The following is a 112,415-nucleotide window of genomic DNA, read 5'->3' as shown; positions in this document are numbered from 1 at the left end:
TCAACACACTCTTCAATGGGCTGGCCAACCACCCGGACTTCAACACCGTCAACTGGAAGAACCTCAAGGTCTCCGTCGGCGGCGGCATGGCGGTGCAGGGCGCGGTCGCCAAGCTCTGGCTCGAGAAGACCGGCTGCCCGATCTGCGAGGGCTACGGCCTCTCGGAGACCTCGCCGTCTGCCACCTGCAACCCGACCACCAGCACCGCGTACACCGGCACCATCGGCGTGCCGCTGCCGAGCACCTACCTGAAGCTCCTGGACGACGACGGCCAGGAAGTGCCGGCCGGGCAACCCGGCGAGATCGCGATCAAGGGCCCGCAGGTGATGGCCGGCTACTGGCAGCGCCCCGACGAGACGGCCAAGGTCATGACGGCAGACGGCTACTTCAAGTCGGGCGACGTGGGCGTGGTCGACGAGCGTGGATTCTTCAAAATCGTCGATCGCAAGAAGGACATGATCCTGGTCTCCGGCTTCAACGTGTACCCCAACGAGATCGAGGACGTCGTGGCGCAGATCCCGGGCGTGCTCGAGTGCGCGGCCGTAGGCATCGCCGACGAGAAGACCGGAGAGGCGGTCAAGCTGGTGATCGTGAAGAAGAGCCCGGAGCTCACCGAAGCCCAGGTGCGCGAGTTCTGCCGTGCCAACCTCACCGGCTACAAGCAGCCCAGGTTGATCGAGTTCCGCGCCGAGCTGCCGAAGACGCCGGTGGGCAAGATCCTGCGTCGCGAGCTGCGCGACAAGAAATAGCGGAGCATCTCATGGGGGCGCCGGTCGCGATCGTGGCAGCCATGCAGGAGGAGCTCGGAGCGCTGCTCGCCGCCATGCCCGACGAGCAGCGCGTGCGCATCGCCGGCCGCGATTTCTGGGTCGGGCATCTGCAAGGCCAGCCGGTGGTCGCGGTGCTGTCGCGCATCGGCAAGGTCGCCGCGGCCACGACCGCCACCGTGCTGCTCGAACGCTTCGGCGTGCGTGCCATCGTCTTCACCGGCGTGGCCGGCGGACTGGCGCCCGGCGTGCGGGTGGGCGACGTGGTGGTGGCGAGTCGGCTGCTGCAGCACGACCTGGACGCATCGCCGATCTTTCCGCGCTACGAGGTGCCCCTGACCGGGCATGCGCGCTTCGCGACCGACACCGGCATCAGCGATGCGCTGGCGACGGTGGCCGAGCGGCTCCTGGGCGATCCGGTCGAGTTGCTCGGCCAGCAGGTGGTCGACGACTTCGGCCTGCACGCGCCGCGCCTGCACCGCGGCCTGGTGGTGAGCGGCGATCGCTTCATCGCCCGCGCGGCCGACAGCGAGGCGCTGCGCCGTGACCTGCCGGACGCGCTGGCCTGCGAGATGGAAGGCGCCGCGGTGGCGCAGGTCTGCCATGACTACCGCATCCCCTTCGCCGCGGTGCGAACCATCTCGGATCGCGCCGATGATGCGGCGCATGTCGATTTCCTGCGCTTTGTGGCGGCGGTCGCGAGCCGATACAGCCTCGCACTGATGAACGGCTGGCTTGGCACTCTGGCGCGCGCGCCACGGCAGTCGCTGTAGAAGGACCGCATGGAGCGCCGGCGTACCGGCAGTCGACGGCCAAGCCGATCGGCGAATTTGCGGCCCGAGGATGGAACTCGGCGCAATTCGAGGTGACTCATCGGTGCCTCTTGCGCTAGAGCGCATGCCGTACATCCCGACGCGGTGGCGAAGCGCGTTCAAGGAAGAACGGCAATGAACGGAACAAGCACTAACCTGGTTTTCAACCCGCACTTTAGCCCGACACGCTTCGAATCAACGCCTCCTCCGGCCTCGAACGTTGGCGCAGACATTTCCGGGCCCCGCAAAGCGCAGCAATCCGGCGGCACCACTCGACTTCGTGGCATCGTGCTGTCGCGTCGGCACAAGCCGACGCAGCACGACCTTGAACGAAGGGTGAGGCGCATCAAGAAGGGACAGTCAGAGGCCGGCATCACAATTGAGCCGCTTCCCAAAGCCGACACGACAAATGCCGATTTGTGGACGCTGGTCTGTCAAGGTGCGGATTGGCTTTGGCAAAGCGTGCCGGCTGTCAATCTGCTGCCCGTTGTCGGTGCCACCCTCGATGATTCGGCCCAAGGTGCGGGCAAGGCAGAGCCGCTGGGCCAGGGGGGCATCCTGGTGCCGGAGTTCGACTTTAGGGACTACCAATCACCAAGGGAGCAGCAGACCGAGGCGTCTACGCACAAGGATGTGGTGCGTTCGCTCGGAAGACTCGCGGGCAAGGAGAACGTCCATGTCATGCCCAGCACCGGAGCCACACCGTTCATCAGAAATGTGGTCGCCGAAGGACCGTACGAGATGCTCACCTCGGGCATTTCGTCGAGCGACATTCGCTACGGTCCGCTGCGAGACAGCGCAGAGGCCTACTTCAAGAAAGAGGGGATCGAGTACCGGCGCCTTGAGAGCGAAGCCAACCTCGCCAACTGTGCGTTCAGGCCCGATGACGACCTTCTGGTCATGGCCGATGGCGATCGGGCATCCATCATCAGCCCCAAGATGAAGCGAGAGCTGACAAGAGTCTTCGGAAATCCCGCCAATGTGATTCATCTCGAGCTGAACGCAGAGCGCCTCAATTCGCATGGGCAGCTCGCTTGCTATGACTTGGATCTCGCCTTCCACGCGATGACCAATGTCCGCGGTGAGCCCATCGCGCTGGTTTACAAGCCATGCATCAGGGAAAAGGCCTCGCAAGGCAGGATGGGGCGCGAGGATGTCTTGCAAGCGCTTGGCGCGCTGGGCTACAAAGTCATCGAAATCTCGGAAGAGGACCAGAGGAACCTGGTAGCCAACTCCCTTTCGATGGATGACCGTTCAGGCAAGATACTCTTCTCCAGCAAGGCCGCCAGCAAGGGACTGAGAGAACAACTGGAGAAGCATCATGTGACGCCGATCCTGCCGGCAGGTGACAAAGTGCTTGGCCATCCCGCTATCGACCATATCCCGCCCTACGGCCTCCATTGCATCACGGTGAGTCTTCGGCGCCCGAAAGCCAAGACCGCCCCGCAGAAGAAAGAACTGTAGTTACTTGAGCCAGCCGCGCCGGCGGAAGTACCACATCGGCACCAGCGCGCTGGCTGCCATCAATCCCAGAACGTAGGGATAGCCGGCGCTGCCGAGAAAGTGCAGCTCGGGGAACTGCAGGTTCATGCCGTAGATGCTCGCGATCAGCGTCGGTGGCAGCAGGGCCACGCTGGCCACCGAGAAGATCTTGATGGTCTTGTTCTGGTTGATGTTGATGAAGCCGACGGTGGCGTCCATCAGGAAGTTGATCTTGTCGAACAGGAAGGCCGTGTGGTTGTCCAGCGATTCGATGTCGCGCAGGATCTGCCGCGCTTCCTCGAACTGCTCGGCATTGAGCATGCGGCTGCGCATCATGAAGCTCACGGCGCGGCGCGTGTCCATCACGTTGCGGCGGATGCGGCCGTTCAGGTCTTCCTGGCGCGCGATTGCGCCCAGCACCTCGCCGGCAAGCTCGTCGCTCACGTTGCCTTCGAGCACCTTCTTGCCAGCGACTTCCAGCTCGTCGTAGATGTTTTCCAGCGAGTCGGCGGAGTACTCGGCATCGGCGTCGAAGAGCTTGAGCAGCACTTCCTTGGCGTCCTCGATCAGTCCGGGCGCACGGCGCGCGCGCATGCGCAGCAGACGAAACACCGGCACATCTTCGTCATGAATCGAGAACAGCACGCCGCGGCTGCGCAGTTCGGCGTTGTGCTGGTTCAGGATGAAGGCCACGCGCACCGTGCGCGGGTTCTCGTCGTCATCGATCAGGAAGTCGCTGCGCACGTGCAGCTCGCCGTTGTCTTCCTCGTAGAAGCGCGCCGACTCCTCGATGTCCTCGTCCATCGCATCTTCGGGGATGGACAGGCCGTAGTACTGCTTGATCCAGCGCTTCTCCTCCAGCGTGGGCGATTCGAGGTCGACCCAGATGGGCTGGAACTTCGAAAGTTCCTCGAGCGCTTCGATCTCTTCCTGGACGAGACGGCCGTTGGCGAGCGTGAAGATGTTGAGCATGGCTCACTCCCGGGTGGTGTTGTGGCGTTGGCGAGGGGCAGGGGGCGCTTTCAATCCCTGGCCAACGACACATCACGGGGGAGTTGAAAGCTGCCGAGGCGGAACGGTGTCCATTCGAAGTCTCCGGTTGCAGCGAGGCGCGATTATGTCACCGGCCTCTTGCATTTTCCTGCGTGGGTCTGGATGGATATCCAGTAAAGTCGCGCTCGATGTCCAGCGCCGCCATCCCCGTCCCCCTGCGCCAGGAAGAGCGTCTTGCCGCAGTGCTCGCCGAACTGAACGAGGCGCAGAGAGCGGCCGTCGAGCACGGGGCCGAGGAAGCGTCGCCCGACCCGAGGCCGCTGCTCGTGATCGCCGGCGCCGGCTCCGGCAAGACCAGCACGCTGGCGCACCGCGTGGCCCACCTGATCGCGCGCGGCGCCGATCCGCAGCGCATCCTGCTGCTGAGCTTTTCACGCCGCGCCGCGCAAGAGATGGAGCGGCGCGCCGGCCAGGTGCTGGCGAAGGTGCTCGGACTGCGCTCGGAGGCGCCGCCATCCTTGCCCTGGGCCGGCACCTTCCACGGCATTGGCGCCCGGCTGCTGCGCGACCATGCGGCGCAGATCGGCCTGGACGCCAGCTTCACCATCCACGACCGCGGCGATGCCGAGGACCTGATGGGCCTGGTGCGCAGCGACATCGGCCTGGCCTCAATGGAGCGGCGCTTTCCACGCAAGAGCACCTGCCTGGCGATCTACTCGCGCACCGTCAACGGCGGCGCGCCGCTTGCACAGGTTCTGGCCCAGTCCTTCCCCTGGTGCGCCGAATGGGAGGCCGAGCTCAAACGCCTGTTCGGCGCCTACGTCGAGGCCAAGCAGGCCCAGCAGGTGCTCGACTACGACGACCTGCTGCTGTACTGGGCCGAGATGGTGGCCGAGCCCTCGCTTGCGGCGCAGGTGGGCGGGCGCTTCGACCACGTGCTGGTCGACGAGTACCAGGACACCAACCTGCTGCAGTCCGCCATCCTGCGCGCCCTCAAGCCCGACGGCTGCGGCCTCACCGTGGTGGGCGACGATGCCCAGGCGATCTATTCCTTTCGCGGCGCAACGGTGCGCAACATCCTCGACTTTCCGGGCCAGTTCAAGCAGCCGGCGCGAATCGTCACATTGGAGCGCAATTACCGATCGACACAGCCGATCCTCGACGTCTCCAATGCCGTGATCGCAGCGGCAGCCGAGCGCCATGCCAAGACGCTGTGGACCGACAAGCCTTCGATGGGTAGGCCGCAACTCGTGCTGGTCCCCGACGAGGCCCAGCAGGCCCGCTTCGTAGCGGAGCGCGTGCTGGCACACCGCGAAGGCGGGCTGGCCCTCAAGTCGCAGGCAGTCCTGTTCCGCACTTCGAGCCACAGCGCGGCTCTCGAACTCGAGTTGGCGCGGCGCAACATCCCGTTCGTCAAGTACGGCGGCCTCAAGTTTCTGGAGGCCGCACATGTGAAGGATTTGCTGGCGGTCCTGCGTTTCGCGCAGAACCCGCGCGGGCGCATGGCGGGCTTTCGCGTCACCCAGCTGATTCCGGGAATCGGGCCCGCCACCTCGACGCGGCTGCTCGATGCCATGGCCGTGGCGGACGATCCGGCTGCCGTGGTGCAGGCCTTCCAGCCACCCGCCGCCGCGAAGGAGGAGTGGGCGCGCTTCGCTGAGATCTATGTGCAACTGCGTGCCCCCGAACTCGCCTGGCCAGCCGACATGGAGCTCGCGCTGCGCTGGTACCTGCCGCACCTGGAGCGCTTGCATGACGATGCCGGATTGCGCCGTGGCGACATCGAGCAGCTGGCCCGCCTGGCGTCCGGCTATGCCTCGCGCGAGCGCTTCCTGACCGAGCTCACGCTCGATCCGCCCGAGGCCACCAGCGACCGGCCCGGTCCGCCCTTGCTCGACGAGGACTACCTGATCCTCTCCACCATCCATTCGGCGAAAGGGCAGGAGTGGCGCTCCGTGCACGTGCTCAACGTCGTCGACGGCTGCATTCCCGCCGACGTCGCGCAGGGCGCCCAGGAACTGGAGGAGGAGCGGCGCCTGCTCTACGTGGCCATGACGCGTGCGCGCGACCACCTGCACCTGATCGTGCCGCAGCGCTTCTACGTCACCCAGCAGGCAGTGCGCGGGGATCGCCATCTCTACGCCGGCCGCACGCGCTTCATCTCGGCGGCCGAAGCCCGGAGTTTCGAGCAGATCACCTGGCCGCCGGCGCCCGACCCAGCCCCCGCGGTGCCACCGCCGGCGGCGGTCATCGACTTGCGCAAGCGCCTGCGCGCCGCGTGGCGCTGAGCACGGCGCGCGGTCTTTAGAACTACATAATTGATAGCACCGGGGCCTTGACCACAAAGGCCTCGGGGGGTTTGCGCCAAGAGGGATTGCAATTCGATGACAGCATGGGCATAGTGAACCGACGCCGTCTTCTCGTCCTTCCCTTCGTTCCCGTCCCTTCCCCTCCCCCTCTTTTTTTCGCCGGCCAGGCTTCAGTTTCTTGAAGCAAGGCCATTTTCCCAACCGTCAATTCCAGGAGGTCATTCATGAATCTGACGATCAGCGGTCACCACCTCGACGTCACCCCCGCGCTTCGCAGCTACGTCACGAGCAAGCTGGACCGGATCACCCGGCACTTCGACCAGGTGGTCGATGTGAAGGTGATCCTCACGGTGGAAAAGCAGAAGGAAAAAGAAAGGCGCCAGCGGGCCGAATGCAATATTCACGTCAAGGGCAGTGACATGTTCGCCGAATCGAGCCACGCTGATCTCTATGCCGCGGTCGACGAGCTGGTCGACAAGCTCGACCGCCAGGTCGTACGCCACAAGGAGTGCCTGAAGGACCACTACCACGCTGCGCCGAAGCGCGTGATGTAGTGCCTCTTCGGGCAAACACTCTTGCGGGCCGCCTTCGGGCGGCTCTTTGCTTTTTGCGGTGCGGGTGCATAATCGCCCCCGCCCCGCCTCAACATGAACCGACTCGCGTCCATCCTGCCGCCCGCTCAAGTGCTTGTGAGCGTTGACGCCACCAGCAAGAAACGAGCTTTCGAAGAAGCGGGCTTGCTGTTTGAAAACCTGCACGGCCTTGGCCGCGCCCTCATCACCGACAGCCTGTTTGCCCGTGAGCGGCTGGGCTCCACCGGCCTGGGGCATGGCGTGGCCATCCCGCACGGCCGCATCAAGGGCCTGAAGTCCCCGATGGCCGCCGTGTTCCAGCTCGCCAACCCGATCGGCTTCGACGCGCCCGACGAGCAGCCCGTGGTGCTGCTGATCTTCCTTCTGGTGCCCGAAGCGGCGACCCAGAAACATCTGGAAATACTTTCCGAGATCGCCGAGCTCCTGAGCGATGCCGGCCTGCGCGAGCAGATCAAGTCGAGCAACGACGCGGCGCAGCTGCATGCCCTGATCGCAGGATGGCAATCGGCCCAGGTCGCTTGAAGCGCAGCGTCATCTTCCGCCCGGCGTCTGGCGCATGAAGCCGACCGTCATCAGCGCCGATGCGATGTTCGAGGAGTTTCGCGGCTCCTTGCGCTGGGAGTGGCTTGCGGGCCTGGGTGCCTCGGAGCGCCAGTTCGACCCCGGCGTCATCAGCCGGGCCCAATCGGCCGCCGACCTGGTCGGCTACCTCAACTACATCCATCCCTACCGCGTGCAGATCCTCGGCGCGCGCGAAGTGGCCTATCTCATGCGCGGCTCACCCGAGGATTGCGTGCGGCGTATTGCCCGCATCGTGACGCTGGAGCCGCCCATGCTGGTGCTGGCCGATGGCCAGGCAGCGCCGGATCAGCTGCTGTCGATCTGCGAGCGTGCGCAGCTGCCCCTGTTCGCGACCCGTGAATCCTCGGCCTTCGTGATCGACCTGCTGCGCGCCTACCTGTCCAAGCATTTCGCCGAACGCACCTCGATGCACGGCGTGTTCATGGACATCCTCGGCCTCGGCGTGATGATCACGGGCGAGTCGGGCCTGGGCAAGAGCGAGCTGGGCCTGGAGCTGATCTCGCGCGGCAACGGGCTGGTCGCCGACGACGCCGTCGACCTCTACCGCATCAACCAGACCACGCTCGAAGGGCGCTGCCCCGAGCTGCTGCAGAACCTGCTGGAAGTGCGCGGCATCGGCCTGTTGGACATCCGCGCCATCTTCGGCGAGACGGCGGTACGCCGGAAAATGCGGCTCAAGCTGATCGTGCACCTGGTTCGCCGCGACAGCTTCGAGCGCGACTACGAGCGCATGCCCTCGGCGCCGCTGACCCAGGACGTGCTGGGTATCCCCGTGCGCAAGGTGATCATCCAGGTCGTCGCCGGCCGCAACATCGCGGTGCTGGTGGAAGCGGCGGTGCGCAATTCCATCCTCCAGTTGCGTGGCATCGATACCTATGCCGACTTCGTGGCCCGGCACCACAAGGCCATGGAAGGCGCGCGGGACGACGATTAGAGAGGAAGGGCGGGGACCGGTCCTTGGGGCTCGGCCCAGCGCCCGCAGCGGCCCTAGCGCTTGCTCGTGCAGTCGGCACAGAGCCCGTAGAGCGACATGGCGTGGTCCTGCAGGATCCAGCCCTTGTCCTTCGAGATCATCTGCTGGCGGCGCTCGATCTCGGCGTCATAGAACTCTTCCACTTTGCCGCATCCGGTGCAAATCAGGTGGTCGTGGTGCTTGCCCTCGTTGAGCTCGTAGACCGCCTTGCCGCTCTCGAAGTGGCTGCGCTCGAGAATGCCGGCCTGCTCGAACTGCGTGAGCACACGGTAGACGGTCGCCAGGCCGATGTCGGAATGCTCGTTGAGCAACACCCGGAACACGTCTTCGGCCGTCATGTGGCGCTGCCCGCCATTCTGGAAGATCTCGAGTATCTTGAGGCGCGGCAGCGTGGCCTTGAGGCCGGTGTTCTTGAGTTCGTCGATGTTGCCCATGGTCATTCCTGCGCCCGTCCCTCGAGAGGCCCTCGGAGGGCCAGCCGCTACAATGGCTCGATCATATCGCTTGCCCTTCCGGCCCTTTCCCATGCCTGAGTTTTCCCAAGAAAGCCGCCTCTGGCTGCTCGCCGGCGCGGTCGCCGCGACGCTGAGCCTGGGGGCTTGCAGCAGCTTCACCGAGCGCTCGCGCGGTGTCCTCTCTGCGATCACGCCCTACAAGGTCGAAGTGGTGCAGGGCAATTTCGTCTCGAAGGAGCAGGTCGAGCAACTCAAGGCCGGCATGTCTCGCCAACAGGTGCGCGAGATCCTCGGCACTCCGCTGCTGACCGACGTGTTTCACACCAACCGCTGGGACTATGTCTTTACCATCCGGCGTCAGGGCATCGATCCCCAGCAGCGGCGGCTGACGGTGTTCTTCAACGGCGAGGTCCTTGACCGCTTCGAGGGCGATGCGATGCCGAGCGAGCAGGAATTCGTCGCCGCGGTCGACGCCCGCGGGCGTGCCGGCAAGGTGCCGGTGCTGGAAGCCACCGCAGACCAGCTCAAGAAGTTCGAGCCTTCCAAGGACAAGGGCAAGGAGGCTGATGCCGACACCTCGTCCGCATCGCTGCCGCCACTGCCCCCCAGCTATCCGCCGCTTGAAGCGACGCGCTAGTACGCTCGCTCCGCCGGCCGCACTTGCCGGCATTTCCCGAAGGCTCCCCGCGTGACCGATTCCTCTTCCATCACCACTCCGCCGCTGCGCCGCATTGCGATCGCCGGCGCCTCCGGCCGCATGGGGCGCATGCTGATCGAGGCGGTGCGCGAGGCGCAGGACTGCCGCCTGGCCGGCGCGCTCGACGTCGCGGGCAGCCCGGCGATCGGCGGCGACGCCGCCGCTTTCCTCGGCTTCACGAGCGGCGTGCCCATCGTGTCCGACCTGCGCACCGGCCTGCAGGACGCCCAGGTGCTCATCGACTTCACCCGCCCCGAGGGCACGTTGGCGCATCTGGCCGTATGCCGTGAACTGGGCGTGCAGGCCGTGATCGGCACCACCGGATTCAGCGAGGCGCAGAAGGCCGAGATCGCCGCCGCCGCCAGGGACATCGCCATCATGATGGCGCCCAACATGAGCGTGGGCGTCAACGTCACGTTCAAGCTGCTGGAAATGGCGGCCAAGGCCCTGTCCACCGGCTACGACATCGAGATCATCGAGGCCCATCACCGCCACAAGATCGATGCGCCCTCCGGCACCGCACTCAAGATGGGCGAGGTGATCGCCGGCGCACTGGGCCGCGACCTCCAGGAATGCGCGGTCTATGCGCGCGAGGGCATCACCGGCGAGCGCGACCCCTCCAGCATCGGCTTCGCGACCGTTCGCGGCGGCGACATCGTGGGCGACCACACGGTGCTCTTCGCCGGCACCGGCGAGCGCATCGAGATCACCCACAAGTCCGCCAGCCGCGCGACCTACGCGCAGGGCAGCCTGCGGGCGGTGCGCTTCCTGGCCGATCGCAAGAACGGGTTGTTCGACATGTTCGACGTGCTCGGGCTGCGCTGACCTTCGAGGCATGACCGTCCTGGAGCTGCTCACACACGGCGATGCTGTAAGCCGCTCGGTGGCGGCGCTGCTGCTGCTGATGTCGGTTGCCAGCTGGGTCGTGATCCTCTGGAAGGCCTGGCTGCTGCGCGGCGGCACGCGCGACGTGCTTCGCAGCATTGCGGCTTTCTGGCAATCTGCCTCCCTGGGCGACGCCGAGGAGCGGCTGCGAGGCTTCGATCGCGCGGCCCTGGTCTGGCCGGCAGTGAGTGCAGTGCGCCAGCTCGGCGCGCAGCCCGATCCGGCCACGCTCGGCGGCGCGGTCGCCCGCGCCCAGCGCCTCACGCGGGTGCTGCGCGATGCCCTGCACGCCGCCCTGCGGCGGCTGCAGGCCGGGCAGATCCTGCTGGCCACCGTCGGTGCCACTGCGCCGTTTGTCGGGCTGCTGGGCACGGTGTGGGGCATCTATGGCGCTCTGACGGGCATCGCCGGCGGGACTGGCGGCTTCACCATCGACAAGGTGGCCGGCCCGGTGGGCGAGGCGCTCATCATGACTGCGTTCGGCCTCGCAGTGGCCATCCCTGCCGTGCTGGCCTACAACGTGTTCGGCCGGGTGGTCAGCCGCATCGAGGCCGAACTCGAAGGCTTCGCGCACGACCTGCTCGGCGCCCTGGGCGAGGACCCGGCGCGCGAGGCGCCGCTGCCGCCCGCCCGTCCGATGCCCGCCTAGCCCGGGACATTGCCATGGCCTTCGGTCGCACCTCCCTCGGCAGCAGCGCCACCGGCGGGCGCGCGATCGGCGCCGGCGGGCAGCGGCCGCTGTCGGACATCAACGTCACGCCGCTGGTGGACGTGATGCTGGTGCTGCTGGTCATCTTCATCATCACCGCCCCGCTGATGGCCAGCTCGATCAAGCTGGATCTGCCGCGCACCGATGCCGGCCAGCCCGGCGACACACCGAAGTTCGTGAGCCTTTCGGTGGACACGGCCGGCCGGATCTTCCTCAACGACCAGGCGGTGACCGCCGACGAGCTCGCGGCCCGGCTGCAGAAGGCCGCCGCCGACAACCGTGACACCGAGGTCCAGCTGCGCGCCGACCAGGCCGTCCCTTATGGTCGCGTCGTCGAGCTGATGGGCATCGCCAACAAGGCCGGCCTCAGCCGCATCGGCTTCGTGACCGAGGCGCCGCCCCGCAAGCCCTGAGGATCCTCTGCGGAGAGGGTGCCGGGCGGGGCTTCCCACCCTTGATCGAGTCGTGGGGCATTGGCAGCCGCGATAATCCTTGTTCCCCGGCCGTCCGATGCCGGGCTGTTGTTGCTCTTTGCCCAATGAACCCCAGCTACAAACCCAGCGACGTCGAGTCGGCCGCCCAGGCCGCCTGGACAGCAGCCGACGCCTACCGCGTGACCGAGGACGCGCAAAAGAAGAAGTACTACGCCTGCTCGATGCTGCCGTACCCCAGCGGCAAGCTGCACATGGGGCATGTGCGCAACTACACCATCAACGACATGCTCACGCGCTACCTGCGCATGAGCGGCTACAACGTCCTGATGCCGATGGGGTGGGACGCCTTCGGCCTGCCTGCCGAGAACGCGGCCCTCAAGAACGGCGTGCCGCCGGCCAGGTGGACCTACGAGAACATCGGCTACATGAAGGGCCAGCTCCAGGCCATGGGCCTGGCGATCGACTGGAGCCGAGAGATCGCGACCTGCGACCCGAGCTATTACAAGTGGAACCAGTGGCTGTTCCTCAAGATGCTCGACAAGGGCATCGCCTACCGCAAGACCCAGGTGGTCAACTGGGACCCGGTCGACCAGACCGTGCTGGCCAACGAGCAGGTGGTCGACGGCAAGGGCTGGCGTACCGGCGCAACCGTCGAGCGGCGCGAAATCCCCGGCTACTACCTGAAGATCAGCGACTACGCAGAGGAACTGCTCGAACACACCCAGCACAAGCTGCCGGGCTGGCCCGAGCGCGTCAAGCTGATGCAGGAGAACTGGATCGGCAAGAGCGAGGGCGTGCGCTTCGCCTTCCCGCATGACATCAAGGACGAGCGAGGCGAGCTCATCCAGGGCGGCCGCATGTACGTCTTCACGACGCGCGCCGACACCATCATGGGCGTGACCTTCTGCGCCGTCGCGCCCGAGCATCCGCTGGCCCTGCATGCCGCGAATACGAATCCCGAACTCGCCGCCTTCATCGACGAATGCAAGAGCGGCGGCACCACCGAGGCCGAGCTTGCGACCCAGGAGAAGAAGGGCGTGCCGACCGGCCTGCACGTGCGGCATCCGATCACCGACGAACCGGTGCCGGTGTGGGTCGGCAACTACGTGCTGATCGGCTACGGCGATGGCGCCGTGATGGGTGTGCCGGCGCATGACGAGCGTGACTTCGCCTTCGCCAACAAATACGGCATCGAGATCATCCAGGTCGTGCTGGTCGACGACGAGCCCCACTTCGACTACCACCGCTGGCAGGACTGGTACGCCGACAAGGAGCGTGGAGTCACGATCAACTCCGACAACTTCAGCGGCATGTCCCATGCCGAGGCGGTCAAGGCGGTGGCACACGCGCTGGGCCAGAAGGGCCTCGGCGAGATGCAGACCACCTGGCGCCTGCGCGACTGGGGCGTGAGCCGCCAGCGCTACTGGGGGACGCCGATCCCCATCATCCATTGCGAGGAGCACGGCGCCGTGCCGGTGCCCGAGAAGGATCTCCCGGTCGTGCTGCCCACCGACTGCGTGCCGGACGGCTCGGGCAACCCGCTGCACAAGCACGAAGGCTTCCACGCCGGCGTGGTCTGCCCGGTTTGCGGCAAGGCGGCGCGGCGCGAGACCGACACCATGGACACGTTCGTCGACAGCGCCTGGTACTTCATGCGCTATTGCGATCCGAAGAACGACCAGGCCATGGTCGCCGAAGGGGCGCAGTACTGGATGCCGATGGACCAGTACATCGGCGGCATCGAGCACGCGATCCTGCACCTGCTCTACGCACGCTTCTGGACCAAGGTGATGCGCGACCTCGGTCTGGTGAAGGTGGACGAGCCCTTCAGCAAGCTGCTCACGCAGGGCATGGTGCTCAACCACATCTTCTACCGGCGCAGCGAAAAGGGCGGCAAGGAGTACTTCCCGCCCTCCGAGGTGACGCAGGTGCTCGACGCGCAGGGGCGCACTACCGGCGGCACGCTGGCCGACGGCACGAAGGTCGACTACGGCGGCGTCGGCAAGATGGGCAAGAGCGAGCGCAACGGCGTCGACCCGCAAGACTTGATCGAGAAGTACGGCGCCGACACCGCGCGGCTGTACACCATGTTCACCGCGCCGCCCGAGGCCACGCTGGAGTGGAACGATGCCGCGGTGGAAGGCAGCTTCCGTTTCCTGCGCCGGGTCTGGAACTACGGCGTGGCGCTCGGCACCGCGCAAGCGGCCGTGCCCGAGGGCGAGGAGATCGACCTCGCCTCGGTGGACCCGCGCTCGGCCTTCGGCAAGGAGGCCAAGGCACTGCGCTGCGAGATCCACACCGTGCTGCGCCAGATCGACTACGACTACCAGCGCATGCAGTACAACACCGTGGTCTCGGGCGCGATGAAGCTGTTGAACGCGCTGGAGGGCTTCAAGTCCGACGGCAGCCCCGGTGACAGGGCCGCCGCGCGCGAGGGCTTCGGCATCCTGCTGCGCTGCCTCTACCCGGCCACGCCGCACATCACGCATGCGCTGTGGCACGAACTGGGCTATGACAAGTTGCAAGGCACACTGCTCGACGCCCCCTGGCCGGAGGTCGACACGATCGCTCTCGAGCAGGACGAGATCGAGCTGATGCTGCAGGTCAACGGCAAGCTGCGCGGCTCGCTGCGCGTGCCCGCCAATGCGAGCAAGGCGGAGATCGAGAAGATCGCGCTGGCCAGCGAGGCCTTCGCCAAGCATGCCGAAGGCGCCGTTGCCAAGCGCGTGATCGTGGTGCCGGGCCGGCTCGTCAACGTGGTGGTATGAAGGGCAGCATGAACACATCGATCCGGCACGACGGCGGCCTGTCGCGCCGCGCACTCCTCGCGGCGGCGCTCGCTGCGGTGGCGCTCGCCGGCTGCGGCTTCGAATTGCGCAAGGCACCGAACTTCGCCTTCAAGTCACTGGCAGTGCCGGGCACCTCGGCCTTCGTGAACACGCTGCGCCGCCAGTTCCGTGCCGCGGGCAATGTCGAGCTGGTGCCGATCGAGGAGCAGCAGCGCGCCGACGCCGTGCTGGAAGTCCTGTCCGAGTCCCGCGGCAGCGCCGTGCTCTCCACCAACTCGGCCGGCCAGGTGCGCGAGCTGCAGCTGCGCCTCACGATGCGCGTGCGGCTGCGCACGCCCGGCGGCAAGGAGCTGATGGCGCCGACCCAGATCGAGCAGACCCGCGACATCACCTACAACGAAACCGCCGCGCTGGCCAAGGAAAGCGAGACCGAGCTGCTGTACCGCGACATGCAGGCCGACATCGCCCAGCAGACGCTGCGCCGGCTCGCGGCGGTCAAGAGCCTCTGATGCAGCTCGCCGCGGCCCAGCTCGAAGCCCACCTGCAGAAGGCGCTGAAGCCGCTCTACGTCGTTCACGGCGACGAGCCGCTGTTGGCGCAGGAAGCGGCCGACGCGATCCGCGCGGCGGCGCGGCAGCAGGGCTACACCGAGCGCAGCGCGTACACCGTGGCCGGCGCCCACTTCGACTGGAGCTCGGTGCTGGCGGCCGGCGGCTCGCTGAGCCTGTTCGCCGAGCGGCAGATCGTCGAGATTCGCATCCCTTCCGGCAAGCCAGGCAAGGACGGCAGCGCCGCGCTGCAGCAGATCGCCGAAGCCGCAGCGGGCAACGACAGCACCCTCACGCTGGTCCTGCTGCCACGCCTGGACAAGGCCACTCGCACCGGCGCCTGGTTCGCGGCCCTCGAGAACCACGGCGTCAGCCTGCCGGTCGAGACCATCGAGCGCGCCGCGCTGCCGCAGTGGATCGCGCAGCGGCTGGCGCGGCAGGGGCAGCGGGTGAAGGGCGGCGAGGAAGGCCAGCGCACCCTGCAGTTCTTCGCCGACCGGGTCGAAGGCAACCTGCTGGCCGCGCACCAGGAGATCCAGAAGCTCGCACTGCTGTACCCCGCGGGCGAGCTGGGCTGGGAGCAGGTCGAGGCCGCAGTGAACAACGTGGCGCGCTACGACGTCTTCAAGCTCTCCGAGGCGGTGCTGGGCGGCAACCCCCAACGGGTGGCGCGCATGCTCGACGGCCTACGGGCCGAGGGCGAGGCCGAGGTACTGGTGCACTACACGCTGGCTGAGGACATCCGCGCGCTCAAGCGGGTGAAGGACGCCATGTCGGCTGGGCGTCCGTTGCCGATGGCGCTGCGTGAAAACCGCATCTGGGGGCCGCGCGAGCGCGCCTTCGAGCGGGTGCTGCCGCGGCTGGATGAGCGCGCGCTGGCCCGCCTGCTGCGCGCCGCCCATGTGGTGGACGGCATCGTCAAAGGCCTGAAGCAGCCCGATTGGCCGGCCAGCGGCTGGCAGGCGCTGCAGCGGCTCGCACTGATGCTGTGCCGCGCCTGTACCACGCCGGCAAGGGGCTGAAGGCCGCGCGGCGTTGCTCTTTCGGTAATCCGGCGTTTCCATCCGCCGCCCTGTCCCAAGGCCCTCGCATGGGAAAATGCAAGCCATGAACGCCTTCAACGTCAACGAACACATGCAGGGGCTGGGGCTGCAGGCCAAGACGGCCGCCGCCCGGATGGCGAAGGCCCCGGCGGCGACCAAGAATCAGGCCCTCAGGGCGCTGGCGCGCCGCCTGCGCGAGAGTGCCGAAGCCCTGGCACCCGCCAACGCGCGCGACATCGAGCGCGCCCAGGCTGCCGGCCTCTCGGCGCCCATGGTCGATCGCCTCAAGCTCACGCCCAAGACCATCGAGACCGTGGCGCAAGGTTGCGAGCAGCTGGCCGCCATGCCCGATGTGATCGGCGAGGTCATCGGCATGCGGCAGCAGCCCAGCGGCATTCGCGTGGGCCAGATGCGGGTGCCGATCGGCGTCTTCGGCATGATCTACGAGAGCCGACCGAACGTGACCATCGAGGCCGCCAGCCTGGCCATCAAGAGCGGCAACGCGGCGATCCTGCGCGGCGGCTCGGAGGCGATCGAGTCGAACAAGGCGCTGGCCGCGCTGGTGGGCGAGGCGCTCGCCGAAGCCGGCTTGCCGGTGGAGGCGGTGCAGCTGGTGCAGACCACCGACCGCGAGGCGGTGGGCCGGCTGATCGCCATGCCCGAGTTCGTGGACGTGATCATCCCGCGCGGCGGCAAGGGGCTGATCGAACGCATCAGCCGCGAGGCCAAGGTGCCCGTGATCAAGCACCTGGACGGCAACTGCCATGTCTACGTCGACGACACGGCCGAGCTCGACATGGCGGTGCGCATCGTCGACAACGCCAAGACACAGAAGTACAGCCCCTGCAACGCGGCGGAAGGCTTGCTGGTGGCGGCCTCGTTGGCGGAGAGCTTCCTGCCCGAGATCGGTGCCATCTTCGCGGCCAAGGGGGTCGAGATGCGCTGCGATGCCGCCGCCGCTCACATCCTGCGGACAGAGGGTGCGCTGCCGCCGGGCGCCCGCGTGGTCGACGCCGTCGAATCCGACTGGTCGGAGGAGTATCTGGCGGCCGTCATCAGCATCAAGGTGGTGGAGGGGGTCGACGAGGCCATCGCCCACATCAACCGCTATTCCAGCCACCACACCGATGCCATCGTGACCCGTGACCACCTGCATGCCCAGCGTTTCCTGCGCGAGGTGGATTCGGCCAGTGTGATGGTGAACGCCAGCACCCGCTTTGCGGACGGCTTCGAGTTCGGCCTCGGCGCCGAGATCGGCATCAGCACCGACAAGTTCCATGCGCGCGGGCCGGTGGGCATCGAGGGGCTGACCTCGCTCAAATACGTGGTGCTGGGCCAGGGGGAAGTGCGGGGCTGAGCAGGCCGGCATCCGCACGAGAAGGTTTCGGGCGTTGTCGGCATCCGGCGTGTGAGAGGCGGCTTGTCATCCATCCCGGCACCCCCAAATCCTACAATTCCACTCCACCTTTCGTCGCAGAACACCCATAACAAGGCCGCCTCATGGTCCCCCACCTCGTCACTGCCCTGACCGGCCCGATCAACGAACTCGAGCAGCGCATCCTCGACTCCATGCCGGCCATCGAGCGCTGGTTCCGGCTCGAATGGATGGAGCACACGCCGCCGTTCTACAGCTCGGTGGACATCCGCAATGCCGGCTTCAAGTTGGCGCCGGTCGACACCAGTCTTTATCCGCGCGGCTGGAACAACCTCACCGACGACATGCTGCCGCTGGCGGTGCAGGCGGCGCAGGCCGCCATCGAGAAGATCTGCCCCGAGGCCCGCAACCTGCTGGTCATCCCCGAGAACCACTCGAAGAACACCTTCTACCTGGCCAACGTCGCACGCCTGGTGAAAATCTTCCACATGGCCGGCCTCAACGTGCGGGTGGGCTCCATCGACCCGGCCATCAAGTCGCCCAAGAAGATCGAGTTGCCCCACGGCGAGAGCGTGTGCCTGGAGCCGGTGGTGCGCAGCCGGCGGCGCCTGGGGCTCAAGCATTTCGACCCCTGCACCATCCTGCTCAACAACGACCTGTCGGCCGGCACGCCGGGCATCCTGGAAGACCTGCACGAGCAGTACCTGCTGCCGCCGCTGCATGCCGGCTGGTCGGTGCGCCGCAAGAGCAACCATCTCCACAGCTACGAGGAAGTGTCCAAGCGTTTCGGCAAGCTGCTGGGCATCGACCCCTGGCTGATCAACCCCATGTATGCGCGCGCCGGCGGCGTCGACCTGGCGGAGGGCAAGGGCCTCGACGTGCTGACCAGCCATGTCGATGCGCTGCTCACCAAGATCCGGCGCAAGTACAAGGAATACGGCATCAACGAGAAGCCCTTCGTGGTGGTCAAGGCGGACAACGGCGCCGACCCGATGGGCGTGATGACGGTGCGCGACCTCAAGGACCTGGAGGCCTTCAACCGCCGCGCGCGCACCCGCTCGGCCGCTGCCAACGACGAGGTGCGGCTCGCGAGCGACCTGATCGTGCAGGAAGGCGTGCTGACCAACGAGCGCGTCCACAACGGCGTGGCCGAGCCGGTGGTCTACATGATGGACCGGTACGTGGTCGGCGGTTTCTACCGGGTGCACGCGGAGCGCAGCCCGGACGAGAACCTCAATCTCCCGGGCGCCAGCTTCGTGCCGCTGGCTTTCTCGGAGAGTGCGCACTTACCACAGCCAGGCGCCAAGCCGGGCGCGAGCGCGCCCAACCGCTTCTACATGTACGGAGTGATCGGGCGGCTGGCCATGGTCGCGGCCAGCTATGAGATGGAAGCCACCAACCCCGACGCCGAGACGTACGAATGATTTCTTAGTCCCGGCCTTGCGGCAGGTCCGGGTGGCGGCAAAATAGCGACCCCACAGCAACGCAGAAAAATCGAGGGCGGAGGGCGACGCGAAGGCCGCATGAGGTCGACGAGGCGCCAGGGCGTTCATGCACGCCGGACGCCCTCGTTGTGCACCCGATTCCCGTGTCTCCGACCAAATCCTCCTCCGCCGCGCTGATCCTCGCGGCCATCGGCGTCGTCTACGGCGACATCGGCACCAGCGTGCTGTATGCGGTCAAGGAGGTGTTCGGCCACGGCCACGTCCCGTTCACGGTCGAGAACGTCTACGGCATCCTGTCGATGTTCTTCTGGACGCTGACGGTGATCGTCTCCCTCAAGTACGTGGTGCTGGTGCTGCGCGCCGACAACGAGGGCGAGGGCGGCCTGGTCGCGATGCTGGCGCTGGCCTCCCAGGCGGTGGTCGACAAGCCGCGGCTGCGCCAGGTGCTGCTGGTGGTCGGCATCTTCGGCACCTCGCTGTTCTATGGGGACGGGGTCATCACCCCCGCCATCTCCGTGCTGTCGGCGGTGGAGGGCCTGGAGGTGGTGTCGCCGCACTTCAAGCACTACGTGATCCCCATCACGCTGGTCGTGCTGTTCGGCCTTTTCGCAGTGCAGAAGCACGGGACTTCGGGCATCGGCCGCTTCTTCGGGCCGGTCACGCTGGCCTGGTTCGCCGTCATCGCGGTGCTGGGCGTCTCGCAGATCGTCACGCACCCGTCGATCCTCAAGGCCGTCAGCCCGCTATACGCGCTGCGCTTCATGTGGGAAAACCCGGGCACCAGCTTCATCATCCTGGGCGCGACCGTGTTGTGCGTGACGGGGGCCGAGGCGCTCTATGCCGACCTCGGCCATTTCGGCAAGCGGCCGATCCGCATCGCCTGGTTCTCGGTCGTCATGCCCGCGCTCACGCTCAACTACTTCGGCCAGGGCGCGCTGCTGCTGGAGAACCCGGAGGCGGTCAAGAACCCCTTCTTCATGATGGCGCCCGAATGGGCGCTGATCCCGCTGGTGTTGATAGCCACCTCGGCCACGGTGATCGCCTCGCAGGCGCTGATCACCGGGGCCTTCAGCGTCACGCGACAGGTGATCCAGCTCGGCTACCTGCCGCGGCTCAACATCGAGCACACGAGCGTGCGCACCACGGGGCAGATCTACATCCCGTTCGTCAACTGGGGCCTGTTTGCCGCCATCGTGCTGGCGGTGGTCATGTTCCGTTCGTCGAGCAATCTCGCCGCGGCCTACGGCATCGCCGTCACCACCGACATGCTGATCACCACGGTGCTGACCTTCTTCGTGATTCGCTTCGCCTGGAAGTACCCGCTGGCGCTGTGCATCGCGGCCACCGGCGCCTTCTTCGTGGTCGACTTCCTGTTCTTCGCCTCCAACCTGCTGAAGCTGTTCGAAGGCGGCTGGTTCCCGCTGCTGATCGGCGGCTCCATCTTCATGCTGATGCTGACCTGGAAGGAAGGCCGCCGCCTCATGGGCCAGATGCAGATGGCCGAGGCCATCGACCTGCGCAGCTTCCTCGACTCGGTGTTTGTCAGCCCGCCTGCGCGCGTCGAGGGCACCGCGGTGTTCATGACCGCCGAGCCGGGCGTGGTCCCCAATGCGCTGCTGCACAACCTCAAGCACAACAAGGTCATGCACGAGCAGAACCTGTTCGTCACCGTGCGCAACCATGAGGTGCCGTGGATCCCGATGGACAAGCGCATCGAGATGGAGCCGCTCGGCCACCATTGCTGGCAGGTGGTCGTGCACTACGGCTTCAAGAACGACGTCGACCTGCCGCGCGCCCTCGAGCATGCGCGCCTGCGCGGCTGCCAGCTCGAGCCGATGACCACCAGCTACTTCCTCTCGCGCGACGTGGTCATTCCCACGCTCGGCAGCGGCATGGCGCCCTGGCGCGAGAAGCTTTTCGCGCAGATGCACCACAACGCGAGCGGGGCCGCCGGCTTCCTGGGCCTGCCGAACAACGCGGTGGTGGAGCTCGGTTCGAAAATCGAGATCTGACGAGATCCGACGCCTGCCTTCGCCACCATGCGTTTCTTCAAGGATCTGAGCCTCGCGTCTTTCACCGCGGGCTTTGTCGCCGTGCTGGTGGGCTTCACGAGCTCCGTGGCCATCGTGTTCCAGGCGGCGCAGGCCTTCGGTGCCACGCCCGAGATCATCAGCTCATGGATGTGGGCACTCGGACTCGGCATGGGGCTCACCTCGGCGGTCACGTCCGTGTGGTGGCGCAAGCCCGTGATGATCGCCTGGAGCACGCCTGGCGCGGCCGTCCTGGCCGTGGCCGGCTCCGGCTACGGCATGGGTGAGGCGGTCGGAGCCTTCATCGTCTGCGCACTGCTGATCACGGTGGCCGGCGCCACCGGCTGGTTCGAGCGCGTGATGAACCGGATTCCGATGGCGCTGGCCTCGGCGCTGCTGGCCGGTGTGCTGGCGCGCTTCGGGATCGAGGCCTTCCTGGCGGCGCGCACAGCGCTCCCGCTGGTGCTGCTGATGCTCCTGAGCTATCTTGTGTTGCGGCGCCTGCTGCCACGCTACGCAGTGCCGCTGACGCTCCTGGCCGCTGTCGTCTTCGTGGCGGGACGCGGTGAGCTGGCCTGGAGCGCGGTGCATTTCAGTGCGGCGGTGCCGGTGTTCACCCGGCCGGTCTTCAGCTGGCAGGCGGTGGTGAGCCTGGCGCTGCCGCTCTTCGTCGTCACCATGGCCTCGCAGAACCTGCCAGGCGTGGCGGCGATCCGGGCTGCAGGCTATCAACTCCCGATCTCGAAGCTCATCACCATCAGCGGCCTCGCGACGCTGGTGCTTGCGCCCTTCGGCGCCTTCGCCCTCAACCTGAGCGCGATCACCGCGGCGATCTGCATGGGCCGCGAGGCGCACGAAGACCCGGCTCGGCGCTACACCGCGGCCGTGAGCTGCGGCGCCATCTACGTGGTGATCGGGCTGTTCGGTGCGGCGGTGACCGGGCTGCTGACGGCATTCCCGAAGGAACTGGTCGCCGCCATTGCGGGGCTGGCGCTGCTGGGCACGATCGCGAGCGGCCTGGCCGCCGCGGTGCGCGACGAATCGCACCGGGAGGCCGCGCTGATCACTTTCCTGGTCACGCTCTCGGGCCTGACCCTCGCGGGCATCGGCTCGGCCTTCTGGGGCGTGGTGGCCGGCGCGCTCGCGCTCGCAATCCAGCAGCTGGGCCGCAAACCCTCCGCCGGCAGGGACATCGCACCTGGCTGCAAGATCAAGCAAGATCACCGGGCCGCCGCTACCACCGCAGACGGGGCCCGCCCTTCTTCGACCGCCGGAAAGACATCCTGATGCACATCCTCTTCATTGCCGATCCGCTCGAGCACTTCAAGATCTACAAGGACACGACCTTCTCGATGATGCGCGAGGCGCAGCGCCGCGGGCACAAGCTCTCGGCCTGCGTGCCGCAGGACCTCACCTGGCAGCGCGGCCGCCCCGTCACCGCGAAGGTGCGCGAGGTCGTGCTGACCGGCGAGCAGCAGCCCTGGTTTCACGAGAACGCCGTGATCGAGCGCCCGCTGCACGCCTTCGACGTGGTGCTGATGCGCAAGGACCCTCCTTTCGATGCCGAGTACATCTACGCCACCCACCTGCTGGAGCAGGCCGAGCGCGAAGGCGCGCGCGTGATCAACAAGCCGCGAGCCCTGCGTGACCATCCCGAGAAGCTCGCCATCATGGAGTTCGCGGAATACACCACGCCCACGCTCGTGACGCGCGACGCGGCGGCGGTGCGGGCCTTCCATGCCGAGCACCAGGACATCATCCTGAAGCCGCTGGACGGCATGGGCGGCATGGGCATCTTCCGCGTGCGGGCCGATGGGTTGAACCTCGGATCGATCGTCGAGACGCTCAACAAAAACGGTGCGCAGACGATCATGGTGCAGCGCTTCGTGCCTGAGATCACACAGGGCGACAAGCGCATCCTCATCATCGGCGGCCAGCCCGTTCCCTACAGCCTCGCCCGCATCCCGCAAGGCAGCGAGGTGCGAGGGAACCTCGCTGCAGGCGGGAAGGGCGTGGCGCAGCCCTTGACCGACCAGGACCGGCGCATCGCCGAGGCCCTCGGGCCGGTGCTGAACGAACGCGGGCTGCTGCTGATCGGACTCGACGTGATCGGCAACGCGGTGACCGAGATCAACGTGACAAGCCCGACCTGCTTCCAGGAAATCACGGAGCAGACCGGCTTCGACGTGCCGGCAATGTTTATCGACACCCTCGAAGCCGAGCTGCGCTGAGCCTTCAGAGCGGTTGGTTGCCCATGGTGCCGGAGGTTGCCGGGCTCGGCGTCGTTGCCGTCGGGTCGGCGCCGTAGGACGAGGCGGATGCCTGCTCCTGGGGCTTGATCCAGTCGTTCCTCTGCTGCGTGTCGCGGTCCTGCGCCCATCGGTCCGCCTCGGCGTCCCATTCGCCGCTGTCAGACGCGCGCACGGGCTCTTTGGACCCCGCAGCCGCTTCGGAGACCGCGCTTTGCATCTCGCCGAGCTTCTCCTTGCCGGCGCGCTTTGCATCCTCGGCCAGCTGGTCGCTGGTGCCTCCGATCCATTCGTCTTCCTGCCGCGTGCGGGGGGCCGCCGCGGCAAGCACCGCGCCGAGTGCCAGCCCGATCGCGCCCAGCGCCAGCGGCTGCTCGTTGACGAGGTGGTCGTAGCCGGAACGAACTTTCCGGGCGCCCTGCCGCGTTGCTTCGCTGACCTGCGCCGCACGCGCCCGGGCCGCATCGGCCGCCTCCGACAGACCTTGCGAAGTCCGTTGGGCCGCATCGCGCGTCTGGCTCGCAAGTTGGCTCGCCGCATCGCTCACCTTGCCGCTCATTTCGCCGGCACGGCTGCGCAGTCCTTCCATGCCTTCGGCTGCCCGGGAACGCGCATCGGCTGCAGTCGAGCCCACCGCATCACCGAAGGCTCGCCCATCAGCGACGCTGCTGCTCGAGCGCCCGTTGGTCATCATCATCCAGGCCAGTCCGACGCCCACGAGTGCCAGCGGCAGCGGCTGTTCCTTGGCGGCCCGGCCCAGGTTGGAAAGGTATTCGCGGGCGCCGTTGTCGCGCAGGTAGTCGACGCCCTGGTCCATGAGGCGCCGCGGCTCGAGCCTGTGCTCGAGCAGGGTCAATGTCCGATCGAGGTCGGCGCGTGTGCGCTGGATGTCGGCCTGGATCTGTTCAGCACTGCGATCGGTGTGGTTCATACGTGCTCCTTGACCATGTTCGTGTCGCGCCGAAGCGAATCCATGGTGCGACGGGGTGCGAGCTTCTTCATGTCGAGCGCCTTGATGCCGCCCGACACCATGATGAAGCCGATGACGATCACCACCAGCCCGACGATTGCCGGGGCGAGCCACCCCGCAATGTCGGGCGGGAGCAGGGGCGCGAGCGCGTTCACGGCCGCCTGCAGCAGCACGATGAATCCGGCGAAAAGCACCGCGCCCCCGATCGCGATGGCGCCGATGCTCACCGCGGCATGCGTGGTCTTCTCGGACATCTCGGCCTTCGCCAGCTCGACTTCTTCCTGCACCAGGGTCGTGGAGTGGCGCCAGAGTTCGCTGACGAGGCCGCTGACCGATTCGGTATCGCCTGTGCGACGGTAGCGGGTGTCCCGATCCGGAGGAGGAATGTGTGGCCGGTCTGCCGTGGCTGCCTCGGGCCTTGCGAGTGTCTCGTTCATCATGGCTCCTTCACGAGTGACTGGCCTTCATGAAGCGAACGGCGAGGAAGCCGGTCGCAAGCGCGAGTCCGAAGAAGGCGACGGGCTGCGCACGCGCGAACGACTCCATGTCGCGCATCATCACGCTGACGTCCTTGTTGCGCAGCGCGTTCGAAAGGCGGTCCAGTCCGTCTGCCGCCGAGCCGGTCAGCCCGAGCAGCGGATCGTCGCCTGAACGGCTCTGCGCCGCCTGTCGAAGCGCACCGGCAACGTCGTGCAGCCCATCGGCGGCCACGTCCTTCTTGTCGTTGGCCAGTGATTGCGCGCTGTCCTTGGCGTCGTCGAGCAACTTGCCCGCACGCGCCTTCACTTCCTGCGTCGTCGAGCCCTCGGGCCAGGTCGAACGACCGTCCGCGGACGACCGGTCCGAAGTGTCGAAGTTTCTGTCTTCGGTTGTCGAGTATGAAGCTGTGGACATGAAAACTCCTGGTTCCGGGCCATCGAGGCCCATGAGTGCTGCTGCTGTTGCGAAGCGAGTAACTCGCCGCCGCGCGCGGCCCTGTGTAGCTTCCAGGAGAACGAGGGTGTAGGAATGAATACCTATTGCTGATGAGCTCTCGCGCGGCTTACTTCGGGCTGCGGGGGCGCCGCATCGACCCGACTCCAGTACCCGCCCTCAGGACCTGCGTCGCCCATCGACAAAGACCGCGAGTTCACCGGGCGCGAAGGCGGTCCAGGTCTCGTTGACGGTGAGCGGCGCGGTCACCACCACCGCGACGCGGTCGTCCGGCGTGGTGTGCTGGGCGAAGTCGACGGACAGGTCTTCGTCCGAGAGCTCGGCTGTCAGGAACGGGTGGCGCCGCTCGATGTACCAGAGGTTCGTCGAGGCATGGGACCACAGTGCCTGTCCGTTGGAGAGCATGAAGTTGAAGCTGCCTTGGCGTGCGAAGCGCGGCGCCAGCTCTCGCAGCGTGAGCGTCAGCTCATCGATGGTCGGCACGCCGGCGTGCGACTTGGCCAGCTCCTGCATGATCCAGCAGAAGGCATGCTCGCTGTCGGTGCTACCTACCGGATGGAAGTTGCCGTGCAGCCGCGGCCGGAAATCCTTCAGGTCGCCGTTGTGCGCGAACACCCAGTAGCGTCCCCACAGCTCGCGCACGAAGGGATGGCAGTTCTGCAGGTTCACCGCGCCCTGCGTGGCCTTGCGGATGTGGGCGATGACGTTGCGGCTCTTGATCGGATAGCGCCGGATCAGCTCGGCGACCGGCGACTCGCAGGCCGGCTGGTGGTCGACGAAATGCCGCAGGCCCCGGTCCTCGAAGAAGGCGATGCCCCAGCCGTCGGCATGGTGGTCGGTGCGCCCGCCGCGCTGCGCGAAGCCCGTGAAGCTGAAGGTCACGTCGGTCGGCGTGTTGCAGTTCATTCCGAGAAGCTGGCACATGTGGATGATTAGAACGCAGCAAAGGCTTCAGGGCGCGCGCTTTTCCCTGAGCTGCCAGGCCGCGCAGATCGCCAGCGCGCACAGCCCCGCGAGCAGCAGGAACACCTCGTCGAATGCCGCCAGCCGCGCCGCGCTGGTGGCCGCATTCGCCAGCGAATCGCCGTGCGCGGCCAGCCGCCACTCGAGCACGATCGCGCACAGGCTCACGCCGGCGGCGCCTCCCAGCATGCGCAGGAAGTTGATCGCGCTGGCCCCTTGCGGGATCAGCGTCCGCTCCAGCGGGCGCATCGAGCCCAGGTTGAGCGAGGGCAGGATGAAGCCCAGCCCCACCCGCCCGATGACCGCGAACGCCGCCAGCAGCCAGATCGCGCTGTCCAGCCGCAGCACCACCATCAGCGCGAAGGAGACGGCCAGCAGCGCGAGGCCGATGCATACCAGCAGCCAGGTCGGCTGCCGGTCTGCGAGTCGCCCGACCCCTGCGATGGTGAAGGCCAGCACGATCCCGGCCGGCAACAGGATGGTGCCCACGAGCGAGGCCGAGAGATGCAGCCCGACCTGCATGTAGACCGGCAGCAGGTAGGTCGAGCCGAACAGCGCCGTGCCGTAGATGAAGGCCACGATACTGCCCATGGCGAACTGCCGGTGCTGGAACAGCGCCAGGTTCATCAGCGGCGTGCCGCCGCTGGCCGCGAGCCGGCGTTGCCAGGCAATGAAGGCACCGAAGGCCAGTCCCGCGCAGGCGAGCAGCGTCGCCGCCTGCAGCGGCGCATCGCCGCGGAGCTCGACGAGCCCGTTGAGCAGGCACAGCGTGCCCAGCGTGCCCAGCGCCAGGCCGCCCCAGTCGAGGCCGCTGCTGCGTGCGGCGACGGCACCGCCGGGCGCGGTGACCGGCACAAACTTGTAGGCCAGCCAGATCGAGGCGATGCAGAAGGGCACCACCATGAAGAAGATCGAACGCCAGCCGAACAGGTCGACCAGCACGCCGCCGATGCTCGGGCCCACGGCCGGCGCCAGCACAACGCCCATGCCGAAGATGCCGCTCGCACGGCCCTGCTCGTGCGGCTCGAATGCACGCAGGATGATGATGGCCGGGATCGGCTGCACCACCCCTGCCGCCAGCCCCTCCGCCACCCGGGCCGCCAGCACCACCGGGAAGTGGTTGGCCAACCCGCCGGTGATGCCGCCTGCCAGCAGCAGGACCATGGTGCCGACATAGGTGCGGCGATAGCCGTAGCGAGAGAGAAGCCAGGGCGTGGTCAGCATCGAGACCGTCATCGCCACCATGAAGCCCGAGCTGACCCATTGCGCGCGCTCCTGGCCCAGCCCGAAGTAGTGGCTCATGCCCGGGATCGCCACGTTGACGATGGTCGAGGACATGATGGAGGCCATGACCCCGATCATCACGGAGAGGAGGAGGAGCCAGCGGTAGCGCGTCCCGTAGCGGGCACTGAGGGAGAGAGGCGGGGGGGGTGTGTCGATCATCGTGCGGCAGCTGTTCGGCTGTCCTACAAGCATACGAGCATTGCACGCCCGGCCGCGGCGCGCGCCGCCTCGACAATGGTGCGTTGTGCTTCCGCAGACCATACAAGGTGAAGAGAGAGGGAAATGGAATCCGTCACCGACGACGACACACCCGCAGGCACCAGCGCCGAGGCCGCGCCCACGCTTGCCGCCGAGCTGAAGGCGCCGACGATCACCCGCGCCTACCAATGCCAGTGCGGCCGGCCCGTGTTCCTGCGCAACAGCGAGTGCCTGGCCTGCCACACGCCGCTGGGCTACGTGGCCGAGCACCTGGGCGTGGTGCCGCTCGCGCCGGACACGCGTGAGGACGCCGAGCCGGACACCTTCACCGTCTTCGGCGATCCGCGAGGCAAGGCCTACCGCCGCTGCAACAACCTGCTGACGCCTGCCGCCTGCAACTGGATGGTGCCTGCGCCTCGGCAGGGCGACGAGCCGTCCTTCAACACCGACGGGCTGGTGCCCGGCCTCTGCCTGGCCTGCAGCGTCACGCGCACCATCCCTGATTTGTCGATCGAGAGCAACGGCGAGCTGTGGCGCAAGCTCGAGCTGGCCAAGCGCCGGCTGATCTCGCAACTGCTCGCGCTCAAGTTGCCGGTTGTCACCCGGCTGGCCGATCCGGTGCACGGCCTTGCCTTCGACTTCCTCGGCAATGTGCCAGGCGGACCGCATGTGATGACCGGCCACGACAGCGGCCTGATCACCCTCAATGCCGAGGAGGCCGAGGATGCCGTGCGCGAGCGCATCCGCGCCGAGATGCGCGAGCCCTATCGCACCCTGGTGGGCCACTTCCGCCACGAGATCGGCCACCACTACTGGGATCTGCTGGTCCAGCCCACTCACTGGCTCGAGCCCTTCCGCGAACTCTTCGGCGACGAGCGCGCCGACTACGCGGCGGCGCTGCAGGCGCACTACGAGAACGGCCCGCCGCCCGACTGGGCCAACCGCTTCGTCACCAGCTACGCCAGCTCGCATCCATGGGAGGACTGGGCCGAGACCTGGGCCCACTACCTGCACATGGCCGACACCGCCGATACGGCGATGAGCTTCGGCGTCGACGCGCAGAACGTCGAGCTCACCAGCGACTTGTTCGAGCGCTCGGACCTTTGGCAGCCCGAGCATGCCGAGGCTGGCGAATTCCTCGACTTCCTGAACGGCTGGGTGCGCTTGACCAACGTGCTCAACGAGCTGTCACGCAGCATGGGCCAGCCCGACTACTACCCCTTCGTGCTGCCTCGCGCCGCAGTGGGAAAGCTGCAGTTCATCCACGAGGTGATTTCGGAGCAGCGCGCCGGATCGCGCCCACCCGTCAGTGAGCGAGAAGGCGCTACACGCGCCCTGGCGCAACCGCACGCATAGCGCAGCGCGCGCAGATGCAGGCCACACCGCGCGCGTCGGATGGCACGCGTGCGAGCGCCTCCGGGCCGACCCTGGCCTGCATGCACCAGCAGGCCCCCTGCGGCTGACCGGTCTCGCGTTCCAGCTCGATCGCGCAGCGGTTGGCCTCGCCGCACACCGGGCAGCGCGAGGCATCGACGGCCGGCTTGGCGCCCATCACTTCCCGATCTCGAAGGCCGGCAGCTTCTTCGCGACGCATTGGTTCTGCAGCGTCACGTACACCGGCAGCCCATCGCGATACGCCGGATAGTCCTCGCCCTGGATCAGCGGCAGCAGGTACGCGCGCCCCTTCTCGCTGATGCCGTAGCCGTCGGCCGAGATGTAGTCGCGCGGCATGAACTTCTCGGCATTGGCCACCTGGTCCAGCGGCGCGCTCCCGATGCGGTACGCGTAGGGCGCGTCGGATGTGCGCTCGATGCAGGGCATGACCGCATTTTTTCCTTCGAGCGCGAGCTCGACCGCACGCTGGCCCAGCTCGTAGGCCTGGCGCGCGTCGGTGGCCGATGCGATGTGGCGCGCAGAGCGCTGCAGGTAGTCGGCGACGGCCCAGTGGAATTTGTAGCCCAGCGCCTCCTTCACCATCTGCGCCACCACCGGCGCCGCGCCGCCGAGCTGCGCATGGCCGAAGGCGTCCTTGCTGCCCTGCTCGGCGAGGAAGCTGCCGTCGGGATGGTGCGCCCCTTCCGACACCACCACCGTGCAATAGCCATGGTGCTTGACCAGCGCATCGACCCGCGCCAGGAAAGCCGGCTGGTCGAACGGAACTTCGGGGAACAGGATCACCACCGGGATGCCGTGGTCCGCCGCCAGCCCGCCCGCCGCGGCGATCCAGCCCGCATGCCGGCCCATCACCTCCAGCACGAAGACCTTGGTCGAGGTCGCGGCCATCGAGCGAACGTCCAGCGAAGCCTCGAGCGTGGACACGGCGACGTACTTCGCGACCGAGCCGAACCCTGGGCAGCAGTCCGTCAGCGGCAGGTCGTTGTCGATGGTCTTGGGCACGTGGATGGCCTGCAGCGCATAGCCCATGGACTGCGACAACTGGCTCACCTTGAAGCAGGTGTCGGCCGAATCCCCGCCGCCGTTGTAGAAGAAGTAGCCGATGCCGTGCGCCTTGAAGACCTCGATCAGCCGTTCGTACTCGCGCCGGTTCTTCTCCAGCGACTTGAGCTTGTAGCGGCAGGAGCCGAAGGCGCCCGCGGGCGTCTTGCGCAGCGCGGCAATGGCTTCCGCCGACTCGAGGCTGGTGTCGATCAACTCCTCGGCCAGTGCGCCGAGGATGCCGTTGCGCCCGGCATAGACCGTGCCGATGCGGTCGGCGTGGCGGCGCGCCGTCTCGATCACGCCGGCAGCGGAGGCATTGATCACCGAAGTGACGCCGCCGGATTGGGCATAGAAGGCATTGAGGGGCATGGTGTGAGCTCCTGGAATCCAGCCATTGCAAGGTGCCGAGCCCTGGCGGATGCAAGCGCGACGGCTGATGCATTCTCGCGCAGGCCTGGGGCTTGCGCGAGCCGCATGCCCAGTGGCTGAATCGGACTATGTTGCCGCCTCGTTGCGACGCTCACTCGAGCCGTATCTGCAGCGCATCGATCGTGCGCTTCCAGCTCGCGCGGTCTTCGCGGATCAGCGTGCCGAAGGCCGTCGGCGTCATGGCCATCGGCTCGGTGCCGTCCGCGGTCATGAAGGCGATGACCTCGGGCTGCGCGAGCACCTGGTTGAAGGCGCCGTTGAGCCGGCGAATGACCGCATCGGGCGTCCCGGCCGGTGCGACCAAGCCGTACCAGATCGACAGGCCGAGCTCCGGAAAGCCGGCCTCTTCCACCGTCGGAATGCCGGGCACGGCAGGCACTCGCTTGTGGCTGGTCACCGCCAGTCCCCGCAACTCGCCGCCGTTGACGCGCGCCACCGAGGTCGAGATGCCGTCGAAGTAGAGGTGGATGTCGCCGCGGGCCAGCGCCAGCATCGCCTGGCCCGAGCTCTGGTAGTGGATGGGCACCAGGCCCGGCGCGCGCTTCTCGAGCAGGCCGCCCAGCATGTGGTTGGAGCTGCCCACGCCGAGCGTGCCGTAGTTCACCATGCCGGGATGCGCCCGCGCATAGGCCGGCAGCTCGCGCAGCGAAGAGATCGGAGTCAGCGGATTGACGCTGAGCATGAAGGGCACGGCCTGCAGCGCGGCGACGGGCACCAGCTTGTCGGGTGCGTAGGTCAGGCTGCGCTGCAGGTTGGGATTGACCGCGAGCGTGGTGGAGGTCGCGAGCAGCAGTGTGTGGCCGTCGGGCGGCGCGTTCTGCACGGCGAGCGCGCCGATGGCGGTGGCCGCTCCGGCCTTGTTCTCCACGACGATGGGCTGCCCGAGGATGTCCTTCGCGCGTTCGGCAATGCGCCGCGTGACGATGTCGGCTCCGCCGCCGGCGGGATAGGGCACGACGATGCGAATCGGTGTCGACGTCGCGCCCTGGCCCCAGGCAGCCGTGCCCGCGGCCAGCAGCGCCGCGGCGAGCAGAGTCCGGCACGTGGCGCGGCGGATCGGGATGGCCGGAGAGATCGAACATGTCATGGCGGCAACTCCAGAGAGGCAGATGGGCATTGGGGCAGGGGGCGTGCGGTTATTTGTCGTTCGCGTAGGTCGCCGCGTAGCGGTCGGCCAGCAGCTTGCCGGAGGCGATCGGGCTGTAGCGGGCACCCTCGCCGATGCAGCTCGGGATGCACTCGATCAGCGCGTCGTAGTTGGGCATGCAGAAGTAGGGGATCGAGAGCCGGCGCGCACGCGCGCCGGCGCCCTCTGGCGGGTTCACTACCCGGTGCATGGTCGAGACGAAGCGGTCGTTGGTCCAGCGCATCATGATGTCGCCGATGTTGATCACGAAGGCACCCTGGATCTTCGGCACGTCGAGCCAGCCCCCATCGGGCAGCATCACCTGCAGGCCGCCGGGCGCATCGTCGATCTTCAGCACCGTGATCGCCGTCGTGTCGGAATGCGCGCCCGATCGCTCCTCGCCCTTCTCCGGCGGCCGCTCGAGCGCCGGGTAGTGGATGGTGCGCAGGATGCTGGTGTGGCGGTCGATGCGCGATGCGAAGTAGGCGGGGTCGAGGTCCAGCACCTCCGCGAAGATGCGCAGGATATCGGCGGACAGCCGCTCCATCTCGCGGTAATAGGCAGTCATCGCCGGGCGCAATGCCGCCGGCCGTTCGGGCCAGAGATTGGGCATGAAGTTGTTGCCGGCCTCCGGACGCGTGTAGTAGGGGTCGTCGCTCACGTCCAGCGGCCCGATGGCGAAGCTTTCGTGCAGCGAAGGCTTGAGGGTCGGATCGATGTGCTTGCCGATCGTCTTCACGCCCATCGCGCCATAGCCCTTGTAGGCCGTGCCGGCGGGCTTGCGAATGCGGTTCTTCTCTTCCAGCGGCAGGTCGAAGAAGGCCATCGCTTCCCGGTACAAGGCGTCGACGGCCGTGTCCGGCACGCCGTGCCCCGTCACGACCAGGAAGCCGAGGCCTTCGCAGGCCTGTTGCACCGCGGCTGCCACTTCGCGCCGGCCTTCGGGTGAGCCGCGGGAGAAGGGCTGGAGGTCGATCACGGGGATCGCGTGGGTGATGCTGTCCATGACGAGGCTCATGCCGAGGTCTCCTGGGTTGGATTGACAATGGCGGCGCATGTCCGCCTGTGTGCAACCGATCCTAGTGGCGCCATCCGCACGTGGCGCACCGTGCAGGTCCCTCGGCATGAATATGGATGAAACCCAGTATGAAACCGATCAATGGCGCGTCGGCTGCACACCAGCGCTCACTGCGCGGCCGGCCCTTCGGCGTGGAGATCCAGCACCTGCTTGCCTTTCTCTGCATCTATGAAGAGCGCCAGGTCACGCTGGCCGCGCAGCGCCTGGGCCGCAGCCAGTCGGCGCTGAGCCATTCGCTGTCGCGCCTGCGCGAGCTGCTGCGCGACGAGCTCTTCGTGCTGCGCGGCGGCGAGATGTGGCCGACCCAGGTCGCCCAGCAGCTGCATCCCACGATCCAGTCGGCCGTGGCGTTGATCGACTCGCTGCATGAGGAGCGCCGGCTCTTCGACCCGCTGCACGACGGCTTCGAGTTGCGCATCGGAATGACCGACTACGCCGAGCGGGTCTTCTCGCCGCGCCTGTGGATGGCCCTGGAGCGGCGTGCGCCCGGCGTGCGCCTGACCGTGCGCGCCATCGATCGCTATGCCGCCGAGGGCATGCTGCTCGGCGACGCGGTCGACATGGCGATCGTCGGCAACCCGGTGCTCGCCGATGCCGCACTCCAGTGCGACGAACTGCTGGCCGATCCCTATGTGGTCGCGTTCTCGCGGCGCGCCCATGGCGCCGGCATGGACCTGCCCGCCTACCTGGCCGCACCCCACCTGCGCGTGGCGGTGGGGCAGGGCGAATACAGCGCCGTGGACGCGGTGCTCAAGGCGTCGGGGCACCGGCGCGACATCCGCTGCATCGTTCCGAGCTTTCTGCGCGTGCCGGCCATGCTGGAGGGGTCGGCCCTGGTGGCCACGCTCGCGCGGGGCGTGTTCTCCGATCTCGACGGGAGTGCGGGCCATGCCATCGTGCTGCAGCCGCCGCCGTTCGAGATCGATCCTGTGCGGATCGTGCTGCTGTCGCCCGGCGGCGAGCGGGTCTCGAGTGCGCAGCGCTGGTTGCGCGACCTGATCCTCGAGCTGTTCTCGGCGCGCTAGCAAAGGTCAAGCCGGGGACATCCGGTGCGACCGGAGCCGCCAAGGCGCGCGCGCGGGTTGCTCTTGCGGCGGCAGCGCCGCCGGCTGCGAGCCCGACACCGTGATGCACGAGGGCTCCAGCGCCGACACCAGCACGCGCCGGTGCTGGTTGCCTTCGAATCTCTCGCCCGCTGCGAGCACGATATCGCGCGGATCGTGGTCCACCGTGACCCACACGCTGCCGCTGCGGCATTCGATACCCACACCGGCCGCATCGGGCAGCGTGAAGATGCTGCGCTTGGCCAGGCTCAGGTGGAAACGGGCGGCGGCGGTGTTCATGGCGGGCTCCTTTTGCATTCAGCTGTGGAATGAATATAGTGAGCCGAAGGTAGAAGGTCACACGGTCATACGGAACTCGTTGCATGCGCCCTGAGAATGCCAAACCCCCTCAAGCAGTGGCCGAGCTGCCGCCGCTGGAGCTGCTGCGCAGCTTCGAGGCAGCGGCGCGCACGCTGAGCTTTACGCAGGCGGCTGCGGAGCTCTTCCTGACACAGTCCGCCGTCAGCCGGCAGATCCAGCAGCTCGAGGCCAGCCTGGGCGTGCTGTTGTTCGAGCGCCGCCATCGCGCGCTGGGACTGACCGAGGCCGGTGGCGTGCTGCAGCGCGCCGTGGTCGAAAGCCTGGAGCGGCTGCGCGACGCCACCGCGCGCTTGCGGGCGGCGCCCGCACTGCGCCAGGTCGCGATCACCTGCACGCCGGGCTTCGCCTCGTTCTGGCTGATCCCGCGGCTCGTGCGCTTCACCGCGGACCATCCGCGGGTCGACGTGCGGCTGTCGGCCACGCTGGAGGTGCTGGATCTGGAGCGCAGCCGCATCGACTTGGCCGTGCGCTTCGTGCCGCTCGAGCGCGGCACCGGCCCCGCACTCTTCGAGGAATCGGTGATACCGCTCTGCGCGCCCAAGGTCGCCGCGCAGCTGCATTCGCCCGACGACCTCGTCGATCAGACCCTGCTGACCATCGACATGCCCAAGCACAATGACGCCCCGACGGTCGACTGGGAGCCCTGGCTCGAAGTCATGGGACTCACCGGCCTGCGCATGAAGAATTCACTGCGCTTCACCCTCTACACCGACGCCGTCGCCGCCGCCGTGGCCGGACAGGGCGTCGTGATCGGCCGCTTGCCCTTGCTGCGGCACCTGTTGGAAAACGGCAGCCTCGTGGCGCCTTTCGGCACGGATGTGGCTTCGCGCCGGGCCTATTTCATCGAAAGCGCCCGTCGCGCCGAGCAGAACACGGACGCACAGGATTTCATCGGGTGGTTGCGCGCCGAGGCCGAAGCCGCGCAACGGGCCTGACCTGCTTCAGCGCTGTGTGACCGGGGTGGCGGCAACCCGCGTGCCGAAGCCGAACACCGCTGCGAGTGGCCTGGTTTCCGGCAGCACGTAGACCACGCCGCGGCGTGCGCCAAGCGTGGGCTTCACGTGCGCATCGTAGAACGCCGCCGGCACATTGATGCAGCCGTACGAAATCCGGTTGTCCTCGACGCCGGGCGTCGCGAGCCGCTGCAGGCGGCGCTCGGCCGGGTTCGTGGCACGAACGCGGTGCATCGAAACCGCTGCGTCGTAGTCGACCCACACGATGTCTTCGCCCTGCAGGTTGCGGCCCGGTTCGGTGGCAAAGCGGCCGGCAGGCGTCGTGCGTTCCTCGGGCCGGATCTGGGCCATCGGACGCTCGCCGATGCCGGGCACCGAATCATCGCCACGCGCCAAGCCGAGAAGAATGGGCGCAGAAGCCCTTTCCTTTCCGCCAGCATCGAAGACATGGACGCGGGCGCCCTTCTTGTCGACGATGGCAAAGGCCGCCCCCTGGTTGTCGCCGGTGGCTCGCACCCACTGGACCAGGCTCGCGAGCTCGCCCTGGGCCCGTGCCGGCACGGGGAGTGCCAGCGCGGCTGCGGCCAGGGCCAGCGCGAGGAAGCCGGGCGCTGCGCCCGGCAGGGTCGGCGAGATGCGGCGCACGATCAGTTGCGGTCAGCGCGCGCCATGCGCGTGTTGTCTGAAGACCTCGGCATGGTCGTGTCGTTCGAAGACATCGTTCCGCTGCCCGAGGTGCTGCCGCTGGCCGTGGAGCCGGAACTCATCGTCCCCGAGCCCGTCCCGGAGCGCTGTGTGGATGGCGTGCCGGTCGTTCCCATGGGCGTACTGCCCTGAGTGCCTTGCGTGCCCTGCGCCTGCTGGCCTGCACCCGTTGCGGGATTGGGCGAGCTCGTGGTCGGCGGGTTGCCCTGGGCCACGGCGAAGCCTGCACCGGCAATGGCCAGGGCTGCGGCCGAGGTTTTCAGTGCGGCACGAAACGAGATGGAAGTCATGAGCGATCTCCTTGAGGGTGGATGGTTGTGACCGGGTGCTGAGGCCTCAGTGTTTGCCAACGTAAACACATGGGTTCCGGTCCGGGTCGGCATGGCGCGCGCGTGCCTGTAGGACGGGAAAGCAGCAGGTCGCAGGCTGTATGGCCCGCGCGGCCAAGCCCGGCGGCATTACAGTTCGGGTCCGCGCCGCTTCGTGCCGCCATTGGCCTGAGAGGGCCCGACATCCATGACCTCGAACACAGCAGACACCCAAACCGCCCCTTTGCCGCAGCCCTCGCAGCCGGACAAGGAACCGAACGCACGAGCCGGCCGCAAGCACCGGCGCGCCCGCCCCGCGCAGCAGAATCCGCAGGCGCAGCAGCCGGCGCAAGGCAAGCAGCCCGCGCATCCGCGCAAGACCCACCCCGTGCTCGAACGCCTGTTCGAGCTCTACCCAGGCCTGTTCGGCGCCCGCTTCCTTCCGCTGAAGCTCGGCGTGTTCGAGGACCTGCTCGCGGCGCACGGGGACGAGTTCAAGCGCGAGGACCTCAAGGTCGCGCTCGGGCTGCATGCGCGTTCCACGCGCTACCTCGAGGCCGTCGCTGCGGGCAAGGCGCGCCATGACCTGAACGGCACGCCTGTGGAGCCCGTCGCCCCCGAGCATGTGCACCACGCCATTCTCGAAGTGTTCCGCAGGCGACAAGCGCGCAGCAGCGAGGACCTGCGCCCGCAGTTGCGCGCCCGCCTGATGGCCGCCATCGAGGCCTCGGGCCTCTCGCGCGAGGACTACATGCTGGTCGTGCGCAGCAACGACGAGACCGCCAATGCAGTTCTCGACGAGGCCTTTGCCGAACTGGGCGCGCGCAACGCGAAGCGCGAGGCGCTGCGCCGGGCCTTCGAGGCGAGCGGTCGCAGCGTGGCCGAGTTCGCGGAGATGTACGGGATGGATCTGGCCGAGGTGAAGCGAACGCTGGGCCCGGAGCGATCGCGTGCCGACACGCCGGGCGCCGCTTGACTCGCTGCAGTCGAATGCCCTTGGGCGACGCGGCGCTTCAGCCAGGCGCTGGGCTCACCGTGCCTTCGACGGAATGGAATACGTTCCCACGGCATGTGCGACGACGTCGCTGCGCCCCTCCGAATAGAGGCTGACCTCGCCGACCGCCAGGGAGCGGCCCAGCTTGATGAGCTTGCACACGCCGACGACGCGCGCGCTCGCCTCAGGCTTGCGAAGAAAGTTGATGTTCAGGCTGGTGGTCACCGTCAAGGGAACGATGCCGATTTCAGCGAGGATCGCCACGTAGAGCGCCACATCGGCCGTGGCCATGAGCACCGGCCCGGAGACCGTGCCGCCGGGCCGCAACTCTGCGGGGCCCACCTCGTGCGCAACCGTCGCGCCGGCATTGCCGGCTTCGAGGACAGTGCACTTCGTCTGCGGGAACTCGCGTGCAATGAACGCTGCGATTTCTTCCTTCGTGGCCGGCATGGCGATCAGGCCTGCCCTGCCTTGACCTTCAACCGCCACGCATGCAGCAGCGGTTCGGTGTACCCGCTAGGCTGCTCCACGCCCTTGAACACCAGGTCCTGCGCGGCCTTGTACGCCGCCGAGGTCTCGAAGTTGCCTGCCATCTTCTGGTAGAACGGGTCGCTGGCGTTCTGAGCGTCCACCACCGCAGCCATGCGCTGGAAGGTGGCTTCGACCTCTTCTTTCGTCACGACGCCATGCAGCAGCCAGTTGGCGATGTGCTGGCTCGAGATGCGCAGGGTCGCGCGGTCTTCCATCAGCCCCACGTTGTGGATGTCGGGCACCTTGGAGCAGCCCACGCCCTGGTCGATCCAGCGCACCACGTAGCCGAGGATGCCCTGCACGTTGTTGTCCAGCTCCTGCTGGCGTTCGGCGGCGGTCCACTTCGCCTCGGGCGCGACCGGCACCTTCAGCAGGTCGGCGAGGATGTTGTCGCGCTCCGCATCGGCGTCGATCTTCTCGAGCTCCTTCTGCACCTCGGCCACGTTCACGCGGTGGTAGTGCAGCGCATGCAGCGTGGCGGCCGTCGGCGAGGGCACCCAGGCGGTATTGGCGCCGGCCTTCGGGTGGCCGATCTTCTGCTCCAGCATGGCGGCCATCAGGTCGGGCATGGCCCACATGCCCTTGCCGATCTGCGCCTTGCCGCGCAGGCCGCACGAGAGGCCCACCAGCACGTTGTTCTTCTCGTAGGCCTGGATCCAGGGCGTGGTCTTCATGTCGCCCTTGCGCAGCATCGGGCCGGCGCGCATCGCGGTGTGCATCTCGTCGCCGGTGCGGTCCAGGAAGCCGGTGTTGATGAAGGCCACGCGCCCCGCCGCCTCGGCGATGCAGGCCTTGAGGTTGACGCTGGTGCGGCGCTCCTCGTCCATGATGCCCAGCTTCACGGTGTTGGCGGTCAGGCCCAGCATCTGCTCGACGCGGCCGAACAGCTCGCTGGCGAAGGCCACTTCGGCCGGGCCATGCATCTTGGGTTTGACGATGTAGACGCTGCCCGTGCGCGAGTTGCCCTTGCGCTTCAGGTCGATGGTGGCGATGGTCGTGGTGATCACCGCGTCCATGATCCCCTCGGGGATTTCCTTGCCGTCGGCGTAGAGGATGGCGGGGTTGGTCATCAGGTGGCCGACATTGCGCACGAACATCAGCGAGCGGCCGTGCAGCCTGACCGGCTTGCCGTCGGCCCCGGTGTACTCGCGGTCGGGGTTGAGGCCGCGGGTGAAGGTCTTGCCGCCCTTCTGCACTTCTTCGGTCAGCGTCCCTTGCAGGATGCCGAGCCAGTTCGAATAGGCGAGCACCTTGTCCTGGGCGTCGACCACCGCCACCGAGTCCTCGAGGTCGAGGATGGTGGACAGCGCCGCCTCGAGCACCACGTCGCTGATGCCGGCCGGGTCGGTCTTGCCGATCGGCGTGTTGCGATCGATCCGGATGTCGAGGTGGATGCCGTTGTGCCTGAGCAGCACCGAGCTGGGCGCCGCCGCATCGCCCTGGTAGCCGACGAACTGCGAGGGGTCCGCCAGCGGCGTGCTGCTGCTTTGCAGCGCGACCATCAGCTGGCCGTCCTTCACCGCGTAGCCGGTCGCGTTCTTGTGCGAGCCGTTGGCGAGCGGTGCGGCCTGGTCCAGCACCTCGCGCGCGAACGCGATCACCTTGGCGCCGCGCAGCGGGTTGTAGCCCTGCCCCTTCTCGGCGCCATCGGTCTCGGGGATCGCGTCGGTGCCGTAGAGCGCATCGTAGAGAGAGCCCCAGCGCGCGTTCGCGGCGTTCAGCGCGTAACGCGCATTGAGGATCGGCACCACCAGCTGCGGGCCGGCCTGCAGCGCGAGCTCGGCGTCGACGTGGGTGGTGGTGGCCTTCGCGCCCTTCGGCTGCGGCAGCAGGTAGCCGATCTTCTCGAGGAAGGCGCGGTAGGTCGGCATGTCGGCGATCGGGCCGGGATGGGCCTGGTGCCAGGCGTCCATCTCGGACTGCAGGCGATCGCGTTCGGCGAGGAGCGCGATGTTCTTGGGGGCGAGATCGCCGACGATGGCGTCGAAGCCCTTCCAGAAAACATCGCTTGCGACCCCGGTGGCCGGCAACACCTGGTCTTCGATGAAGCGATGGAGTTCGGTGGCGACCTGGAGGCCGTGGACGGTCGTGCGGGCGGTCATGGTGAGCTACTCCTTGAATCAAGACGGAAGAATGCAGTCGACGACTTTATTCGATACCTGGGTGGCGAGTAAGAGCCTCGGGCGTGAATGATCAATGACCAAATTGGAGGTAATCGCCCGCCGAAGCCGGTGAAGGCCCTGCCAAAGGGTAGGCCCTGATAGCCACGCTGCAAAGGGTCCATACATTCACCTCTCCATCCAGCCGGCCTTCGCGATGATTCACCTGGCCTCCAATGAAAACCCGCTCGGCATGCCCGAGCCCGCTCGCCGCGCCGCCGCGGCGGTGCTCCAGGGCGCAGGCAACTACCCCGATGGCAACGGCACCGCGCTCAAGCATGCGCTCTCGGCGCGGCTCGACGTGCCGGCCGACTGGCTGGTGCTGGGCAGCGGCTCCAGCGAGATCCTCGAACTCGCGGCCCAGGTTTGCGTCGAGCCAGGCGAGCATGTCGTCTATTCGCAGTATGGTTTCGTGGTCTACGGCCAGGCGGCGGCGCACGCCCACGCACGCAGCACCGGCGTCCCGGCGCGGGACTTCGGCCATGACCTGGACGCCATGCGCGCCGCCATCGGCGAGGACACGCGGCTGGTCTTCGTCGCCAATCCCAACAACCCCACCGGCACGTTCATCGAGGCCGGGCCGCTGCTCGCCTTCCTGGCATCGGTCCCGCCGTGGGTGACGGTGCTGCTCGACGAGGCCTACGGGGAATACCTCGCGCCGGCGAAGCGCTACGACAGCATCGCGTGGGTGCGGCGCTTCCCGAACCTGATCGTCGCGCGCACCTTTTCCAAGGCCTACGGTCTGGCCGGGTTGCGCATCGGCTACGGCGTCGCGCAGCACGGGCTGGCGGCGCGCCTGAATGCGCGGCGGCCGCGATTCAACGTCAGCACGCCGGCGCAGGCTGCGGCGGTGGCGGCGTTGGCCGACGCGGCCTTCCTGGCGCGCAGCTACCAGCTCAACAGCGCGGGGCGGGTGCGGCTCGAAGCAGGGCTGCACGAGCTGCGACTCGCATCGATCCCTTCCGCGGGCAACTTCCTGATGGTGCACGTCGGTGAAGGCCGCACCGTGCACGCGCGCCTGCTGGCGGCTGGAGTCGAGGTGGCGCTGCTCGACGGCTACGGCCTGCCGCAGTGGCTGCGCATCACCGTCGGGTTGCCTGAGCAGAATGAGGCGGTGCTGGCAGCGCTGCGCGATCATGCGCCCGCGCGCTGAACTTGCCGAGGAAGCCAAACCCAAGGGCTGACTGTCTGTCACGAGCTGATCGCCCGGGCCGGCTTGCGCACCGGGACATGGCGGAACATGATGCAAGCAGTCCCGAACCAGGAGGTTTGCGATGCAGCTCCGTCAATCCCTCGATCGCGCCCGGCGTGCGCTGCTGATGGCAGGCGGTGCGTGGGCCGCCGTGACTGCGTTGAAACCGGGCCGCGCAGGCGCACAGACGCCTGCACGCATCGGCGTCATTGGCGCGGGCCATATCGGCGGCACCATCGGCGGCTTGTGGATCAAGGCAGGCCATCCGGTCATGTTCTCGTCGCGCCATCCCGAAGAGCTCAAGGATCTCGTCACGGGGCTCGGCCCGCTTGCCAGCGCAGGCACCGTGGCGCAGGCGATCGCCTTCGGTGACGCGCTTTTCATCGCGGTGCCCTATGGCGCGTTGCCGCAAATCGGCAAGAACTACGGCGCCGCACTCCAGGGCAAGGTCATGCTGGATGCCTGCAACGCCGTGGAGTCACGCGACGGCTCGGTGGCGGGCGAGGTCGAGCAGGAAGGCGTCGGCGTGGTCTCGCAGAAATACCTTGCCGGTGCGCGGCTGGTGCGGGCGTTCAACACGATGTCGTACATGATCTTCGCGCGCGAGGCGCACCGGCCCGACCCGAAGCTGGCAGTGCCGATCGCAGGCGATGACCCCCGCGCGGTCCAGGTGGCGGCGGGACTGGTGCGCGACGCCGGATTCGACCCGGTGCTGGTCGGCAAGCTCGCCGACGCCCGGCAGTTCCAGCGCGGCGGGCCGGGGTACGGCCAGCCCGTGAGTGCGTCGGAGCTAAAGCAGAAGTTGTCCCTGGGGCCATGACGGCGCTGCCGGGCTGGCTGCGGCGGGCGATCCCGGCGACGCCGCAGGAGCTTGCGGCTGCGCTGTGGTCCTTCGGCTATTTCTTTGCGCTGCTGGCGGGCTACTACGTGCTGCGGCCTTTGCGCGACCAGATGGGCATCGCCGGCGGTACCCGGGCGTTGCCGTGGCTGTTCTCTGCGACCTTCGTGACGCTGCTGGCAGCGCAACCGATTTTCGGCGCGCTGGTCGCCCGGCTGCCGCGTGCACGCTTCATCCCCATCGTCTATCAATTCTTCGTGCTCAACCTGGCGCTCTTCTGGCTCCTGATGGCAATGGGTATCGAGCCCGTCATCGTTGCGCGCGTCTTCTTCGTCTGGGTCAGCGTCTTCAACCTGTTCGCGGTCGCGGTGTTCTGGTCCTTCATGGCGGACCTGTTCACGAGCGAGCAGGGCAAGCGGCTCTTCGGCTTCATCGGTGCCGGCGGGACTGCCGGCGGGCTGCTGGGGCCGGTGATCACCATCGCGCTGTCGGTGCCGCTGGGCCCGCACAACCTGTTGATCGCGGCCATCGTGTTCCTCGAGCTTGCGGTGTTCTGCGCCGCACGCCTGGAGCGCAGCGCCGGCGCTCCCCAAGGGCAGCGGCGCGACGAGCGGCGCGTCGGGGGCAGTGCCTTCGCGGCGCTGTCCGGGCTGGTGCGCTCGCCCTACTTGCTCGGCGTCGCGGCGTGGGTCAGCCTGCTGTCCTTCGGCGCGACGATCCTGTATCTCGTGCAGGCCAATGTGGTGGCCGCCAACGTGCAGGGCGGGGGCGCGCAGACGCGCATCTTCGCCAGCATCGACCTGCTCGTCGGTCTGCTGACGCTGGCCACGCAAGTCTTCGCTACCGGGCACTTCCTTCGCCGCTTTGGCACGGGCATGGCGGCGGGCGCGCTGCCGGCGGTGTACGTGGTCGGCTTCCTGGTGCTGGCGTGGATACCGGGCCTTGCCGTGGTCATCGTGTTGCAGGTCATGCAGCGGTGGATGAATTTCGCCATTGCCAATCCGGCGCGGCAGGTGTTCTTCACGGTGGTCGGGCGCGAGGAAAAATACAAGGCGAAGAACATGATCGACGTGGTGGTCTATCGCGGTTCCGACGCGCTATACGGCTGGGTCTTCGATAGCCTGCAAGCAGTCGGGCTCAAGTTGGGCGCGATCGCGTTGTGCGCTGCGCCGGTCGCGCTCGCGTGGGTCTTGTTGTCGGCGGCGCTCGGGCGCATGCAGGAGCGCCGTGCCGCGCTGCCGGGCAGCCGCGAGAAAGGAGAAGCACCATGACTGGACTGACCCGGCGCGGTTTCACCGCGCTCAGCGGCGCAGCGCTGCTTGCGCAGCGCGCGGCGCTCGCGCAGCAGGGCAACAGGGACGCGGCGGCCCTCATCCAGCGTGCGATACCAGCCACCGGTGAGCTGCTGCCCGCGGTCGGCCTCGGCACTGCGCAGGTGTTCGACAGCAACGACGACCGCACCCGCGACAGCGCGACGCGGGTGGTCCGGGCTCTCCTGGAGGGGGGCGGCCGGCTCATCGACACCTCCTCGGTGTACGGCGATGCCGAGCAGGTGCTGGGCCAGGTGATGGCCGCCGGTGGCTGGCGCGACAAGGTCTTCGTCGCGACCAAGCTGGAGGCGCCGGACGCGGCCGAGCTGGAGCGCTCGCAGACACGGCTCGCGACACGGCGCATCGACCTGCTCCAGCTTCACAACGTGAGCAATCCGAACCAATCGCTGTCGCGATTCAAGGCCTGGAAGACTCAGGGCCTGTGCCGTTACATCGGCATCACGTCCACCTATCGTGGCGCCTACGCGGCATTGGAAGCCGTGCTGCAGCGCGAGAAGCCCGACTTCGTGCAGATCGACTATTCGATCGACAACCGCGATGCCGAGGTGCGCATCCTGCCGTTGGCGGCCGACGTGCAAGCGGGCGTGCTCACGGCCCTGCCATTCGGGCGCGGCCGGCTGTTTCGCGCAGTGCGTGGCAAGCCGGTGCCCGATTGGGCGGCGGGTTTTGCCACCAGTTGGGCATCCTTCTTCTTGAAGTTCCTGCTGGGGGACCCGCGCGTCACGGCCGTGATTCCGGGAACTTCGGATGCCGGGCACATGGCCGACAACCTGGGGGCCATGCGCGGGCGGCTACCGGACGCGGACGAACGCAGGCGAATGGTTGAGTTTGTGCGCAGCCTTTAGACCTGGACGGCGCCTCGAGCAGAATATCCTTTCACGAGATAGAACCCTCAAGCAAGGTCCGGACAGGGCACTTGCGAACGCTGCTCCAGGAGAAACCCCGAATGACAAGCCCCGATGTGCTGATCAGCGAGGTCGGCCCGCGCGATGGCCTGCAGTCCGTCAAGGCCACGATGCCGACCGCCGACAAGCTGCGGTGGATCGACGCGCTCCACGCCGCCGGCGTGCGCGAGATCGAAGTCGCCTCCTTCGTGCCCGCGCGCCTGCTGCCGCAGATGGCCGATGCCGCCGATGTGGTGCGCCATGCGATCGCGCTGCCCGGGCTCACCGTCATGGCGCTGGTGCCCAACCGCAAGGGCGCGGAGGCCGCGCTCGCGGCCGGCGTGCACAAGCTCACCATGCCGGTGTCCGCCAGCGCTGCGCATTCGCTGGCCAACGTGCGCAAGACACGCGAGGAGATGGTCGAGGAGGTGCGCGCCATCGCCGCACTGCGTCGCGAGATCGCGCCTCACGTCAAGCTCGAGGCCGGAATTTCCACTGCCTTCGGCTGCACGCTGCAGGGCGAGGTGCCGGAGGACGAAGTCATCCGCCTCGCGGTGCAGTGCGTGGCAGCGGGCGCGGACGAATCGGGCCTGTCCGACACCGTCGGCTATGCCAATCCGGCCCAGGTGCGCCGCCTCTTCAGGCGCCTGCGCGCCGAGCTCGGCGACAAGGCCGGCGCGGCCCACATGCACAACACCCGCGGGCTGGGCCTGGCCAACTGCCTCGCGGCCTTCGAAGAGGGTGTGCGCACCTTCGACGCCTCGCTTGGCGGCCTGGGCGGCTGCCCCTATGCGCCCGGGGCCTCGGGCAACGTGGTGACGGAGGACCTGGTCTTCATGTTCGAGGCCATGGGCATTGCCACGGGCATCGACATCGGCAAACTCATCGCGGCGCGCGCGCCGCTCATCGCCGGTCTGCCGGGCGAGCCGGTCTACGGCATGACGCCCGAAGCCGGCCTGCCCAAGGGCTTCGTCCCCGTTTCAGGAATCGCACATGTCTGACAACGCAAAGAACCTCCTGCCCTACGCCGGCGTCCGCGTCGTCGAGTTCACCCACATGGTGATGGGCCCCACCTGCGGCATGATGCTGGCCGACCTCGGTGCGGAGGTCATCAAGGTCGAGCCCGTCGAGGGCGACTCGACGCGGCGCCTGCTGGGCTCCGGCGCCGGCTTCTTCCCCACCTTCAACCGCAACAAGAAGAGCATCGCCCTCGATCTCAAGAAACCCGAAGGCATCGAGGCTGCGCTGCGGCTGATCGCCACCGCCGACATCGTGAGCGAGAACTTCAAGCCGGGCACGATGAAGAAGCTGGGCCTGGACTATGAGAGCCTGAGGAAGCGCGACCCACGACTCATTTACGTGAGCCACAAGGGCTTCCTGCCCGGCCCCTACGACCACCGCACCGCACTCGACGAAGTGGTGCAGATGATGGGCGGCCTGGCCTTCATGACCGGCCGCATCGGCGACCCGCTGCGCGCGGGAACCAGCGTCAACGACATCATGGGCGGCATGTTCGGCGCCATCGGCGCGATGGCGGCGCTGCGCCAGCGCGAGCAGACCGGCGAGGGCTGCGAGGTGCAGTCGGCACTGTTCGAGAACAACATCTTCCTCGTCGCGCAGCACATGATGCAGTTCGCGGCCACCGGCAAGCCGGCCGATCCGATGCCCAGCCGGATCTCGGCCTGGGGCGTGTACGACGTCTTCACCGTGAAGGGCGGCGAGCAGATCTTCCTGGCCGCGGTCAGCGACAAGCAGTGGGCCATCTTCTGCAAGGCCTTCGGCCTCGAGGAAATGCTGGCCGATCCGCGCCTGAAGACCAACAACGACCGCGTGCGTGCGCGCGATTGGATGATGCCCTTGCTGCGCTCTCACCTTGCGGGCTACAGCGCGGCCGAGCTCAGCGCCGTGTTCGAGAAGAACGAGCTGCCCTTCGCCCCCATCGCCAGGCCGCACGAGCTCTTCGACGATCCGCACCTCAATGCCACGGGCGGATTGGCGCCGGTGCGCATGAATGACGGCAGCGAGTCGAAGGTACCGCTGATGCCCTTTACCCTTGGCGGCGAGCGGCCGGGCATCCGACTGCAGCCGCCGCTGCTCGGCGAACACACGGATGCGCTGCTGCGCGAGGTCGGCTACAGCGAGGCAGGGATCGAGGCGCTCAAGCAGCAGGGCATCGCTGCAGCCGGCTGAGCAAGGCGGGCATGCCGGGCGCGGGGGCGGCGCTCACGAGGAGCCCACCCTGCACGGGTGGCATCGAGGTGTCATCGCTCCGATTTTCAGGTGATCAGTGCACGCATCGTGAGCGCGCCTTCTTCGCCAGGTCACGTCATCTTCTGGCGTGGGTGATGGAACCAACGCAAAAGCTCCGTTACTCAGCGGAATAAACCATTATTCCCAGAGGAGCGACACCAGATGACCGCTCAACTAGCTCACAGCCTCGACCTGTACCTTGCCTCGGTGGGGCGGGCGCCTGCGTGCATCAGCGCCGAAGGCAGCCTCGCGTTCGATGCCGCAGAGCGCCTGCAGGTTCATGCCGCCATGCACCCGGATGGCAAGGTCGAATTGTTTGCGGCCGCGGGCTACGTGCGGGCCGAGCTGCTGCAGTCCATCGTGGAAGCCGACGAGGATTGCGACTTCGACGAAGACGCACCCCGCCACGTTGCGGACATCGTGGCCCGGTGGACGGGCGAGGAAGCGCTATGGGCGGTCGACGTTCATCGAGAGACGGGCTTGCTGACCTTGTCCATGGTCGTTTCGGCCCTTCCCCGCGATCAGGCCGAGTGGGCGACGGTCATGAGGGCGTTCATGCGCACCGCCGATTCGTGGATCGCGCGCCTCCAGCAAGAGGCGCCGGATTCCTCGCCGCATTCCCGCGTGGGTTTGGCCGAAATCAGCTCCGGCGCATTCCTGCGCTGCTGAACGCTGCCGAGTGCGCCGGCAGCCGGCGCGCCTGCAAGCGTCCCATTTCTTCAACTCACTTCAGACGGGCAATGCCATGAGACCTTTTTCATCTGTCGAACCCAACCGGAAGGAGCGCGCTTCCACCCAGTTGGGTTCACCGCGGGTGACCCAGCAGGTGACCCAGCAGGTGACGCAGCAGAGACAGGTTGACTCGCCTACTCGGGATGGCGCTAGAAGAAGCCTGCTCAAGCCAGTTCCAACTTTGATGCAAACGAGCTGCGTCCCTGTATGGGACCGTGTGCGGAAACTGCTGGCACAAGTCGATGGGCTGGACATGAGGAAGGACGACTGCGTCATCGCGACCTCGAGGGTCCGCGAGCAAGGGCTCGATCAGGTCGCCGAGGCCATCGTGATCCTGGTAGACGCAGAATGCTTCGGAGCGGCAGACGCGCTCATGCGCATGTGCGAGCCAGAGGTGCGCTTGGCCCTGGTGAAACAGTGCGGGAGCAAGTGCACCGAGCGCCTGAGAACCTGCGACGATGAAAAAGTCAAAAACTCCGTTCAGAGGGCGCTGGATGCCGCGGCACAGAACGCGTTGGGGCGCAGCGACGTTGTTCAGTTGTTGGGGCTGTTGCCGCTTTGCTCGCCACTCATGAGGAAGAGCGTGGAGGGACTGTTTCCACTGCTCAACGAGGACACGGTCGAGAAGCTGGAGGACGATGAGTTCGCTGGAGCGCTGACCATGGCGCTGAACCGGATCCAGCAGATGGACGACCCGGGCAAGTGCCTCAGGGAGTTGAACTCGCTCCTGATGATCGCCAACAATCCCCAGGCGTGCGGTCTCCCTCGGGCCATGAGGATGATGCGCAGCCTCTGCCCTGTCCTGAGTCAACTGTCCGTCAAGTGGCGCGAAGATGCCGCCATGGTGGAGTTCCTCGCCAAGCTGACAGGCATGACCTGGCGTGAACCGACGCTGCAATCGATTAGCGGCATACCGGCACACGCGCGCGCTGAAGTGCTGCAAATCGCCGTGGAGCTTGCGGCCAGTTCGCAGACCACCGAGGAATGCCTGAATCGCGTGCGGGGTCTTGCAGCCTTGAGCGACAAGATCGAGAAGATCGACGAGGGCGCGGGTAAAGGGTTGAAGTCCCACCTCATGCGCGTGGTGCTTGGGTGGTTTGCGCAGTGGAGCGAGGCGGACTATGGGGCTTGCAGAGGTCTGCTCCTGGAGACCCTGACGAATCTGGAGCTGGGCCTTCAGCCTGGCATGGCGAGTTCTATAAGCGCAAGGGTCAGCGTTCGGGGGAAGCCCACGACCATGCTCGCCCACTTGGCCGACGACTTTAGACAAATTGTCGGCAATGGGGATCTGCGCAAGGCCGCGCTTCTGATTCGGGCGGCCAAACTCGCCGACTTTGGCTCCCTGGCACGCGAGAAGCTCATTGGGGCGGTGATCGACAAGCTTTCAGAGGCCGGGTACAAGGCCGAGCTGCGGCCTTTCAGCTTCAGGGTGCTTGCAGAGAAGAGCACGGATGTGGAGCAGGAAGAGCAGCGTTCGGTTGCGCTGCAGATGGCGGTGGTGCTCACTGCGGCGGGCGACCCGGAGTGCTCGCAACTCGCCGACACGATCATTTCAATCGTTTTTCCGATGCCGCAAGATCCGCAGTGGGCCGTCCAGCGCCTGATCGGACCGCCCAAGAAGAATATCGTTGGCGTCATCCCCTCGCCCATGATCTATGCCTTGCCGCTGCTCTGCAGTCCCGGGCATTCCGCGGAGCTCGACGTCATTCTGAAGATGGATGGGGGTCAACAACTGGTCGCGCGAACCGCGGTCGACGGTCTCCTGAACGGCACGTGGAACCACGCCCAGCTGGAGTTCTTGTTCAATGCACTCGCGGATCGCGTCGATCTGGGCCCCGCCCTGCCGGCGATCCAGACCACGGTACGGCCTGAGGTTGGTGGAAAAGGTCGCATCGAGCAAGTCTTGGACGGGGCGCCGCTGACCGACTTGAAGAAGATGATGAGTTGGCACGTGGACCTCTCAGATACCCAGATCCGGCACGTCCGTCCGTGGGCTCGTGGGTGGAGGTTCGTGTGGGTCATGTTTCGTGCGGAACCCACGAGGCTGAGAGATCCCGAGCTCTTTTCGATCTTGAAGGATTCCATGTTCCTGACGGGCGTGAAAGCAATCGATGCTGCTGCTGCGGACGGACTGCGCGGCGGCGCGGATGAACTGTTGCATCGATTGAAGTTCCCCTGGGCTCAGGAGGCTCTAGTTGCCATGCGGCAACTTCAAGGGATTCAAGTGAATGGCACGCCCTTGCTGTCGGATGGCGACTTGCACAATGTCATGCGCGCCATGTTCAGCGACGAGCAACTGGGGCGCGACACGCTCGTATGGATGGGATGGGTCGATGACTCGGCGACAAGGGTGGCGCTGCACGCGGTAGCGGCGCATGCGCTCATCAGCCTCGCGAACGATGTTTCTCCGTGCAGGTTCTATCCGGATCGTCCTGCCAACCATGTCGTGGGCGGAATGGTGCGCATGTTCGAGTTCCGCGTCATGCGCCTGCTGAAGATCGGCAAGGAGGTCGAGGCCAGTATGGGCGAGGAAGCGTGGCGTGAAATCTCGTCGAAGTTTCCGCTCCGCCGAACGGGGATGGAACCGGGCATGGGCTAGCCAGAACTCCGCACACCCGGTGTCACAGCAAGGGAACACGGCCGAGGTCCTCGGTGATCGAGGCGCCTTGGCCCAGGCAAGGAGGGGTATCGGCGAGGAAGCGTGGGAACTCGCTCATGCCTGGGGTAACTGAACATCATGCGTCCTACCCCTGCTGCCCTTGTTCGTTCAATCAAGTCCACGTCATTGCGCCGCTCGAGGCAGGGGTTGCGTCTCGACGAGCCAGGACATCCTGACCCGCGGGGCGAATCCGTTCCGCTGGCGCCTGATCGACGTGGCATTGGTGGAACGAAAAAGCCGTCCCGCCTCCTCGAGCTGACGGAGCAAGACTGCCCCCATCAATGGGCGGAGGTGTCGGCCTGCCTGGCAAACGTCAAGGGCCTGCAATTTCAGGGCGACGACAAAATTCTCGCGATCTCAAAGCTGGACGAGGCGGACCTCGGCTCGGTCGCCGAGGCCATTGCGATCCTCGTGGATGCGAACTGCCTCAAGGCGGCCTGCACCCTGATGGGCATGTGCAAGCCGTCGGCGCTGATCGTGCTGCTGGAGCCGTGCACGCTCAACCAGGTCAACGAGTTGAAGACCAGCAACGATCCGGCGGTCTGCAAGGCCATGGACCGGTTTCTGAGAGCAGCGGCCCGCCGTGCGTGGAAAGACGGGGACTTTCTCCGATGCCGCAATCTTGTGCAGTTCTGCTCGCCGGAGGTCAAGGCGAGCTTTATTCGCCGGTCTCTTTCGCTTGTCAAGGAGATGAGCCGGCTTCCAGTCGATGGCGACATGCTCGTCGAGGCGGTGCGCACGGCGCTGGCGTGGGTCGCAGAGTTCGACGAGGATGAGGGCCTGAGCGCGTTGGGCGGCCTGCTGCAGATCACCAACGATCTCGGGGCTCACGAACTCCCGCGGTCAGTGGCGATGAAATGCCTCATCTGGCCCGCCTTGGGAAGGATCGTTTTTCGGGATGCGAACGAGGATGTCCGCATGGAACGCACCCGCAGGATGCACAAGCTGGAAGCCATGGCCTGGTTTCCGGCGCTGACGCCCGAACTGCTCGACGCCGTGCCGGTCAGCCTGCAGAGCGAAGTATTGCGCGTCGCAGTCGAGCAGGCAGTGAATTCGCAGAACATCGTGGAGTGCACGGATCGCCTGCGGGAGCTTGCATCGTTGTCCGAGAAGATTTGCGAACCACTGCCTGAAGAGCTGAAATCTTATGTCAGGAGCGCGCTGACCAAACTGTCCCTGCAATGGGATGAAGAGGTATACAAGAGCCATCAGCACTCGCTGCTGAAGGTCGAAAAAAAGGCGCAGCGCATGCGGAGGGGCAGCTTCATGGGATCACTGAAGGCCAAGGCCGACCGCTTCTTTCGCAAGGATTCGGCGGATGAAGGTACGCTTGTCCATCTGGCCGAGGAGTTTCGGTTCGCCATCCAGGAAGGCAATCTGCACATTGCCGCACGCCTGATTCATGACTCCCCTTACCCGGAGTTCGGCGACGCGGCACGGGAAGAGCTGTTCAATGCAGTCGTCCGGAAGTTTGCGGAGGTAGGGCTCGAGCTCCAGCAGTGGCCTTTCAGGCTTGGCGAAGCCGAACAGGATGATGCGGAACTTGCAGCGAAGCAGGATTCGGTCGTGCTGGAGACGGCTGCCGCGCTCCTCGTGACCGGGGAGCCGGATCCGTATTTCTCGCTGTTGGCCGACAGGATTCTTTCGGAGCACTTCGCGACGCAGAAACGCCAGCAAGCGGCTATCCAGCGGCTGATCGAAGGCCTTGGGATCGGGCTTGGCACGCTAACGATCGTGGACGTCCTGAGCGGCGACCTGGTTTATGCGCTACCGGAGCTCTGCAGCCTGGACCACGCCGCAGCGCTCGAGGTCATTCTGGCAATGGAGGAGGGTAAAAGCCTGCTTGCGATAGCTGTTGTGGACTGCCTTTTGCAGGACGATTGCAGCGATGCCACCATAGCCTTGCTATTCAAGGCACTTGCGCATCGCATAGACCTGCGGGCCGCCCTGCCACCGATCCACACCGGATTGGTACAGGTGGATGCGCGCATCGTGACCATGCCGATGGAGTCGCCGCGACGCAAGATGATAAAGATGCTGCGGTTATTGCAGATGGCAAAGCTCGCTGGCGACTACGCGGAGAATTGTGGTCGATGGGCCCCAGGCTGGCGGCTACTGGCGTGCATGCATGATCAGCCTGACGTGTTCATCCAGGGTCCAACGATGCTGCTTGCAGTTCAAGCAATCGATGCTGCGGCCGCAGACGTCCTGCACGGTGGAGCGAAGGAGCTGTTGGACAGATTGCATGACAAGTCGGTCGAATTGGCCCTGCATGCCATGCTGGAAGAACCTCCAGTGATTGGCAAGCGCTTGTTGTCCGGCGACGCCTTGGTCAATGTCATGCGCGCCCTTGTGAGCGATGGCGGGCTGGGAGAACGGATGTTCACGTGGAGCCTTCCGGGAGAGGAGAGGGCAATGCTGCACGTGGCAGCAGCGCATGCGCTGATCAGTCTCATGGATGATGTCACTCCGTGCCGCTTCAATCCGGCAAAGCCCGCAAATCATGCGGTCGCCAGAGTGGCGCATGCTTTCAGCGTCAGTCTCGACAGCAACCCGGCGCGTATCCACATACAGCGAGAGATCGGCGAAGCGGCGTTGAAAACGATTGAAACGGCCAGCCACTCATTTCGGCTCGGCTAGTTCCGCGAAGGCGGCAAGGCTGGAAGTCCGCGCAACCGCGCCGCTCTGTCCTGCCGCAATTCGTGAGGGTGGGCCGCGAGCGTATGCGCGGCCATTGGAGTGCCGGCATGTCACCTCCCTGTGCGGCTCGGCCGCCGTCCTCAGACCTCGTAGTGGGCGGATCCAAGAGGGGGCGGGGGAGGGCTATTCGCAAGACGGCCCAGCGCGAGGGGCGAAGGCCCGGTGCGGGAGAGCGGCACCGCCCTACAGCCGCCGTCAGGCGAGGCTGACGCGGCGGGCGAGCGCGCGCCCAATCATGAAGGCTCCAGCAAGCGTCCCGCACGGGACCGCTGAACCACAAGGAGTACTTTCATGGCACTGAATACCGAAGTCATGGCCGCCGACGACGTGGTCGACGTACTGAACGATCTGCTCGAGAACTCGCGCGACGGCGAGTACGGCTTTCGCACCTGCGCCGAAGAGGTGAAATCGCCCGAGCTGAAGCGCGTGTTCAGCGACCGCGCCGCCGCTTGCGCGCAAGGCGCGAGCGAGCTCTCTCAGTTGATCGTGGCGAATGGCGGCAAACCGGCCGAGGGCGGCACCGCCGCGGGTGCAATGCATCGCGGATGGGTGCACGTGAAAGGGGCTGTGGGCGCCAACAGCGAACTGTCGATGCTCGAGGAGTGCGAGCGCGGCGAAGACGCGGCCGTGGCGCGCTACCGCAAGGCCCTGAAGGAGAACCTGCCGGCCGACGTGCGCAGCGTGGTCGAGCGTCAAGCCGAAGGCGCGCAGCGCAATCACGACCAGATCAAGATGCTGCGCGACCAGGCGCGCGCCCGCGGTTGAGCGAAGAGGAGGCCGCGCACGCCGAGCGGCCTCCTCAAACGGGGATTGCTCAGGGCGGACTACTTAGCCTCTCGGCTGCGTGCTTTCATTTCAGATCATTCCCATTTGCATGAGCAGGGCTACAAGCGAAAAAAGGATCAAGCATGCATTGGGCGACAACACGCCAGCAGAGGCATTCTTCATGGCCTCCATTTGGTGATCGTAAGATCTGTAAATGCTTCCAAGATCTTTGGTCAGCTTGCCGGGGTCGCATTCAAGAAGGCCGCCAACATCATCTATATGAGAAAGGGCTTTTGAATAGCTGTCTCTTAAAAGATATGTAAAACTTTCAATTAAACGCTGGTCGTTCGACTCAAAGCCGAGTGCTTGTGCGCATTTCTCGAAAGCATGAGATACAGATGAATTGAAATCTGGATTCGGCTCCCAGGAAAATGGTTTCGGCCGAATCGCCGTTTGATAGCTCATCCAGGCCATGATCGCGATGCTGCCCAAGATAACTCCCGCCGGTATGCAAATTTCTCCTCTCTTGGATAAAAGTGTTCCTTGCCTCCACACGGCGGTTCGAGGCTGTACGACAGAGTTATTGGCGTGGGGCTGATGGGTATCGTCATTCCCGATCTTGACGCTCCGAAGACGAGTCCAGGAAGTCTTTTCCGGATGAGTGGGGGATGCGTCTTGACGGCTGCGCTCACCATGCGATTCGTAATTGTCGTAGTCCGAGTCGGAGTCGGAGTAGGCGGGGGTAGAGCAGTCAGTGTCGCTCGAATGATTGGAGACATGGGCGATCTCGTGGAAAGTATTTTCCTGACGAGGCGAAGTGGATGCCTCGGTACTCTCTGGATCATCTTCGCTGATCTGATTTTTCGGAATACCCAGCGAAAACTTGCCGCCGGGCGCACCCACATTGGTTTCAGGAAGGACAGGGACCCGTTTTTTTGAATTTGCGCCTTTGTGGCTGACTGGGATCGTGGCGGAAGGCGTGGAATTGGGGATCATGTTGATTGAGTGGGTTGTTGGCGGGTTGCTCAACGCAGTGCGCGCAACGCATCTGCTTTTTCACTGGCGATGACCAGGATGTCCGAATGACCGACATCCAGACGAGCGAGTTCGATGGAGGCGTCGAACGCGTCAAGGGCCTCGCTGTTGCGTTCCAGAGCGGCAAGACACTCTCCGATTCGGAACAGGGGGCCCGGCGTCGGCGCTTCGTCTTCCAGTTGCGTGCAATGGACGTAGAGGCTCAGGGCCATCGCGTTCTGGCCAAGACGCTGCAGACACGAGGCCAGCAGATAGGCGACACGCGGGTTCTGCGATTGCCGGACGAATAGGTGCGAGGCAACGGGAAGCGCGTTGCGCCAGTCCTCCTGTTCGCACAACTGCTCGACGATGGCGAGCGCCGCCAGAGGGTCGTAAGCCAGCTCAGGCGCTGGGGGTGCATCGGCGCTTGCCGATTCGGGTCCGGCCTGGATTTCCTCGAAAAGGCGGCCGAACAGATTCGAACTCTGGCTGATGAGTTCAGCCACTGCCGGATCGGGGTGGTTGTGGTGATTGACCATCAAGGCTCCATCAAGTCGTGGCGCACGAGGGGCGGACGGCCATCGACACGATGTCGAGATCGGGAGGGTTTCATGGGGATCCTGGTTGGAGTAATGGACTTGCTTTCGCCCACTTGGCGGCGATAGCCCCCACTCGGTAACAGGGGGAGGCAGCGAGTTCCTTTTCATGACCAACGCAGCGTGCCGAGTACGCGCCGAGGGCGCGCGCGCAGCCGAGCGGCCTCCTCAAGTTGAAGGATGCCGAGCGGCAGATGCGACCAATGGCCAGTTCCGCGCGGCGCGGGTGCTCGACAGAATCGTTCCCAGCGAACTCTGGGAGAACAGCGATGCAACCGGCAGTTGAAATCACGAAGCGCGGCGACCGCAACTTCAATTCTTATGTGGGCGTCGGCGACGGCACCTGGCGCTACGCGCGGGAAGGCCTGGCGTCGGTGGCCCAGTGTCTGCAGGACGCAGCGGCGGCCCTGGGCCGCGAGTTCAGCTATGCCACTGTGAGCGTCGACAACATCGTGATCGGCAGTTATCCGGTCGCGGTGATGGAGCATCGCGCGGTCGAGGTTGCCGACGAGCTGCAGACCAAGCTGTCGAACCGGCGCGCCCGCTGCTTCGCCTGAGTGCTTCGGGGTACCTGTGGTTGTGAGGGCGCCCCGCGGAGGCAAGGCCCCGCAAGCCCTGAAAGCGGCGCTCAGCCGCAGTCCACGATCCTGAATTCCACCCGCCGATCGAGCGCATCCGCCGCGTCATCGGTCCCGCTGCCGATGATGTTCTCGCGAAAGCCCTTGCCGCTCGGCTTGGTGCGGTCGCCCAGCACGCCGGCTTCGCCGATCAGCCGGTCGCGGATGTAGCGCGCCCGCTGCACCGACAGCGTGTCGTTGAAGGCGACCGGGCCAGTGCGGCTGGTGTGGCCGACGATGTCCATGCACACGTTGGCTTCCGCGCTGGCCTTGGCGATCTCGCGCAGCCACATGGGGTAGGCGCCGCTGACCTTGGCGTCGGGCCAGAATGCGGTGCTGCCCGGATTGAACAGGAACTTCACGCCCAGCTGCTGCTGTGCGATGCCGTAGGCCACGATCTTGCCGAAGGCCTGCTCGGCCTCGCCGGTGCGACCCAGCTTGGCCGAGCTCAGGTAGATGCCGTTGAGGACGCGCAACTGGGCATTGCCTGCTGTTCCGCCGGCGGCGCCGTTGTATTGCATCAGGGCGTCCTGGTAGCGCTCGGCGTTGTAGTTCGCGGTGGCGTCCTTGAACGCCGGGGCCACTGCGATGCGGTCCAGGTAGTACGGGTCGGCGCGCTGGCCCGCCGGGGTGGCGGTGGTGCGCACATAGCTGTCGATGACCTGGTCCTTGATGGGCACCGGCGTGTCCTGGTAGTAGGGCAGCGGCGTGTGGTCGAGGCCGTCGTCGCGCGCCACCGCCGAGGATTGGGCCACCACCATGCCGGTCGCCAGCTCGGTCAATGCCAGGTCGATGCGCAGCGGGGGGCGCGCCTGTTCGCGCGAGAGTCGTGTCATCGTGCCCGTCAACAGGTAGCGTGCCCTTGCCAGGTTCGCGCTCTGAAAGGGCAGCAGCTCGATCGTGTCGTGCCTGGAACCCATGCGCTCGCCGACCCGCTCCTGCAGCAGTTGCGTGGCCACGGTCTGCTGGGCGCTGCCGGCGTCGATCATCGGGTCGAGCACGACGCCGCGCCTGGCACTCGTACGGGGGATCAGGGGTGCCTGCTTCTGCGTCTGCATGACCAGGCTGTCGGTGGCCTGCGCAATGGCCTGATCGAAGGGCAGCTCGGCGGTGGAGGGCGGCGGTGGCGCGGGCGTCGCGCAGCCGGCGAGGCCGGCCAGGATCAGCAGGGCGCCGGACAGGGACGCGGCCAGGCCGGTGCGGCGCAAAGTCGTGGTCATTCACATCCCCTTTTCAGACTGGCCGCCTCGCTCGCGCCCAGCGGTTCGAGCGAGGCGCGCAGGAGCAACTCGCTGCAGCGGCCGTCACGCGAGGACGCGGCGCCGGCCACCAGCCGGGCTGTCGGCTCGGCAGCAAGCGCAGGGGCTTCGCGCCGCACCGGGCGGGCCGCGCGAGCGGGCGGGCGAGACGCCGTGACGAACGATGGGTCGGCGCCCGCTGGTGCGGGTGCCGCGGCGGGCCGTGGCGTGCTGCGCGGCAATGGCGAGGGCTCGGTGGATCGCGCGGAGTGCGGCGCGTCCACGGCCATCGATGGCGCCGCGACGACGCGCAGCGGCTGCATGTCCGGCAGCGCGGGCACTGACACCTGCGTTTGCACCGGCGTTTGCATCGGCGTTGTCACCGGCGACGTGCGCTCGCGCATCGCAGCGATCGGCGCGGCCGGCAAGGCGGACAGCACGGCCAACGGAGGACCCGTACGGACCGGGTCCCCGATGCGGTAGTACCCAACCGTCACCAGCCCGATCAGCGCTGCGGCCGTCGCTGCCAGAGCCGGGAGCTTCCGGCGCGCGCGCCGCTCAGGTGCCGGCTTCGGGCGGGGCCGAGGCGCCATTGGCGCGAGCAGCTCGGCCTGGCGCGCGGATGGCGTGGAGATCGACGGCGCGAAACTCTCGAGGGCGACTTGCAGTGCCGGCGCCTCGGCAGCATCCGTGGCCGGCGCCTGGTCGAACGCGATGTTGTCCGTGGCATCGTCACCGGCTTCGCCCGCACCGCCGTTGCCGCCCAGCCGGGCGCTGAACTCGGCCGCGCTCTGCGGTCGGTCCTGCGGAAGCACCGACAGTGCCGCGTCGACTGCCGCGAGGAAGGGCTCGCTATAGCGGCCGCGCGCGAGTACGCAAAGGGGTTGCAGAGGGTCGTCGGGCACCCGTTCGATCGACGAAATGGGAGGCTGCCCTGTGATCGCCGTGTACACCACGGCCGCCAGCGCATAGAGGTCGGTCCATGGGCCCTGCCGCATCGAGGCAAGCTCACCGTACTGCTCGACCGGTGTGAAGCCGGGCTTGAACACCACGGCGGGCGACTGCCCTGCACCGTCGATCACGCGCCGCGCGGCGCCGAAGTCCAGCAGAACGGGGCCGCTCTCGGTGAGCAGGATGTTGTCGGGCGCGATGTCGCGGTGCAAGCAGCTCAGCGCATGCATCGTGCCGAGTGCGTCCAGCAGCGGGTGCAGCCACGCGCGCAGCTCGGCCTCTTCGGGCGCTCGGCCCAATCCGGCCAAGGTGCGTGCCAGGGTCGGGCCCTGGTAGTAGGGCATCGCCATGTAGGCCGTGCCGTTGTCTTCCCAGTGGTGCAGCACGCGCACCAGCGCAGGATGGTCGAAGCGGGCCAGGATGCGGGCTTCGTTGACGAAGCTTCGCAGGCCGATGCGAAAGCTGTCCTGGTGACGCGGCGACCGGACGATCACTGCGGTGGAGGCGCGGTCGCGCACGGCGAGTACGGCCGGCAGGTATTCCTTGATCGCGACATGGCGCTGCTGCGCGTGGTCCCACCCGAGGTAGACGACACCGAAGCCGCCTTCGCCGATCGGGCCGACGATCTCGTAGTCGCGCAGGTGCAGGCCTTCGGGCAGTGCGCGCGCGCCGTCGCGTTCGAATTCGGCCCAGTCGGGCTGCTGTGCCGGCCAATCGCTGCTCTCGGTCGCTGGGCCGGCACCGGCGGGCAGGGTGAGTGTGGCGAGGCAGTCCATGGCGTCGATCCCTATGTGAGCATTGACTCTACTGCTGCATGCAAACAGAAGCATTCACCAGAAGCACTAGGCGAAAAGGAGTTCGGACGCGGGCGGAGGCGCCGGCGAAGAGGACAGGTGCGGTAGCGCTAACGTCGCTGGCTAGAATCGCCGCCATGAACGCCGAGGCCGCCCCCGCACGCCGCAGCCGTCGCGGCAGTGGCGCTGTCACGCTGCACGACGTGGCCAAGCTGGCGGGTGTCGCGCCCATCACTGCATCACGGGCGCTCAACTCGCCGACCCAGGTCTCGCCCGAGGTGCTCCGCAAGGTGAGCGAGGCGGTCGCGCGCACCGGCTATGTGCGCAACGTCATGGCCGGCGGGCTGGCGTCGACGCGCAGCCGGCTGGTCGCCGCGGTGGTGCCGACGATCGCGGGGCCGGTCTTCCTGCAGACGGTGCAGTCGCTCACCGATGCACTTGCCGAGCAGGGTTATCAACTCATGCTGGGCCAGAGCGGCTACGCCGATTCGCGCGAGGATGCGCTGCTCGAAGCCATCATCGGCCGCCGTCCCGACGGAATCGTGCTCACCGGCATCCTGCACTCGACCGAGGGCCGGCGTCGCCTGCTGGCCGCCGGCATTCCGGTGGTGGAGACCTGGGACCTCACGCCCACGCCGCTGGACATGCTGGTCGGCTTCTCGCACACCGAGGTCGGGCGGGCGGTGGTGGATTTCCTGCGCGGCAGGGGCCGGCGCCGCCTGGCGGTCGTGGCCGGCGACGACGAGCGTTCGCGGCGCCGGCACCAGGCCTTTTGCGACGCGGCCCGCGACGCCGGCCTGCCCGAGGTGCCGCTGATGCACGTGCCGGCGCCGACGACCCTCGGGAGCGGCCGCCGTGCGCTGGCGGAGCTGCTCGCGTCGGCGCCCGGCTTCGACGCCGTGTTCTGCAGTTCCGACCTGCTGGCGCTGGGGGTGATGACCGAGGCCCAGGCGCGCGGCATCGCAGTGCCGGACCGGTTCGCGGTCGTCGGATTCGGGGACCTGGAGTTCGCGGCCGACCTGCATCCCGCACTCAGCACCGTGCGCATCGACAGCGCAGCCATTGGCCGTCAGGCGGCGCGCTTCATCGTCGACCGTGCCGAGGGCCGGGAAGTGGCCGAGCGGGTCGTGGACATCGGCTTCTCGATCGTCGGCCGCGCCAGCGCCTGATCGGTACAAACCCCTAGCCCCGGTCTCTTGACGTGGAGTACGGTAGCGCTACCATCGCATTGTTTTGGTAGCGCTACCAACGCCGACCCCCCTGCAAATCGGCGACCCATTCCTTTTGAATTCCTTCCGGAGACAAGCCCCATGAAGAAACTGCTCTGCACCTTGGCCATCGGCTTGACGGCCTGCCTCGCCCACGCCCAGGAGTGGCCCCAGAAACCGGTGACGCTGGTCGTCCCCTTCCCGGCCGGCGGCTCGACGGACATGGTGGCGCGCGCCATCACGCCCAAGCTCACGGAGAAACTCGGCCAGCCCTTCCTGGTGGACAACAAGGCGGGCGCCACCGGCACCATCGGTGCGACCCAGGTCAAGCGCGCGGCCGCCGACGGCTCCAGCTTCCTGGTCACCTCGCTGGGGCCGCTGGTGATCGCCCCGCATCTCATCAAGGGCCTGCAGTACGACGCCCTGAAGGATTTCGACCTGATCACCGTCGCGGTGCAGGCGCCCAACGTGCTGGTGGTGCCTGCCGCGTCGCCGCACAAGACGGTGGCCGACGTGATCGCGCACGAGAAGAAGAACCCCGGCAAGATGACCTTCGCTTCCTCCGGCAACGGCTCCAGCGATCACCTCACGGCCGAGTTGTTCTGGCAGGAGACCGGCACGACCGGCCTGCATGTGCCCTACAAGGGCGGCGCGCCGGCCATCACCGACCTGCTCGGCGGCCAGGTCGAAGCGTCATTCCAGAACGTCAACGCCGTGGTGCCGCACATCAAGAGCGGCAAGCTCAAGGCGCTGGCGGTCACCGGTGCGAAGCGCTCGCCGGTGCTGCCCGACGTGCCCACGATGGCCGAGGCCGGAGTGAAGAACGTCGAGGTCTACTCGTGGCAGGCCATCGTCGCGCCGAAGGGGCTCCCCGGCGCGGTGCGCACCAAGGCGAGCGAGGCCATGGTGGCGGCGCTGAACGACCCCGCAGTGAAACAGCAGTTCACCGCCATTGGCCTCGAGGTGGTTGGAAACACGCCCGCCCAGTTCGCGACCTTCCAGAAGCAGGAGTTCGACCGCTGGAAGAAAGTGATCGAGACCGGCAAGATCACCATCGATTGAGGCGCGCATGTCCAGCAACCCCACCCCCGTCATCACCGAACTGCGCGCCATCCCGGTCGCTGGCCGCGACAGCATGCTGCTCAATCTGAGCGGCGCGCATGGTCCCTTCTTCACACGCAACCTGCTGCTCCTGACCGACAGTGCCGGCCGCACCGGCGTCGGCGAAGTGCCCGGCGGCGAGAAGATCCGCCAGACGCTGGAAGACGCGCGCGATCTGGTGGTCGGCCAGCCCATCGGTGCCCACCAGCGGGTGCTGCAGCAAGTGCAGCAGAAGTTCGCCGAGCGCGACAGCGGCGGCCGGGGCCTGCAGACCTTCGACCTGCGCACCACGATACATGCCGCGACGGCGATCGAGTCGGCCCTGCTCGATCTGCTGGGCCAGCACCTGGACGTGCCCGTGGCCGCGCTGCTCGGCGAAGGCCAGCAGCGCGATGCCGTGGAGATGCTGGGCTACCTGTTCTACGTCGGTGACCGCGACAAGACCGATCTGCCGTACGCGCGCGAGGCCGATGCCGCCGACGACTGGTCGCGCCTGCGCCACGAAAAGGCGATGACGCCCGAGGCGATCGTGCGCCTGGCCGAGGCCGCACAGGCGCGCTACGGCTTCAACGACTTCAAGCTCAAGGGCGGCGTGCTGCGCGGCGAGGAAGAGGTCGAGGCCGTCACCGCGCTGCACGAGCGCTTTCCGCAGGCCCGCGTCACGCTGGACCCGAACGGCGGCTGGCTGCTGAAGGATGCGATCCGGCTGATGCGCGACATGCGCGGCGTGGTCGCCTATGCCGAAGACCCCTGTGGCGCCGAAGAGGGCCTTTCGGGCCGCGAGGTGATGGCCGAGTTCCGCCGCGCCACCGGCCTGCCGACCGCGACCAACATGATCGCCACCGACTGGCGGCAACTGAGCCACGCGCTGGCCCTGCAGTCGGTCGATATCCCGCTGGCCGACCCGCACTTCTGGACCATGGCCGGCTCGGTGCGCGTGGCCCAGACCTGCCGCGACTGGGGCCTGACCTGGGGCTCGCATTCGAACAACCATTTCGATGTCTCGCTGGCCATGTTCACCCAGGTGGGCGCCGCTGCGCCGGGCCGCGTGACCGCGATCGACACCCACTGGATCTGGCAGGACGGCCAGCGCCTCACGAAGGACCCGCTGAAGATCGAAGGCGGCCTGGTGCAGGTGCCGAAGAAGCCCGGGCTGGGCGTCGAGCTGGACATGGTCGAGGTCGAGAAGGCGCACCAGCTTTACAAGCAGCATGGCCTGGGCGCACGCGACGACGCGATTGCGATGCAATATCTGGTTCCCGGCTGGCGCTTCGACCCGAAACGCCCGGCCTTCGTCCGCTGACCACCCTTTCCGAAGGAAGCCCCATGAGAGAGAACCGCCTGCGCACGCTGTGGAAATCCGGTGGGGCTGCCGTCAACGGCTGGCTCGCCATCCCCAACGGCTTCTCGGCCGAGACCATGGCCCACCAGGGGTGGGACTCGCTGACCATCGACCTGCAGCACGGCGTGGTCGACTACCAGGCCATGGTCACGATGCTGCAGGCCATCTCGACCACCGACACGGTGCCCGTGGTGCGTGTTCCCTGGCTGGAGCCGGGCGCGCTGATGAAGGCGCTCGACGCCGGCGCCTATGCCGTGATCTGCCCCATGGTCAACACGCGCGAGGACGCCCAGCGCCTCGTCGCCTACACCCACTACGCGCCGCGCGGCACGCGCAGCTTCGGCCCGGTGCGTGCCCTGCTCTACGGTGGGGCCGACTACCCGCAGCGCGCGAACGACACCATCGTCACCTTCGCAATGATCGAAACCGCGCAGGCGCTCGACAATCTCGACGACATCCTCTCGGTCGAGGGGCTGGACGCGGTCTACATCGGTCCGTCGGACCTGTCGCTGGCGCTCGGATGCCGGCCCGTCTTCGACGACGTGGACCCGCCGGTCGCGCAGGCAATCGACCACATCCTCGCCCGCGCCAAGGCGCACGGACTGGTCGCCGGCATCCACAACGGCACGCCCGAGGGCGCGCTCGCGCGCATTGCCAAGGGCTTCCAGTTCGTCACCGTGAGCTCCGATGCGCGCCTGATCGCCGCCGGGGCGCAGCAAGTGCTGGCCTCGATGCGGGCCACGCCGCCGAGTGCCACGCCTTCCAACTCCGCCACCTACTGAAAGGACATCGACATGAAGATCGGATTCATCGGGCTGGGCATCATGGGCGCGCCGATGGCGCAGAACCTGATGCAGGCCGGCCACGAGATGATCGTGCGCACCCGCAGCAAGGTGCCCGATGCGCTGAAGGGCGCCACCGTGTGCAAGACCAACGCCGAGGTCGCGCGCGCGGCCGAGGTCGTCATCCTCATGCTGCCGGACACGCCCGACGTCGAGCAGGTGCTCTTGGGCGAGGAGGGCGTTGCGTCCGGCCTGGCAAAGGGCAAGCTGGTGATCGACATGAGCTCGATCTCGCCCATCGACACCAAGCGCTTCGCCGCAAAGATCAACGAGCTCGGCTGCGACTACCTGGACGCGCCGGTCTCCGGCGGCGAGGTGGGCGCCAAGGCGGCGAGCCTGACCATCATGGTCGGCGGACCCGAGCCCGCGTTCGAGCGTGCGAAGCCGCTGTTCGAGAAGATGGGCAAGAACATCACGCTGGTGGGCGGCAACGGCGACGGCCAGACCACCAAGGTGGCGAACCAGATCATCGTGGCGCTCAACATTGCCGCGGTTGGCGAAGCGCTGGTGTTCGCGAGCAAGGCGGGCGCCGATCCGGCGAAGGTGCGGCAGGCCCTGATGGGCGGCTTCGCGGCCAGCCGCATCCTCGAGGTGCATGGGGAACGCATGATCAAGCGCACATTCAACCCTGGCTTTCGCATCGCGCTGCACCAGAAGGACCTGAGCCTGGCGCTCGCCGGCGCGCGTTCGATGGGGGTCTCGCTGCCGCAGACCGCCTCGGCCGCGCAGCTGATGCAGTCCTGCGCCGCGCACGGCTGGGACCAGCTGGATCACTCGGCCCTGGTCAAGGCGCTCGAGCAGATGGCGGCGCACCCGGTGGCGCCGGACGGCGAACAAGGCGACGGCGAGTAGGGCGAGCCGCAAGGCGGCGGCGCCCGGCGGCAGGCGGGGCAGCGAGCCGCGCTCAGCCGCGCAGCAACGACAGCGCGAACATCACCATGGCCGCCGCGATGGTGGCGCTCGTCATGTAGATGCCTCGCCTGGCGGCGACTGGGTCCTGCGGCTGCAGGGTGGCGTGCTTGCTTTGCATGGTGCCGGCTCCTCAAAGAAAAGGTTCGACGCCATCGTAGGCCCGGCCGGCGCGCCTGCGTATCTTCCGAATGTCCGTGTGGCCGTTCGGCCGAGGCGCATACGTGCATTGCGTCACCGGTGTGCAACAAGCTTGCGCTTCATGCCGTCCTCGTGCGAAGCCGCAAGAGGCAGGGCACCTGCCCGAGTGGGCAGGCAACGCGTTGCGCGAGGCCGCAAAGGATCTTGATTCCGGATTCCGGACAGGCTAAAGTAGGCCGTGCCTGCATGACCCTCCCGGCCCCGGCCCCAACCACGATCTCCCTACCTCAGCACCCATGAGCGAAGCCCCGAAGAGCCCCGACGACAAGAGCCGCATCCAGTCCTTCGGAAAGATGATGGACATCCTCGCCAGCTTCACCACTGTCCATCGTGCCCAGAGCCTGGCGCAGGTCGCCCAGGCGGCGGGCCTGCCGCGTGCCACGGCGCACCGGATCCTCAGTGCGCTGCGCGAAATCGGCTTCATCCAGCAGGACGCGCGCAGCGGCCTTTATGGCCTCGGAATCAGGCTGTTCGAGCTCGGCAACCTGGCGCTCGCCAACATGGACCTGATGCGCGAGGCCAAGCCCTTCATGGACCGGCTGTCCCGGCTGGCCGGCGAGACGGTGCACCTGGGCGTGTTCGATGGCTACAACGTGATCGTGGTCGAGCGCGAGGATCCGCAGGATCGCCTCTCCTCGCGTGACCTGAGCGGCACCGAATCCGCACCGGCCTATTGCACCAGCGTCGGCAAGGCGGTGCTCGCCTTCCAGGGGCCGGAGGTCGTCGCCCGCGTCACTGCGGGCGGGATGCGGCACTTCACCGCCAACACGCTCGCCAGCGTGGAGGCGCTGAATGCCGACCTGGCCGCGACGCGGGAGCGGGGCTACGCCATCGACGACTCCGAGCATCAGGTCTGGGTGCGCTGCGTCGCCGCACCCATCCGCAACGCGGGCGGACAAGTGTTCGCCGCGGTGAGCGTGACCGGCTCCGCCGACCGGGTGACGCCCGAGCGGGTCCAGCAGCTGTCCGGCCTGGTCATGCAGACCGCCGACTCGATCTCGCGCCAGCTTGGCTTCGTCGAGCGAGCCTGAGCGCGCCCGCTGCGGCACACCGGCGGGCGCCGGTTCTTCTCGATAGCTCAGGGTATTCCCCCATAGGACGAACAAACTCGTCGCCGCAGAATATCGGAACGTTGTACCGGATTCCGGAACGCCATAAAAGGCGCAACGACCCCCGCAAGCGGCTTCTGCGCCGTCTTCGGAGCCCGGCCCCGGCTGGGCGACCGCTCACCGTTCCACGCCATTCAAAGGATTTCTTCGTGACCACTTCCAGTTCTTCCTCGCTGCGCCAGAAGCTGACCGGCGTGCTGCCGCCCATCACCATGCCCTTCGATGCCAAGGGCGACCTGGTGAAGGGCGGGCTGAAGGAGCAGATCGACTTCATCATCGGCGCGGGCGCCCGGGCCGTGGTGGCCGGCGGCAGCACCGGCGAAGGCCATACGCTGACCGACGCCGAGTACGAAACCGTCATGCGCGAAGCCTACGAGGCCACCAACGGCCGCGTGCCTTTCGTCGCCGGACTGATCGTGCAGAGCACGCGCGATGCGATCGTGCGCACCCAGCGCCTGAAGGGCCTGAACATCGAGGCGCTGCAGGTCACGCCCGTGCACTACCTGTTCAAGCCCGATGCGGACGCCACCGTCGAGCACTTCCGGGCCATCTACGACGCCACCGGCATCCCGATCCTCATCTACAACGTGATCCCGTGGAACTACCTCAGCGTCGACCTGATGCTGCGCATCATGGAAGAGGTGCCCGGCGTCGTCGGCATGAAGCAGAGCGGCGGCGACCTCAAGTCGGTGTCCGACCTGCTGCTGCGCTGCAAGCCCGACAACCTGGTTCTCTCCGGCGTCGACGCGCTGCTGTACCCCGGCTTCTGCATCGGCATGCACGGCGCCATCACGGCCCTGACCAGCGCCGTGCCCAGCGTGATCGTCAAGCTGCAGAAGGCAGTCGCGGACAACGACCACGCCACCGGCCGCGAAATCCACTTCAAGCTCAACGCCCTGTGGAACAGCCTGAACCACGACAACCTGCCGGCCTGCGTGAAGTACATCCAGCACCTGCAGGGCGTGTCGATGTTCGAGCCGCGCGCGCCCATGATGCGCGTGACCGAGGCCCAGAAGGACGCCATCCGCAAGAACCTGCAGCCGCTCCTGGGCTGAACGGCACATCGAGCAGCCTGCCGGGCACCGCGCCCGGCGGCAAGAACATCAGGAGACACAACCCTTGAAGAAGATCCTCAACCAGCCGTCGGCCTACGTCGACGAGATGCTCGAAGGCTTGTGCGCCGCGCATGAGCAGAGCTTCCGGCTGATCGGCGAGGACCGGCGCGTCGTGGTGCGCGCGGGCGGCCCGGTGCCGGGCAAGGTGGGCATCGTCACCGGCGGCGGCTCCGGCCATCTGCCGGTGTTCCTCGGCTACATCGGCGAGGGGCTGATCGACGGCTGCGCGGTCGGCAACGTGTTCGCCGGTCCGCGCGTGGCCGATTGCCAGCTGGCGCTGCAGCATTGCGACAGCGGTGCGGGCGTGCTCGCGCTTTACGGCAACTACGGCGGCGATCGCATGAACTTCGACATGGCCCAGGAATTCCTGGAGCTCGACGGCAGGGCGGTCGCCTCGCTGCGGGTTGCCGACGACGTCGCCAGCGCACCGAGCGAGCAGCGCGACAAGCGCCGCGGCGTGGCCGGTCTGGTGCTGGTCTACAAGATCGCGGGGGCGCGTGCCGCGGCGGGCGGCAGCCTGGCCGAGGTCACCGCCGCGGCGAAGAAGGCGGCCGACGCCGTGCGCTCCATCGGCGTGGCACTCACGCCGTGCATCGTTCCGGAATCGGGCAAGGCCACCTTCGAGATTGCCGATGACGAAATCGAATTCGGCATGGGCATCCATGGCGAGCCCGGCATCTGGCGCGGCAAGCTGCAGAGCGCCGATGCACTCGCCGACGAGATGCTCGATCGCCTGCTGCCCGAACTCGACGCCGCGCGCGGCACGCGCATGGCGGTGCTGGTGAACAGCCTGGGCGCCACGCCGGCCGAGGAGCTCTACATCCTGTACCGCCGCATCGCGGCGCGCCTGGCTGCGCTGGGCGTGACGCCCGTCATGCCGCTGGTCGGCCGCTATGCCACCTCCATGGAAATGGCAGGCGCCTCGCTGTCGCTGATGCCCCTGGACGGCGAGCTCGAAGCGCTGCTGCGCGCGCCGGCCGACTGCCCGTTCTGGAAGGTCTGAGCGTGGACCCGCAAACCCTCAAGGCCGCCCTGCAGCGCTGGTCGAGCGCCATGTCGGCCGCCGCGCCGGAACTCAACACGCTGGATGGACAGCTGGGTGATGGCGACCTGGGCGCCACGCTCGAGAAGTGCGCCGCCAACGTGCAGGCCGCCTTGCCCGACCTGCCTGAGCGGCTGGAGGACATTTTCAAGGGCGCCGCACAGGCCTGCGCGAAGGCCTCGGGCTCCAGCTTCGGCACGCTGCTGGCGGTGGCCTTTCTCGGCGCCGCCAAGTGGGTGCCGCCGCGCGAGGCGCTCACGCGCGCCGACCTCTCGGCGCTGCTGGCCCACACCGTGCAGGCGCTGTCGGCCCGCGGCGGCGCTTCGCTCGGCGACAAGACCATGCTCGATGCGCTCGACGCCATTGCCCGCGCGCTCGGCGAGGCCGGCGATCAAGACGACCTGCGCGCCGTGGCCCGTGCCGCGGCGGCCGAGGCGATCACCGCGATGCGAGGCAAGCCCAACCGCATCGGGCGGGCGCGCATGTTCGCCGAGAAGTCCATGGGCATGGACGACCCCGGCATGGTCGCGGTGCTGCGCATGACCGAAGCCCTTTGAGCCTGCCCCATTCATCGACAGAGACAAGCGGCGCCTCGTGCCCCGCACCCATCAAGAGAAGGATAGAACCATGACCGTTTCCCCCCGCCCCCTCGTCGCCGCGACCCGCCGCAGCCTGCTGCTGGCCGCCCTCCCGCTCGCGCTGGCATTCCCGCTCGCCTCCCAGGCGCAGACCCGCGAGCTGAAGGCCGGCACCAGCATGGCGCCGGACCATCCGGCCGCGATGATGCTGACCAAGTTCTCCGAAGTACTGGCCCAGAAAAGCGGCGGCAAGCTGAAGATGACCGTGCACAACAGCGGCGTGCTCGGCGCCGACATGCAGCAGCAGCAACAGCTGCAGGCCGGCACCCAGGATGTGATGACCACCGGCACCGCCACCATGGCCGGGCAGATCAAGGAGATGGCCATCCTCGACTTCCCCTACGTGTTCCAGTCGGGCGAGGAGTTCGACCGCACGATGGACGGCGCGATGGGCAAGCTGCTCGCCGACAAGGCCTACGAGAAGGGCTGGGTGGTGCTGGGCTACACGCATAACGGCTTTCGCAACACCACCAACAGCAAGCGCCCCATCACGAAATGGGAGGACTTCGACGGCCTCAAGCTGCGCGTGATCCAGAACGCGATGTACATCGACATGTTCAAGCAGCTCGGCGCCAACCCGACGCCGATGCCCGTCACCGAGGTCTACACCGCGCTGGAGACCAAGGCGGTCGACGGCCAGGAGAACCCGCTCGCCCAGATCGTCACCATGCGCATGCAGGAAGTCCAGAAGTACCTGAGCCTGACCCAGCACTCGATCAACTCCGAGGCATTGCTGATGGGCCGCAAGAGCTGGGACAAGCTGTCGAAGGACGAGCAGGCCATGGTCATGTCGGCAGCCGGCGAGGCCAAGGCTTTCAAGCGCCAGCAGCTCGCCACGCTCGAGAAGCAGTGGCTGGAGTCGGTCAAGAAGGTCGGCATGCAGGTCAACGAGGTGACGCTGGCCGAGCGCGAGCGCATGGCCGCGCGGCTCAAGCCCGTGATCGATCGCCAGAACGAACGCGTGGGCGACGAGTTCGCGCGCCAGTTCTACGCCGAGACCGCGAAGCAGCGCGTCGCGACCAAGTAAGGCCGGGCTGGCACCGCCCGCACCCTCAGGAGACTTCATGCAAACATCCCCCGCGGGCGCTGCGCAGCGCGGTCTGATCGACCGCATCGCCAATGCCTACTTCAAGCTGATCGAGCTGGTCCTGGTGTTGTGCCTCGGGGCCATGGTGCTGATGGTGCTCGGCAACGTCATCCTGCGCTACGGCTTCAACTCGGGCATCACCGTCTCGGAAGAGCTGTCGCGCTTCCTGTTCGTGTGGCTCGTGTTCCTCGGCGCGATCACCGGCATGCGCGAGAACGCCCACCTGGGCGTCGACATGCTGGTGCGCAAGCTGCCGGTGCTCGGCCGCAAGATCTGCCTGGGGCTGAGCGAGGCGATGATGCTGGGGTGCTGCGCGCTCTTCTTCTGGGGCACCTGGCAGCAGCACGCGATCAACGTCGGCAACCTCGCTCCGGTCACGGAGCTGTCGATGGAATGGGTGTTCGGCGTCTCCTACGTGAGCGCGGGCTCGATGGCGCTGCTGATCGTCGCCAAGCTCTGGCGGCTGTTCACCGGCCGCATCTCCGAGGACGAACTGATCCAGGTCGCCGAATCCGAGGAACAGGCCGTCATCGACGCCACCACCACCGGCGGCGCGCCTGCCGCCGGCGCACCGCGGCAGGCGGCCATCGCAGGGAGCCATCCATGACCATCGCCGTCTTCGCCGGCTCCCTGATCGCCGCCATGATGCTGGGCATGCCGATCGCGTTCGCGCTGATCGTCTGCGGCGTCGCGCTGATGGCCTTCATGGGCAACTTCGACGCGCAGATCATCGCGCAGAACCTCGTCAGCGGCGCCGACAACTTTCCGCTGATGGCGGTGCCCTTCTTCCTGCTGGCCGGCGAGCTGATGAACCAGGGCGGCATGTCGCGGCGCATCGTCGATGCGGCGCTGGCCTGGGTCGGGCACCTGCGCGGCGGCCTCGGCTACGTCGCGGTCGCGGCGTCGATCATGATGGCGTCGATCTCCGGCTCGGCCATCGCGGACACGGCGGCCATCGCTGCGCTGCTGATTCCGATGATGCGCACGGCCGGCTACGACATCCCGCGCTCCACCGGCCTCATCGCGGCCGGCGGCATCATCGCGCCGGTCATCCCGCCTTCGGTCGGCCTGGTGCTCTTCGGCGTGGCCGGCGGCGTGTCCATCACCAAGCTCTTCATCGCGGGCATCATGCCGGGCGTGCTGCTGGGGCTGGCGCTGGCGGGCACCTGGTTCTTCGTGGCGCGCCGCGACAAGGCCGCCGTGTCGCCGCGCATGCCGATGGCCGAGCGCCTGCGCATCACGGGCCGGGGCTTCTGGGCCTTCGTGCTGCCGGTGATCATCGTCGGCGGGCTGAAGTTCGGCGTCTTCACGCCGACCGAGGCGGCGGTGGTCGCGGCGGCCTACGCCTTCATCGTCGGCAAGTTCATCTACCGCGAGCTGCGCTGGAACCAGCTCTACGGCGTGCTGCTCTCGGCGGCCAAGACCACCGCGGTCGTGATGTTCATGGTGGCGGCGGCGCTGGTCTCGGCCTGGCTGATCGCCATGGCCAACATCCCGGCCCAGGTCACGGAAATGATGCGGCCCTTCCTCGGCAGCCCGACGCTCCTGATGTTCGCGCTGATGGTGCTGGTGGTGATCGTGGGCACGGCGCTCGACTTCGCGCCGACCATCCTGATCCTCACGCCGGTGCTGATGCCGATGGTGAAGGAGGCCGGCATCGACCCCGTCTACTTCGGCGTGCTGTTCGTGATCAACAACGCCATCGGCCTGATCACCCCGCCGGTGGGCACCGTGCTGAACGTGGCCAGCGGCGTGGCCAAGGTGCCGATGAGCGACGTGATCCGTGGCGTGATGCCTTTCATGATCGCCCAGCTGCTGGTGCTGTTGCTGCTGGTGCTGTTCCCCAGCATCGTGCTGCTGCCGCTGAAGTGGCTGCACTAGATCCTCGATTCAAGAAAACACCGGAGACAACCATGAAACGCTTTCCCCTCGTCCGCTGGCTCGCCGTGCCCTGCGCTGCCCTGGCCCTGCTCGCCGCCGGCGCGCAGGCCGCCGACATCAAGGCGCGCCAGGTCAAGTTCGCCTTCGTCAACAACGCGGAGCATTCGCAAGGCATCGGTGCCAAGCGCTTCGCCGAGCTCGTGGCCCAGAAGAGCGGCGGCAAGATCAACGTGCAGGTCTATCCGGCCGGCGTGCTGGGCGGCGACCTGCAGGTCATCTCCTCGCTGCAGGGCGGAACGGTGGACATGACGGCGGTCAGCGCCGGCCTGCTGGTCAGCCGCGACAAGGCCTTCGGCATCTTCGATTTCCCGTTCCTGTTCGCCAATGCCAAGGAAGCCGACGCGGTGGTCGACGGACCTTTCGGCAAGCGCATGAACGAGCGCGTGCTGGGGCAGGGCCTGGTCAACCTCAGCTGGTGGGACATCGGCTTTCGCAGCGTCGCCAATTCCAAGCGGCCGATCGTCAAGGCGGAGGACATCAAGGGCCTGAAGATCCGCGTGATCCAGTCGCCGATCTACGTCGACTTCTTCCGTGCGCTGGGCGCCAACCCGGTGGCGATGCCCTTCTCCGAGCTCTACACCGCGATGGAGACGCGCACCGTCGATGCGCTGGAGAACCCGATCTCCAACGTGGAGGTCAACAAGTTCTACGAGGTGTCGAAGTACCTGTCGATCACCAACCATATGTACAACCCGATGCTGATCCTCTTCAGCAAGAAGATCTGGGACCAGTACACGCCCGACGAGCGCGAGTTGCTCACCTCGGCCGCCGAGGAGGCGAAGCTCTACCAGCGCAAGGTCTCGCGCGACCAGGATGCGCAGTCGCTCGAGACGGTCAAGAAGGCCGGCCTGCAGGTCAACGAGGTGGCGCCTGCCGAGCTCGCGAAGATGCGCCAGATGGCACAGCCGGTGATCGACAAGTACCGCAAGGAAGTCGGCGAGGACATCTCCGACGCCATGGACAAGGCGGTGCGGGAAGCGCGGGCGAACTCCAAGTGACGGCACCGCGCTGCATCGAGGAGCCGGCGCGCCGCACGACGCTGGTCGAGGACTACGAGGTGGTGGTCGCGGGCGGCGGCACCGCCGGCGCCATCGCCGCCATCGCGTCGGCGCGCAACGGCGCGCGCACCCTGCTGGTGGAACGCGGCGGCTTTCTCGGCGGGCACATCGCCTCGCAGCTGCTGGAGCACAGCGCGGGCTGGTTCGATGCACGCGGCGAACGCATCGTCGCCGGCCTGCCGCAGGATCTGGTCGACCGCCTGGTGGCTGCCGGCGCCTCGCCCGGCCACGTGCGCGACGACACCGGCTACACCCTGTCGCGCGTGCCGGTGAACCACGAGCTCTTCAAATCGGTCGTCACCGCGATGTGCCACGAGGCCGGCGTCGACCTGCTGATGTTCTCCCCGGTGGTGCAGGTGCTGCGCGAAGGCGAGCGCGTGAGCGGCGTGATCGTCGAGAACAAGTCCGGCCGCACGGCCTACGCGGCGAAAGCCGTGGTCGACTGCACCGGCGATGCCGATGTCGCCGAGCGTGCCGGCTGCGCCTTTCTCTCGCAGCAGACCGGCGCCGCGGAGACCCAGCCGGTCAGCCTGCTGTTCAAGCTCGGCGGCATCGATCATGCGGCGCTGCTCGACCACGTGGCCGCGCATCCGTCGGAGTTCAAGCTCGGCGTGCCCGCGGCGGCGCTGCGCGGCGAGGACCACGTGAACCTCTGGGGCTTCGGCCCGCAGCTCGCCCGCGCGCATGCCGACGGGCTGGTCTCGCTGGCGCGCAACGAGCTGCACTACAGCGGCTGGGTCCGCACCGGCGAGGCGGTGATCAACGTCACGCGCTGCGCGGTGGACGCGACCCGCGCCGACGAGATGGGACGCGCCGAGGTGGTGCTGCGCCGCCAGGTGCAGGAGTTCGCCGAGTTCTTCCGGCGCTACATCCCGGGCGCGGCGCACAGCTTTCTCTCGGCCAGCGCCTCCTGCGTCGGCGTGCGCGAGAGCCGCCGCATCCAGGGCCGCAGCGTGCTGGCCGACGACGATGTGCGGCGCGGCCGGCGCTGCGCCGATGCCGTGCTGCGTGGCGGCTTTCCGATCGACAGCCACGATCCCAAGGGAGCGAGCCTCGATGCTGCGGAGCACGTGGACGGCGGCTACGACATCCCGCTCGGCGCGCTGCTGCCGGCCGGCATCGACGGCCTGCTGGTCGCCGGGCGCTGCATCTCGGCCGAGCGGCGGGCGCTGGCCAGCGCCCGCATCACGGGCACCTGCATGGCCATGGGCCAGGCTGCAGGCACGGCCGCCGCGCTGGCCGCGCGCGAGGGGCAGGCGCCGGGCGCGCTCGACATCGGGCTGCTGCAGCGCACGCTGAAGGCACAAGGTGCGATCGTCGGAGGCGCCGCATGATCGGGCAGATCGCCGTCAGCGGCCTGGCCATGGGCGCGATCTACGCGCTGATCGCGCTCGGCTATGCCTTCGTCTGGCGAACCATGGCCATCGTCAACTTCGCGGCCGGCGAGTTCGTCACGTTCTCGGCCTACATCTTCGTGGCGACCTTCATCACCGCGCTGGGCTTTCCGTTCCTGGTCGCGGCGCTGTCCGCCGCGGTCGTGATGGCCTTGCTGGGCGCGCTGTTCTCGCGCGTGGTGTTCGCCCGGCTGCAGGCCCAGCGGCCGCTGGTGTCGATCATCGCCACCGTCGGCTTCGGCATCTTCCTGCGGGAGATGGCGCACATCCTCTACGGACCGGAACCGCTGCTGTACCCGAGCCCGCTCGGCCAGGGCGGGCTGCAGCTGATGGGCGTGACCATCGGCTGGCACCAGCTGCTGATCCTCGGCGTGGTGATCGTGCTCACGCTGCTGCAGCAACTGGTGCTTCGCCGCACCATGGCCGGCAAGATGATGCGCGCCGTCGCGCTGGACCGCGACACGGCCGCGCTGATGGGCATCCCGGTGCAGAAGGTGCTGGCCGGCACCTTCGCGTACTCCAGCGTGCTGGCGGCGCTGGCCGGCATCCTGCTCGCGCCGCTCTTCTTCGTGACCACCGAGATGGGCGGCATGGTCGGGCTCAAGGGCTTCGTCGCCATGATCATCGGCGGCTTCGGCAGCATCCCGGGCGCGATCATCGGCGGCCTGCTGCTCGGACTCGGCGAGAACCTGGGCGCCTACTGGATCTCGTCGACCTACAAGGAAGCGATCGCCTTCGTGCTGCTGCTCGTCTTCCTGGCGGTGCGCCCGCAGGGCCTGCTGCCCGAGCGGCAGGCCGACCGGGCCTGAGGAGACGATGCACATGCTGCCACGCAAACTGCTGCTCGCCGCCCTCGTCGCCGCCTTCGCGGTGCTGCCGTGGGCGAGCGGCGCCAACAGCTACTGGATCCACATCCTCAACCTGACCTGGATCGCGGCCATCGCGGCGCTGGGCCTCAACATCGCCACCGGCATGACGGGGCAGATCGTGCTGGGCCAGGCCGCGCTGATGGGCGTCGGCGCCTATGCGACAGGGCTCGGGATGGTGCGCTTCGCGTTGCCCTGGTGGCTCGCACTGCCGGGCGCCATCGTGCTGGCCGCGCTCGTGGGCGTCGCGCTGGGCCTGCTGGCGATGCGCATCAAGGGCCACTACCTCGCGATCGTCACGCTGGCCCTCAACGAGATCTTCCGCCAGGTGGTGCTCAACGAGGCCAAGGTCACGGGCGGGCCGATGGGCCTGCGCGACGTGCCGGCGCCCACGTTCTTCCCGGCGCTCGGCGCGGACACCGACCTGCAGCTCTACCTGCCGCTGCTCGGCGCGCTGGTGGCGGTCTATGCGATCGCGCTGCGTCTCTACGGCCGTCGCCTGGGCCGCCAGATGCGGGCCGTGCGCGACGACGAGCTGGCCGCCGAATCGATGGGCGTCGACTCGCGCCGCACCAAGATCCGCGCCTTCGTGCTGTGCAGCGTGTTCGGTGCGCTGGCCGGCGGGCTCTACGTGCTCGTCAACGGCTTCATCTCGCCGAACAGCTTCCTCATTGCCGAGAGCATCAGGCTGCTGCTGATGACCGTCATCGGCGGGCTCGGCTCGATCGGCGGCACGGTGCTGGGCGCCGCGGTGGTCACCATCCTGCCGGAAGCGCTGCGGGACCTGCAGCTCTACTACATGGCGGCTTTCGGCCTCGGCGTGGTGGTCGTGCTGCTGGTGGCGCCGCGCGGCCTCGGCGTGCTGGGCGACTGGCTGCTCGCACCCTGGCTGCCGCAGGCGCAGCAGGGCCGGCAAACGGGCGGTGTGCTGGCGCTGCCGCAGGAGCCGGCGGGCTCCGCGCCGGCAGAGCGCCCGGCTGCACCCGGCGCGCAGGCGCCGGTGCTGATGCGCGTGCGAGGCCTGGCCAAGCATTTCGGCGGCGTCTATGCGCTGCAGGGAGTCGATCTCGATGTGCGCCAGGGCGAGATCCTCGGCGTCATCGGTCCCAACGGCTCCGGCAAGTCGACCTTCATCAACAGCTGCGCCGGCCTGTTGCGCGCCGATGCCGGCACGGTGGAACTGGACGGCGCGGACATCACCCGGCTCGCGCCCTGGGACATCCATGCGCGCGGCGTGGCGCGGATCTTCCAGAACGTGCGGCTGTGGGAGTCGATGACGGTGCTCGAGAACGTGATGCTGGCCTGGCGCGCCGAGGCGCCGGGCGGCAGCGAAGCTGCCGCCCTCGCCGCGGCGCAGCAGGCGCTGGACGCCATGGGCATCGGCTTTCTCGCGGCGCGCCGGGCAGGCGACCTGTCCTTCGGCCAGAGCCGCCTGGTGGAGCTGGCGCGCGCCACGGTCAACCGGCCGCGCCTGCTGCTGCTGGACGAGCCCGCGGCCGGCCTGCGCGGCGGGCTGGTGATGGAGCTGGCCGGCATCCTGCAGAAGCTGCGCGCCCAGGGCACCACCGTGCTCGTGGTCGAGCACCGCATCAAGCTCGTCATGGCGATGTGCGACCGTGTCGTGGTCCTCAACCTGGGCGAGAAGATCGCCGAGGGCACGCCGGCCGAGATCCAGGCCGACCCGGCCGTCATCGAAGCCTACCTGGGCGAGCGCGCCGGCTACGACGCGGCAGCGACCTTGGGCCCCGCCGACCCGACGCCCGCCGCGCCTTCCGCCCCATCCGCAGGCGTCGCCGACGCTACGTCCGCGCCGCCCGCGGCGCGCATCGCCTGAGAACACGCATTGCAAACCCCAGCGGCCAAGCACGGCCCATTTCCCAAGAACGGAGACACCATGTCATTTCGCATTCGACGCTTCGCCCCCGCATGGACCGCGGCGCTCACCCTGGCCTGCTTCGCCGCCGGTGCGCCGGCCGCGGCCCAGGAAGCAGTGACCATCGGCGCCGCCGCCCCGCTGACCGGTCCGCGCGCCAACCTCGGGCGCTATTTCAAGCAGGGCGTGGAGCTGGCGGTGGATGAGATCAACAAGGACGGCGGCGTGCTCGGCAAGCCGCTGAAAGTGGTGTTCGAGGACGACCAGGCGGACAACCCGAACGTCGCCATCAACGCCGTCAACAAGCTGGTCAAGATGCACAAGGTGACCGCCTTCGTCGGCCCGCACTTCTCGGTCGCCCAGCTCGCCACGCAGAAGATCTACTGCGGCAACGCCGTCTCGGTGACCGGCGCCAGCGGCGTGCCGGTCACCGCCAACAACTGCAAGACGGTGCTGCGCAACCGCGCCAACGACAACCTGCAGGCCAAGGCGCTGGTCGAATACGCACGCAACAGCCTGAAGATCGACAAGCTGGGCGTGCTGTCGATCAACGACGATTTCGGCAAGGCCGGGGCCGACCGCGTGATCCAGCAGATCGAGGAGGCCGGCCTCAAGCCGGTGAGCGTGGAAACGCACAACCCCGAAGACAAGGACTTCTCGGCACAGCTGGGCCGGCTGCGCGACGCGGGCGTGGGCCTGGTGATCTTGTGGACCCACGACAACGAGGCCGCGCTGATCGTGCGCCAGGCCAAGCAGCTCGGCCTGACGATGAAGTTCGCGGGCAGCACCTCGCTGAGCCAGCCGGTGTTCGTCAAGCTCGCGGCCGAAGCGGGCGAGGGCGCCTTGAGTTCCAGCGACTTCGTGCCCGGCAACCCCGACCCGGCCGTGCAGGGGTTCGTGAAGAAATACGAGGCCCGCACCAAGACCGAGACCGAGCTCTATGCCGCCACCTACTACGACGCCACGTGGCTGCTGGCCAAGGCGATCAGGCAGGCCGGCTCCACCGACCCGATGAAGATCCGCGAGGCCTTCGGCAAGATCTCGCACAAGGGCGTGCTGGCCGATTACCGCTGCGAGGCCAACGGCGACTGCAACCACCAGATCAACATCATCGAGGTCCAGAAGGGCCAGCCGGTCGTGAAGTCCACGGTGCGCTTCTGATGGCGGTGGAGACGGTGCTCGACCGAACGCCGGGCCCGGCGCCCGCGCCCGCCGAGGCGCCGCCGCTCGTGCTGGAGATCCGCGCGGCCGATGCGTACTACGGCAAGGCGCAGGTGCTGTTCGGCGTCGGCGTGTCGGTGCGCCGTGGGCAGGTGGTGTCGCTCATCGGCGCCAATGGCGCGGGCAAGTCCACCACGCTCAACCTCGTGATGGGCCGGCTGCGCCCGGCGGCTGGTGCCGTCGAGCTCGAGGGCCGGTCGATCGCCAAGCTGTCGACCGAAGCCATCATTGCCGCCGGCGTGGCCTGCGTGCCCCAGCGGCGGCGCATCTTCTCCACCTTGACGGTGCTGGAGAACCTGGAGGTCGGCGCCTACGTGCGGCGCAAGGATGCGGCGGCGGTGGCACGCACGCTCGACGAGGTGTATGCGCTCTTCCCCGTGCTCGCGAAGAAGGCGCACATGATGGGAGGCGTGCTCTCCGGCGGCGAGCAGCAGATGCTGGCGATCGGGCGCGGCCTGATGTCCAACCCCTCGCTGCTGCTGCTGGACGAGCCCTCGATGGGCATCTCGCCCAAGCTCACGACCGAGATGTTCGCCGACATCCGCCGCATTGCGCAGACCGGGCGCACGGTGCTGATCGTGGAGCAGAACGCCTATGCCGCGCTCGGCATTTCCGATCACGGCTACGTGCTGGAGAACGGCGCGGTGGCGCTGGAAGGGCCGGCCGCCCGGTTGATGCATGACGACTACGTCCGCCAGACCTACCTCGGCGCCTGAGCCCGCCGATCCGCGCTGGGACCGCGTGGAGACGGCCCGCCGCGTGCAGGCGCTCCTGCCCGCCCTGCGGCAGCGCCTGGGCGATCGCGTCAGCACCGCGGCGCCGGTGCTCGATCACCATGCCGGCGGCGGCGAGGGCGTGCCCATCAGCAGCCGGCCGGACGCGGTGCTCTTTCCGCTCGACAACGAGGAAGTGGCCTTCGTCGCTCGCCAATGCTTCGAGGCCGGCGTCCCGATCGTGCCCTTCGGCACCGGGACCTCGCTGGAGGCGCACGTGGCGGCGGTCCACGGCGGCATCAGCCTGGACCTCTCGCGCATGGACCGCATCCTCGATGTCAGCGCCGATTCGCTGGACTGCCGGGTGCAGGCCGGCGTGACGCGGCTGCGGCTCAATGCGGCAGTGCGCGACCAGGGCCTGTTCTTCCCGATCGACCCGGGCGCCGATGCGAGCCTGGGCGGCATGGCCTCGACCCGCGCCTCGGGCACTGCCGCGGTGCGCTACGGCACCATGCGCGACGCGGTGCTGGGGCTCACGGTGGTGACGGCGGACGGCCGCATCGTTCGCACCGGGACACGCGCGCGCAAGACCGCGGCAGGCCTGGACCTGACGCGGCTCTTCGTCGGCAGCGAAGGGGTGCTCGGCATCGTCACCGAACTGCAGCTGCGGCTGTGGGGGCTGCCCGAGACGGTGCAGGCGGCCGTCTGCCAGTTCGCCGATCTGCCGGCGGCGGTGCGGTCCGTGATCACCACGCTGCAGATGGGCATACCGGTCGCGCGCATCGAGCTGCTCGACGCCGTGCAGATGGGCGCCTGCATCGCCTACTCGAAGCTCGAAGGCCTCTCGCCGCTGCCCACGCTTTTCATCGAGTTCCACGGCACGCCGGCCTCGGTGCGCGAGCAGATCGAGCTGCTGGAGCAGATCGCCGCCGACGGCGGTGGCAGCGGCTTCGCCTGGGCCGAGCGGCCCGAGGACCGCAGCCGGCTGTGGAAGGCGCGGCACGACGTGACCTACGCCAACCTGGCCCTGCGCCCGGGCTGCCGGATGATCGGCACCGATGCCTGCGTGCCGATCGCCGCGCTGGTCGAATGCATCGAGCAGACCCTCGCCGACGTGGCGGACAGCGGCCTGGTCGCGCCGCTGGTGGGCCACGTCGGCGACGGCAACTTCCACCTCGGCATTCTTTTCGATCCGAAGAGCGAGGACGAACGTGCCCGGGCGGAGGCGCTGGCCGAGCGCGTGGCGCTGCGCGCGATCGGCCTCGGCGGCACCTGCACCGGCGAGCACGGCATCGGCTTGCACCGCATGCACCAGCTGGTCGCCGAACATGGCGAAGGCGTGGCCCTGATGCGCAGCATCAAGCAGGCGCTGGACCCGAAAGGCATCATGAACCCGGGAAAGATGTTCCGGCCGGAACCACCCACACGACCAGGAGAGACAGAATGAATGAAACCGTGACCGGCTGGGGCTTCATCGGCGCCAGCACCGTTGCGCGCGAGCACATGCTGGCGGCGGTGCGCGCGCAGCCCGGCCATGCGGTGGTGGCAATCGCGAGCGGCGATGCTGCTCGCGCCCGTGCCTTTGCCGAAGAGAACGCGATTCCACGCGCCTGCGACGGCGTCCCGGCACTGCTGGCCGACCCCGCCGTGCAGGCGGTTTACATCAGCAGCACCAACGAGCAGCATCGCGACCATGCGCTGGCGGCGATTGCCGCGGGCAAGCACGTGCTGTGCGAGAAGCCGCTCGCCACGGCCGTCGAGGACGCCCGGCGCATGGTCGAGGCGGCGCGCCGCGCGGGCGTGCTCTTCGCGACCAACCACCACCTGCGCAACGCGGCCACGCACCGGAAGGTGCGCGAGCTGGTCGAGGCCGGTGCCATCGGCAGGCCCCTGTTCGCACGCATCTTCCACGCGATCTACCTGCGGCCGCAGGTGCAGGGATGGCGCATCGACAGCGCCGCGGCGGGCGGCGGCGTGATCCTCGACATCGGGGTGCATGCCGCCGACACCCTGCGCTTTGCGCTCGGTGCGGAGCCGGTCGAGGTGGTAGGCATGAGCCAGGCCGGTTTTCTTTCGAAGAACGGCGTCGAGGACGGCGTGATGGCGGTGCTGCGGATGGACAACGGCGTGCTGGCGCAGATCCATGCGGCGTACACGGTGCGGCATGCCGAAACCGGCTTCGAAGTGCACGGCGAGCAGGGCTCGATCGTCGCCCGCGACGTGATGACGGTGCGGCCCGCCGGCGAGGTGGTGCTGCGCGATGCCGAGGGGGCACGCGTGATGCCGGTCGAGCACGAAGGCTTGTACGTCACGGGCGTGCGGCGCTTTTGCGAGGCCATGGTGGGCCGTGGGCAGCCTGCCGCGAGCGGCGAGGACGGCGTGCGTTCGCTGCAGACGGCGCTGGCCATCGCGGAAGCCTGCCGGAGCGGGACCGCCGTGCGAATCGCGCCGCGCGGCTGAGCGCCGCGCCACGCCCGCGACGCGGGCGGCACCTAAGCCGGCACGCCCTCGATGTCGGGCCGGTCCCAGTGCCGGTGCCTGGCGATCGCCGCGACGAAGTCGTGCGCGATCTTCACCGCCGCCGTGTTGTCGCCAAGATTCGTGGTCGGCGTCGCGGCCACCACGACACCGGGCGGGAACGACTTGGCGTCGGAGCCGATGCCCAGTCTCGACAGCAGCTGCACGCCCTCGCCCACGGTGCAGATGGCCTTGCAGTGCTTGTAGGCTTCGAGCACGAAATGCACGGCCTCGCCGTTGCGCGCCATGGCCTCGGCACCCGGCGCGCCGGCCGGCACCAGGACCGCGTCGAACATCACCGAGGGCATGGTGAGGAAGGTGGCGTCCACCTCGAGTTGGCGCTTCGACGCGCTGGTGACCGTTCCCAGCCGCGGCCCCACCACCTTGCATTGCGCACCGGCCTGTTCGATGGCCTCGCGGATCGGCTTGAGCGAAGCCGAGTCGATGCCGTCCACCGCCAGGATCGCGACCTGGCGGGTCTTGATCGAACCGTCGCCGCTGTCCACCATGCGCAGCGCCGGCGATTCCTCGATCGGCAGCTTCATCCGGTGCTCGCGATAGCCGGCGCGGCCGGCGGCCGCCTTCGGATCGGGCACGCCGATGCCCAGCGGCTCGGCCACCCGGCGCGCCAGTTTCTCGTCGACGAGCGCAAGGTTATCGACCATGCGCTGGCGGATGATCGGCGCCGCGACCTTCGAGAGCTCGAAGCGGAAGGCCGCGATGATGTGCTCCTTCTCGGGCACGCTCTGGCTGTTGAAGAACAGCCGCGCCTGGGTGAAATGGTCGTCGAAACTGGGGCTGCGGCGGCGCACCTTCGGCGTCTCGATCTCGTCCGGGAAGGACTGGAAGCCCGCGCTGCCGCCATCGATGCGGAACTCCTTGCCGTCGTTCAGCGAGTGCGGCTCGTAGGCCACGTGCCCGCGCGGGATGGCCTGGCGGTGCATGCCGTCGCGCTGGAAGTTGTGAAAGGGGCAGACGCTCTTGTTGATCGGCAGCTCGTGGAAGTTGGGCCCGCCCAGACGCGAGAGCTGCGTGTCGGTGTACGAGAAGAGGCGGCCCTGCAGCAGCGGGTCATGGGTGAAGTCGATGCCGGGCACCACATGCCCCGGATGGAAGGCCACCTGCTCTGTCTCGGCGAAGAAGTTGTCGGGGTTGCGGTTGAGCACCAGACGGCCGATCCGCTGCACCGGCACCATCTCCTCGGGAATGAGCTTGGTCGGGTCGAGCAGATCGAAGGGCAGTGAATGTTCCTTGTTCTGCGGAATCATCTGCACGCCCAGCTCCCACTCGGGAAAGTCGCCGCGCTCGATCGCTTCCCACAGGTCACGTCGATGAAAGTCCGGGTCCTTGCCGGCGATCTTCTGGGCCTCGTCCCAGGCCAGCCCGTGGATGCCCAGCTTGGGCTTCCAGTGGAACTTGACGAAGTGGCTTTCGCCGCGCGCGTTGACCAGGCGAAAGCTGTGGACGCCGAAACCTTCCATCATGCGCAGGCTGCGCGGGATCGCGCGGTCCGACATGACCCACATCAGCATGTGAGTGGTCTCGGGCATCAGCGAGGCGAAGTCCCAGAAGGTGTCGTGCGCGCTCGCAGCCTGCGGCATCTCGTGGTGCGGCTCGGGCTTGAGCGCATGGACGAGGTCGGGGAACTTGATCGCGTCCTGGATGAAGAAGACCGGGATGTTATTGCCCACCAGGTCGTAGTTGCCCTCGCGCGTGTAGAACTTGACGGCGAAGCCGCGCACGTCGCGCACCGTGTCCGCCGAGCCGCGCGAGCCGGCAACGGTGGAGAAGCGCACGAACACCGGCGTCTTCACCGAAGGGTCCTGCAAAAAGTCGGCGGACGTGAACTGCGACATCGACTTGTAGACCTCGAAGTAGCCGTGCGCCGCCTCGCCGCGCGCATGCACCACGCGCTCGGGGATGCGCTCGTGGTCGAAGTGCGTGATCTTCTCGCGCAGGATGAAGTCTTCCAGCAGCGTGGGCCCCCGCACGCCCGCGCGCAGCGAGTTGTGGTTGTCGGGGATCTGGACGCCCTGGTTGGTCGTGATGCGCGGTGCGCTCTCGGCGATCGATTCGGCCAGCTGCTCGAGCTTGTCGTTGCTGCCGTTGGTTGGCTTGGGGCGGCGGCTGCCGGAGGGCTTCTTGGGAGGTGTCATCGGGCGTTCCTTCTGTTGTTCCGGAGCGCCGCGGCTTCAGCCGGCATCGAAGAAGACGTCCAGGGCGTTGACCACGACCGCGAGGCCGGCGATGCCCGTCACCGCCATCACTGACCAGAGGATGACATCGTCGATCCATGCCGCGTCAAGCGTGTTGAACAGCGAGGAAAGCTCCATGATTTCGCTCCGGGTCGTTGCGTGGGGATGCGGGCTGGGGGGGGGCACGGCCGACATGCGACCGCGTTCAATGGCAGCTTAGGCTGCCCGCGGCCCGGCGCCCGTAGTGGCCCTGCACCGGCGTCTGTGGGAGCGGCCAGCGGTTCGCGGTAGGACCGAACTGACGGATTCGAAGTCCGGCCTACGTGCGTTCGCGCTGCGGGCCACGCATGAATCTTGCGTCGGCGCTTAGGATCGCTTTCCTCCACCTGATCCACTCCACTTTCGCGAAGTCCACAGCCCATGCTCATCCGAATCGGCTACGACATTGAACTCGGCGTGACCGCGCCGACTGCGCTGATCTACATGCTCCAGGTGCACCCTTCGCGCGCCGGCGACATCGTCGGGGGCGAGAACACCACCATCAGCCCGCCGCTCGCGACCGACTTCTACCGTGATGGTTTCGACAACCAGTGCGCACGGGTTCGCGTGCCTGCCGGCGTGACGCGGGTGCGCCTGCGCAACGAGGCACAGGTCTTCGACACCGGATGGCCGGACCCGGTCAACCTTGGTGCGTACGAGTACATGCCTGACCAGCTGCCGGTGGAAACCCTGCGCTTCCTGCTGCCCAGCCGTTATTGCGAGGTCGACGGCGAGCTGCTGGCCTTCGCCTGGAGCACCTTCGGCCAGGTGCCCAAGGGCTGGTCCCTGGTGCAGGCGATCTGCGACTACGTGCACCAGCACCTGGTCTTCGACTACCAGAGCGCGCGCCCCACCCGGACCGCGCTGGAGGCGTGGCGCGAGCGCGTGGGCGTTTGCCGCGACTTCACCCATCTCGCGATCACGCTGTGCCGCTGCATGAACGTGCCCGCCCGCTACGTCACCGGCTATCTCGGCGACATCGGCATCCCCCCGGTGCCCTACCCCATGGACTTCAGCGCCTGGTTCGAGGTCTACCTCGGCGACCGCTGGTGGACCTTCGACGCCCGGCACAACACGCCGCGCATCGGCCGCATCAAGATCGCGCACGGCCGCGATGCCGCCGACGTGCCGATCACGATGGTGTTCGGCAACCACACGCTCGAGCGCTTCGAGGTGGTGACCGAGGAGGTGGTCGGCTGACGTTCAGGGTGCGTCGGGGGGCGCATAGCCCACGCGCTTCATGGCCACCGCCAGCCCCTTGCGGCTTTTCTCCATCGCCGCCCAGGGCTTGTTGCCGACGGACAGGCGCTCGCCGATGGTGCGCACGGTCCAGTGCGCGGCGCTCTGCAGCATCGGCAGCTCGTCCCATTCGACCGGCACCGAAACGCCCAGGCCCGGCCGCGAGCGTGCCGACCAGGCGCTCACCGTGGTCGCGCCGAAGCCGTTGCGAAGGTAGTCGACGAAGATCCTCCCGACCCGGTTGCGCGGGCCGCTCTTGGCGACGAAGCGCTCGGGAATGGTGTCGGCCAGGTGAATGACAAGTGCCTGCGAGAAGCCCTTGATCGCGTCCCAACCGTAGTGCCGCCGAATCGGCACCACCACGTGCATGCCCTTGCCGCCGCTGGTCTTCAGGAAGGCCGGCAGCGCGAGCTCGTCGAGCAGGGTGCGCACCAGCAGGGTCGCCTCCTGCATCGTGGCCCAATCGACGCCTTCGCCGGGGTCGAGGTCCAGCGTGATGCGATCAGGCCGGTCGATCGCGTTGGAGGTCGCGTTCCAGGTGTGCAGCTCCAGCACGTTCATCTGCGCGGCGGAGAGCAGGCCTTGCACGCTGTCGATCTGCAGCAGCGGGTCGTGGTCGGGGTCGAGCGCGGGGTCCAGCAGCTTCACGCCGGGCATCTCGTTCCGGTTCGCATGCTTCTGGAAGAAAAGCTCGCCGCCGACCCCTTCCGGGGCGCGCACCAGCGCCACGGGGCGGCCCTTCAGGTGCGGGACCATCAGCGGCCCCACCTGGTCGTAGAAGGCGACCAGCTCGCCCTTGGTGACGCCGCTGGTCTTGTCGATCACGCGCTCTGCATGGGTGATGTTCAATGCCTTCATCGATGGGCTCGCTTCGTGGTCGGAAGAAGGTTTGTCGGCCGGGGCCTGCGCCAGCTCGTGCCGTATCTGCGATGCGGGCTTGTCGCTGCGAAGGCCCTGGAACACGGCCTGTCGCACGCGGCCATCGCGGGTCCATTCGCCGAAGGAGACCTCGGCCACCAGCTCGGGCCTGACCCATTGCGCCTTCACACCCGAGGGCCGCTTCTCGAAGGGACACGCGTCGCTCGCCAATGGGTCGAGCCTGGCCTTGACGTCCGCCAGGCGACCCGCATCGAAGCCCGTGCCCACGTTGCCGCAGTATTGCAGCTGGCCCTGTTCGTCATACACGCCCAGCAGCAGCGAGCCGAAGCCCGTTCGCGAGCCCTGGGGCGCCGTGTAGCCGCCGATCACGAATTCCTGGCGCCGATGGTTCTTGAGCTTGATCCAGTCCGGCGAGCGCCGCGACACATAGGCCGAGCCCTTGCGCTTGGCGATGATCCCCTCGAAGCCCAGCTCCGCGGAGGACGCGAGCAACTCGCGCGGCGAAGCCTCGAAAGCCTCGGACAGCCGCAGGCCGGCTGGCGGCTTCGTGCCCAGCAGCTGCGCGAGCCGGGCCCGGCGCTCTTCAACGGGCCGCGCGCGCAGGTCCTCGCCGTCCAGGAAGGGCGCATCGAAGAGCCAGTACACGATATCGGCGGTCGCGCGCCGATCGAAGGCGTTCTGCAATGCCTGGAAGTCCGGTGCGCCGTTCTTTCCGGCGACCACGATCTCGCCGTCGAGCCAGGCCGATCGGGTGGGCAGCTTCGCCAAGGCCTTGGCCAGGGTCGGAAGCTTCGACGTCCAGTCGTTGCCGTTGCGGGTGATGCACCGGACCTCGTCGCCCTCGATGCGGGCCAAAAGGCGGTAGCCATCGAACTTCAGCTCGTAGAGCCAATCATCGGGCACCGCCGGCGGCGCGGACGCGAGGGTGGCGAGCTCCGGCTCGAGGCGCTCGGGCAGCGCGGCCTTGCGGCGCTTCGGCGCGCTCTTGCGCGGTGCCCGGGCAGGCGCGGGCTCGGGCTCGGGCTCGGGATCTGGGACCGGCGATTGGGCGGGCGCGGCTTGCCGGCCGTAGGTCACCGCCGGCGGATGATCGACATCGCGACCGCTCAGCACGCTGTCGGGTTCGGCCTCGACGATGTCGTAGTCCGCCAGGGGGCGCGCTTCGCCGTCCTGTTCCTTGATCAGTAGCCAGGGCTCCTGCTTCTCGCCCTTGCCGCGCATGCGCACCAGCGTCCAGCGGCCGCGCAGCTTGTCGCCGCGCAGCTCGAACTTGAGCTTGCCCTCGGCCAGGCCGCGCGCCGCATCGCCTTCGGGCTCCCACTCGCCGCGGTCCCAGACGATCACCGTGCCCGCGCCGTACTGGCGTGGCGGGATGGTGCCTTCGAAGTCGGCATAGGACACCGGGTGGTCTTCGACATGCACCGCCATGCGCTTGACGGACGGATCGAGGCATGGGCCCTTGGGCACGGCCCAGCTCTTGAGCGTGCCGTCGAGCTCGAGCCGGAAGTCGTAGTGAAGCTGCCGGGCGTGGTGCTTCTGCACCACGAAGGCATGGCGGCCTTGGCTTGCGCGGCCGACCTGGTGAGGCTCCGGGGTGTTCTTGAAATCGCGCTTGCGACGGTAGGGCGCCAGCGCCTCGCTTGCACGGGGGCTTCTTGCCACGGCGGCGCCTCAGCCGGCCTTGCGGCGCATGGCGCCATCGCAGGCTTGGGATGGCGGCGCGGGAGCCTTGGTCTTGATCTTGGCTGTGGGCATGGCGATTCTCCGGAGGTGACCTTAGGGCGGCCATGCCGGCCCGGATGTAGGAACGCTGCGAGGCCCTGCGTCAGGGCCGGGCGTCTGCGCTGCGCGTCAGGCGGCGGGCCGGCGCAGGTCGCGCTCGCTCTCGACCGCGAAGTAGAACCACTCGGTGCCCGGCAGCGCCGCCGAATTCGGGAACACGATGAAGCCGTCGCGTTCGGCCGCGAGCACGCTGCCATCGGCGCGCACGCCCATGGCCTCGCCTTTCGCCACCCTGTCGAAAGTGGCCCATTCGCGCACGAACTGGTCGTCCTCGCTGACGCGGTCGGTCACGCTGATCAAGCGCAGCAGCGCAGGCGCGGCCGGCGGCTCGGCGCGCGGATCGGCCGAGATCATGCCCAGCAGGCGCAGTGCCGCATGGATGGCGCGGTGCGCAACCTCGGGCGCGGCCGGGTCCTGGTGCTGACCGCATTCGAGCGTGACGCCATAGCCGCCTCGGCTGCGCATGTATTCGTTGGTGCCCCAGCCGAAGGCCAGTGCGGTCTCGTCGGGCGCCTTGCCGCCGGCGCGCTGCGCCAGGCCGGCCGCATAGATGTCGAGCCAGCCCTCGACCACGCGCGAGGTACCCATGTGGAGCGCGAGCTGCCCTTCCTCGAAGGCGCGGGCGAAGGGCTCCAGCGTGCCCGCGTTGTCGCGCGGTCCGATCATCGCGAAGGCCTCGCCCTCGCTCTGGAAGGAATGCAGGTCCAGCAGCACGTCGCTCTGCTCGAGCAGCGGGCACAGCCGGTCGGTGATGCGGGTCTCGTAGTCGGCCGGGGTTTGACCGGCCGGCGTGGGCCTGAACAGGCGGTTGAGGTTGCGCTCGCCCTCGCGCCGCATCCGGCGGCGCGCCAGCGGATTGGCCACGGGCACCAGCGTGAGCTGGCCGCGCAGGAGTTGCAGGGCGCCGCTGTCGAGCTCGGCGACGGTGCGCTCGATGCCCACGGTGCCGCAGGTTTCGTCGCCATGTACGCCGCCCAGGACGATCAGCCTCGGCCCGGGCTCGAGGGAAGTGAAGCCGTGGATGCGGAGGTGGTCGGGTGCGGGGGGCTGCTGCTCGCTCATCTCGCCGCTGATCCTACAGGGCAGCGCATGGCGGTCCTACCGGGCTTTCCGCCATGGCATGCCAGAAGGGTGGAATGACGAAGGAACAAGCCATGGACAGCAAGAAGACCCCTGCGAAGACCGATCCCGTGAAGGACGCGGGCGAGGGCAAGACCCAGGTAGAGCAGGGCGGCGAATCGGCGCCGCGCCTGCCCCACGAGCGCGACCAGTCCTCGGACAGCCAGCAGAACCAGGGCAACTCGGCCGGCCTGGGCCGCAAGGGCATGGAGGACGTGGAGCGTGGGGTGGTGGACACCGACCGCGGCCCGGTGCTCGACCGCGTCTACAACGACAAGGTCAAGCGCAAGGCTTGATCAGGCTTGATCAGCTTGACTCGGGCCTGGCGCGGCCTCGAGTCGCGCGCGCATCTCGGCGATCACGCCTGCATAGCTTTTCGAATTGAAGATCGCGCTGCCGGCAACAAAGGTGTCCGCGCCGGCGCTGGCCACGCGTGCGATGTTGTCGGTCTTGATGCCGCCATCGACCTCCAGGCGGATGTCGCGCCCGCTGGCCTCGATGCGCTTGCGCGCGAGTTCGATCTTGCGCAACGCCGAATCGATGAAGCTCTGGCCGCCGAAACCCGGGTTCACGCTCATGATCAGGACCAGGTCGATGTCATCGATGGCCCAGTCCAGCGGCTCCAGCCCCGCGCCCGGGTTGAACACCAGCCCGGCCTTGCAGCCGGCCGCCTTGATGGCCTGGATGCTGCGGTGCGTGTGCGGCGAAGCATCGGGATGGAAGCTGATGTAGTCGGCCCCGGCCTGGGCGAAGGCGGCGGCCAGCGCATCCACCGGCTCGATCATCAGGTGAACGTCGATCGGCACCGGCGTGCCGCTCGCGGTCTTCGCGTGGGGCTTGAGCGCCTGGCAGACCATCGGGCCGAAGGTGAGGTTCGGCACGTAGTGGTTGTCCATGACGTCGAAGTGGATCCAGTCGGCCCCGGCGGCGATCACATCGCTCACTTCGGCGCCGAGGCGCGCGAAATCGGCTGAAAGGATGGAGGGGGCGATGCGAAAGGTGCGGCTGCTGCTCATGGAGATGGATTGTCGCAGGCCATCTTTCGGCCAATTGTTAACATCGCTCCGATGTCCAGCCAACCGATCAACGTCCAGGTCGACCCCCGTTACCTGCCGGACCAGTCTTCGCCCGAAGACCGGGTCTACACCTTCGCCTACACGATCACCGTGACCAACACGGGCCGCGTGGCGGCGCAGTTGATCTCCCGGCACTGGCTCATCAACGATGCGGCCGGAAAGACGCAGGAGGTCAAGGGCCTCGGCGTGATCGGGCAGCAGCCGCTGCTGGCGCCCGGGCAGTCCTTCCGCTATACCAGCGGATGCCGGCTGCAGGGGCCCAGCGGTACCATGCATGGGAGCTATTTCTTCGTGACCGAGCACGGCGAGCGCTTCGACGTCGCGATTCCCATGTTCGTGCTGGAAGCCGACACGGGCGGCCCGCCCGTCTCGCGCGTGCTGCACTGAACGCAACCGTCTTCCTCGAGCCATGAACGCCCCGTGCGCTCTGCTCGATGCGCGGCGCCTGACCGGCGCGCGCCCTTTGTTGAACAGATTGGCCCGATGAGTTCTTTCATTCCCAACGACCTGCTGGGTTTCTGGTCCGACTGGGTGCGACCCTCGGCCGGCCTGCCCACCGTCTTGTGGTCGCTTCTGCTGGCCGCCGCCGCCGCGGCCGGCCACCTGGTGCAGCGCTACACGGGCATGCCCAAGGTGATCGGCTACTCGGTGGTCGGCACGATGGTCGGCCTAGCCGGGTTCGAGGGCGCGATGTGGCCGCTGCAGGGCATCAGCCTGTTCCTGCTCGAGCTCGGCGTCGCGATCGTGCTGTTCGAGGCAGGCGGCCGGCTGCCGCTGCGCTGGTTCCGCCACAACCCGATGGTGCTGGTGCAGAGCCTTCTCGAAGCCACGTTGACCTACCTCGCCGTGTTCTGGGTGCTGCACTGGATGGACGTGCCCGACCCCGTGGCCAATCCGATCGCGCTGATGGCGATCGTGGCCTCGCCGGCCGTGCTCAGCCGCGTGGTGATGGACACCCGCGGCTCCGGCCCGGTGACCGAGCGCGCGCTGACGCTGGCCACGCTCAACACCTTCTATGCGCTGGCGCTGGGCTATGCGCAAGCCGGGCTGATCGAGCACGCGCCGCTGGGCCTGTTCCAGAAGCTCTACCCGGTTGCGGTGGTGCTGGGCCTGTCCTTCGTGGTCGGCGCGCTGATGGCGTTGTCGCTGCGCTCGGCCTTGCGCGTGATGAGCCCGACCAGCGAGAACACCTCCATCCTGCTGCTGGCGATCATCGCGGCCGGCGCCGCGCTGGCTGCGCACTTCGGCGGCTCGGCCCCGCTGGCGGCGCTCATCGGCGGCGTGCTGCTCAAGGCCCTGCACCCCAAGCCCTGGGTCTGGCCGAGGCAACTGGGCACCGCGGCCTCGCTGCTCACCATGCTGATGTTCGTGCTGGTGTCCATCGTGGCCGCGCAGGCCGACTGGAGCCTCCCGGTCGCCAGCGTGGTGCTGGCGGTGATCGGCGTGCGCACGGTTGCCAAGATCGCGGGCGTGGCCATCGCCAACCCGGGCAGCGGCGCGAGCTGGCGCCAGGCGCTGTGGGTGGGCTGCGCCATGTCGCCGCTGTCGTCGATCGCGCTGCTGATCACCTCGGCCTTTGTCACGGCCTCGCCGCTGCTGGGCGCGATGATCACGCAGATCGCGCTGCCCGCCATCCTGCTGATGGAGGTGCTCGGTGCGGTGCTCGCCACCGTCGCCATCCACGGCGCCGGCGAAAGCTCCAGGCCCTGGCTGCCCGAAGCCTTCAGCGTCACGGAGGACACGCAGCGATGAGCCCAGCGAAGTGCAGAGCGTGGAGGTCCCCATGAGCGTCTTCGAAACCGGTCGGCCGCCCGAGGGAACACCGCCGATCCCCGGCTCCCCCGAGAGCCGCGTGGTGCCGTTGGAGCCCTTCAACAAGTCGGTCGCGCTGTCGCTGGGCGTCGAGCTGGAACTGCAGCTGGTCAACACCCACGACTACGACCTCGCACCCTATGCCGAGGACATGCTGCGCCTGATGGCACAGACCCCGCTGCCTGGCAGCGTGGTGCCCGAGATGACCTCGAGCATGATCGAGATATCCACCGACATCTGCCACTCGGCCAAGGACGTCGTTGCGCAGCTCACGCCCATTCGCGACGCGCTGGTGCGCAACGCCGACAAGCTCAACATCGCGGTGGTGGGCGGTGGCACGCACGCCTTCCAGCAGTGGCACGAGCGGCGCATCTACGACAAGCCGCGTTTTCGCGAGCTGTCGGAGCTCTACGGCTACCTCTCCAAGCAGTTCACCATCTTCGGGCAGCACGTGCACATCGGCTGCCCCGATGCCGACGGCGCACTGCTGATGCTGCACCGCATGTCGCGCTACATCCCGCACTTCATCGCCTTGTCGGCATCGTCGCCCTTCGTGCAGGGGCAGGACACCCAGTTCGATTCGGCACGGCTCAACTCGGTCTTCGCCTTTCCCCTCTCGGGCCGCGCGCCGTTTACGCTCAGCTGGCGCGAATTCGGCAACTACTTCGAACGCATGACCCGCACCGGCGTCGTGCGCAGCATGAAGGACTTCTACTGGGACATCCGGCCCAAGCCTGAGTTCGGCACCATCGAGATCCGCGTCTTCGACACGCCGCTCACGGTCGAGCGCGCCGCGGCGCTGGCCGGCTACGTGCAGTCGCTGGCCGCCTGGTTCCTGCAGGAGCAGCCCTTCACGCCGACGGAGGACGACTACCTGGTCTACACCTACAACCGCTTCCAGGCCTGCCGCTTCGGGCTGGACGCCGTCTATGTCGACCCCGCCACCGGCAGCCACATGCCGCTGCGCGACCACATCCTCATGACCATGACCCAGCTCGAATGGCACAGCGAGGCGCTGGACGCCACCGAGGCCCTGGGCCAGCTGCGCACCAGCGTGGAGGCCAACCGCAACGACGCGCGCTGGCTGCGCGAGCGCCAGGCCAAGGAGCGGCTGCTGGCGGAGGTCGTGCGGCAGGCGGCGAAACGCTTCCGGCACGGTTGAGGGCGACCACGATGGGCGAGTTCGACCTCATCGACCGGTACTTCAAGCGCCCCGCGGCGCGTTCTCCACTCGGCGTCGGCGACGACTGTGCGCTGCTCGCGCCGGGGCCCGGCATGCAGCTCGCGGTGTCCAGCGACATGCTGGTCGAGGGGCGCCATTTTCTTTCCACCGTCGACCCCGCACGCCTGGGCCACAAGGCGCTTGCGGTCAACCTGAGCGACCTCGCGGCCTGCGGCGCGAAGCCACTGGCCTTCACCCTTGCTTTGGCGCTGCCCGGGGTCGACGAAGCCTGGCTCGCGGCCTTCTCGCGCGGGCTGTTCTCACTGGCGGATGCGCACGGCTGCGAGCTGGTGGGCGGCGACACCACGCGCGGACCGCTCAATATCTGCATCACCGTCTTCGGCGAGGTGCCGGCGGGGGCGGCGCTGCTGCGCTCCGGCGCGAAGCCCGGCGACGAGCTCTGGGTCAGCGGCACTCTGGGCGACGCACGCCTGGCGCTGGAAGTCTTTCGCGGCACGCTGGCGCTGCCGGCCGAGGCCTTCGAACAGGCGCGCCGGCGCATGGAGCAGCCCGAGCCGCGCGTCGCCCTCGGCCAGGCGCTGCGCGGCGCCGCGAGTGCCGCCGTCGACGTGAGCGATGGGCTGGTCGGCGACCTCGGCCATATCCTTGCCGCCAGCGGCGTGGGCGCGACGGTGGACGCCGATGCCGCGTGCGGTCTCATCGGCATTCCGGCCGCGGCCGCGCCGGACCTCGCGCTGCGCCGCAGCTGCGCGCTCGCGGGCGGCGACGACTACGAGCTGCTCTTCACGGCGCAAGCTTCTGCCGCGAAAGCCGTGATCGAGGCCGGACGGCGCAGCGGCACGCCGGTCACACGCATCGGCCGCATCGAAGCCGCGCCCGGCTTGCGCATCGTTGACGCCCAGGGCGCGCCGCTGGTACAGCAATTCGCGGCTTTCGATCATTTCCAGGCCGCGGCCTGAGCGGTGAATCTATGCGGGCGCTCGGTGGGCGATTCGGCGAGAATTCTCGACTTCCCATCTCGACGACGACTGCACGTCGCGCCCATCGATGCCCAGCTTCCTGTCGTACAAGCTCCTGATTCCGCTGGTCTTCCTGGCCTCCGCCCTCTACGTGCATTTTCGCGGCCACGTGCGGCATCGGCTCGGGCGGCAGCTGAGCGACCACTCGACCTTCCTGGCGCCGCTCAACGTGCTGATGTACTGGTTCTCGTCGGTGCCGTCCAAGCCCTACCTCGACCTGAAGCAGTTCCCCGAACTCGACGTGCTCAAGCAAAACTGGCAGACCATCCGCGACGAAGGCCTGGCGCTGTTCGACGAGGGGCACATCAAGGCGGCGGCGGGTTACACCGACATTGGCTTCAACTCCTTCTTCCGCACCGGCTGGAAGCGCTTCTATCTCAACTGGTACGGCGACTTCCTGCCCTCGGCCAAGGGCCTGTGTCCGAAGACGACCGAGCTGCTGGCGGGCATTCCATCGGTGCGCGCCGCAATGTTCGCGATCCTGCCGCCGGGCGGCAACCTGGTGCGGCACCGCGACCCGTTCGCGGGCTCGCTGCGCTACCACCTGGGCCTCAAGGTGCCGCAGGATGCGCCGAACTGCAGGATCTTCGTCGACGGCCAGTCCTACTACTGGAAGGACGGCGAGGCCGTGATGTTCGACGAGACCTACATCCACCACGCCGAGAACCTCACGAACGAGACCCGGCTGATCCTGTTCTGCGACGTCGAGCGGCCGCTGAACAATCCGGTGGCGCGCTGGATCAACCGCGAGATCGGCTGGCGCATGATCAAGGCCGCTGCCACGCAGAACGTGGAAGGCGAGCCGATCGGCGGCCTGAACAAGGCCTTCGCGCAGGTCTACAAGATCCGCGTGCTGGGCAAGCGGCTGAAGGCCTGGAACAAGCCGAGCTACTACCTCGTGAAGTGGGCGATCTTCGGCGGGCTGTTCTACTGGCTATTCTTCTGAGCGTCCTGCCTAAGGTTTCAGCGCACCGCCGCCGCGCGCCTGGTGCCCAGGATGTACTGCTCCGCCGCACCGTCGTTGACCGAGGACCAGACCAGCTGTTCGTCAAGGAACTCGCGCCATTTGCCGTGCACCTTGGCGAAGACGGGGTTGGCCGCGGCCTCCTCCTTCAGCACCTCCTGCGTGGCCTTGTGCAGTGCGTCCATGATGGGCCTGGACCAGTAGTTGAGCTTGGCACCGCTGCCCACCAGCCGCTTCAGCGCCGGCACGTTGCCCACGTCGTACTTGGCCAGCATCTCGGCGCCGGCCTGCGCGCACGCAGCCTCCAGCGCGGCGCGATAGCTGTCGGGCAGCTCGGCCCAGGCCTTCTTGTTGGCAATGAAGCACAGCGAAGCGCCCAGCTCCATCACGCCCGGCCCGTAGTAGTAGCGCGCCACCTTGGCCAGGCCCAGCTTCTCGTCGTCGTAGGGGCCGACGAACTCCACCGCGTCGAGCGTGCCCTTCTCGAGTGCCGGGTAGACGTCGGCAGCGGCCAGCTGCAGCGGCGTTACGCCGAGCTTGGCGTAGACGCGGCCCAGCAGCCCGGGCACGCGCATGCGAAGGCCTTGGAAATCTTCCACACGCTTGATCTCCTTGCGGAACCAGCCGCCCATCTGCGCGCCGGTGTTGCCGCAGGGGATCTGCACCGCATCGAAGCGCTCGTAGATCTCGCGCATCGTCGACAGGCCGCCGCCGTGCGTCATCCAGGCCGTGTGCTGGCGCGGCGTCATGCCGAAGGGGATGCCGGTGTCGAAGGCCAGGGCCGGCTCCTTGCCCACGTAGTAGAAGCCGGCAGTGTGGCCGCACTCGACGCTGCGGTTCTGCACGCCGTCGAGCACCGCCAGTGGCGGCATCAGCTCGCCGGCGGCGAAGGGCGAGATGGTGAAGCGGCCGTCGGTCAGCTTGCGCACGATCTCCGCGATGGCAACGGCGCCGCCGAACACGGTGTCCAGCGACTTCGGAAAGCTCGAAGGCATGCGCCAGCGCACGGCCGGCGTGCCCTGCGCGATCGCGGGTGCGGAAACGGCGGCGGCGACGGCAGCGCCGGCCAGCAGGGAACGTCTTTGCATGGCGCTTTTCCTCAGGCGGTGAGACAGGCAGGGTCCGCGCGCAGCACGCGACGCGCGAAGTACTGGAAGGTGAGGTCGGTGATCTGCGGCTTCAGCAGGAAGTCGCGCGACTCGCGCGCGAGGTGCGCGGGCACCGGCTTGATGGTGCCGGCCGCCGCCGCGCGCAGCTGCACCGCCGCGGCCTGCTCCATCCAGATCGCCAGCGTCGCGGCCTCGGCCACCGTGGCGCCCGCGGTCAGCAGGCCGTGATGTGCCAGCAGCAGCGCCTTGCGTCCGTCCAGCGCCTCGGAAATGAGGCGCCCCTCGTCGTTGCCGATCGGCAGCCCCGGCCATTCCGACAGGTAGCCGCAGTTCTCGAAGAAGGGCGTGGCATCCATGCCCGCGACAATCAGCGGCTGACCGATGATGGACAGCGCCGACGCCGCCGCCGGATGGGTGTGGACGATGCACTGCACCGCCGGATTGGCGCGATAGACCCACAGGTGGAAGCGGGTCGCCGGGTTGGGCAGCGACACGCCGTCGAGTGGGCGCAGGTCGTCGTCCGTGAGGATGAAGCCCTGCGGCGTCGCCTCGTCCGCGCCGATGCCGAACTTCAGCGTGTAGTAAGTGCCGGGCCGTTCGCCGCGCGCCGTGATCTGCCCCGCCAGGCCGTTGGCCCAGTGCCCCTCGGCCGCGAGCATGCGGCAGGCCAGCACCAGCTGCTCGACGGTGCTCCACGATGAAGGACGGGTCTTGTCCTGCAGGTCGCGGTAGACCGCCGCCTTGATGTCCTGATCGTCTTGCATGTGCTCTCCAAGTCAACTTGTTGACCTATTCTGGTCAACGTGTTGACCTGTGTCAACATCGAAAGCACCATGGCCACCAGACCCCCCGCCCGCAATGCCTCCGTAGCCGCATCGCCCGCAAGAAAGCCGCGCACCCACCTTGCGGCAGCCGCGCCGGCACCGGACGAGGGCGCGCCCGTCCCTGCCTTCCAGAGCGTTGGGCCGCGGATCAAGGCGCTGCGGCGCCTGAGGAACATGACGGTGGAGGAGTTGGCGGACGCGGTGGGTGTGCACAAGGCCCACGTGTCCCGGCTCGAGCACGGCCTCAAGACGCCCTCCATCCACATGCTGGCGCGGCTTGCCAAGGCGCTGGGTACCAGCATGGGCAACCTGGTCGGCGAGACCTTGGACAAGGCCGACATCAAGATCACGCGCGGCGCCGACCTGGCGCCGGGCCATGCCGCCGAAGAGCCGGCGGCGCACCGCTTCGCGCCGCTGCTGCACGGCAACTCGGTGAGCGCCTTCGAGGCCTTCATCATCTACCCCGGACAGAGCGGCGGCTCGCTGCAGGCACAGCACGAGGGGCAGGAAATGCTCTACGTGCTGGCCGGCACCATCGACGTCATCTTCCCCGAGCGCACCGAGCGCCTGCAGGCCGGCGACTGCATCCACTTCCCAGGCTACCTGAACCACCGCATTGCCCGCATCGGACGGGCGCAGGCGCGGGCGCTGCTGGTGCTGTCTGCGCAGTGATCAGCGGAACAGGGCGTTGAGCTCCACGCCCGACGCGGCATCGGCGAAGCCGTCGAAGCGACCCTGTTCGAGCGCGCGCGCCGCGCGCATGAACCCGCCCCATGCCGCGCGCGCCAGCGCTCCGCCGACGCTGAGGCGGCGGACGCCGAGCGCCGCGATGTCCTGCAGCGTCAGCTCGCTGGTGGAGCCGACCAGCAGGTTGACCGGCTTGGGTGCCACCGCCGCCACCACCGCGGCGATCTGCTCGCGCGTGCGGATGCCCGGCGCATAGAGACAGTCGGCGCCGGCCTCCGAATAGGCCTTGAGCCGGGCGATGGTGTCGTCGAGGTCGGGGCGCCCCTGGAAGAAGTTCTCGGCCCGGCCGACGAGCAGCGTCTCGCCGCCTTCCTGATCGATGGCCGCACGTGCGGCGCGCAGGCGTGCAACCGCGAACTCGATGTCGTAGAGCGGGCGGTCCGGATCGCCCGTCGAGTCCTCGATCGACAACCCGGCGACGCCGGTGTCGATGGCCATGCGCACGCTCTGCGCGACGCCTTGCGGGTCCGTGGCAAAGCCACTCTCGAAGTCTGCGTTCACGGGCAGATCGGTGGCGGCGACGAGTTCGCGCAGATGGGCGAGGATCTGTTCGCGCGCAAGCGCACCATCGGAGTGGCCACGCGACCACGCGAAGCCGGAACTGGTCGTGGCCAGCGCCTTGAAGCCGAGGGTTTCGAGGAAGCGTGCGCTGCCCACGTCCCAAGGGTTGGGCAGGACGAAGCAGCTCTCGGTGTGAAGCTGGCGGAAGAGGGCGCGTTTTTCGGCAACGGTACGTGTCATGGGAATCTCGGCTCGGATGGATGTAGGGCATGAAGAGGCCCCGCCTGTGGTTATAGGGCACGACAGGGTCGAAGACACCCCAGGGAACTACTGCAAAATAGCCGCATGAACTGGTTCGCACCCCTCCTTGTCGCTTTGCTCGTCACCGGCTGCGGGGTGCCGCCCAACCAGGTCGTCCCGCTGCGCGACGGCACGCTGCGCGCCGCGACCTACATGCAGGCCGGCGACCATTGCCGGGACAAGGGGCTGAGCGCCCGCATGCTGGGCAAGGCGCCGGCAGAGCAGGGCGTGCTGTTCCGCTGCGAGTGACGATCGACGGCCGGACCTCGTCGACAGGCCCGGTGCCCTCGACCTGACCCTCTCCCGGAGGGAGGGAAGAAGACATTGTTCAGGCTCGCCGCGCCTCGAGCGCCGCGAAGGACGAGTCGAGCTCGCGCCCGTTCAGCACCGCGGTCATCGCACGATACAGCTGCCTCGGCAGCACCGGCTTGTGCAGCAGCGGCACGCCGGTGGCGCGCGCTTCGCGCAGGCGCTGCGGTGCGGTGTCGCCGGTGATCAGCAGCGCCGGCAGGCTCGCGCCGAACTCCGCGCGCAGGGCCGCGATGGCCTCGGCGCCGGTGCGCAGCTCGCGCAGGCGGTAATCGCTGATCACCAGCCCCGGCCGGTGCGCGCGCGCCAGTGCCTGCGCGTCCTCGATGGAATCGGCCACGTCGCAGGCGCAGCCCCAGGCGCCGAGCAGCTGGCGCATGCCGGTGCGTACGGACTCGTCGTCGTCGATCACCAGCACCCGCAGGTCGAACACGCGAGCCGGCCCCGGCAAGGCCTCGGCGCCGCTGTCGGCGACCACGCCTGCGCGCGCCGCCGGCAGGGTGAGCCGGAACACGCTGCCGCGCTTCGGCACCGACCTCAGGGAGAGCTCCTGCCCCAGCGCCCGCGCGAGGCCCTGCGCGATCGCCAGGCCCAGGCCCAGACCCTTGCGGCGGTCTCGCTCGGCGTTGCCGAGCTGGTGGAACTCCCGAAAGATCGCCAGGTGTTGCGCGGGCTCGATGCCGATGCCGGTGTCCCACACCTCGAGCACCACCTGCTCGCCCCGCGCGCGGCAGGCGACCAGCACGCCGCCGTGCTCGGTATAGCGGATGGCGTTCGACACGAGGTTGCGCAGGATCAATGCCACCAGCGCCGGATCGGAGCGCACGGCCTCATGCGTTTCGCGCGAGCGGTAGACGATGCCCTTGGCATCGGCCTGAGGCGCCAGCTCGTTCTCGATCTTGTTGAGCAGCGGCTGCAGCGCAAAGACCTGCGCCTGCGGCTCGACCACGCCGGCTTCGATGCGCGAGAAATCCAGCAGCGTATCGAGCATCTCGGCCGAGGCCTGCCAGGTAGCGCGCGCATTGGCCAGCGCGTCGTACTGGTCGGCCGAGAGCTTGGTGCGTGACAGCACCTCGAGGAACAGGCCCTGCGCGTGGATTGGCTGGCGCAGGTCGTGGCTGGCGGCGGCAAGGAACCGGGACTTGGCGAGGTTGGCCTCCTCGGCCGTCCGGTGTGCGGCCTGTGCATGCTCGGTCTCGACATGCAGGCGCTCGATCAGCTCGAGGTTCTCGAAGCGCAAACCGATCGCCCGGCGCGCGGCGCGCGAGCCGTTGCGCGCCTGCCCCAGCAGCGCCGCCGTGTAGATGATCGCAGCGACGCCAAGGGCCTCGTAGGCCGGGTCGTCCATGGACCACAGCCGGGCTCCAAGCACGATCAGCTCGGCGGTGCCGAAGACGATGAAGGCCGGGAGGATCGGCGCCAGGGACGACATGGAGCTGGCGGCCACGCCCGCCAGCACCGCCACCACCAGCACGCTGCCGGCCACCGTGCTGGTGCCCAGCGCGGCCCAGGCCAGCGCGCCCCACGCCACCCCGTCGATGGCGTTGAGCACCATCTTGCGCGCCAGCAGCCGGCGCCCGCCCGCGGGACTGATCTCGGACGCCAGCAGGCGCCGCGCGTCCCACGCGAGGTACAGCTTGAGCAGGATGATGATGCCGGCCCAGGCCCGCATCGCGAGCGCGTTGGACTCGTTGGAGAGCACCCACACCAGCAGCAGCGCCAGCAGGATGGTCGGGATGACCGAGGCGCCGATGTTGCCCAGCTGCAGCCGCAGCTGCTCCACCAGCATGCGTTCCTCCGGCAGGCGGGGCTTGTCGATCATCAGGCCACGAGGCCGCGCTGCCGTGCAGCGAAACCGGCTTCGGAGCGGCTTGAGACCTGCAACGCCGCCAGCACCGCCTGCACATGGCCGCGCACCGTGTTCTCCGACAGGTTGAGCCGCCGGCCGATCAGCTTGTTCGACAGGCCCTGGCACATCAGGTCGAGCACTTCGCTCTGGCGCGGCGTCAGCAACGGCTGCGAATCGGGGTCGCCCTCGCCAGACTGCAGGCCGTCGGCCTCGACCGCCAGGCCGTGGCGCAGCTGGCCGATCACCGCCAGGATCTTGTCGGCCGGTTCGGCCTTGGAGACGAAGGCGGCCGCGCCGCGCTCCATCGCCAGCCGGACCTTCTGCGGCGAAAGCTCGGAGGACAGGATCACCACCAGCGCCTGCGGCCATTTGCGCCTGACCAGCGCAATGCCTTCCAGCCCGTTCAGGCCGTGCAGCTGGATGTCCAGCAGCACCAGCGTGGGCTCCTGCATGGACGTGCGCAGGGCTTCTTCGAGCGATGCAGCCTCGGCCACCTCCAGGTCCGCGATGCTGGCGGTCAGGACCATGCGCAGGCCGCTGCGGAACAGCGCGTGGTCGTCGACGAGAAGAATGCGGGGCGGCAGCATGGAGGCAGGCGGGAGCAGGGGCGAGAGGGCGTCCAGGCATTCTGCCCAACTGACTGCGCCGCGCGGCCGGTCCAATTGGACTATTTACGCAAACCGGCGCGGCGGCGACCATCGAGGTCCCAACAAATTCACGCTCCCGTCTCCTTTTGTCCGCAGTCGAATGAAGCCCCTGGTCGAAATCCAACGCGTCGGATCGCACGCCTACACCTACCGCATCAGCGCCTTCGTCGCCGGTGCGGGCCCGGCGGGCGACGGCGGCACATTCGACTCGCTGGCGTTCTGCCTGTACGACGCCGGGGCTTCGCTGGGTCTCTATTTCCCGAGCGTCGAACTCAACATGGACGGCCTGTTCGTGGGCTCTTACTCGGTCGACGCGCTGCGCCAACATCCCAAGCGGGTGGCGCAGCGCATCCAGCAGCACTTCCAGCCGGCCTGAGCGCCGCTGCGTCAGCGTCCGCCGCTGGCCATCGGCAACAGCCTCGTGCGACCTCGCTCCTTCGGGGTGAGCGCCTCGACGCACATCGCACCTGCATTGGCATGACTCGCCGCTTCGCACTTCGATGCGGGAGCGTCGCGAGCAGCGGGCGGGCGATCAGAAAATTCACGAAAGCGTGAAAGAATTCATCAGAATGCTAACAAGATGTAAAAAATAGAATCGCGACTCTTGACCAGGAACGACCGGCATGGTGGTCAACGTGGAGGCAGTGCTCCGCGCTTGCTGGCCGGTTTCATTTGTTAGCAGGAGTTCTGACGTGCATTTTTTTTACGATGGCGCCGCGAAGCGCTCTTCCAACGCGGGCAAGGTAGCCAAGCTGCGCGGCAGTGCCCTGCCTTGGCTCGTGTGCCTGATGCTGACGGCCTGCGGCGGCGGCGGGTCAGGAGGAGGCGCAACAGGCGGCTTCTCGGGCGCCGATTCGGACAAATCCGCGGGCCTGGAGGCAGTCACCTTGGCGCCCATCTCCGGCATTTCGACGAGCGATCCGGGCGTCAAATTCGGGCCCGTGTCCCGGATCTTTGGAGATCCTCCGTTCAAGCTCGATCCGCCGTCCGGGGTGAGCGGCCCGGTCAAGTTCTACAGCAGGGATACCTCCGTGGCGACGATTGCCGGCGACATGGTGACGATCGTGGGCGCCGGCACGGTCAGGATCGATGCACAAAGCGCTGATCCGAGCGCCCCTCAGATCGGAGTTTGGGCCGAGCTGACCGTCAAGAAAGCGCAGCCGATTTTGTCAATGCCTACGGTGACGCTTCAGGCCATCGGGGAATCTGCGCAACTCCAGGCCCGCACAAAGAGCAACGGCGCCATCAAATACGCAGTTTCCAACATGAGGACAAGCACCGGAGCGGCTGGCGATGTTGCCTTCCTGGACAAGGACGGCCGGACACTCACCGCATGGTCTGCCGGAACTGCGACCATCACCGCGACCCAGGTGCCGACCGCCAACTATGAAGGCGGGACCGTCTCGGGCAACCTGGTCGTCGAGAAGCGGAAAAGCACCATCTCCCTCAATGATTTGACGCAACCATTCGCAGTGAGATTGGAGATACCGGTGGGTGCCGAAATCTACGACGAAGTGTCGGACGAATGGCGAACACCGACGATTACCTTGAGCAATGCAGATGTCGGATCCGCATCTTGGGACGCTCAGACCGGTACGCCGCACATTGTCCTGAACGCAAGCAAGGCCGGTATAACGTCTTTGACCTTCTCGCTGCCTGCGACAGCCAACCGGGCCGCTGCCATCAAGACAGTCAAATTGACCTTGACTCCGATCATCGAGGCGCAACCCGGCCGCCAGTTGGCCTTTGTGAAGGGCTACACCGTGTACACCGACGACTATGTCTTCAAGGACAACGTCGTGACCTTGAATTTGTGCCCCTCGATGAGCGAGAGAGTCGATTTCAGCTTTACTGAAAGTATGAATAACGCAGGAACGGCGCACGTGATTCTGAATGGCGTCGAACTGTCCCGCGACGGCACGACGGGTAACTACGTTGCCCCCAACATTCCCGGTGTTGCGACGGGCGATGCTCCGCTCAAGTTGAGGTCCGTCGTGGATACATACAGCGACGCTACCGGCACGTACCCGGGCACCGAGTTCAACTACTTCGTGAATGTGAACATCTTTCCGGATCCGAGGCTGGTCGAGAAGTGCTACGCCACCGGGCCCCGCTGATTGCGGCATTCCGATCGACATCGCCCCTGTCGCTGACCTTCTCTCCCATAGGTCGCTGAGGCCTGAAGAGGGCTGACCAGGCCCTTCATGGACGCCCGATGAATCTCATCGGGCGTTTTCATTTCCGGTGACGCGTGCGGTCCCTGCCGGGGTGAAGCCTCTCCTGCAGGTGCGGTTGCGACGATCGGCTCGAATGTTGGGCGACACTGTCGTTCCATGCAATCCGCCCCTGTCTCCGGCGCCCTGCCGATCCCGCCGCTGCGGCGCCCCACGCTGCGCTTCATGCTCGCCCACCCTGCGCACCCGATCGCGCTCGGCTTCGGCGCCGGCCTTGCGCCGCGCGCGCCCGGCACCGGGGGCACGCTGTGGGCCTGGGCTGCCTTCGTGCTCATGCAGCGCTGGCTCCCGGCGGGCGCGATCGGATGGATCATCCTGGCATCGCTGCCCATCGGCTGGTGGGCCTGCACCGTCACGGCGCGCCACATGGGCATCGCCGATCCCGGCGCGATCGTCTGGGACGAGGTCGTCGGCTTCTGGCTGGTGCTGTGGCTCGTGATGCCGGCCGGCCTGCTGGCCCAGCTGGTGGCCTTCGCGCTGTTCCGCCTCTTCGATGCCGCCAAGCCTGGGCCGGTGGCCTGGGCCGACCAGCTCTTCAAGCAGCGCGGGGCGACACCGGCCACCATGTCGTGGACCGCGGCCGGCTTCGGCATCCTGTTCGACGATCTGGTGGCGGCCTTCTGCACGCTGCTGGTGATCGCCCTGTTCCGCAGCTGGTGATGCCCATGAACGACGCTTCCTCCACCCCCGAATCCGACACGCCCGCGCTGGTGCTCCAGCTGGCCGAGCTGTTGCAGCACCAGGGCCGGATGATGGCCACGGCCGAGAGCTGCACCGGCGGGCTGATCGCAGGCGCCTGCACCGATCTGTCGGGCTCCAGCAACTGGTTCGAGCGCGGCTTCGTCACCTACTCGAACGCCGCCAAGACCGAGCTGCTGGGGGTCGACGCGGCGCTCATCGCGGCCGAGGGCGCCGTCAGCGAGCCGGTCGCGCGCGCGATGGCCGCTGGCGCGGTCGCTCGGTCGGCCGCGCAGGTCGCGGTGGCCGTGACTGGCGTGGCCGGCCCGACCGGCGGCAGCGCCGAGAAGCCGGTGGGTACCGTGTGGTTCGGCTGGTCGGTCGGCGGCCACGTGCACACCGAGCGCCGGCGCTTCGAAGGCGACCGGGCCGCGGTGCGGGCGGCCACCGTGAATCACGCCTTGCAGACGCTCTCGACGCTGTTGCGCAGCAGCTAAGCTCGGCTACGATCGCCGGCCATGCCCAACGAAGCCACCATCCAGCGCCTCTACGAGGCCTTCGCCAGGCTCGATGCCGACACGATGGCGTCCTGCTACGCGCCGGATGCGCGCTTCGACGACGAAGCCTTCTCGCTGAAGAGCGGCCGCGAAGTCGCTGCAATGTGGAAGATGCTGTGCGAGGCCACGCGCACCAAGGGGGCCGATGTGTGGAAGCTCAGCTGGCGCGACGTCCAGGCCGACGGCGCCACCGGCCGCGCCCACTGGGATGCGCACTACCGCTTCAGCACCACCGGCCGCATTGTCGACAACGCGATCGACTCCGAGTTCGGCTTCACGCCCGAGGGCCTGATCGCCACCCAGCGCGACCGCTTCGACTTCTGGGCCTGGTCGCGCCAGGCGCTGGGCCCGCCCGGCCTGCTGCTCGGCTGGACGCCGATGCTGAAGAACAAGGTGCGCGCCAACGCCGCCAAGAATCTGTCCGCCTTCATGGCACGCACAACATGACGATCACCATCACGAACCATCCCGAGAAGCACCGTTACGAGGCCGCCATCGACGGCCAGCTCGCGGGCTACTGCGAATACAACCTGCTCACGAACGCGGTGATGTTCACCCACACGGAGGTGCTGCCCGCCTTCGAGGGCCAGGGCGTGGGCTCGGCCATCGCGCGGCACGTGCTCGACGAGGCAAGGGCGCAGGGCACGGCCGTCATCCCGGCCTGCCTGTTCATCGCCGGCTATATCCGCAAGCACCGCGAGTACGTGGACCTGGTGCGGCCCGAAACGCAGCGCGCCTTCAAGATCTAGGGTTTGCGGGCCACCGCTCCCGGTGGCGCCGGCAGCCAGGCGAACGCCGCGCAGCCGGCTACGAGCAGCGCGGCAATGGTCGTCAGCACGGCCGTGTAAGGCTCGATGCCTTGCGACTGCGCCACCGAAGCCGCCACGCCGGTGAGCCATTGCATCAGCGCCACGCCGAGGAACATCGCCATGGTGAACACCGCCATCGCGCGGCCGGTGAGCGCCGCCGGGTAGGCCACCCGCACGTCGGCGTACTCCCACACGATGAAGCCTGACAACAGTCCGATCAGGATGGCGCACGCAATATCGATCCAGGCCGTGTGAAAGATGCCGATCGCAGCGAAGAGCGCCGCGTAGACGGCGCAGCAGGCCACGATGCGCCGTCGGCGCGCCGGTCCGTCGCGGTCCAGGCGGCCGAACAGCGGCGGCCCGCAGAGCGAGACGACCGACACGACCAATGCCACGTTGCCGCTCTGCACCAGCGAGTAGCCGTGGCGCTCCACCAGCAGCGGCCCCAGCCAGAGTCCACGCAGCGAAATGAAAGCCGCATAGGACACGGCGCCGAGCAGAAGGATGCCCAGCGTGTGCGGTACCGCGAACAGGGCGCCGAACCGGCGCAGCGCGGCAAGCAGCGACTCCTGGGTCTGCGCTTCCGCGCGCGCCGGCTCGCGCACCCACAGCAGGATGCTGAGCCAGGCCAGCGCCGAAGCGGCCGTCAGCACCGCGAAGCCCATGCGCCACGAACTTGCCTCCACCAGCCACGCGAGCGGGGTGCCGGTCAGCAGCATGCCCAGCCCGCCGACGCCCAGCACCAGCCCCGACACCGAGGCGAAGCGCGCCGCCGGGAAGTGCCGTGCGATAAACACGGTGCACACCAGGAAAGCCGGCGCGCAGCCGACGCCGATCAGCACCTGGCCCGCGATCAGCAGCGGAAAGCTGGTCGCCAGCGCGGATAGCACCGCCCCTGCGATCGCCAGCGGAAAGGCCGCGAGCACCGTGCGCCGCACGCCGTGCAGGTCGATGCCGATGCCCATGAAGAGCTGCATGGCGCCGAAAGCGAAGTGGAAGGACCCCGAAAACACGCCCAAGGCCTGTGCCGACAGTCCGAACTCGGCTTGCAACGGACCGGCCATGATCGCGCCCACCGTGCGGTAGGCCTGGCTGAGCGCGAAGGCGGTGCACAGTGTCAGCACCATGGCCCATGCGCTGCGGGACGGCAGCGTCGTGCTCACCTCAGCCGACACCGTGGCACTTCTTGTATTTCTTTCCGCTGCCGCAGGGGCACGGATCGTTTCGGCCCGGCGTGGCTTCCTTGCGCACGGTCTCCACGCGCGGTCCCTGGCTGCGCCAGAGCCGGCGCAGGTCGTACACGGCCCAGATGGCATCGCCGAAGTCGTCTACCCGCCGCTGGCTCACGCTGGGCGGGCCGTCTTCGCTGTACATCGAGAGCGTGGGCTTGCCGCGGTCGTCTTCGGTCAGCGCGACGATCGTGTCCAGCGCCTCGTCGAGGATGGCAGCCGCCTCCTTGTCGCGCGGTGAAATCCATTCCTCGGGCCAGTTCTCGACTGCGTACATGAATCCCAGGGCCCAGACCTGTGCGAAAGAGGGGACGTCCTCATCGGCGATCTCGCCACGCTCTTCCTCCGGCAGCGCCGCGACGGCGCCCCGCGTGTCCAGCACCTCCGGTTGCCAGGCGCGCTCGTCGTCGAGCGACTGCACCTCGGCGTCCAGCCCCTCTTCGATTTCACGCCAGCGCCGCTTCCAGCGCCACGCGAACTCCATGTGCCGGGCCGGCACGAAGGCTTCGCCGAGCAGCACCGGCCAGTACTCCGCCGGCTCGACGGGCCGGCGCATGCACACCAGCGCGGCCATGAAACCCTCGCAGAACTCCCACTGCGGGATCTCCTCGTCATGCTCGCGCATGGCGTCCAGCGCCTGGTCGAGGGCGTCGAAGTCTTCGGGGCCGAGGGGCGGCTGGTCGGGGGAGGGCGAGGGCGTCGTGGTCATGGCAGGGGGCAGCAGCCCTCTATGATGCAGCAAGCTCCCGGAGACCCGCCATTTCAGCAGCCCCGTCCTCTGCCCTCGAACCCCCACAGGCAGCCCTGGCCCCATGAACTCCGTGAAACGCGGCACGCGCCTGCAGGCGCGCAAGGGTCTGGCGTCGGCGCCCGCGCCCCTGGAGATCCACCCGCTCCCGCGGGAGCCGGGCGACTATGCGGAATTCCTGCGCGCCACGCTGCCGCATCAGCACAAGGCGGTTGCCAGCCACCGGCTCGGCAGGGAGCGCGTCTGGCTCAAGAAGGCCGGCCCGCCGCACGGCAAGCTGGGCTACCACCTGATGGCGATGGTCGCCGGCCTGCTGCGGCTCGATGTGCTGACGCCGGTGCCCAACCTGGGCGGCGAGGCCGCCATCGCCACCGAGGCGCGCCGCCTGCGTGCCCTGGGCGCCGCCGGGCTGCGCGTGCCGACCGTGCTGGCGCAGCAGCCCGACGGCCTGCTGATCTCCGACCTCGGCGAAAGCGGCCGGCCGCCGGTGGTGCTGCAAGAACGGCTCGACCACGCTGCGGCCATCGGCCCGAGCGCCCTCCTGGCGGTATGGCGCGAGGGCCTGGACGCCATCGCTACGGTCCACTCGCACGGTACCTACCTGAGCCAGGCCTTCGACCGCAACCTGGTGCTGTGCCCCGACGGCACGATCGGCTACATCGACTTCGAGGACGACCCGGGCGAGACCCTGCCCCTTGCCGAATGCCAGGTGCGCGATTGGCTCAGCTACCTGCACTCCACGGCGATGCTGGTGCGCGCCGCCTCGTCGGGGGCGGCCGGTACGCACTGGCATGCGGCGCTCGCCGATGCCAGCGACGAAGTGCGCGATCGCCTGGCGCTCGCAGCGCGGCGCATGCGCTGGCTGCGGCATCTGCCGGCAGGGCGGCGCTGGGGGCGGGACACGCAGCGCTCGCGGGCGGTGGCGCGGCTGCTGTGGCGCTGGTATTGCAGCGACCCGCCGCCTAAGCGCTCGTAGCGCCGGACTTCGGCCGCGCGGTCTCGTCGCTCGCTCGACTACATCTGAAATTGCCAGCACAAGGAGGAAGTGCCTCCACGCGTAGCCTGCAGGAAGGTCATTGGACCGACACCTGGACACCGAGCACCGCGAGATGCTTGCGCATCTCGAGCAGTGCGCGATCCTTGCTGAGCAGCCGCGCGCCTTGCGCCACCGCCAGGTCCACAAAGATCTGGTCGTCTGGGTCGCTGCACACGCACGGCGCGCGGGGCGGTACCTCGTGCAAGGGCAGCACGTGCCGGTCGAAGGCGGCGAGTACGCCGTCGGCGTCGCGGCCATTGCGCACCAGGCGCTCGGCCACCAGCCGGTAGCCGAGCACGCGCGCCAGCTCTTCGCGCATGGCGGGGGTGGCGATCCATTTCAGCTTGCCGGTCTCCAGCGCGGCGAGCAGGGACGCGTAATCGGGGTCGTCGAAGACCAGCAGGTCGAGGGCGATGTTGGTGTCGATGACGATACGCATGAGCGGCGATGCTAGTGCCTGTTTACGATTTGGAGATGCCGCAAAGACGCGCGGTGGATGAGAGAAAAGGCCAGATTCGCGCGAACGTGGGCGCTGGTCCCAGGGATTGGACAGGCATCAGCCCAGATGGGCGGGTCATTACGAGCGATCCAGATGGGCGGGCAGTCGATCATGGCCCAGCGGATTCTCTTCTCAATAGGTGAATCTATGTCGAATCATTATTCATTTAAGCTAAAGCACCCGACGGCAGACCTGTCGGAAATTGCTAAAAAAATATCACTGAGTGTGACTAGGATCTGGCATTTTAATGATCCCCGATTTACTCCCGACGGAGTCCCATTGCCCGGGAGCTATAGAAATTCTTACTGTATATTTAAACTTCCAGAAAAAATAGGATCCCTAACGGAGGCGATTAATCTTATTCAAGAAATTCTGTTGAAAAATCCAGAATTGGCGAATGAAATTCTGTCTTCTTCGATTGAAAAGAGCATCTATTGCACACTTGATGGAGAAGGGGAGTTCCTTGGTGCTACGGAGTTGAAGATTCTGTGCGATTTTGATATAAATCTTGAAATGGACTAATGGCCCCGCCCCGTCCATCTGAATGAACGCCAGCGAGACACTGTGAAAGATGCTTCAATTATTGATCGTTTTCGTCAAGGTAAGGTGAAATACTGCGATATCATTTGCTATTGGAAGGTGGTGCCCTCGATTTGGGTGAATTCGACGGGATCTCATTCAGCAGCCTGTTTTGAAGTTCTGAATGATTTAATCCAATTGAATTGGTGAGTGAAATTTAAAAAATGTCTGACATCGACATTTCGCCGGCCGCTTGGCGAGAGCGTGGTTTTGGACGCCTTCTATGACGCGGATCCGACCGAATATTCGATCCTTGATCGACAGCGGCACATAATTTTGACCTGAGGACCGTCGAGTGATCCGACAGGGCCGGCACTTTTCGGAACGTGGGCGAATATGCGAAGGGTCGTTAGGCTGGGCGAGGCGAGCGCTCTGCAGAGGGAAAATCAGGCGCTGAAAGAGAGCGGGCAGTTGCTCGACAAAGTGGACCGATCAAACAAGTAACCCGCCCTGCTTCGCTTGGGATCACGTCGGCAGATCGGCCCTCAAAATCCCCGCAGATCCTCCACCGGCAGCGCCAGCTTCCCCCCGGTGATCCGCTCCAGCGTGCGCGTCATGAGCGAAATGTCATTGTCGAACCCCCCATGCGTCGCCGCCTGCAGCAGCGGCTGGCCATCGGCACCGACTGCCACCTCGATGCGCGGCCCCTCGATGCGTCGGGTCCGGCCTTCGAGCTTCGAAGCCTTGGCGGCCTGGCGCCACACCGACAGCGCCTCGCCGGTGTCGGAGGTACCGTCCCAGCCCGAGTCGCCTTCGTCGTTGACGCGGTCCATCCCGAGGATCGGCGTGTGCAGGTCAGCCTCGAGCGCGTTGGAGACCAGGTACAGCAGCGACTTGCGGTAGATCGGGCCCACGGTGTCACGGCGTTCGGCCTCGTCCGTGAGCACTTCCAGGTGCAGGCGCTCCATCAAGCCAGCGTCTCCGGCGTAGTGGCGGTTCGCGAAGGCGACCGAGCAGGCCGGCGCATGAAGGTTGACGGACGCCAGGCGGTCGCTCAGGCCACCATCGCGGCCGGCGCGCTTGCGTGCGGCCAGCGCGGCGAGCAGGTGGCCAATTGCGATCGATCCCGCCGAATGGCCGATCAGGTGCAGCTCGAACTGCGCGCCCCAGTTGGCGCACAGCGCCTGCATCGCGTCCAGCAGCAGGTCGCCACCGTGCCGCTCGGCGAAGGCCAGGCCGGCGTTCTCCTTCATCTCGCTCCACAACGGCCGTGCCGCAGGCCGGCCGACGGTCTTCTCGATCAGCAGGTCGGTTTGCTCGCTGAACCATTCGCCGAAGCCGGCGCGGGCCGGCTCGCGTCGGAAGGCGTCGGCGATGAGGTTCGTCACCGACTCGAGGAATCCCGTCTTCCAGACCAGGAAGAGGGGATAGCAGCCGTTGCCGGTGAAGTAGCGGCCCATGGCGCTGGCGCGCTTGATCGCTTCCTGCTCGTTGTTGAGGCCACCGTGCACGTAGAGCACCAGGCGCTTGCGCACCGCCGCCTGCTTGCGGAACCAGTCGTCCGGCAGTACGCAGGCCTGCTGCTGCAGCTTGCGCGGTGGTTCGTCCTCCGTCAGGTACCGGCTTACGCGGCCGTCGTTGCCCAGCACCACGCTGTGCCGGTAGGCCAGGCTGGTGTCCCACCAGTTGCTGCGGTCGGCGCCGCTCGGACCTGAGGCGCTGCTGCCGCCCACGGCCAACTGGCCGGCAATCACCCCAGGCACGCCCAGCGAAACCACCCAGGCGTCCATCGCATGAGCCAGCCAGTCGAGGTAGCCCAACACCGCGAACCCGCCGGCGCCCCAGTTCTTGCTCCAGGAGTTCTGCAGGATGAAGCCCTGCGCGTTGAAGCCGATCAGCGCAAAGGCGTGCCCGCCGGCTTCGGAGCGGCGACCATCGAAGGCGATGAGCGGCAGCTCGGCATGGCTCTTCGGCGCCGGCGTGATCGGGACCGCGTCCCAGCCCGGGTGGGTAAAGGCCGAGACGAAGACCGCCCGGTGCTGCGCGATCGCGGCCTGCACGTCGGTGATGGAGCGGATGTCGATGCGGTAGTAGACGCCCAGCGTGTTCTGCGCCGCCCGCGTCGCGAAGCCGTAGTTGGCGGGATTGGCCTTCTCGGGCAGGTAGGGCCAGTCCGGCTCGAGGCAGACGCCGTGGTTGAACCAGCCCTTCAGCGCCCCGCGGCAGCTCGAGCCCTCGTAGTTCTCGCCTTCGTACTCGTCGTGCCGGCGCGCCAGCGTGTAGAGCATGCGCGGGCTCACCGATTCCATCTTCGCGGGCAGGCCGGACTTGACCCAGCGCAGGTAGTTGATGACGCAGCTGAGGCCAAAGCCGGTGCAGGCGCCTTCGCGGCCCTGGTCCAGGATCAGTCCGGCACGGGTGTAGGCCGGGAGGTACTGGCGAACCTCCTCGGCGGGCGGGAATTCGTCGGGCAGGCTGATGGCGCTCGGCTGGAACAGGCGGTCGCGCAGGTCGGCCGCGTCCTTGCGCGTGCGCGAGACGGTGGAGCGGCGCGAAGCCGCTGCCTCCGAGGCGGAGGCGTCGCTGCGGCCGGCGCCCGCGCCCACGCGCGGTGCGGGCCATACCGCGGCAGCGCGCTCGAAGACATCCTTGAAACGATCGAGGCCATGCGCGCCGCCGTTGACCAGCCGGCGGGCCTGCGCGAAGTCGCCTGCGCGGATGGCCGCGCGTGACTTCGTCGCCTTGTCCGAGAGATAGAGTGCGAGCAGCACTGCCGCGACCTCCGGCGCATTGGCGCGATCCGGCACTTGGTCGAGCGGCACGCCGATGCGCTGCCCGTAGCGGGTGTAGTTGTCCTTGCCGGTCAGCTGCACGAAGCCACGGCCGCGGTAGCGCTCGCCGTCGCCGGGCCGGCTGTTGCCGAGCGCGGTGCGCGTGTCGTACAGGCTGAAGGGCGCACCGCCCGGCGGCGTGTTGAACTTGGAAGGCGCCTCGGCAATCGGCACGAAGCCTTCGGTCTCGGCGCGGATCGTGCCCAGGGCGCACAGGATCATCGCGCGGTCCGTCAGCTCCGCAACGCCGAGCGCAGCCTCGATGTAGGGCAGGTAGCGTGCGATGTTGGCCGGCTTGGTGGCGGGGAACAGCCGGCTCACGTGCCCCACGTTGAGCACGAGCTCGAACTTGTTGGCATCGATTGCGAGCAAGTCGAGCAGCAGCTGGCAGCGCGGACCGACCACGCCGTCGCCGATCAGGCCGACGCCGGCCTGCCAGCGGCGGATCGCGGCGTCGAAATCTTCATCGATCGGCGTGCCCGAGGCCTGCAACGAGGGGAACAGCTTCGCGTCCTCGCCGAGCGCCTTCGCAAGCGCTTGGCGCAGCCGCTCGACGTCTTCTCCGGCGCTCCCCTTGCTCATCAGAATGTGCATCGCAGCCTCCTCGCGGCGGTGGGTGCGCGCCGCGCGACGGATGGTGCTGCGTGCGTCGGCGGGTGTCCATCCACCGAACCGGCTAGACCGTCGGGCCGTGCCCTCAGCGCTGGGTTGCGCGTGCGGGCTGCTGCGACAGCAGGAAGTTGCGGATGCGCCGGCAGGGCCACAGGCCGGCCTGATCCAGCGACTGGGCCTGGTCCAGCGCGCTCTCCTTCTCGGCGGGGCTGGGCGATGAAGTGACCCGATCACGCGTGTGAGCGGGCGTGGCGGCGTTCGTCCGTTGGCACATGACAAGGCTCCTTCGCAGTGAAGAGCCCGCGGCGGGAACGATCCAGGCAGCTGCGGCCATGCGGCGCGCGGCTGCGCACGATGGCTGCATGCATCAGCGACGGGAAGCGGACCGGGGAAAGAAGAAGCGCCTGCGGGTGACAGGCTTTGCGCTGCGGCGGATTCGGCCTGCAGCGCATGGGAGCTGCGCTACTGGGGTGCCGAAGAGGCCGCAAACCACGGGGTTCGCGTCACATCACTGATTCGACTGGCACTGTCCACGCACGAGGCTCCGAAATAAAGATGCGAGATTGTTGCAAGGCAACATGGCAGGGTCAACCGAGGGTCGGCGTAATCCTTGCGCCCTGTGTGCTTTATGCAACCGTCTTGCTGCGTGCGGAGCCCGCGACCATGTC

Annotated in this window: 108 protein-coding genes (2 of these 108 running past the window's edge); 71 read left to right on the top strand and 37 right to left on the bottom strand. The window is 67.5% G+C overall.

Features of this window, described 5'->3' with window-relative positions; all coding sequences use genetic code 11:
* The 3 genes from G3W89_RS26325 to G3W89_RS26315 all read left to right on the top strand — a co-directional run.
* Positions 1–749, top strand: the 3' end of a protein-coding gene (locus G3W89_RS26325) for a long-chain-fatty-acid--CoA ligase (RefSeq protein WP_162576909.1). Its footprint begins 928 nt before the window's first position; the window shows 749 of its 1,677 coding nt (coding positions 929–1,677); its start codon lies off the left edge, out of view; its stop codon occupies positions 747–749.
* A gap of 11 nt (positions 750–760) precedes the next feature.
* Entirely contained in the window at positions 761–1,540 is a 780-nt protein-coding gene (locus tag G3W89_RS26320) for a 5'-methylthioadenosine/adenosylhomocysteine nucleosidase (RefSeq protein WP_162576908.1), read from the top strand.
* A gap of 174 nt (positions 1,541–1,714) precedes the next feature.
* Positions 1,715–3,043, top strand: a complete 1,329-nt coding sequence (locus tag G3W89_RS26315; RefSeq protein ID WP_162576907.1) for an arginine deiminase-related protein — start codon at positions 1,715–1,717, stop codon at positions 3,041–3,043.
* On the opposite strand, the gene corA is transcribed toward G3W89_RS26315, so the two are convergent.
* Positions 3,044–4,033 (bottom strand): magnesium/cobalt transporter CorA, encoded by a 990-nt coding sequence (gene corA, locus G3W89_RS26310; protein WP_162576906.1) that lies wholly within the window; start codon positions 4,031–4,033, stop codon positions 3,044–3,046.
* A 209-nt stretch (positions 4,034–4,242) separates the two neighbouring features.
* Between corA and G3W89_RS26305 the strand changes: the two genes are divergently transcribed.
* The 4 genes from G3W89_RS26305 (at position 4,243) to hprK (ending at position 8,472) form a co-directional block, all read left to right on the top strand.
* Complete coding sequence (locus G3W89_RS26305) at positions 4,243–6,342, top strand: ATP-dependent helicase (RefSeq protein ID WP_162576905.1); 2,100 nt, start codon at positions 4,243–4,245, stop codon at positions 6,340–6,342.
* 245 nt (positions 6,343–6,587) lie between these two features.
* A complete protein-coding gene (gene hpf, locus G3W89_RS26300; protein WP_162576904.1) occupies positions 6,588–6,917 on the top strand; it encodes a ribosome hibernation-promoting factor, HPF/YfiA family in 330 nt (109 codons plus the stop codon).
* A gap of 93 nt (positions 6,918–7,010) precedes the next feature.
* Positions 7,011–7,478, top strand: a complete 468-nt coding sequence (locus tag G3W89_RS26295; RefSeq protein ID WP_068681828.1) for a PTS sugar transporter subunit IIA — start codon at positions 7,011–7,013, stop codon at positions 7,476–7,478.
* Between the two features lie 34 nt (positions 7,479–7,512).
* Positions 7,513–8,472, top strand: coding sequence for an HPr(Ser) kinase/phosphatase (gene hprK / locus G3W89_RS26290; RefSeq protein ID WP_162576903.1), 960 nt, complete (start codon positions 7,513–7,515; stop codon positions 8,470–8,472).
* Between the two features lie 53 nt (positions 8,473–8,525).
* On the opposite strand, the gene fur is transcribed toward hprK, so the two are convergent.
* On the bottom strand, positions 8,526–8,945 hold the full coding sequence (gene fur, locus G3W89_RS26285; protein WP_068681825.1) for a ferric iron uptake transcriptional regulator: 420 nt from the start codon (positions 8,943–8,945) through the stop codon (positions 8,526–8,528).
* 91 nt (positions 8,946–9,036) lie between these two features.
* On the opposite strand from fur, the gene G3W89_RS26280 reads away from it, so the two are divergent.
* The 12 genes from G3W89_RS26280 to gshB all read left to right on the top strand — a co-directional run bounded on the left by G3W89_RS26280 (position 9,037) and on the right by gshB (position 23,152).
* Positions 9,037–9,603 (top strand): outer membrane protein assembly factor BamE, encoded by a 567-nt coding sequence (locus G3W89_RS26280; RefSeq protein WP_162576902.1) that lies wholly within the window; start codon positions 9,037–9,039, stop codon positions 9,601–9,603.
* A gap of 84 nt (positions 9,604–9,687) precedes the next feature.
* Positions 9,688–10,488, top strand: a complete 801-nt coding sequence (gene dapB, locus G3W89_RS26275) for a 4-hydroxy-tetrahydrodipicolinate reductase (RefSeq protein WP_162577661.1) — start codon at positions 9,688–9,690, stop codon at positions 10,486–10,488.
* Positions 10,489–10,498: 10 nt separating this feature from the next.
* A complete protein-coding gene (locus G3W89_RS26270) occupies positions 10,499–11,197 on the top strand; it encodes a MotA/TolQ/ExbB proton channel family protein (protein ID WP_162576901.1) in 699 nt (232 codons plus the stop codon).
* A 14-nt stretch (positions 11,198–11,211) separates the two neighbouring features.
* A complete protein-coding gene (locus G3W89_RS26265) occupies positions 11,212–11,670 on the top strand; it encodes an ExbD/TolR family protein (RefSeq protein WP_162576900.1) in 459 nt (152 codons plus the stop codon).
* A 125-nt stretch (positions 11,671–11,795) separates the two neighbouring features.
* On the top strand, positions 11,796–14,459 hold the full coding sequence (leuS, locus tag G3W89_RS26260) for a leucine--tRNA ligase (RefSeq protein WP_162576899.1): 2,664 nt from the start codon (positions 11,796–11,798) through the stop codon (positions 14,457–14,459).
* Positions 14,460–14,467: 8 nt separating this feature from the next.
* On the top strand, positions 14,468–14,989 hold the full coding sequence (locus tag G3W89_RS26255) for an LPS-assembly lipoprotein LptE (RefSeq protein ID WP_162576898.1): 522 nt from the start codon (positions 14,468–14,470) through the stop codon (positions 14,987–14,989).
* On the top strand, positions 14,989–16,050 hold the full coding sequence (gene holA, locus G3W89_RS26250; RefSeq protein WP_162576897.1) for a DNA polymerase III subunit delta: 1,062 nt from the start codon (positions 14,989–14,991) through the stop codon (positions 16,048–16,050). The genes G3W89_RS26255 and holA overlap by 1 nt, the downstream gene beginning before the upstream one ends.
* A gap of 85 nt (positions 16,051–16,135) precedes the next feature.
* On the top strand, positions 16,136–17,428 hold the full coding sequence (locus tag G3W89_RS26245) for a glutamate-5-semialdehyde dehydrogenase (protein ID WP_162576896.1): 1,293 nt from the start codon (positions 16,136–16,138) through the stop codon (positions 17,426–17,428).
* Positions 17,429–17,571: 143 nt separating this feature from the next.
* Entirely contained in the window at positions 17,572–18,870 is a 1,299-nt protein-coding gene (gshA, locus tag G3W89_RS26240) for a glutamate--cysteine ligase (RefSeq protein ID WP_162576895.1), read from the top strand.
* A gap of 164 nt (positions 18,871–19,034) precedes the next feature.
* Entirely contained in the window at positions 19,035–20,903 is a 1,869-nt protein-coding gene (locus tag G3W89_RS26235) for a potassium transporter Kup (protein ID WP_162576894.1), read from the top strand.
* Between the two features lie 27 nt (positions 20,904–20,930).
* Entirely contained in the window at positions 20,931–22,208 is a 1,278-nt protein-coding gene (locus G3W89_RS26230) for a benzoate/H(+) symporter BenE family transporter (protein ID WP_162576893.1), read from the top strand.
* Positions 22,208–23,152, top strand: a complete 945-nt coding sequence (gshB, locus tag G3W89_RS26225) for a glutathione synthase (RefSeq protein WP_174258291.1) — start codon at positions 22,208–22,210, stop codon at positions 23,150–23,152. The genes G3W89_RS26230 and gshB overlap by 1 nt, the downstream gene beginning before the upstream one ends.
* A 4-nt stretch (positions 23,153–23,156) precedes the next feature.
* On the opposite strand, the gene G3W89_RS26220 is transcribed toward gshB, so the two are convergent.
* The 5 genes from G3W89_RS26220 to G3W89_RS26200 all read right to left on the bottom strand — a co-directional run bounded on the left by G3W89_RS26220 (position 23,157) and on the right by G3W89_RS26200 (position 27,479).
* Positions 23,157–24,101: a DUF3618 domain-containing protein gene (locus G3W89_RS26220; protein ID WP_162576892.1), complete on the bottom strand. Its 945-nt coding sequence runs from the start codon at positions 24,099–24,101 to the stop codon at positions 23,157–23,159.
* On the bottom strand, positions 24,098–24,577 hold the full coding sequence (locus G3W89_RS26215; RefSeq protein ID WP_162576891.1) for a phage holin family protein: 480 nt from the start codon (positions 24,575–24,577) through the stop codon (positions 24,098–24,100). Before G3W89_RS26215 ends, G3W89_RS26220 begins: the two co-directional genes overlap by 4 nt.
* Positions 24,578–24,587: 10 nt before the next feature.
* On the bottom strand, positions 24,588–25,034 hold the full coding sequence (locus tag G3W89_RS26210) for a hypothetical protein (RefSeq protein WP_162576890.1): 447 nt from the start codon (positions 25,032–25,034) through the stop codon (positions 24,588–24,590).
* A gap of 198 nt (positions 25,035–25,232) precedes the next feature.
* A complete protein-coding gene (locus G3W89_RS26205) occupies positions 25,233–25,997 on the bottom strand; it encodes a class II glutamine amidotransferase (protein WP_162576889.1) in 765 nt (254 codons plus the stop codon).
* A gap of 27 nt (positions 25,998–26,024) precedes the next feature.
* The gene (locus tag G3W89_RS26200; RefSeq protein WP_162576888.1) at positions 26,025–27,479 is read right to left on the bottom strand and encodes an MFS transporter; all 1,455 of its coding nucleotides are present in this window, start codon (positions 27,477–27,479) and stop codon (positions 26,025–26,027) included.
* 123 nt (positions 27,480–27,602) lie between these two features.
* On the opposite strand from G3W89_RS26200, the gene G3W89_RS26195 reads away from it, so the two are divergent.
* Positions 27,603–28,874: a zinc-binding metallopeptidase family protein gene (locus G3W89_RS26195; RefSeq protein ID WP_162576887.1), complete on the top strand. Its 1,272-nt coding sequence runs from the start codon at positions 27,603–27,605 to the stop codon at positions 28,872–28,874.
* Here the strand turns inward: G3W89_RS26195 and G3W89_RS26190 are convergent.
* The 4 genes from G3W89_RS26190 to G3W89_RS26175 form a co-directional block, all read right to left on the bottom strand.
* The gene (locus G3W89_RS26190; RefSeq protein ID WP_443083188.1) at positions 28,843–29,112 is read right to left on the bottom strand and encodes a cysteine-rich CWC family protein; all 270 of its coding nucleotides are present in this window, start codon (positions 29,110–29,112) and stop codon (positions 28,843–28,845) included. The two genes, G3W89_RS26195 and G3W89_RS26190, sit on opposite strands and share 32 nt — an antisense overlap.
* Entirely contained in the window at positions 29,070–30,326 is a 1,257-nt protein-coding gene (locus G3W89_RS26185; protein WP_162576886.1) for a 6-phosphofructokinase, read from the bottom strand. Before G3W89_RS26185 ends, G3W89_RS26190 begins: the two co-directional genes overlap by 43 nt.
* A 151-nt stretch (positions 30,327–30,477) precedes the next feature.
* Positions 30,478–31,473, bottom strand: a complete 996-nt coding sequence (locus tag G3W89_RS26180; RefSeq protein WP_162576885.1) for a Bug family tripartite tricarboxylate transporter substrate binding protein — start codon at positions 31,471–31,473, stop codon at positions 30,478–30,480.
* A gap of 49 nt (positions 31,474–31,522) precedes the next feature.
* Entirely contained in the window at positions 31,523–32,530 is a 1,008-nt protein-coding gene (locus G3W89_RS26175) for an isopenicillin N synthase family dioxygenase (RefSeq protein ID WP_162576884.1), read from the bottom strand.
* 128 nt (positions 32,531–32,658) lie between these two features.
* On the opposite strand from G3W89_RS26175, the gene G3W89_RS26170 reads away from it, so the two are divergent.
* A complete protein-coding gene (locus G3W89_RS26170; RefSeq protein WP_162576883.1) occupies positions 32,659–33,615 on the top strand; it encodes a LysR family transcriptional regulator in 957 nt (318 codons plus the stop codon).
* Between the two features lie 6 nt (positions 33,616–33,621).
* Here the strand turns inward: G3W89_RS26170 and G3W89_RS26165 are convergent, their stop codons facing one another.
* The gene (locus tag G3W89_RS26165) at positions 33,622–33,933 is read right to left on the bottom strand and encodes a DUF2917 domain-containing protein (RefSeq protein WP_162576882.1); all 312 of its coding nucleotides are present in this window, start codon (positions 33,931–33,933) and stop codon (positions 33,622–33,624) included.
* A gap of 83 nt (positions 33,934–34,016) precedes the next feature.
* Here G3W89_RS26165 and G3W89_RS26160 point away from each other — a divergent pair, with 83 nt between their 5' ends.
* On the top strand, positions 34,017–34,949 hold the full coding sequence (locus G3W89_RS26160) for a LysR substrate-binding domain-containing protein (RefSeq protein WP_162576881.1): 933 nt from the start codon (positions 34,017–34,019) through the stop codon (positions 34,947–34,949).
* Positions 34,950–34,955: 6 nt separating this feature from the next.
* On the opposite strand, the gene G3W89_RS26155 is transcribed toward G3W89_RS26160, so the two are convergent.
* Both G3W89_RS26155 and G3W89_RS26150 read right to left on the bottom strand, forming a co-directional pair.
* Entirely contained in the window at positions 34,956–35,615 is a 660-nt protein-coding gene (locus G3W89_RS26155; RefSeq protein WP_443083217.1) for a L,D-transpeptidase, read from the bottom strand.
* Positions 35,615–35,962, bottom strand: a complete 348-nt coding sequence (locus tag G3W89_RS26150; RefSeq protein ID WP_162576880.1) for a proteophosphoglycan ppg4 — start codon at positions 35,960–35,962, stop codon at positions 35,615–35,617. Before G3W89_RS26150 ends, G3W89_RS26155 begins: the two co-directional genes overlap by 1 nt.
* 226 nt (positions 35,963–36,188) lie before the next feature.
* Here G3W89_RS26150 and G3W89_RS26145 point away from each other — a divergent pair, with 226 nt between their 5' ends.
* Entirely contained in the window at positions 36,189–36,956 is a 768-nt protein-coding gene (locus G3W89_RS26145; protein WP_162576879.1) for a ProQ/FINO family protein, read from the top strand.
* A gap of 54 nt (positions 36,957–37,010) precedes the next feature.
* Here G3W89_RS26145 and G3W89_RS26140 read toward each other — a convergent pair whose 3' ends face one another.
* On the bottom strand, positions 37,011–37,424 hold the full coding sequence (locus tag G3W89_RS26140) for a PaaI family thioesterase (RefSeq protein ID WP_162576878.1): 414 nt from the start codon (positions 37,422–37,424) through the stop codon (positions 37,011–37,013).
* Between the two features lie 5 nt (positions 37,425–37,429).
* Complete coding sequence (locus tag G3W89_RS26135; RefSeq protein WP_162576877.1) at positions 37,430–39,607, bottom strand: malate synthase G; 2,178 nt, start codon at positions 39,605–39,607, stop codon at positions 37,430–37,432.
* A gap of 214 nt (positions 39,608–39,821) precedes the next feature.
* Here G3W89_RS26135 and hisC point away from each other — a divergent pair, with 214 nt between their 5' ends.
* The 10 genes from hisC (at position 39,822) to G3W89_RS26085 (ending at position 53,015) form a co-directional block, all read left to right on the top strand.
* Complete coding sequence (hisC, locus tag G3W89_RS26130) at positions 39,822–40,817, top strand: histidinol-phosphate transaminase (RefSeq protein ID WP_162576876.1); 996 nt, start codon at positions 39,822–39,824, stop codon at positions 40,815–40,817.
* 121 nt (positions 40,818–40,938) lie between these two features.
* Positions 40,939–41,676 (top strand): NADPH-dependent F420 reductase, encoded by a 738-nt coding sequence (locus G3W89_RS26125; RefSeq protein WP_197893585.1) that lies wholly within the window; start codon positions 40,939–40,941, stop codon positions 41,674–41,676.
* Positions 41,673–42,965 (top strand): NTP/NDP exchange transporter, encoded by a 1,293-nt coding sequence (locus tag G3W89_RS26120; RefSeq protein WP_197893584.1) that lies wholly within the window; start codon positions 41,673–41,675, stop codon positions 42,963–42,965. The genes G3W89_RS26125 and G3W89_RS26120 overlap by 4 nt, the downstream gene beginning before the upstream one ends.
* Entirely contained in the window at positions 42,962–43,870 is a 909-nt protein-coding gene (locus G3W89_RS26115; protein WP_162576875.1) for an aldo/keto reductase, read from the top strand. Before G3W89_RS26120 ends, G3W89_RS26115 begins: the two co-directional genes overlap by 4 nt.
* A 101-nt stretch (positions 43,871–43,971) precedes the next feature.
* The gene (locus G3W89_RS26110) at positions 43,972–44,910 is read left to right on the top strand and encodes a hydroxymethylglutaryl-CoA lyase (protein ID WP_162576874.1); all 939 of its coding nucleotides are present in this window, start codon (positions 43,972–43,974) and stop codon (positions 44,908–44,910) included.
* Positions 44,903–46,099, top strand: coding sequence for a CaiB/BaiF CoA transferase family protein (locus G3W89_RS26105; protein ID WP_162576873.1), 1,197 nt, complete (start codon positions 44,903–44,905; stop codon positions 46,097–46,099). Before G3W89_RS26110 ends, G3W89_RS26105 begins: the two co-directional genes overlap by 8 nt.
* A gap of 222 nt (positions 46,100–46,321) precedes the next feature.
* Positions 46,322–46,828, top strand: a complete 507-nt coding sequence (locus G3W89_RS26100) for a hypothetical protein (protein ID WP_162576872.1) — start codon at positions 46,322–46,324, stop codon at positions 46,826–46,828.
* A 316-nt stretch (positions 46,829–47,144) separates the two neighbouring features.
* Positions 47,145–49,490, top strand: coding sequence for a hypothetical protein (locus G3W89_RS26095; protein ID WP_162576871.1), 2,346 nt, complete (start codon positions 47,145–47,147; stop codon positions 49,488–49,490).
* Positions 49,491–49,697: 207 nt separating this feature from the next.
* Positions 49,698–52,190, top strand: a complete 2,493-nt coding sequence (locus tag G3W89_RS26090) for a hypothetical protein (RefSeq protein WP_162576870.1) — start codon at positions 49,698–49,700, stop codon at positions 52,188–52,190.
* A 351-nt stretch (positions 52,191–52,541) separates the two neighbouring features.
* Positions 52,542–53,015 (top strand): ferritin-like domain-containing protein, encoded by a 474-nt coding sequence (locus tag G3W89_RS26085; RefSeq protein WP_162576869.1) that lies wholly within the window; start codon positions 52,542–52,544, stop codon positions 53,013–53,015.
* A gap of 90 nt (positions 53,016–53,105) precedes the next feature.
* Here the strand turns inward: G3W89_RS26085 and G3W89_RS26080 are convergent, their stop codons facing one another.
* Together G3W89_RS26080 and G3W89_RS26075 are read right to left on the bottom strand one after the other, a co-directional pair.
* Positions 53,106–54,011, bottom strand: coding sequence for a hypothetical protein (locus G3W89_RS26080; RefSeq protein WP_162576868.1), 906 nt, complete (start codon positions 54,009–54,011; stop codon positions 53,106–53,108).
* A 29-nt stretch (positions 54,012–54,040) separates the two neighbouring features.
* On the bottom strand, positions 54,041–54,568 hold the full coding sequence (locus G3W89_RS26075) for a CDC27 family protein (protein WP_162576867.1): 528 nt from the start codon (positions 54,566–54,568) through the stop codon (positions 54,041–54,043).
* A 326-nt stretch (positions 54,569–54,894) separates the two neighbouring features.
* Here G3W89_RS26075 and G3W89_RS26070 point away from each other — a divergent pair, with 326 nt between their 5' ends.
* A complete protein-coding gene (locus G3W89_RS26070) occupies positions 54,895–55,182 on the top strand; it encodes a hypothetical protein (RefSeq protein WP_162576866.1) in 288 nt (95 codons plus the stop codon).
* Positions 55,183–55,253: 71 nt separating this feature from the next.
* Here the strand turns inward: G3W89_RS26070 and G3W89_RS26065 are convergent, their stop codons facing one another.
* Entirely contained in the window at positions 55,254–56,462 is a 1,209-nt protein-coding gene (locus G3W89_RS26065) for an OmpA family protein (protein ID WP_162576865.1), read from the bottom strand.
* Positions 56,459–58,207, bottom strand: a complete 1,749-nt coding sequence (locus G3W89_RS26060; protein WP_162576864.1) for a serine/threonine-protein kinase — start codon at positions 58,205–58,207, stop codon at positions 56,459–56,461. Before G3W89_RS26060 ends, G3W89_RS26065 begins: the two co-directional genes overlap by 4 nt.
* Before the next feature lie 155 nt (positions 58,208–58,362).
* Between G3W89_RS26060 and G3W89_RS26055 the strand changes: the two genes are divergently transcribed.
* The 5 genes from G3W89_RS26055 (at position 58,363) to G3W89_RS26035 (ending at position 63,570) form a co-directional block, all read left to right on the top strand.
* Positions 58,363–59,394: a LacI family DNA-binding transcriptional regulator gene (locus G3W89_RS26055; protein ID WP_162576863.1), complete on the top strand. Its 1,032-nt coding sequence runs from the start codon at positions 58,363–58,365 to the stop codon at positions 59,392–59,394.
* Positions 59,395–59,535: 141 nt separating this feature from the next.
* On the top strand, positions 59,536–60,495 hold the full coding sequence (locus tag G3W89_RS26050) for a Bug family tripartite tricarboxylate transporter substrate binding protein (protein WP_162576862.1): 960 nt from the start codon (positions 59,536–59,538) through the stop codon (positions 60,493–60,495).
* A 7-nt stretch (positions 60,496–60,502) separates the two neighbouring features.
* Entirely contained in the window at positions 60,503–61,837 is a 1,335-nt protein-coding gene (gene gudD, locus G3W89_RS26045; protein WP_162576861.1) for a glucarate dehydratase, read from the top strand.
* 23 nt (positions 61,838–61,860) lie between these two features.
* Complete coding sequence (locus G3W89_RS26040; protein WP_162576860.1) at positions 61,861–62,658, top strand: HpcH/HpaI aldolase family protein; 798 nt, start codon at positions 61,861–61,863, stop codon at positions 62,656–62,658.
* A 12-nt stretch (positions 62,659–62,670) separates the two neighbouring features.
* Positions 62,671–63,570, top strand: a complete 900-nt coding sequence (locus G3W89_RS26035) for a 2-hydroxy-3-oxopropionate reductase (protein ID WP_162576859.1) — start codon at positions 62,671–62,673, stop codon at positions 63,568–63,570.
* 52 nt (positions 63,571–63,622) lie between these two features.
* On the opposite strand, the gene G3W89_RS33515 is transcribed toward G3W89_RS26035, so the two are convergent.
* On the bottom strand, positions 63,623–63,748 hold the full coding sequence (locus tag G3W89_RS33515; RefSeq protein WP_269474989.1) for a hypothetical protein: 126 nt from the start codon (positions 63,746–63,748) through the stop codon (positions 63,623–63,625).
* Positions 63,749–64,064: 316 nt separating this feature from the next.
* Between G3W89_RS33515 and G3W89_RS26030 the strand changes: the two genes are divergently transcribed.
* The 15 genes from G3W89_RS26030 to G3W89_RS25960 all read left to right on the top strand — a co-directional run bounded on the left by G3W89_RS26030 (position 64,065) and on the right by G3W89_RS25960 (position 80,345).
* Positions 64,065–64,859, top strand: a complete 795-nt coding sequence (locus G3W89_RS26030) for an IclR family transcriptional regulator (RefSeq protein ID WP_162576858.1) — start codon at positions 64,065–64,067, stop codon at positions 64,857–64,859.
* A gap of 227 nt (positions 64,860–65,086) precedes the next feature.
* Positions 65,087–65,992, top strand: coding sequence for a dihydrodipicolinate synthase family protein (locus G3W89_RS26025; RefSeq protein ID WP_197893583.1), 906 nt, complete (start codon positions 65,087–65,089; stop codon positions 65,990–65,992).
* A 64-nt stretch (positions 65,993–66,056) separates the two neighbouring features.
* Positions 66,057–67,055, top strand: a complete 999-nt coding sequence (locus G3W89_RS26020) for a dihydroxyacetone kinase subunit DhaK (RefSeq protein WP_162576857.1) — start codon at positions 66,057–66,059, stop codon at positions 67,053–67,055.
* A 2-nt stretch (positions 67,056–67,057) separates the two neighbouring features.
* Positions 67,058–67,651 (top strand): DAK2 domain-containing protein, encoded by a 594-nt coding sequence (locus G3W89_RS26015; RefSeq protein ID WP_162576856.1) that lies wholly within the window; start codon positions 67,058–67,060, stop codon positions 67,649–67,651.
* A 70-nt stretch (positions 67,652–67,721) separates the two neighbouring features.
* A complete protein-coding gene (locus G3W89_RS26010) occupies positions 67,722–68,759 on the top strand; it encodes a DctP family TRAP transporter solute-binding subunit (protein WP_162576855.1) in 1,038 nt (345 codons plus the stop codon).
* 37 nt (positions 68,760–68,796) lie between these two features.
* Complete coding sequence (locus tag G3W89_RS26005) at positions 68,797–69,426, top strand: TRAP transporter small permease (RefSeq protein WP_162576854.1); 630 nt, start codon at positions 68,797–68,799, stop codon at positions 69,424–69,426.
* Complete coding sequence (locus G3W89_RS26000; protein WP_162576853.1) at positions 69,423–70,700, top strand: TRAP transporter large permease; 1,278 nt, start codon at positions 69,423–69,425, stop codon at positions 70,698–70,700. The genes G3W89_RS26005 and G3W89_RS26000 overlap by 4 nt, the downstream gene beginning before the upstream one ends.
* A gap of 32 nt (positions 70,701–70,732) precedes the next feature.
* The gene (locus tag G3W89_RS25995; protein WP_162576852.1) at positions 70,733–71,758 is read left to right on the top strand and encodes a TRAP transporter substrate-binding protein; all 1,026 of its coding nucleotides are present in this window, start codon (positions 70,733–70,735) and stop codon (positions 71,756–71,758) included.
* Entirely contained in the window at positions 71,755–73,152 is a 1,398-nt protein-coding gene (locus tag G3W89_RS25990) for an FAD-dependent oxidoreductase (RefSeq protein WP_162576851.1), read from the top strand. Before G3W89_RS25995 ends, G3W89_RS25990 begins: the two co-directional genes overlap by 4 nt.
* Positions 73,149–74,021, top strand: a complete 873-nt coding sequence (locus tag G3W89_RS25985) for a branched-chain amino acid ABC transporter permease (RefSeq protein ID WP_162576850.1) — start codon at positions 73,149–73,151, stop codon at positions 74,019–74,021. Before G3W89_RS25990 ends, G3W89_RS25985 begins: the two co-directional genes overlap by 4 nt.
* 13 nt (positions 74,022–74,034) lie before the next feature.
* Positions 74,035–75,912, top strand: a complete 1,878-nt coding sequence (locus G3W89_RS25980) for a branched-chain amino acid ABC transporter ATP-binding protein/permease (RefSeq protein ID WP_162576849.1) — start codon at positions 74,035–74,037, stop codon at positions 75,910–75,912.
* Between the two features lie 60 nt (positions 75,913–75,972).
* Complete coding sequence (locus G3W89_RS25975) at positions 75,973–77,112, top strand: ABC transporter substrate-binding protein (RefSeq protein ID WP_162576848.1); 1,140 nt, start codon at positions 75,973–75,975, stop codon at positions 77,110–77,112.
* Positions 77,112–77,888, top strand: coding sequence for an ABC transporter ATP-binding protein (locus G3W89_RS25970; protein ID WP_162576847.1), 777 nt, complete (start codon positions 77,112–77,114; stop codon positions 77,886–77,888). Before G3W89_RS25975 ends, G3W89_RS25970 begins: the two co-directional genes overlap by 1 nt.
* Positions 77,851–79,332, top strand: a complete 1,482-nt coding sequence (locus G3W89_RS25965) for an FAD-binding oxidoreductase (RefSeq protein ID WP_162576846.1) — start codon at positions 77,851–77,853, stop codon at positions 79,330–79,332. The genes G3W89_RS25970 and G3W89_RS25965 overlap by 38 nt, the downstream gene beginning before the upstream one ends.
* On the top strand, positions 79,329–80,345 hold the full coding sequence (locus G3W89_RS25960) for a Gfo/Idh/MocA family protein (protein WP_162576845.1): 1,017 nt from the start codon (positions 79,329–79,331) through the stop codon (positions 80,343–80,345). The genes G3W89_RS25965 and G3W89_RS25960 overlap by 4 nt, the downstream gene beginning before the upstream one ends.
* Before the next feature lie 32 nt (positions 80,346–80,377).
* Here the strand turns inward: G3W89_RS25960 and G3W89_RS25955 are convergent, their stop codons facing one another.
* The gene (locus G3W89_RS25955; protein WP_162576844.1) at positions 80,378–82,558 is read right to left on the bottom strand and encodes a catalase; all 2,181 of its coding nucleotides are present in this window, start codon (positions 82,556–82,558) and stop codon (positions 80,378–80,380) included.
* 36 nt (positions 82,559–82,594) lie between these two features.
* Positions 82,595–82,735, bottom strand: coding sequence for a hypothetical protein (locus G3W89_RS33025; protein ID WP_174258290.1), 141 nt, complete (start codon positions 82,733–82,735; stop codon positions 82,595–82,597).
* A gap of 282 nt (positions 82,736–83,017) precedes the next feature.
* On the opposite strand from G3W89_RS33025, the gene G3W89_RS25950 reads away from it, so the two are divergent.
* Complete coding sequence (locus tag G3W89_RS25950) at positions 83,018–83,836, top strand: transglutaminase-like domain-containing protein (RefSeq protein ID WP_162576843.1); 819 nt, start codon at positions 83,018–83,020, stop codon at positions 83,834–83,836.
* A 3-nt stretch (positions 83,837–83,839) separates the two neighbouring features.
* On the opposite strand, the gene ligD is transcribed toward G3W89_RS25950, so the two are convergent.
* Both ligD and G3W89_RS25940 read right to left on the bottom strand, forming a co-directional pair.
* Positions 83,840–86,416 carry a DNA ligase D gene (gene ligD / locus G3W89_RS25945; RefSeq protein ID WP_162576842.1) on the bottom strand — a complete coding sequence of 859 codons (2,577 nt, stop codon included), beginning with the start codon at positions 86,414–86,416 and terminating at the stop codon, positions 83,840–83,842.
* Between the two features lie 189 nt (positions 86,417–86,605).
* Positions 86,606–87,598: a succinylglutamate desuccinylase/aspartoacylase domain-containing protein gene (locus G3W89_RS25940; protein WP_162576841.1), complete on the bottom strand. Its 993-nt coding sequence runs from the start codon at positions 87,596–87,598 to the stop codon at positions 86,606–86,608.
* 74 nt (positions 87,599–87,672) lie between these two features.
* Here G3W89_RS25940 and G3W89_RS25935 point away from each other — a divergent pair, with 74 nt between their 5' ends.
* Positions 87,673–87,951: a hypothetical protein gene (locus G3W89_RS25935; RefSeq protein ID WP_232076758.1), complete on the top strand. Its 279-nt coding sequence runs from the start codon at positions 87,673–87,675 to the stop codon at positions 87,949–87,951.
* On the opposite strand, the gene rpe is transcribed toward G3W89_RS25935, so the two are convergent.
* On the bottom strand, positions 87,952–88,671 hold the full coding sequence (gene rpe, locus G3W89_RS25930) for a ribulose-phosphate 3-epimerase (RefSeq protein WP_162576840.1): 720 nt from the start codon (positions 88,669–88,671) through the stop codon (positions 87,952–87,954).
* A 51-nt stretch (positions 88,672–88,722) separates the two neighbouring features.
* On the opposite strand from rpe, the gene apaG reads away from it, so the two are divergent.
* The 5 genes from apaG to G3W89_RS25905 all read left to right on the top strand — a co-directional run bounded on the left by apaG (position 88,723) and on the right by G3W89_RS25905 (position 93,691).
* Positions 88,723–89,118: a Co2+/Mg2+ efflux protein ApaG gene (gene apaG, locus G3W89_RS25925; protein WP_162576839.1), complete on the top strand. Its 396-nt coding sequence runs from the start codon at positions 88,723–88,725 to the stop codon at positions 89,116–89,118.
* A gap of 96 nt (positions 89,119–89,214) precedes the next feature.
* Positions 89,215–90,483 carry a cation:proton antiporter gene (locus G3W89_RS25920; protein WP_162576838.1) on the top strand — a complete coding sequence of 423 codons (1,269 nt, stop codon included), beginning with the start codon at positions 89,215–89,217 and terminating at the stop codon, positions 90,481–90,483.
* Positions 90,484–90,586: 103 nt separating this feature from the next.
* Positions 90,587–91,705, top strand: coding sequence for a YbdK family carboxylate-amine ligase (locus G3W89_RS25915; protein WP_162577654.1), 1,119 nt, complete (start codon positions 90,587–90,589; stop codon positions 91,703–91,705).
* A gap of 11 nt (positions 91,706–91,716) precedes the next feature.
* Positions 91,717–92,685 carry a thiamine-phosphate kinase gene (gene thiL / locus G3W89_RS25910; RefSeq protein ID WP_162576837.1) on the top strand — a complete coding sequence of 323 codons (969 nt, stop codon included), beginning with the start codon at positions 91,717–91,719 and terminating at the stop codon, positions 92,683–92,685.
* Positions 92,686–92,773: 88 nt separating this feature from the next.
* Positions 92,774–93,691: an aspartyl/asparaginyl beta-hydroxylase domain-containing protein gene (locus tag G3W89_RS25905; RefSeq protein WP_162576836.1), complete on the top strand. Its 918-nt coding sequence runs from the start codon at positions 92,774–92,776 to the stop codon at positions 93,689–93,691.
* A 17-nt stretch (positions 93,692–93,708) separates the two neighbouring features.
* On the opposite strand, the gene G3W89_RS25900 is transcribed toward G3W89_RS25905, so the two are convergent.
* Both G3W89_RS25900 and G3W89_RS25895 read right to left on the bottom strand, forming a co-directional pair.
* Positions 93,709–94,797, bottom strand: coding sequence for a TRAP transporter substrate-binding protein (locus G3W89_RS25900; RefSeq protein WP_162576835.1), 1,089 nt, complete (start codon positions 94,795–94,797; stop codon positions 93,709–93,711).
* 11 nt (positions 94,798–94,808) lie between these two features.
* Entirely contained in the window at positions 94,809–95,582 is a 774-nt protein-coding gene (locus tag G3W89_RS25895; protein ID WP_162576834.1) for an aldolase, read from the bottom strand.
* 69 nt (positions 95,583–95,651) lie between these two features.
* On the opposite strand from G3W89_RS25895, the gene G3W89_RS25890 reads away from it, so the two are divergent.
* Positions 95,652–96,314 (top strand): helix-turn-helix domain-containing protein, encoded by a 663-nt coding sequence (locus tag G3W89_RS25890; protein ID WP_162576833.1) that lies wholly within the window; start codon positions 95,652–95,654, stop codon positions 96,312–96,314.
* On the opposite strand, the gene G3W89_RS25885 is transcribed toward G3W89_RS25890, so the two are convergent.
* Positions 96,315–97,130 carry an isocitrate lyase/PEP mutase family protein gene (locus tag G3W89_RS25885; RefSeq protein WP_162576832.1) on the bottom strand — a complete coding sequence of 272 codons (816 nt, stop codon included), beginning with the start codon at positions 97,128–97,130 and terminating at the stop codon, positions 96,315–96,317.
* A 105-nt stretch (positions 97,131–97,235) separates the two neighbouring features.
* Between G3W89_RS25885 and G3W89_RS25880 the strand changes: the two genes are divergently transcribed.
* A complete protein-coding gene (locus G3W89_RS25880) occupies positions 97,236–97,439 on the top strand; it encodes a hypothetical protein (protein ID WP_162576831.1) in 204 nt (67 codons plus the stop codon).
* A 79-nt stretch (positions 97,440–97,518) separates the two neighbouring features.
* On the opposite strand, the gene G3W89_RS25875 is transcribed toward G3W89_RS25880, so the two are convergent.
* Both G3W89_RS25875 and G3W89_RS25870 read right to left on the bottom strand, forming a co-directional pair.
* A complete protein-coding gene (locus G3W89_RS25875; protein WP_162576830.1) occupies positions 97,519–99,321 on the bottom strand; it encodes an ATP-binding response regulator in 1,803 nt (600 codons plus the stop codon).
* A complete protein-coding gene (locus G3W89_RS25870) occupies positions 99,321–99,935 on the bottom strand; it encodes a response regulator (protein WP_162576829.1) in 615 nt (204 codons plus the stop codon). The genes G3W89_RS25875 and G3W89_RS25870 overlap by 1 nt, the downstream gene beginning before the upstream one ends.
* Before the next feature lie 160 nt (positions 99,936–100,095).
* On the opposite strand from G3W89_RS25870, the gene G3W89_RS25865 reads away from it, so the two are divergent.
* The 6 genes from G3W89_RS25865 (at position 100,096) to G3W89_RS25840 (ending at position 104,213) form a co-directional block, all read left to right on the top strand.
* Complete coding sequence (locus tag G3W89_RS25865; RefSeq protein ID WP_162576828.1) at positions 100,096–100,371, top strand: hypothetical protein; 276 nt, start codon at positions 100,096–100,098, stop codon at positions 100,369–100,371.
* A 247-nt stretch (positions 100,372–100,618) separates the two neighbouring features.
* Complete coding sequence (locus G3W89_RS25860) at positions 100,619–102,112, top strand: hypothetical protein (RefSeq protein WP_162576827.1); 1,494 nt, start codon at positions 100,619–100,621, stop codon at positions 102,110–102,112.
* A gap of 216 nt (positions 102,113–102,328) precedes the next feature.
* Complete coding sequence (locus G3W89_RS25855) at positions 102,329–102,889, top strand: phosphatidylglycerophosphatase A family protein (protein ID WP_162576826.1); 561 nt, start codon at positions 102,329–102,331, stop codon at positions 102,887–102,889.
* Positions 102,890–102,894: 5 nt separating this feature from the next.
* Entirely contained in the window at positions 102,895–103,404 is a 510-nt protein-coding gene (locus G3W89_RS25850) for a CinA family protein (RefSeq protein ID WP_232076757.1), read from the top strand.
* Positions 103,405–103,425: 21 nt separating this feature from the next.
* Positions 103,426–103,911: a nuclear transport factor 2 family protein gene (locus tag G3W89_RS25845; RefSeq protein ID WP_162576824.1), complete on the top strand. Its 486-nt coding sequence runs from the start codon at positions 103,426–103,428 to the stop codon at positions 103,909–103,911.
* A complete protein-coding gene (locus tag G3W89_RS25840; protein ID WP_162576823.1) occupies positions 103,908–104,213 on the top strand; it encodes a GNAT family N-acetyltransferase in 306 nt (101 codons plus the stop codon). Before G3W89_RS25845 ends, G3W89_RS25840 begins: the two co-directional genes overlap by 4 nt.
* On the opposite strand, the gene G3W89_RS25835 is transcribed toward G3W89_RS25840, so the two are convergent.
* Positions 104,210–105,400, bottom strand: a complete 1,191-nt coding sequence (locus G3W89_RS25835) for an MFS transporter (RefSeq protein ID WP_162577653.1) — start codon at positions 105,398–105,400, stop codon at positions 104,210–104,212. The two genes, G3W89_RS25840 and G3W89_RS25835, sit on opposite strands and share 4 nt — an antisense overlap.
* A 37-nt stretch (positions 105,401–105,437) precedes the next feature.
* Positions 105,438–106,211 carry a YecA/YgfB family protein gene (locus G3W89_RS25830; RefSeq protein ID WP_162576822.1) on the bottom strand — a complete coding sequence of 258 codons (774 nt, stop codon included), beginning with the start codon at positions 106,209–106,211 and terminating at the stop codon, positions 105,438–105,440.
* 103 nt (positions 106,212–106,314) lie between these two features.
* Between G3W89_RS25830 and G3W89_RS25825 the strand changes: the two genes are divergently transcribed.
* A complete protein-coding gene (locus tag G3W89_RS25825; protein WP_162576821.1) occupies positions 106,315–107,226 on the top strand; it encodes a hypothetical protein in 912 nt (303 codons plus the stop codon).
* Between the two features lie 97 nt (positions 107,227–107,323).
* Here G3W89_RS25825 and G3W89_RS25820 read toward each other — a convergent pair whose 3' ends face one another.
* Positions 107,324–107,725, bottom strand: a complete 402-nt coding sequence (locus tag G3W89_RS25820) for a PIN domain-containing protein (protein WP_162576820.1) — start codon at positions 107,723–107,725, stop codon at positions 107,324–107,326.
* A 57-nt stretch (positions 107,726–107,782) separates the two neighbouring features.
* Between G3W89_RS25820 and G3W89_RS25815 the strand changes: the two genes are divergently transcribed.
* Entirely contained in the window at positions 107,783–108,307 is a 525-nt protein-coding gene (locus G3W89_RS25815) for a hypothetical protein (protein WP_162576819.1), read from the top strand.
* A 542-nt stretch (positions 108,308–108,849) separates the two neighbouring features.
* On the opposite strand, the gene G3W89_RS25810 is transcribed toward G3W89_RS25815, so the two are convergent.
* The 3 genes from G3W89_RS25810 to G3W89_RS25800 all read right to left on the bottom strand — a co-directional run.
* The gene (locus tag G3W89_RS25810; protein WP_162576818.1) at positions 108,850–111,729 is read right to left on the bottom strand and encodes a peptidase C1; all 2,880 of its coding nucleotides are present in this window, start codon (positions 111,727–111,729) and stop codon (positions 108,850–108,852) included.
* 103 nt (positions 111,730–111,832) lie between these two features.
* Entirely contained in the window at positions 111,833–112,021 is a 189-nt protein-coding gene (locus G3W89_RS25805; protein ID WP_162576817.1) for a hypothetical protein, read from the bottom strand.
* A gap of 352 nt (positions 112,022–112,373) precedes the next feature.
* On the bottom strand, positions 112,374–112,415 hold the final stretch of the coding sequence (locus G3W89_RS25800; RefSeq protein ID WP_162576816.1) for a THUMP domain-containing class I SAM-dependent RNA methyltransferase. It continues 1,203 nt past the right edge of the window; only the last 42 of its 1,245 coding nucleotides appear in the window; its start codon lies off the right edge, out of view — the gene reads right to left on this strand; it ends in the stop codon at positions 112,374–112,376.

Source organism: Variovorax sp. PBL-H6 (assembly GCF_901827155.1).
Lineage (GTDB): Bacteria > Pseudomonadota > Gammaproteobacteria > Burkholderiales > Burkholderiaceae_C > Variovorax.
Note: the sequence above shows the minus strand (reverse complement) of the source record. Positions and strands in the feature narration are given on the sequence as shown.

Coding starts and splice junctions, on each gene's coding strand:
- G3W89_RS26255 (WP_162576898.1), top strand. CDS start 14,468: ATGAACACATCGATCCGGCACGACGGCGGCCTGTCGCGCCGCGCACTC.
- holA (WP_162576897.1), top strand. CDS start 14,989: ATGCAGCTCGCCGCGGCCCAGCTCGAAGCCCACCTGCAGAAGGCGCTG.
- G3W89_RS26010 (WP_162576855.1), top strand. CDS start 67,722: ATGACCGTTTCCCCCCGCCCCCTCGTCGCCGCGACCCGCCGCAGCCTG.
- G3W89_RS26135 (WP_162576877.1), bottom strand. CDS start 39,607: ATGACCGCCCGCACGACCGTCCACGGCCTCCAGGTCGCCACCGAACTC.
- G3W89_RS26120 (WP_197893584.1), top strand. CDS start 41,673: ATGACGGCGCTGCCGGGCTGGCTGCGGCGGGCGATCCCGGCGACGCCG.
- G3W89_RS26035 (WP_162576859.1), top strand. CDS start 62,671: ATGAAGATCGGATTCATCGGGCTGGGCATCATGGGCGCGCCGATGGCG.
- G3W89_RS25865 (WP_162576828.1), top strand. CDS start 100,096: ATGAAGCCCCTGGTCGAAATCCAACGCGTCGGATCGCACGCCTACACC.
- G3W89_RS26220 (WP_162576892.1), bottom strand. CDS start 24,101: ATGAACCACACCGATCGCAGTGCTGAACAGATCCAGGCCGACATCCAG.
- G3W89_RS25835 (WP_162577653.1), bottom strand. CDS start 105,400: ATGGTGCTGACACTGTGCACCGCCTTCGCGCTCAGCCAGGCCTACCGC.
- G3W89_RS25875 (WP_162576830.1), bottom strand. CDS start 99,321: ATGATCGACAAGCCCCGCCTGCCGGAGGAACGCATGCTGGTGGAGCAG.
- G3W89_RS25960 (WP_162576845.1), top strand. CDS start 79,329: ATGAATGAAACCGTGACCGGCTGGGGCTTCATCGGCGCCAGCACCGTT.
- G3W89_RS26080 (WP_162576868.1), bottom strand. CDS start 54,011: ATGATCCCCAATTCCACGCCTTCCGCCACGATCCCAGTCAGCCACAAA.
- G3W89_RS25970 (WP_162576847.1), top strand. CDS start 77,112: ATGGCGGTGGAGACGGTGCTCGACCGAACGCCGGGCCCGGCGCCCGCG.
- G3W89_RS26100 (WP_162576872.1), top strand. CDS start 46,322: ATGACCGCTCAACTAGCTCACAGCCTCGACCTGTACCTTGCCTCGGTG.
- G3W89_RS26245 (WP_162576896.1), top strand. CDS start 16,136: ATGAACGCCTTCAACGTCAACGAACACATGCAGGGGCTGGGGCTGCAG.
- G3W89_RS25825 (WP_162576821.1), top strand. CDS start 106,315: ATGAACTCCGTGAAACGCGGCACGCGCCTGCAGGCGCGCAAGGGTCTG.
- G3W89_RS26125 (WP_197893585.1), top strand. CDS start 40,939: ATGCAGCTCCGTCAATCCCTCGATCGCGCCCGGCGTGCGCTGCTGATG.
- G3W89_RS25980 (WP_162576849.1), top strand. CDS start 74,035: ATGCTGCCACGCAAACTGCTGCTCGCCGCCCTCGTCGCCGCCTTCGCG.
- G3W89_RS26040 (WP_162576860.1), top strand. CDS start 61,861: ATGAGAGAGAACCGCCTGCGCACGCTGTGGAAATCCGGTGGGGCTGCC.
- G3W89_RS25880 (WP_162576831.1), top strand. CDS start 97,236: ATGAACTGGTTCGCACCCCTCCTTGTCGCTTTGCTCGTCACCGGCTGC.
- G3W89_RS25950 (WP_162576843.1), top strand. CDS start 83,018: ATGCTCATCCGAATCGGCTACGACATTGAACTCGGCGTGACCGCGCCG.
- G3W89_RS26315 (WP_162576907.1), top strand. CDS start 1,715: ATGAACGGAACAAGCACTAACCTGGTTTTCAACCCGCACTTTAGCCCG.
- G3W89_RS25995 (WP_162576852.1), top strand. CDS start 70,733: ATGAAACGCTTTCCCCTCGTCCGCTGGCTCGCCGTGCCCTGCGCTGCC.
- G3W89_RS26145 (WP_162576879.1), top strand. CDS start 36,189: ATGACCTCGAACACAGCAGACACCCAAACCGCCCCTTTGCCGCAGCCC.
- G3W89_RS26180 (WP_162576885.1), bottom strand. CDS start 31,473: ATGACATGTTCGATCTCTCCGGCCATCCCGATCCGCCGCGCCACGTGC.
- G3W89_RS25985 (WP_162576850.1), top strand. CDS start 73,149: ATGATCGGGCAGATCGCCGTCAGCGGCCTGGCCATGGGCGCGATCTAC.
- G3W89_RS26105 (WP_162576873.1), top strand. CDS start 44,903: ATGTCTGACAACGCAAAGAACCTCCTGCCCTACGCCGGCGTCCGCGTC.
- thiL (WP_162576837.1), top strand. CDS start 91,717: ATGGGCGAGTTCGACCTCATCGACCGGTACTTCAAGCGCCCCGCGGCG.
- G3W89_RS25805 (WP_162576817.1), bottom strand. CDS start 112,021: ATGTGCCAACGGACGAACGCCGCCACGCCCGCTCACACGCGTGATCGG.
- G3W89_RS26295 (WP_068681828.1), top strand. CDS start 7,011: ATGAACCGACTCGCGTCCATCCTGCCGCCCGCTCAAGTGCTTGTGAGC.
- G3W89_RS26000 (WP_162576853.1), top strand. CDS start 69,423: ATGACCATCGCCGTCTTCGCCGGCTCCCTGATCGCCGCCATGATGCTG.
- G3W89_RS25890 (WP_162576833.1), top strand. CDS start 95,652: ATGGCCACCAGACCCCCCGCCCGCAATGCCTCCGTAGCCGCATCGCCC.
- G3W89_RS26075 (WP_162576867.1), bottom strand. CDS start 54,568: ATGGTCAATCACCACAACCACCCCGATCCGGCAGTGGCTGAACTCATC.
- G3W89_RS26280 (WP_162576902.1), top strand. CDS start 9,037: ATGCCTGAGTTTTCCCAAGAAAGCCGCCTCTGGCTGCTCGCCGGCGCG.
- G3W89_RS26305 (WP_162576905.1), top strand. CDS start 4,243: ATGTCCAGCGCCGCCATCCCCGTCCCCCTGCGCCAGGAAGAGCGTCTT.
- hpf (WP_162576904.1), top strand. CDS start 6,588: ATGAATCTGACGATCAGCGGTCACCACCTCGACGTCACCCCCGCGCTT.
- G3W89_RS25975 (WP_162576848.1), top strand. CDS start 75,973: ATGTCATTTCGCATTCGACGCTTCGCCCCCGCATGGACCGCGGCGCTC.
- G3W89_RS26230 (WP_162576893.1), top strand. CDS start 20,931: ATGCGTTTCTTCAAGGATCTGAGCCTCGCGTCTTTCACCGCGGGCTTT.
- G3W89_RS26165 (WP_162576882.1), bottom strand. CDS start 33,933: ATGAACACCGCCGCCGCCCGTTTCCACCTGAGCCTGGCCAAGCGCAGC.
- G3W89_RS26070 (WP_162576866.1), top strand. CDS start 54,895: ATGCAACCGGCAGTTGAAATCACGAAGCGCGGCGACCGCAACTTCAAT.
- G3W89_RS26140 (WP_162576878.1), bottom strand. CDS start 37,424: ATGCCGGCCACGAAGGAAGAAATCGCAGCGTTCATTGCACGCGAGTTC.
- G3W89_RS25900 (WP_162576835.1), bottom strand. CDS start 94,797: ATGCAAAGACGTTCCCTGCTGGCCGGCGCTGCCGTCGCCGCCGCCGTT.
- G3W89_RS25815 (WP_162576819.1), top strand. CDS start 107,783: ATGAGAGAAAAGGCCAGATTCGCGCGAACGTGGGCGCTGGTCCCAGGG.
- corA (WP_162576906.1), bottom strand. CDS start 4,033: ATGCTCAACATCTTCACGCTCGCCAACGGCCGTCTCGTCCAGGAAGAG.
- leuS (WP_162576899.1), top strand. CDS start 11,796: ATGAACCCCAGCTACAAACCCAGCGACGTCGAGTCGGCCGCCCAGGCC.
- G3W89_RS25940 (WP_162576841.1), bottom strand. CDS start 87,598: ATGAGCGAGCAGCAGCCCCCCGCACCCGACCACCTCCGCATCCACGGC.
- G3W89_RS26265 (WP_162576900.1), top strand. CDS start 11,212: ATGGCCTTCGGTCGCACCTCCCTCGGCAGCAGCGCCACCGGCGGGCGC.
- apaG (WP_162576839.1), top strand. CDS start 88,723: ATGTCCAGCCAACCGATCAACGTCCAGGTCGACCCCCGTTACCTGCCG.
- G3W89_RS25860 (WP_162576827.1), top strand. CDS start 100,619: ATGGTGGTCAACGTGGAGGCAGTGCTCCGCGCTTGCTGGCCGGTTTCA.
- G3W89_RS26205 (WP_162576889.1), bottom strand. CDS start 25,997: ATGTGCCAGCTTCTCGGAATGAACTGCAACACGCCGACCGACGTGACC.
- fur (WP_068681825.1), bottom strand. CDS start 8,945: ATGGGCAACATCGACGAACTCAAGAACACCGGCCTCAAGGCCACGCTG.
- gudD (WP_162576861.1), top strand. CDS start 60,503: ATGTCCAGCAACCCCACCCCCGTCATCACCGAACTGCGCGCCATCCCG.
- G3W89_RS26170 (WP_162576883.1), top strand. CDS start 32,659: ATGAAACCGATCAATGGCGCGTCGGCTGCACACCAGCGCTCACTGCGC.
- G3W89_RS25870 (WP_162576829.1), bottom strand. CDS start 99,935: ATGCTGCCGCCCCGCATTCTTCTCGTCGACGACCACGCGCTGTTCCGC.
- G3W89_RS25855 (WP_162576826.1), top strand. CDS start 102,329: ATGCAATCCGCCCCTGTCTCCGGCGCCCTGCCGATCCCGCCGCTGCGG.
- G3W89_RS26150 (WP_162576880.1), bottom strand. CDS start 35,962: ATGACTTCCATCTCGTTTCGTGCCGCACTGAAAACCTCGGCCGCAGCC.
- hprK (WP_162576903.1), top strand. CDS start 7,513: ATGAAGCCGACCGTCATCAGCGCCGATGCGATGTTCGAGGAGTTTCGC.
- G3W89_RS25965 (WP_162576846.1), top strand. CDS start 77,851: ATGACGACTACGTCCGCCAGACCTACCTCGGCGCCTGAGCCCGCCGAT.
- G3W89_RS26005 (WP_162576854.1), top strand. CDS start 68,797: ATGCAAACATCCCCCGCGGGCGCTGCGCAGCGCGGTCTGATCGACCGC.
- G3W89_RS25920 (WP_162576838.1), top strand. CDS start 89,215: ATGAGTTCTTTCATTCCCAACGACCTGCTGGGTTTCTGGTCCGACTGG.
- G3W89_RS26195 (WP_162576887.1), top strand. CDS start 27,603: ATGGAATCCGTCACCGACGACGACACACCCGCAGGCACCAGCGCCGAG.
- G3W89_RS25850 (WP_232076757.1), top strand. CDS start 102,895: ATGAACGACGCTTCCTCCACCCCCGAATCCGACACGCCCGCGCTGGTG.
- G3W89_RS26050 (WP_162576862.1), top strand. CDS start 59,536: ATGAAGAAACTGCTCTGCACCTTGGCCATCGGCTTGACGGCCTGCCTC.
- G3W89_RS25895 (WP_162576834.1), bottom strand. CDS start 95,582: ATGCAAGACGATCAGGACATCAAGGCGGCGGTCTACCGCGACCTGCAG.
- G3W89_RS25830 (WP_162576822.1), bottom strand. CDS start 106,211: ATGACCACGACGCCCTCGCCCTCCCCCGACCAGCCGCCCCTCGGCCCC.
- G3W89_RS25935 (WP_232076758.1), top strand. CDS start 87,673: ATGACGAAGGAACAAGCCATGGACAGCAAGAAGACCCCTGCGAAGACC.
- G3W89_RS26200 (WP_162576888.1), bottom strand. CDS start 27,479: ATGATCGACACACCCCCCCCGCCTCTCTCCCTCAGTGCCCGCTACGGG.
- gshA (WP_162576895.1), top strand. CDS start 17,572: ATGGTCCCCCACCTCGTCACTGCCCTGACCGGCCCGATCAACGAACTC.
- G3W89_RS33025 (WP_174258290.1), bottom strand. CDS start 82,735: ATGGAGCTTTCCTCGCTGTTCAACACGCTTGACGCGGCATGGATCGAC.
- G3W89_RS25905 (WP_162576836.1), top strand. CDS start 92,774: ATGCCCAGCTTCCTGTCGTACAAGCTCCTGATTCCGCTGGTCTTCCTG.
- G3W89_RS26065 (WP_162576865.1), bottom strand. CDS start 56,462: ATGACCACGACTTTGCGCCGCACCGGCCTGGCCGCGTCCCTGTCCGGC.
- G3W89_RS26215 (WP_162576891.1), bottom strand. CDS start 24,577: ATGAACGAGACACTCGCAAGGCCCGAGGCAGCCACGGCAGACCGGCCA.
- G3W89_RS26160 (WP_162576881.1), top strand. CDS start 34,017: ATGCGCCCTGAGAATGCCAAACCCCCTCAAGCAGTGGCCGAGCTGCCG.
- G3W89_RS26320 (WP_162576908.1), top strand. CDS start 761: ATGGGGGCGCCGGTCGCGATCGTGGCAGCCATGCAGGAGGAGCTCGGA.
- G3W89_RS26030 (WP_162576858.1), top strand. CDS start 64,065: ATGAGCGAAGCCCCGAAGAGCCCCGACGACAAGAGCCGCATCCAGTCC.
- G3W89_RS25820 (WP_162576820.1), bottom strand. CDS start 107,725: ATGCGTATCGTCATCGACACCAACATCGCCCTCGACCTGCTGGTCTTC.
- G3W89_RS25810 (WP_162576818.1), bottom strand. CDS start 111,729: ATGCACATTCTGATGAGCAAGGGGAGCGCCGGAGAAGACGTCGAGCGG.
- G3W89_RS26185 (WP_162576886.1), bottom strand. CDS start 30,326: ATGCCCCTCAATGCCTTCTATGCCCAATCCGGCGGCGTCACTTCGGTG.
- G3W89_RS26095 (WP_162576871.1), top strand. CDS start 47,145: ATGAGGAAGGACGACTGCGTCATCGCGACCTCGAGGGTCCGCGAGCAA.
- G3W89_RS26115 (WP_162576875.1), top strand. CDS start 42,962: ATGACTGGACTGACCCGGCGCGGTTTCACCGCGCTCAGCGGCGCAGCG.
- G3W89_RS26085 (WP_162576869.1), top strand. CDS start 52,542: ATGGCACTGAATACCGAAGTCATGGCCGCCGACGACGTGGTCGACGTA.
- G3W89_RS26190 (WP_443083188.1), bottom strand. CDS start 29,112: ATGCGTCGCGAAGAAGCTGCCGGCCTTCGAGATCGGGAAGTGATGGGC.
- G3W89_RS26060 (WP_162576864.1), bottom strand. CDS start 58,207: ATGGACTGCCTCGCCACACTCACCCTGCCCGCCGGTGCCGGCCCAGCG.
- G3W89_RS26110 (WP_162576874.1), top strand. CDS start 43,972: ATGACAAGCCCCGATGTGCTGATCAGCGAGGTCGGCCCGCGCGATGGC.
- gshB (WP_174258291.1), top strand. CDS start 22,208: ATGCACATCCTCTTCATTGCCGATCCGCTCGAGCACTTCAAGATCTAC.
- G3W89_RS26270 (WP_162576901.1), top strand. CDS start 10,499: ATGACCGTCCTGGAGCTGCTCACACACGGCGATGCTGTAAGCCGCTCG.
- G3W89_RS26055 (WP_162576863.1), top strand. CDS start 58,363: ATGAACGCCGAGGCCGCCCCCGCACGCCGCAGCCGTCGCGGCAGTGGC.
- G3W89_RS25955 (WP_162576844.1), bottom strand. CDS start 82,558: ATGACACCTCCCAAGAAGCCCTCCGGCAGCCGCCGCCCCAAGCCAACC.
- hisC (WP_162576876.1), top strand. CDS start 39,822: ATGATTCACCTGGCCTCCAATGAAAACCCGCTCGGCATGCCCGAGCCC.
- rpe (WP_162576840.1), bottom strand. CDS start 88,671: ATGAGCAGCAGCCGCACCTTTCGCATCGCCCCCTCCATCCTTTCAGCC.
- G3W89_RS33515 (WP_269474989.1), bottom strand. CDS start 63,748: ATGCAAAGCAAGCACGCCACCCTGCAGCCGCAGGACCCAGTCGCCGCC.
- G3W89_RS26175 (WP_162576884.1), bottom strand. CDS start 32,530: ATGAGCCTCGTCATGGACAGCATCACCCACGCGATCCCCGTGATCGAC.
- G3W89_RS25840 (WP_162576823.1), top strand. CDS start 103,908: ATGACGATCACCATCACGAACCATCCCGAGAAGCACCGTTACGAGGCC.
- G3W89_RS26210 (WP_162576890.1), bottom strand. CDS start 25,034: ATGTCCACAGCTTCATACTCGACAACCGAAGACAGAAACTTCGACACT.
- G3W89_RS25845 (WP_162576824.1), top strand. CDS start 103,426: ATGCCCAACGAAGCCACCATCCAGCGCCTCTACGAGGCCTTCGCCAGG.
- G3W89_RS25885 (WP_162576832.1), bottom strand. CDS start 97,130: ATGACACGTACCGTTGCCGAAAAACGCGCCCTCTTCCGCCAGCTTCAC.